This is a genomic window from Telluria sp. PB2R4 (assembly GCF_059685695.1).
In genome coordinates, this window is the sequence record NZ_JCASIC010000002.1 from 225,969 (window position 1) to 340,461 (window position 114,493).

The 114,493-nt window shown below is 66.5% G+C and carries 96 protein-coding genes and 1 tRNA gene (2 of these 97 only partly in view); 51 read left to right on the plus strand and 46 right to left on the minus strand.

Going from position 1 to position 114,493, the window contains the following annotated elements; genetic code table 11:
- Nucleotides 1-1,302: the 3' portion of a M48 family metalloprotease gene (locus AC56LU_RS04510; RefSeq protein WP_497174408.1), read on the plus strand. 291 nt of this gene lie to the left of the window's left edge; only the last 1,302 of its 1,593 coding nucleotides appear in the window; its start codon lies off the left edge, out of view; the stop codon is at nt 1,300-1,302.
- 156 nt (nt 1,303-1,458) lie between these two features.
- On the opposite strand, the gene AC56LU_RS04515 is transcribed toward AC56LU_RS04510, so the two are convergent.
- Genes AC56LU_RS04515 through AC56LU_RS04525 form a run of 3 tightly spaced genes read right to left on the minus strand, consistent with a single transcriptional unit; the run spans nt 1,459 to nt 3,281 of the window.
- On the minus strand, nt 1,459-2,046 hold the full coding sequence (locus AC56LU_RS04515) for a DUF2946 family protein (RefSeq protein ID WP_497174409.1): 588 nt from the start codon (nt 2,044-2,046) through the stop codon (nt 1,459-1,461).
- Nucleotides 2,047-2,050: 4 nt separating this feature from the next.
- Nucleotides 2,051-3,037 (minus strand): YheT family hydrolase, encoded by a 987-nt coding sequence (locus AC56LU_RS04520; protein WP_497174410.1) that lies wholly within the window; start codon nt 3,035-3,037, stop codon nt 2,051-2,053.
- Nucleotides 3,038-3,086: 49 nt separating this feature from the next.
- The gene (locus AC56LU_RS04525; protein ID WP_091875793.1) at nt 3,087-3,281 is read right to left on the minus strand and encodes a zinc-finger domain-containing protein; all 195 of its coding nucleotides are present in this window, start codon (nt 3,279-3,281) and stop codon (nt 3,087-3,089) included.
- Nucleotides 3,282-3,508: 227 nt separating this feature from the next.
- On the opposite strand from AC56LU_RS04525, the gene AC56LU_RS04530 reads away from it, so the two are divergent.
- The 11 genes from AC56LU_RS04530 to AC56LU_RS04580 all read left to right on the plus strand — a co-directional run bounded on the left by AC56LU_RS04530 (nt 3,509) and on the right by AC56LU_RS04580 (nt 14,623).
- The gene (locus tag AC56LU_RS04530) at nt 3,509-4,270 is read left to right on the plus strand and encodes an AzlC family ABC transporter permease (protein ID WP_497174411.1); all 762 of its coding nucleotides are present in this window, start codon (nt 3,509-3,511) and stop codon (nt 4,268-4,270) included.
- Nucleotides 4,263-4,598: an AzlD domain-containing protein gene (locus AC56LU_RS04535; RefSeq protein ID WP_497174412.1), complete on the plus strand. Its 336-nt coding sequence runs from the start codon at nt 4,263-4,265 to the stop codon at nt 4,596-4,598. The genes AC56LU_RS04530 and AC56LU_RS04535 overlap by 8 nt, the downstream gene beginning before the upstream one ends.
- A gap of 51 nt (nt 4,599-4,649) precedes the next feature.
- Nucleotides 4,650-5,855 (plus strand): phosphoglycerate kinase, encoded by a 1,206-nt coding sequence (locus AC56LU_RS04540; protein WP_497174413.1) that lies wholly within the window; start codon nt 4,650-4,652, stop codon nt 5,853-5,855.
- Between the two features lie 75 nt (nt 5,856-5,930).
- Nucleotides 5,931-7,391, plus strand: a complete 1,461-nt coding sequence (gene pyk, locus AC56LU_RS04545) for a pyruvate kinase (protein ID WP_497174714.1) — start codon at nt 5,931-5,933, stop codon at nt 7,389-7,391.
- Between the two features lie 19 nt (nt 7,392-7,410).
- Nucleotides 7,411-8,475, plus strand: coding sequence for a class II fructose-bisphosphate aldolase (fba, locus tag AC56LU_RS04550; RefSeq protein ID WP_497174414.1), 1,065 nt, complete (start codon nt 7,411-7,413; stop codon nt 8,473-8,475).
- A 147-nt stretch (nt 8,476-8,622) separates the two neighbouring features.
- Nucleotides 8,623-9,519, plus strand: coding sequence for a phosphoribosylaminoimidazolesuccinocarboxamide synthase (locus AC56LU_RS04555; RefSeq protein WP_497174415.1), 897 nt, complete (start codon nt 8,623-8,625; stop codon nt 9,517-9,519).
- A 3-nt stretch (nt 9,520-9,522) separates the two neighbouring features.
- The gene (gene purE / locus AC56LU_RS04560) at nt 9,523-10,044 is read left to right on the plus strand and encodes a 5-(carboxyamino)imidazole ribonucleotide mutase (RefSeq protein WP_497174416.1); all 522 of its coding nucleotides are present in this window, start codon (nt 9,523-9,525) and stop codon (nt 10,042-10,044) included.
- Nucleotides 10,037-11,236, plus strand: a complete 1,200-nt coding sequence (locus AC56LU_RS04565) for a 5-(carboxyamino)imidazole ribonucleotide synthase (protein WP_497174417.1) — start codon at nt 10,037-10,039, stop codon at nt 11,234-11,236. The genes purE and AC56LU_RS04565 overlap by 8 nt, the downstream gene beginning before the upstream one ends.
- A 2-nt stretch (nt 11,237-11,238) precedes the next feature.
- Nucleotides 11,239-12,276: an L-threonylcarbamoyladenylate synthase gene (locus AC56LU_RS04570; protein ID WP_497174418.1), complete on the plus strand. Its 1,038-nt coding sequence runs from the start codon at nt 11,239-11,241 to the stop codon at nt 12,274-12,276.
- Between the two features lie 234 nt (nt 12,277-12,510).
- Entirely contained in the window at nt 12,511-13,881 is a 1,371-nt protein-coding gene (locus AC56LU_RS04575; RefSeq protein ID WP_497174419.1) for an SGNH/GDSL hydrolase family protein, read from the plus strand.
- A 58-nt stretch (nt 13,882-13,939) separates the two neighbouring features.
- The gene (locus AC56LU_RS04580; protein WP_497174420.1) at nt 13,940-14,623 is read left to right on the plus strand and encodes an OmpW/AlkL family protein; all 684 of its coding nucleotides are present in this window, start codon (nt 13,940-13,942) and stop codon (nt 14,621-14,623) included.
- Nucleotides 14,624-14,760: 137 nt separating this feature from the next.
- On the opposite strand, the gene AC56LU_RS04585 is transcribed toward AC56LU_RS04580, so the two are convergent.
- From AC56LU_RS04585 to AC56LU_RS04595, 3 genes are read right to left on the minus strand one after another with little or no spacing between them, the layout of a single operon-like run.
- Nucleotides 14,761-16,581 (minus strand): glycoside hydrolase family 28 protein, encoded by a 1,821-nt coding sequence (locus AC56LU_RS04585; protein WP_497174421.1) that lies wholly within the window; start codon nt 16,579-16,581, stop codon nt 14,761-14,763.
- A 1-nt stretch (nt 16,582) separates the two neighbouring features.
- Nucleotides 16,583-17,785 (minus strand): BT3233 family polysaccharide utilization protein, encoded by a 1,203-nt coding sequence (locus AC56LU_RS04590; RefSeq protein ID WP_497174422.1) that lies wholly within the window; start codon nt 17,783-17,785, stop codon nt 16,583-16,585.
- Nucleotides 17,786-17,808: 23 nt separating this feature from the next.
- On the minus strand, nt 17,809-19,224 hold the full coding sequence (locus AC56LU_RS04595; protein WP_497174423.1) for a glycoside hydrolase family 88/105 protein: 1,416 nt from the start codon (nt 19,222-19,224) through the stop codon (nt 17,809-17,811).
- Between the two features lie 174 nt (nt 19,225-19,398).
- On the opposite strand from AC56LU_RS04595, the gene garD reads away from it, so the two are divergent.
- The 6 genes from garD (at nt 19,399) to AC56LU_RS04625 (ending at nt 24,590) form a co-directional block, all read left to right on the plus strand.
- Nucleotides 19,399-20,940: a galactarate dehydratase gene (gene garD / locus AC56LU_RS04600; RefSeq protein ID WP_497174424.1), complete on the plus strand. Its 1,542-nt coding sequence runs from the start codon at nt 19,399-19,401 to the stop codon at nt 20,938-20,940.
- A 182-nt stretch (nt 20,941-21,122) separates the two neighbouring features.
- On the plus strand, nt 21,123-21,941 hold the full coding sequence (locus AC56LU_RS04605) for an NAD-dependent epimerase/dehydratase family protein (RefSeq protein WP_497174425.1): 819 nt from the start codon (nt 21,123-21,125) through the stop codon (nt 21,939-21,941).
- A gap of 16 nt (nt 21,942-21,957) precedes the next feature.
- Nucleotides 21,958-22,845: an aldose 1-epimerase gene (locus tag AC56LU_RS04610; RefSeq protein ID WP_497174426.1), complete on the plus strand. Its 888-nt coding sequence runs from the start codon at nt 21,958-21,960 to the stop codon at nt 22,843-22,845.
- On the plus strand, nt 22,842-23,765 hold the full coding sequence (locus AC56LU_RS04615) for an alpha/beta fold hydrolase (RefSeq protein ID WP_497174427.1): 924 nt from the start codon (nt 22,842-22,844) through the stop codon (nt 23,763-23,765). Before AC56LU_RS04610 ends, AC56LU_RS04615 begins: the two co-directional genes overlap by 4 nt.
- A 67-nt stretch (nt 23,766-23,832) precedes the next feature.
- On the plus strand, nt 23,833-24,210 hold the full coding sequence (locus AC56LU_RS04620) for a cupin domain-containing protein (RefSeq protein ID WP_497174428.1): 378 nt from the start codon (nt 23,833-23,835) through the stop codon (nt 24,208-24,210).
- 23 nt (nt 24,211-24,233) lie between these two features.
- Complete coding sequence (locus tag AC56LU_RS04625) at nt 24,234-24,590, plus strand: translation initiation factor Sui1 (protein WP_497174429.1); 357 nt, start codon at nt 24,234-24,236, stop codon at nt 24,588-24,590.
- 8 nt (nt 24,591-24,598) lie between these two features.
- On the opposite strand, the gene katG is transcribed toward AC56LU_RS04625, so the two are convergent.
- The 7 genes from katG to AC56LU_RS04660 all read right to left on the minus strand — a co-directional run bounded on the left by katG (nt 24,599) and on the right by AC56LU_RS04660 (nt 37,523).
- Nucleotides 24,599-26,830: a catalase/peroxidase HPI gene (gene katG, locus AC56LU_RS04630; protein WP_497174430.1), complete on the minus strand. Its 2,232-nt coding sequence runs from the start codon at nt 26,828-26,830 to the stop codon at nt 24,599-24,601.
- A gap of 118 nt (nt 26,831-26,948) precedes the next feature.
- Nucleotides 26,949-27,743 (minus strand): YdcF family protein, encoded by a 795-nt coding sequence (locus AC56LU_RS04635; RefSeq protein ID WP_497174431.1) that lies wholly within the window; start codon nt 27,741-27,743, stop codon nt 26,949-26,951.
- A 38-nt stretch (nt 27,744-27,781) separates the two neighbouring features.
- Nucleotides 27,782-29,623, minus strand: a complete 1,842-nt coding sequence (locus AC56LU_RS04640; RefSeq protein WP_497174432.1) for a glycoside hydrolase family 28 protein — start codon at nt 29,621-29,623, stop codon at nt 27,782-27,784.
- 7 nt (nt 29,624-29,630) lie between these two features.
- Nucleotides 29,631-32,438, minus strand: coding sequence for a TonB-dependent receptor plug domain-containing protein (locus AC56LU_RS04645; protein WP_497174433.1), 2,808 nt, complete (start codon nt 32,436-32,438; stop codon nt 29,631-29,633).
- Between the two features lie 350 nt (nt 32,439-32,788).
- On the minus strand, nt 32,789-33,487 hold the full coding sequence (locus tag AC56LU_RS04650) for a FadR/GntR family transcriptional regulator (protein WP_497174434.1): 699 nt from the start codon (nt 33,485-33,487) through the stop codon (nt 32,789-32,791).
- A 131-nt stretch (nt 33,488-33,618) separates the two neighbouring features.
- Entirely contained in the window at nt 33,619-36,807 is a 3,189-nt protein-coding gene (locus AC56LU_RS04655) for a pectinesterase family protein (RefSeq protein ID WP_497174435.1), read from the minus strand.
- Nucleotides 36,804-37,523 carry a rhamnogalacturonan acetylesterase gene (locus tag AC56LU_RS04660; RefSeq protein ID WP_497174436.1) on the minus strand — a complete coding sequence of 240 codons (720 nt, stop codon included), beginning with the start codon at nt 37,521-37,523 and terminating at the stop codon, nt 36,804-36,806. Before AC56LU_RS04660 ends, AC56LU_RS04655 begins: the two co-directional genes overlap by 4 nt.
- 169 nt (nt 37,524-37,692) lie before the next feature.
- Here AC56LU_RS04660 and AC56LU_RS04665 point away from each other — a divergent pair, with 169 nt between their 5' ends.
- The 6 genes from AC56LU_RS04665 to AC56LU_RS04690 all read left to right on the plus strand — a co-directional run bounded on the left by AC56LU_RS04665 (nt 37,693) and on the right by AC56LU_RS04690 (nt 44,440).
- Complete coding sequence (locus AC56LU_RS04665) at nt 37,693-38,421, plus strand: FadR/GntR family transcriptional regulator (protein WP_497174437.1); 729 nt, start codon at nt 37,693-37,695, stop codon at nt 38,419-38,421.
- A 99-nt stretch (nt 38,422-38,520) separates the two neighbouring features.
- Complete coding sequence (gene kdgD, locus AC56LU_RS04670; RefSeq protein ID WP_497174438.1) at nt 38,521-39,438, plus strand: 5-dehydro-4-deoxyglucarate dehydratase; 918 nt, start codon at nt 38,521-38,523, stop codon at nt 39,436-39,438.
- A 3-nt stretch (nt 39,439-39,441) separates the two neighbouring features.
- Nucleotides 39,442-41,022: an aldehyde dehydrogenase (NADP(+)) gene (locus AC56LU_RS04675; RefSeq protein WP_497174439.1), complete on the plus strand. Its 1,581-nt coding sequence runs from the start codon at nt 39,442-39,444 to the stop codon at nt 41,020-41,022.
- A gap of 90 nt (nt 41,023-41,112) precedes the next feature.
- Complete coding sequence (locus AC56LU_RS04680) at nt 41,113-42,537, plus strand: MFS transporter (protein WP_497174440.1); 1,425 nt, start codon at nt 41,113-41,115, stop codon at nt 42,535-42,537.
- 11 nt (nt 42,538-42,548) lie between these two features.
- The gene (locus AC56LU_RS04685) at nt 42,549-43,445 is read left to right on the plus strand and encodes an SMP-30/gluconolactonase/LRE family protein (protein ID WP_497174441.1); all 897 of its coding nucleotides are present in this window, start codon (nt 42,549-42,551) and stop codon (nt 43,443-43,445) included.
- A 71-nt stretch (nt 43,446-43,516) separates the two neighbouring features.
- Nucleotides 43,517-44,440, plus strand: a complete 924-nt coding sequence (locus AC56LU_RS04690; RefSeq protein ID WP_497174442.1) for a cupin-like domain-containing protein — start codon at nt 43,517-43,519, stop codon at nt 44,438-44,440.
- Here the strand turns inward: AC56LU_RS04690 and AC56LU_RS04695 are convergent.
- From AC56LU_RS04695 to AC56LU_RS04715, 5 genes are all read right to left on the minus strand, one after another.
- Nucleotides 44,437-46,536 (minus strand): putative bifunctional diguanylate cyclase/phosphodiesterase, encoded by a 2,100-nt coding sequence (locus AC56LU_RS04695; RefSeq protein WP_497174443.1) that lies wholly within the window; start codon nt 46,534-46,536, stop codon nt 44,437-44,439. The genes AC56LU_RS04690 and AC56LU_RS04695 overlap by 4 nt on opposite strands.
- A gap of 183 nt (nt 46,537-46,719) precedes the next feature.
- Entirely contained in the window at nt 46,720-47,913 is a 1,194-nt protein-coding gene (locus AC56LU_RS04700; protein ID WP_497174444.1) for an acyl-CoA dehydrogenase, read from the minus strand.
- A 166-nt stretch (nt 47,914-48,079) separates the two neighbouring features.
- Complete coding sequence (locus AC56LU_RS04705) at nt 48,080-49,069, minus strand: AraC family transcriptional regulator (RefSeq protein ID WP_497174445.1); 990 nt, start codon at nt 49,067-49,069, stop codon at nt 48,080-48,082.
- 21 nt (nt 49,070-49,090) lie between these two features.
- A complete protein-coding gene (locus AC56LU_RS04710) occupies nt 49,091-49,927 on the minus strand; it encodes an SDR family NAD(P)-dependent oxidoreductase (RefSeq protein WP_497174446.1) in 837 nt (278 codons plus the stop codon).
- Nucleotides 49,928-50,050: 123 nt separating this feature from the next.
- On the minus strand, nt 50,051-50,557 hold the full coding sequence (locus tag AC56LU_RS04715; RefSeq protein ID WP_497174447.1) for a flavin reductase family protein: 507 nt from the start codon (nt 50,555-50,557) through the stop codon (nt 50,051-50,053).
- A 124-nt stretch (nt 50,558-50,681) separates the two neighbouring features.
- On the opposite strand from AC56LU_RS04715, the gene msrA reads away from it, so the two are divergent.
- Entirely contained in the window at nt 50,682-51,221 is a 540-nt protein-coding gene (msrA, locus tag AC56LU_RS04720) for a peptide-methionine (S)-S-oxide reductase MsrA (protein WP_497174448.1), read from the plus strand.
- A 102-nt stretch (nt 51,222-51,323) separates the two neighbouring features.
- On the opposite strand, the gene AC56LU_RS04725 is transcribed toward msrA, so the two are convergent.
- Together AC56LU_RS04725 and pdxH are read right to left on the minus strand one after the other, a co-directional pair.
- Nucleotides 51,324-52,535 (minus strand): class I SAM-dependent methyltransferase, encoded by a 1,212-nt coding sequence (locus AC56LU_RS04725; RefSeq protein ID WP_497174449.1) that lies wholly within the window; start codon nt 52,533-52,535, stop codon nt 51,324-51,326.
- A 51-nt stretch (nt 52,536-52,586) separates the two neighbouring features.
- Nucleotides 52,587-53,783, minus strand: coding sequence for a pyridoxamine 5'-phosphate oxidase (gene pdxH, locus AC56LU_RS04730; protein ID WP_497174450.1), 1,197 nt, complete (start codon nt 53,781-53,783; stop codon nt 52,587-52,589).
- Between the two features lie 89 nt (nt 53,784-53,872).
- Here pdxH and tcdA point away from each other — a divergent pair, with 89 nt between their 5' ends.
- Genes tcdA through cysK form a run of 3 tightly spaced genes read left to right on the plus strand, consistent with a single transcriptional unit; the run spans nt 53,873 to nt 56,301 of the window.
- Complete coding sequence (gene tcdA / locus AC56LU_RS04735; protein ID WP_497174451.1) at nt 53,873-54,763, plus strand: tRNA cyclic N6-threonylcarbamoyladenosine(37) synthase TcdA; 891 nt, start codon at nt 53,873-53,875, stop codon at nt 54,761-54,763.
- Between the two features lie 35 nt (nt 54,764-54,798).
- On the plus strand, nt 54,799-55,341 hold the full coding sequence (locus tag AC56LU_RS04740) for an FKBP-type peptidyl-prolyl cis-trans isomerase (protein ID WP_497174452.1): 543 nt from the start codon (nt 54,799-54,801) through the stop codon (nt 55,339-55,341).
- Between the two features lie 27 nt (nt 55,342-55,368).
- Entirely contained in the window at nt 55,369-56,301 is a 933-nt protein-coding gene (gene cysK, locus AC56LU_RS04745; protein ID WP_497174453.1) for a cysteine synthase A, read from the plus strand.
- Nucleotides 56,302-56,346: 45 nt separating this feature from the next.
- Here cysK and AC56LU_RS04750 read toward each other — a convergent pair whose 3' ends face one another.
- The 5 genes from AC56LU_RS04750 to AC56LU_RS04770 form a co-directional block, all read right to left on the minus strand.
- Nucleotides 56,347-57,348: a cation diffusion facilitator family transporter gene (locus AC56LU_RS04750; RefSeq protein ID WP_497174454.1), complete on the minus strand. Its 1,002-nt coding sequence runs from the start codon at nt 57,346-57,348 to the stop codon at nt 56,347-56,349.
- Nucleotides 57,345-57,671: an ArsR/SmtB family transcription factor gene (locus tag AC56LU_RS04755; protein ID WP_497174455.1), complete on the minus strand. Its 327-nt coding sequence runs from the start codon at nt 57,669-57,671 to the stop codon at nt 57,345-57,347. The genes AC56LU_RS04750 and AC56LU_RS04755 overlap by 4 nt, the downstream gene beginning before the upstream one ends.
- 68 nt (nt 57,672-57,739) lie before the next feature.
- Nucleotides 57,740-60,523, minus strand: coding sequence for a M16 family metallopeptidase (locus AC56LU_RS04760; RefSeq protein WP_497174456.1), 2,784 nt, complete (start codon nt 60,521-60,523; stop codon nt 57,740-57,742).
- A 70-nt stretch (nt 60,524-60,593) separates the two neighbouring features.
- The gene (locus AC56LU_RS04765) at nt 60,594-61,523 is read right to left on the minus strand and encodes a metallophosphoesterase family protein (protein ID WP_497174457.1); all 930 of its coding nucleotides are present in this window, start codon (nt 61,521-61,523) and stop codon (nt 60,594-60,596) included.
- A 12-nt stretch (nt 61,524-61,535) separates the two neighbouring features.
- The gene (locus tag AC56LU_RS04770) at nt 61,536-62,018 is read right to left on the minus strand and encodes a CinA family protein (protein WP_497174458.1); all 483 of its coding nucleotides are present in this window, start codon (nt 62,016-62,018) and stop codon (nt 61,536-61,538) included.
- 399 nt (nt 62,019-62,417) lie between these two features.
- Here AC56LU_RS04770 and AC56LU_RS04775 point away from each other — a divergent pair, with 399 nt between their 5' ends.
- On the plus strand, nt 62,418-64,475 hold the full coding sequence (locus tag AC56LU_RS04775; RefSeq protein ID WP_497174459.1) for a sensor histidine kinase, YfiR-like protein-associated: 2,058 nt from the start codon (nt 62,418-62,420) through the stop codon (nt 64,473-64,475).
- A complete protein-coding gene (locus tag AC56LU_RS04780) occupies nt 64,472-67,096 on the plus strand; it encodes an EAL domain-containing protein (protein ID WP_497174460.1) in 2,625 nt (874 codons plus the stop codon). The genes AC56LU_RS04775 and AC56LU_RS04780 overlap by 4 nt, the downstream gene beginning before the upstream one ends.
- Before the next feature lie 29 nt (nt 67,097-67,125).
- On the opposite strand, the gene thiL is transcribed toward AC56LU_RS04780, so the two are convergent.
- Nucleotides 67,126-68,088, minus strand: a complete 963-nt coding sequence (gene thiL, locus AC56LU_RS04785) for a thiamine-phosphate kinase (protein WP_497174461.1) — start codon at nt 68,086-68,088, stop codon at nt 67,126-67,128.
- A 169-nt stretch (nt 68,089-68,257) separates the two neighbouring features.
- On the opposite strand from thiL, the gene AC56LU_RS04790 reads away from it, so the two are divergent.
- From AC56LU_RS04790 to AC56LU_RS04810, 5 genes are all read left to right on the plus strand, one after another.
- Entirely contained in the window at nt 68,258-70,570 is a 2,313-nt protein-coding gene (locus tag AC56LU_RS04790) for an NADP-dependent malic enzyme (protein ID WP_497174462.1), read from the plus strand.
- A gap of 279 nt (nt 70,571-70,849) precedes the next feature.
- On the plus strand, nt 70,850-71,893 hold the full coding sequence (gene gmd / locus AC56LU_RS04795) for a GDP-mannose 4,6-dehydratase (RefSeq protein WP_497174463.1): 1,044 nt from the start codon (nt 70,850-70,852) through the stop codon (nt 71,891-71,893).
- 3 nt (nt 71,894-71,896) lie between these two features.
- On the plus strand, nt 71,897-72,838 hold the full coding sequence (locus tag AC56LU_RS04800) for a GDP-mannose 4,6-dehydratase (RefSeq protein ID WP_497174464.1): 942 nt from the start codon (nt 71,897-71,899) through the stop codon (nt 72,836-72,838).
- 35 nt (nt 72,839-72,873) lie between these two features.
- A complete protein-coding gene (locus AC56LU_RS04805; protein ID WP_497174465.1) occupies nt 72,874-73,986 on the plus strand; it encodes a glycosyltransferase family 4 protein in 1,113 nt (370 codons plus the stop codon).
- A gap of 9 nt (nt 73,987-73,995) precedes the next feature.
- Nucleotides 73,996-75,165, plus strand: coding sequence for a glycosyltransferase family 4 protein (locus tag AC56LU_RS04810; protein ID WP_497174466.1), 1,170 nt, complete (start codon nt 73,996-73,998; stop codon nt 75,163-75,165).
- A 155-nt stretch (nt 75,166-75,320) separates the two neighbouring features.
- On the opposite strand, the gene AC56LU_RS04815 is transcribed toward AC56LU_RS04810, so the two are convergent.
- Nucleotides 75,321-76,313 (minus strand): response regulator, encoded by a 993-nt coding sequence (locus AC56LU_RS04815; protein WP_497174467.1) that lies wholly within the window; start codon nt 76,311-76,313, stop codon nt 75,321-75,323.
- 21 nt (nt 76,314-76,334) lie between these two features.
- Nucleotides 76,335-79,658 (minus strand): MHYT domain-containing protein, encoded by a 3,324-nt coding sequence (locus tag AC56LU_RS04820; RefSeq protein ID WP_497174468.1) that lies wholly within the window; start codon nt 79,656-79,658, stop codon nt 76,335-76,337.
- A 268-nt stretch (nt 79,659-79,926) separates the two neighbouring features.
- Between AC56LU_RS04820 and AC56LU_RS04825 the strand changes: the two genes are divergently transcribed.
- Nucleotides 79,927-80,691, plus strand: a complete 765-nt coding sequence (locus tag AC56LU_RS04825; protein WP_497174469.1) for a substrate-binding periplasmic protein — start codon at nt 79,927-79,929, stop codon at nt 80,689-80,691.
- A gap of 158 nt (nt 80,692-80,849) precedes the next feature.
- Here AC56LU_RS04825 and AC56LU_RS04830 read toward each other — a convergent pair.
- The 8 genes from AC56LU_RS04830 to hutC all read right to left on the minus strand — a co-directional run bounded on the left by AC56LU_RS04830 (nt 80,850) and on the right by hutC (nt 87,305).
- A tRNA-Leu gene (locus tag AC56LU_RS04830) sits at nt 80,850-80,934 on the minus strand.
- A 121-nt stretch (nt 80,935-81,055) separates the two neighbouring features.
- Nucleotides 81,056-81,421: a hypothetical protein gene (locus AC56LU_RS04835; protein WP_497174470.1), complete on the minus strand. Its 366-nt coding sequence runs from the start codon at nt 81,419-81,421 to the stop codon at nt 81,056-81,058.
- Between the two features lie 348 nt (nt 81,422-81,769).
- Nucleotides 81,770-83,491 carry an ArnT family glycosyltransferase gene (locus AC56LU_RS04840; RefSeq protein WP_497174471.1) on the minus strand — a complete coding sequence of 574 codons (1,722 nt, stop codon included), beginning with the start codon at nt 83,489-83,491 and terminating at the stop codon, nt 81,770-81,772.
- Nucleotides 83,492-83,649: 158 nt separating this feature from the next.
- Complete coding sequence (locus AC56LU_RS04845; RefSeq protein WP_497174472.1) at nt 83,650-83,919, minus strand: type B 50S ribosomal protein L31; 270 nt, start codon at nt 83,917-83,919, stop codon at nt 83,650-83,652.
- Nucleotides 83,920-84,119: 200 nt separating this feature from the next.
- Nucleotides 84,120-85,382 (minus strand): transcription termination factor Rho, encoded by a 1,263-nt coding sequence (gene rho, locus AC56LU_RS04850; RefSeq protein ID WP_497174473.1) that lies wholly within the window; start codon nt 85,380-85,382, stop codon nt 84,120-84,122.
- A 141-nt stretch (nt 85,383-85,523) separates the two neighbouring features.
- Nucleotides 85,524-85,850, minus strand: a complete 327-nt coding sequence (trxA, locus tag AC56LU_RS04855) for a thioredoxin TrxA (RefSeq protein ID WP_497174474.1) — start codon at nt 85,848-85,850, stop codon at nt 85,524-85,526.
- Nucleotides 85,851-86,086: 236 nt separating this feature from the next.
- On the minus strand, nt 86,087-86,506 hold the full coding sequence (locus AC56LU_RS04860) for a response regulator (protein WP_497174475.1): 420 nt from the start codon (nt 86,504-86,506) through the stop codon (nt 86,087-86,089).
- A gap of 82 nt (nt 86,507-86,588) precedes the next feature.
- Nucleotides 86,589-87,305, minus strand: a complete 717-nt coding sequence (gene hutC, locus AC56LU_RS04865) for a histidine utilization transcriptional repressor HutC (protein WP_497174476.1) — start codon at nt 87,303-87,305, stop codon at nt 86,589-86,591.
- 138 nt (nt 87,306-87,443) lie between these two features.
- On the opposite strand from hutC, the gene ada reads away from it, so the two are divergent.
- The 8 genes from ada (at nt 87,444) to hutI (ending at nt 97,707) form a co-directional block, all read left to right on the plus strand.
- Nucleotides 87,444-88,505: a bifunctional DNA-binding transcriptional regulator/O6-methylguanine-DNA methyltransferase Ada gene (gene ada, locus AC56LU_RS04870; RefSeq protein WP_497174477.1), complete on the plus strand. Its 1,062-nt coding sequence runs from the start codon at nt 87,444-87,446 to the stop codon at nt 88,503-88,505.
- A 103-nt stretch (nt 88,506-88,608) separates the two neighbouring features.
- Nucleotides 88,609-90,294: an amidohydrolase gene (locus tag AC56LU_RS04875; RefSeq protein ID WP_497174478.1), complete on the plus strand. Its 1,686-nt coding sequence runs from the start codon at nt 88,609-88,611 to the stop codon at nt 90,292-90,294.
- A gap of 110 nt (nt 90,295-90,404) precedes the next feature.
- Entirely contained in the window at nt 90,405-92,108 is a 1,704-nt protein-coding gene (gene hutU, locus AC56LU_RS04880; protein WP_497174479.1) for a urocanate hydratase, read from the plus strand.
- A gap of 23 nt (nt 92,109-92,131) precedes the next feature.
- A complete protein-coding gene (gene hutH / locus AC56LU_RS04885) occupies nt 92,132-93,673 on the plus strand; it encodes a histidine ammonia-lyase (protein WP_497174480.1) in 1,542 nt (513 codons plus the stop codon).
- Nucleotides 93,674-93,692: 19 nt separating this feature from the next.
- Nucleotides 93,693-94,490, plus strand: coding sequence for an N-formylglutamate deformylase (gene hutG, locus AC56LU_RS04890; protein ID WP_497174481.1), 798 nt, complete (start codon nt 93,693-93,695; stop codon nt 94,488-94,490).
- Nucleotides 94,487-95,863 carry a formimidoylglutamate deiminase gene (locus AC56LU_RS04895; RefSeq protein ID WP_497174482.1) on the plus strand — a complete coding sequence of 459 codons (1,377 nt, stop codon included), beginning with the start codon at nt 94,487-94,489 and terminating at the stop codon, nt 95,861-95,863. Before hutG ends, AC56LU_RS04895 begins: the two co-directional genes overlap by 4 nt.
- A 28-nt stretch (nt 95,864-95,891) precedes the next feature.
- Nucleotides 95,892-96,494, plus strand: coding sequence for a HutD/Ves family protein (locus AC56LU_RS04900; protein WP_497174483.1), 603 nt, complete (start codon nt 95,892-95,894; stop codon nt 96,492-96,494).
- Nucleotides 96,487-97,707 (plus strand): imidazolonepropionase, encoded by a 1,221-nt coding sequence (gene hutI / locus AC56LU_RS04905; RefSeq protein ID WP_497174484.1) that lies wholly within the window; start codon nt 96,487-96,489, stop codon nt 97,705-97,707. The genes AC56LU_RS04900 and hutI overlap by 8 nt, the downstream gene beginning before the upstream one ends.
- A gap of 288 nt (nt 97,708-97,995) precedes the next feature.
- Here hutI and AC56LU_RS04910 read toward each other — a convergent pair whose 3' ends face one another.
- Genes AC56LU_RS04910 through AC56LU_RS04925 form a run of 4 tightly spaced genes read right to left on the minus strand, consistent with a single transcriptional unit; the run spans nt 97,996 to nt 100,917 of the window.
- The gene (locus AC56LU_RS04910) at nt 97,996-98,484 is read right to left on the minus strand and encodes a GNAT family N-acetyltransferase (RefSeq protein WP_497174485.1); all 489 of its coding nucleotides are present in this window, start codon (nt 98,482-98,484) and stop codon (nt 97,996-97,998) included.
- Nucleotides 98,481-99,419, minus strand: coding sequence for a DMT family transporter (locus tag AC56LU_RS04915; protein WP_497174486.1), 939 nt, complete (start codon nt 99,417-99,419; stop codon nt 98,481-98,483). The genes AC56LU_RS04910 and AC56LU_RS04915 overlap by 4 nt, the downstream gene beginning before the upstream one ends.
- A 58-nt stretch (nt 99,420-99,477) precedes the next feature.
- Entirely contained in the window at nt 99,478-99,924 is a 447-nt protein-coding gene (locus AC56LU_RS04920; RefSeq protein WP_497174487.1) for an Mpo1 family 2-hydroxy fatty acid dioxygenase, read from the minus strand.
- Between the two features lie 33 nt (nt 99,925-99,957).
- The gene (locus AC56LU_RS04925) at nt 99,958-100,917 is read right to left on the minus strand and encodes a LysR family transcriptional regulator (RefSeq protein ID WP_497174488.1); all 960 of its coding nucleotides are present in this window, start codon (nt 100,915-100,917) and stop codon (nt 99,958-99,960) included.
- A gap of 139 nt (nt 100,918-101,056) precedes the next feature.
- Here AC56LU_RS04925 and AC56LU_RS04930 point away from each other — a divergent pair, with 139 nt between their 5' ends.
- From AC56LU_RS04930 to AC56LU_RS04955, 6 genes are all read left to right on the plus strand, one after another.
- A complete protein-coding gene (locus AC56LU_RS04930; RefSeq protein ID WP_497174489.1) occupies nt 101,057-101,275 on the plus strand; it encodes a hypothetical protein in 219 nt (72 codons plus the stop codon).
- Nucleotides 101,272-102,120, plus strand: coding sequence for an alpha/beta hydrolase (locus AC56LU_RS04935; protein ID WP_497174490.1), 849 nt, complete (start codon nt 101,272-101,274; stop codon nt 102,118-102,120). The genes AC56LU_RS04930 and AC56LU_RS04935 overlap by 4 nt, the downstream gene beginning before the upstream one ends.
- Nucleotides 102,121-102,467: 347 nt before the next feature.
- Nucleotides 102,468-103,679, plus strand: a complete 1,212-nt coding sequence (locus AC56LU_RS04940; RefSeq protein ID WP_497174491.1) for an efflux RND transporter periplasmic adaptor subunit — start codon at nt 102,468-102,470, stop codon at nt 103,677-103,679.
- Between the two features lie 4 nt (nt 103,680-103,683).
- Nucleotides 103,684-106,875 carry an efflux RND transporter permease subunit gene (locus AC56LU_RS04945; protein ID WP_497174492.1) on the plus strand — a complete coding sequence of 1,064 codons (3,192 nt, stop codon included), beginning with the start codon at nt 103,684-103,686 and terminating at the stop codon, nt 106,873-106,875.
- 1 nt (nt 106,876) lies between these two features.
- Nucleotides 106,877-108,367 carry an efflux transporter outer membrane subunit gene (locus tag AC56LU_RS04950; protein WP_497174493.1) on the plus strand — a complete coding sequence of 497 codons (1,491 nt, stop codon included), beginning with the start codon at nt 106,877-106,879 and terminating at the stop codon, nt 108,365-108,367.
- A gap of 82 nt (nt 108,368-108,449) precedes the next feature.
- Nucleotides 108,450-108,989, plus strand: a complete 540-nt coding sequence (locus AC56LU_RS04955) for a DNA-deoxyinosine glycosylase (protein ID WP_497174494.1) — start codon at nt 108,450-108,452, stop codon at nt 108,987-108,989.
- 23 nt (nt 108,990-109,012) lie between these two features.
- On the opposite strand, the gene AC56LU_RS04960 is transcribed toward AC56LU_RS04955, so the two are convergent.
- The 4 genes from AC56LU_RS04960 to AC56LU_RS04975 all read right to left on the minus strand — a co-directional run bounded on the left by AC56LU_RS04960 (nt 109,013) and on the right by AC56LU_RS04975 (nt 111,891).
- Complete coding sequence (locus AC56LU_RS04960; RefSeq protein WP_497174495.1) at nt 109,013-109,411, minus strand: type II toxin-antitoxin system RelE/ParE family toxin; 399 nt, start codon at nt 109,409-109,411, stop codon at nt 109,013-109,015.
- The gene (locus tag AC56LU_RS04965; RefSeq protein ID WP_497174496.1) at nt 109,399-109,683 is read right to left on the minus strand and encodes a CopG family ribbon-helix-helix protein; all 285 of its coding nucleotides are present in this window, start codon (nt 109,681-109,683) and stop codon (nt 109,399-109,401) included. Before AC56LU_RS04965 ends, AC56LU_RS04960 begins: the two co-directional genes overlap by 13 nt.
- A 97-nt stretch (nt 109,684-109,780) precedes the next feature.
- Nucleotides 109,781-110,968, minus strand: a complete 1,188-nt coding sequence (locus AC56LU_RS04970; RefSeq protein ID WP_497174497.1) for a tetratricopeptide repeat protein — start codon at nt 110,966-110,968, stop codon at nt 109,781-109,783.
- Nucleotides 110,969-111,033: 65 nt separating this feature from the next.
- Nucleotides 111,034-111,891 (minus strand): HDOD domain-containing protein, encoded by an 858-nt coding sequence (locus AC56LU_RS04975; RefSeq protein ID WP_497174498.1) that lies wholly within the window; start codon nt 111,889-111,891, stop codon nt 111,034-111,036.
- 154 nt (nt 111,892-112,045) lie between these two features.
- Between AC56LU_RS04975 and AC56LU_RS04980 the strand changes: the two genes are divergently transcribed.
- Nucleotides 112,046-112,615 (plus strand): DNA-3-methyladenine glycosylase, encoded by a 570-nt coding sequence (locus AC56LU_RS04980; protein ID WP_497174499.1) that lies wholly within the window; start codon nt 112,046-112,048, stop codon nt 112,613-112,615.
- A gap of 4 nt (nt 112,616-112,619) precedes the next feature.
- On the opposite strand, the gene AC56LU_RS04985 is transcribed toward AC56LU_RS04980, so the two are convergent.
- Together AC56LU_RS04985 and AC56LU_RS04990 are read right to left on the minus strand one after the other, a co-directional pair.
- The gene (locus AC56LU_RS04985) at nt 112,620-114,350 is read right to left on the minus strand and encodes a methyl-accepting chemotaxis protein (RefSeq protein ID WP_497174500.1); all 1,731 of its coding nucleotides are present in this window, start codon (nt 114,348-114,350) and stop codon (nt 112,620-112,622) included.
- 47 nt (nt 114,351-114,397) lie between these two features.
- Nucleotides 114,398-114,493 carry the end of a cache domain-containing protein gene (locus tag AC56LU_RS04990; protein ID WP_497174501.1) on the minus strand. It continues 372 nt past the right edge of the window, so only the last 96 of its 468 coding nucleotides appear in the window; its start codon lies beyond the right edge, outside the window; its stop codon occupies nt 114,398-114,400.

Here is a 114,493-nt window from a genome sequence, read left to right on the forward strand (position 1 = left end):
TCCGTGCCCGGTGCGCGCGGCGAGACGAACGTCGATTTCACCTTCTTCGCGATGCGCGATCCGAACCTGAACGCCTTCGCCCTGCCGGGCGGGTTCATCGGCGCGCATACCGGCCTGATCGTCGCGGCACAGAAGGAATCCGAACTGGCCGGCGTGATGGCGCACGAGATCGGCCACGTGTCGCAGCGCCACATCGCCCGCATGATCGGACAGCAGAAGCAGGATGTGCTGCTGCCGCTGGCGTCGATGATCCTGGCCGCGCTTGCCGCCAAGGCCAGCCCGGATGCCGCGATGGGCGTCCTGATGGGAGGTCAAGGCCTGGCCGTGCAGCGCCAGCTGAATTTCAGCCGCGACGCCGAGCGCGAGGCCGATCGCGTCGGTTTCCAGATCATGGGTGCCGGCGGCTATGATGTCACCGGGATCGTCGGTTTCTTCCGGCGCCTGCAGGGCGCCACCAAGCTGTCGGGCGACATTCCCGCCCACCTGGCCCACCTGAGCAGCCACCCGCTGACGGCCGAGCGCATCGTCGACATGCAGGCGCGCATCCGCGAGATTCCCAAGAAGGCGCGCGTCGACAACCTCGACTTCCAGCTGGTGCGCGCCCGTGCCCGCGTGCTGCAGGACGAGAGCGTCGGCGGCCGCCGCGACACGAAGAACGCATTCGAGACCCAGCTCAAGGAAGCCCACCGGCATCTGCAGGCCGGCGCCCAGTACGGCCTGGCCCTGCTGGCGCTGCGCGAGGGGAACGTGCCTGATGCCCAGTCCTGGCTCGACAAGGCGCGCGCCACCGTCAAGCCGAAGGAGGGCGTGCTGTCGGCCGAATCGAGTGCGGGCGACGGCGCCGCGATGTTCGCCGGCCTGTCCATCGAGATCAAGCTGGCGGCGGGCCAGGCGCCGGCCGTCGCCAAGCAGGCGGTGCAAGAGGCGGATGCGGCGCGCCAGCGCTTTCCGTTGTCGCGCGCCATCGCGCGCCAGTACGGCGAAGCGCTGCTCGCGGCCGGACAATTCGAAGAGGCGACCCGCTACCTGCGCGACCAGACCCAGCTCTACCGCGAAGAACCGAAGCTGCACGACATGCTGGCGCGCGCGTATTCGAAGCAGGGCAAGATCGCCCTGCAGCACATGGCGCTGGCCGAATCCTATGTGGTGGCGGGGGCGCTGCCGGCAGCGGTTGCGCAGCTCGAGCTGGCGCGCAAGGCGGGCGACGTGTCGTTCTACGACCAGGCCGTCATCGATGCGCGCGAGCGCGAGCTGAAGGCGCGCCAGAAGGCCGAAAAGGAAGAGGAAAAAGACCGCCCGTAGGGTGGGCGGCTCCACCCTCGGCTTGACTGGGCCCGGACGGTCGACGCCGCCCACGCGTTCAACTCACGGGCGCATTGTGGTGGTGCGTGCTGGGTTGAACGCGTGGGCGGCCTATGCGTTGCGGACTACATCGCTTCCAGGGTGGAGCCGCCCACCCTACGTTCCCGGCGCCTGCACGTAGCCGAAGCGGCGCTGCAGCGCTTCCCCCGCCAGCCGTTCCACCGTCACGCGGCGATCTCCCACCACCAGCGCGAGCTCATCCGTATCGTCCTCCAGCCAGGCCATGATCGCTTCCACCGACGCCGGCCGGCCGCCCAGCTCCATGCGCGCCAGCACCTGGGCCACATCGCGGTCGTCCAGCTGGGCCACGACCTCGCCGGCCTGCAGGATCAGCGCGCCGGCATCGGTCATGAATACCGCCTCCACCGTCGCCAGCGCCTGCCCGGTCTGCAGCACGAAACCCTGGCTGGGGTCGGTACGCGCGATGTAGGGCGTCGCTTCCAGGTTCACGTACACGCGCTGCGGCCCGTTCTGGAAGTACCAGCGGCCATGGTCGTCGTGCGCGTAATTGCGGTTGATGAAACCGACCAGCGTCGCATTCGCGAGCTTGTCGCCCGGCGCATCGGCGCGCTGTGCGGCTTCGTCGCGCATGCGCCAGTTGCCGCGCGCATCCAGTGCCAGCCAGCCGTAGCAGTGCGGCACGTTCGGCCACTTGGCCATTGCCTGTTTTACGATGTCGTCCATAGTCTCAAGCTTCGCATGGTTCGTGGGCATGGGGCGCGCGGCTCGGCGATGGGGCGACGCTGTCGAAGAAGTGCAGGATGCGTCGCGGCAGCCAGTCGATGCGTCCGGGGAAGGGGGCAGCGGGGAAGCCGACGTGCCCACCTTCGTCAGGATACTCCAGGGTCACGGCTGTCGATGCGGACTCGGGCAGATGCCGGCCGGGCAGGAAGGGATCGTTGCGGGCGTTCAGCACCAGCGTCGGCACCGTGATCGCGTGCAGCACGTGGCGCGCGCTGGCGCGGTGCCAGTAGTCGTCGGTGTCCTTGTAACCATGCAGCGGCGCCGTCACCACGTTGTCGAAGGCGTAGAGGTCGCGCGCAGCCAGTAGGGCGCTGCGGTCGAACAGGCCGGGAAAGCGTTCCAGCTTGGCCAGGCACTTGGGCTTCAAGGTCTGCAGGAACATGCGCGTGTACAGCATGTTGAAGCCGGAAGACAGCGCTTCGCCGCCGCGCGCCAGGTCGAGCGGCGCCGACACCGCGCAGGCCGCCTCGACGATCCCGGCGCCATGGCCCGACTCGCCCAGCCAGCGCAGCAGCGCATTGCCGCCCAGGGACACGCCTGCCGCGAAGAGCGGACCGGGGGCACGCGCATGCAGTTTGCGGACGATCCAGTCGACCTCGAGGGCGTCACCGGAATGGTAGAAGCGCGGCATCAGGTTGGCTTCGCCGGAACAGCCGCGGAAGTGCGGCACCGCGCCGGACCAGCCGCGTTCGCGCAGCGCCGCCATCAGGGAGCGCGCGTAATGGCTGCTGGAAGAGCCTTCCAGGCCATGGAACAGCACGACCAGCGGCTTGCCCGGCTGGCCGTCGACAAAGTCGACATCGACGAAATCGCCGTCGCTGCTGGTCCAGCGTTCGCGCCGGTAGGCGACCGGGGGTTTGGCGACGCAGGTCGCCGGATAGATGGTCTGGAGGTGGCCGCCAGGCAGCCACGCGGGGGCGCGGTAGTCCATGAGGCAGGCGGTGCAAGTCGACGAAAAAAGCCGGCCGCACCGTAAAGAATCAGTGGTGCTTGAGCTCGACGCCCGCGGCGAGGCGGTACTGGGTGCCGCAATAGGGACACTTGGCATCGCCATGGTGGTCGAAATCGAGGAAGACGCGCGGGTGCGAGGACCACAGCGGCATTGCCGGATTCGGGCAGTGTGCCGGCAGGTCTTTGGCCTCGAGTTCCACCACAGGCATCGTCTTTTGGTTCATCTGTTTTACTCCGTTAGAAGGAAATTTTGCAAAGATACGATTCTACCGGATTCACCCTGCATACTGAAATGATCGGTAGAATAACAAACTGATCCAATCGAGCCCGGGCGTAGCCCTTTTGCCAACGCGCTGCCAGCCCGCTGCCGCACCCTTTACATGCGTTTCATGCCCGACCGTTCCAAGCCCCATCTTGCATCCGCCCTTCGCGGCCGTTGCAGGAAAACCACATGAGCGGGGTTGTGCCGCCAGGCCAGCAGCCCCCCGCCGCGACAGAAGCTGCCGAAGTCCACGATCCCGCCGCCTGGCGCGACGGTTTCAAGAGCGGCCTGCCTACCCTGTTCGGCATCGGCGCCTGGGGACTGGTGGTTGGCATCGCGATGGTCAAGAGCGGCCTCACCGCCGCGCAGGCGGTCGGCATGACCCTGCTGGTGTTCGCCGGTTCCGCCCAGCTCGCTTCACTTCCCCTGATCGCGGCCGCCGCGCCGATCTGGGTCATTTTCGCCACCGCGCTGGTCGTCAACCTGCGCTTCGTCATCTTTTCCGCATTGCTGGGACCGCACTTCGCCCATCTGCCTTGGCGCCAGCGCTTCCTGCTCGGTTACGTCTCGGGCGACCTGACCGTGGCGATGTTCCTGCAGCGCTATCCGACTGCCGAACGGGTGGCCGGCAAACTCTCTTACCTGAAGGGGCTGATGTACCCGAACTGGTTCGCCTGGCAGGCCGGTTCGCTGGTCGGCATCTTCCTGGGCAGCGCGATTCCCTCCGAATGGGGCCTGGGTTTCGCCGGTACGCTGGCGATCCTGTGCATCATGGTGCCGCTGATCATTAACAACGCGGCGCTGTGCGGCGTCGCGGTCGCGATCGCGGTCTCGGTGCTGGCCTATGGCTTGCCGTACAAGCTCGGACTGCTATTGGCGGTACTGCTCGGCATGCTGACCGCCATGACGGTCGAGGAAACCTTCGCCAAGCGAAAGGCCAGGCATGTCTGACTGGGAAATCTGGATCACCATCGGCGTGTTGTGCATCGCCACCGCGGCCACCCGCAGTTCGTTCTGGCTGATCGGCCACCGCGTGACCATCCCGCCGCGAGTGCAGGAGATGCTGCGCTATGCGCCGGCCTGCGCGCTGGCGGCCATCATCGGGCCCGACCTGCTGATCGACACCCAAGGCCATGCCCAGTTCACGCTGGCCAATCCGAAGCTGATCGCCGGGCTTGCCGCACTGGCGTTCTACCTCTGGCGCCGTAGCATGCTGATGACCATTATCTTTGGCATGATTGTATTCACACTGTTGCGCGTACTACAGGTTTTTGGATAGGCGCGCTAATGTACAATGACGTTTTTTCACTATTTCATTGTTGACTAGCCAATGGACGACGTTCTCAGTTTCACCCGTTTGCAAGACCTGATCGACCGCGACGCGCTGAAGAACAAGCGCGTATTCATCCGCGCCGACCTGAACGTACCACAGGATGACGCTGGCAATATCACCGAAGACACCCGCATCCGCGCCTCCGTGCCGGCGATCCAGGCCGCTTTGAAGGGCGGCGCCGCCGTGATGGTCACGTCGCACCTGGGCCGCCCAACCGAAGGCGAATTCAAGCCGGAAGACAGCCTGGCGCCGGTCGCCGCGCGCCTGTCCGAGCTGCTCGGCCAGCCGGTGGAACTGAAGCAGAACTGGGTCGATGGCGTCGATGCCACACCAGGCCAGGTTATGCTGCTGGAAAACTGCCGCGTCAACAAGGGTGAAAAGAAGAACAGCGACGAGCTGGCCCAGAAGATGGCGGCCTTGTGCGACGTCTACGTCAACGACGCCTTCGGCACCGCGCACCGCGCCGAAGCCACCACCCACGGCATCGCCAAGTTTGCACCCGTCGTCGCGGCCGGTCCGCTGCTCGCCGCCGAACTCGATGCGCTGGGCAAGGCGCTCGGCCAGCCGAACCGTCCGCTGCTGGCCATCGTGGCCGGCTCGAAGGTGTCGAGCAAGCTGAGCATTCTGCAAAGCCTGGCCGGTAAAGTGGATAACCTGATCGTCGGCGGCGGCATCGCCAATACCTTTATGAAGGCCGTCGGCCTGAACATCGGCAAGTCCCTCGTCGAGAACGACCTGGTTGGCGAGGCCAAGCAGATCATCGACATGATGGCTGCGCGCGGCGCCCAGGTGCCGATTCCCGTGGACGTGGTCTGCGCCAAGGAATTCAGCCCGGCCGCTGCCGCAACGGTGAAAGACGTGGCGGACGTGGCGGACGACGACATGATCCTCGACATCGGCCCGAAGACCGCCGCCATGCTGGCCGGGCAGGTGGCCAAGGCCGGCACCATCGTCTGGAACGGTCCGGTCGGCGTGTTCGAGTTCGACCAGTTTGCCGAAGGCACCAAGACCCTGGCGATGGCCATTGCCGGGTCGAACGGCTTTTCGATCGCCGGCGGCGGCGACACCCTGGCTGCGATCGCCAAGTACGATATTGGCGACCGGATCGGCTACATCTCGACCGGCGGCGGCGCCTTCCTCGAGTTCCTGGAAGGGAAGACCCTGCCGGCAGTCGAGATCCTGCTCCAGCGTAACGCCAAATAAGTATCAGCGCAGCCCCGGGGGCTGCGTTTCTCTTTTCTGAATCAAGGATTCCAACCCATGCAAGCTGCGCGCCCCCTGTATAACGCCACCAAGATCGTTGCAACCATCGGCCCTGCATCGACCGATTTCGACATCCTCGTCAAGATGATCCGGGCCGGCGTCGACGTCGTGCGCCTGAACTTCTCGCACGGCAAGGCGCAGGACCACATCGACCGCGCCGAGCTGGTGCGCCGCGCCGCCGCCGAGTGCGGCGTCGAGGTGGCGATCATGGCCGACATGCAGGGTCCGAAGATCCGCGTCGGTAAGTTTGAAGAAGGCAAAATCTTCTTGAACAACGGCGACAAGTTCATCCTGGACGCCAAGTGGGGCGAGAACGGCGAGCTGGGCAACCAGGAACGCGTCGGCCTCGACTACAAGGCGCTGCCGCGCGACGTGCGGGCGGGCGACAAGCTGCTGCTGAACGACGGCCTGATCGTGCTGGTCGTCGACAAGGTCGTGGGTCAGGAAATCTGCACCACGGTCAAGGTCGGCGGCGAACTGTCGAACAACAAGGGCATCAACCGCCAGGGCGGCGGCCTGACCGCGCCGGCCCTGACCTCGAAGGACATGGAAGACATCAAGACCGCGATGAGCTTCCAGGCCGACTACCTGGCGATCTCCTTCCCGAAGAACGCCACCGACATGGAGATGGCGCGCCAGCTGGCCAATATCGCCGGCGAGCGCTACGGCCACAAGCCGATGATGATCGCCAAGATCGAACGCGCCGAAGCCATTCCGGTGCTGCAGGAAATCCTGGACGCGTCGGACGGCATCATGGTCGCGCGCGGCGACCTGGCGGTGGAAGTGGGCAACGCGGCGGTGCCGGCGCTGCAGAAACGCATGATCCGGATGGCGCGCGCGTCGAACAAGCTGGCCATTACCGCGACCCAGATGATGGAGTCGATGATCGTCAACGCAGTCCCGACCCGCGCCGAAGTGTCGGACGTGGCCAACGCCGTGCTGGACGGCACCGATGCCGTCATGACCTCGGCCGAAACCGCATCGGGCAAGTACCCGGTCGAGACCGTCGAGATGATGGCCGCCATCTGCCTCGAGGCAGAGCAATCCGAATACAACAAGCAGGACGCGGATTTTCTGAATGTCCAGTTCACCCGCATCGACCAGTCGATCGCCTACGGCACCCTGTTCACGGCGCACCACCTGAAGGTGAAGGCGATCGTGGCGCTGACCGAATCGGGCTCGACCGCACTGTGGATGAGCCGCCACTCGATCGATACCCCGATCTTCGCCCTGACCCCGCTCCAGACGACGCAGCGCAAGGCGTCGCTGTACCGGAACGTGCGAGCATTCCACCTTCTGCAGGAAGGCGGCAGCCACGCGGTGCTGCGTCGCGCCGAAGAGGTCCTGATCAACGAAGGCATGGTGCGCAAGGGCGACCTGATCGTTGTCACCTGGGGCTCGCCGATGGGCCAGGCCGGCGGCACCAATGCGCTCAAGATCGTGCGCGTGGGCGAGCTGGACGAAATAGTTTCTTAATTGTTTGGAGTAATCAACCATGGCACTCGTATCGCTGCGTCAATTGCTGGACCATGCCGCCGAAAACGGCTACGGCCTGCCGGCCTTTAACGTCAACAACCTGGAGCAGGTGCAGGCCATCATGGCCGCCGCCGATGCCACCTGCAGCCCGGTCATCATGCAAGCCTCGGCCGGCGCCCGCAAATACGCAGGCGAAGCTTTCCTGCGCCACCTGATCGACGCCGCCGTCGAAGCCTACCCGCACATCCCGGTCGTCATGCACCAGGACCACGGCCAGTCGCCGGCGGTCTGCATGGCCGCGATCCGTTCGGGCTTCAGCTCGGTGATGATGGACGGTTCCCTGGAGGCCGACGGCAAGAGCGTGGCCAGCTATGAGTACAACGTCGAAGTCTCGCGCGAAGTCGTCAAGTTCGCGCACTCGATCGGCGTCACGGTCGAGGCCGAACTGGGCGTGCTCGGTTCGCTCGAGACCATGAAAGGCGACAAGGAAGACGGCCACGGCGCCGACGGCACCATGACCCGCGAGCAGCTGCTGACCGACGTGGCGCAAGCCGCCGACTTCGTGGCCAAAACTCAATGCGACGCCCTGGCCATCGCCATCGGCACCTCGCACGGCGCCTATAAATTCACCCGCAAGCCGACCGGCGACATCCTGGCCATCGACCGCATCAAGGAAATCCACGCGCGCATCCCGAACACCCACCTGGTGATGCACGGCTCCTCGTCGGTGCCGCAGGAATTGCTGGCGATGATCCGCGAATTCGGCGGCGACATGAAAGAGACCTACGGCGTGCCGGTCGAAGAGATCCAGGAAGGCATCAAGCACGGCGTGCGCAAGATCAACATCGACACCGACATCCGCCTGGCCATGACTGCGGCGATCCGCAAGTACATGTTCCAGAACCCGTCGAAGTTCGATCCGCGCGACTACCTGAAGCCGGCTAGAGAAGCCGCCACCGAGATCTGCAAGGCGCGCTACCTGTCTTTCGGCTGCGAAGGCATGGCGGCCAAGATCAAGCCGGTGCCGCTGGACAAGATGGCCGAGCGTTACAAGGCGGGCGAGCTGGCCCAGATCGTGCAGTAAACAGCGCTTCCAATGGCTCACCGCCCCCCCGGGGGGCGGTGAGGCAATCTGAATTGACGTAAAATGTCGCATTTGGCACAGGCCATCCCCGGCCGGCGCTACTCGACCGGAGGCCTTCTCCGGTTCCGTTTCCCTGATATCCCATCTATGAACAGCCTCTACCAATCCACTATCAAGTCCCTGCCACTGCTCGGCCACGGCAAGGTACGCGACAACTACGCTGTCGGCGACGACAAGATCCTGATCGTGACCACCGACCGCCTGTCGGCCTTCGACGTGGTCATGAACGAGCCGATCCCGGGCAAGGGCATGGTGCTGAACCAGATGAGCGACTTCTGGTTCGAGAAGCTCGGCCACATCGTGCCGAACCACCTGACCGGCGTCGCACCCGAGAGCGTGGTCGCACCGGAGGAAGTCGAGCAGGTGCGCGGCCGCGCCGTCGTGGCCAAGCGCCTCAAGCCGATCATGGTCGAAGCCGTCGTGCGCGGCTACATCATCGGTTCGGGCTGGAAGGATTACCAGGAAAGCGGCGCCATCTGCGGCATCCAGCTGCCCGCCGGCCTGCGCCAGGCCGACAAGCTGCCGCAGCCGCTGTTCACCCCGGCCGCCAAGGCCGACCTCGGCGAGCACGACGAGAACATCTCCTTCGAAGAGATGGAGCAGCGCATCGGCAAGGAACTGGCCGCCAAGATGCGCGACGTGAGCATCCAGCTCTACACCGCCGCCGCCGAATATGCCGCCACCCGCGGCATCATCATCGCCGACACCAAGTTCGAATTCGGCCTGGACGAGAACGGCGTCATGCACCTGATGGACGAAGTACTCACCGCCGACTCCTCGCGCTTCTGGCCGGCCGATTCGTATGCGCCTGGCATGTCGCCGCCGAGTTTTGACAAGCAGTTCGTGCGCGACTACCTGGAAACCCTGACCGACTGGGGCAAGACCGCACCGGCGCCGGCACTGCCTTTGGCAGTCATCGAGAAGACCCAGGCCAAGTATTTCGAAGCCATCGAACGCCTCACCGGCGAGAAGCTGAAGGCGTGAGCAATGACTGATCAAACGAATGAAGCACTGCGACCACTGGTCGGCGTCATCATGGGTTCCTCGTCCGACTGGGACGTGATGAAGAACGCAGTCGATATCCTGAAACAGTTCGGCGTGCCTTTCGAGGCGCAGGTGATCTCGGCACACCGCATGCCGGACGAGATGTTCACCTATGCCGACACCGCGCGCACGCGCGGCCTGCGCGCCATCATCGCCGGGGCAGGGGGCGCCGCCCACCTGCCGGGCATGGTGGCCGCCAAGACCATCGTGCCGGTGCTCGGCGTCCCGGTGCCGTCCAAGTACCTGCGCGGCGAAGACTCGCTGCTGTCCATCGTGCAGATGCCGAAAGGCGTGCCGGTGTCGACCTTCGCCATCGGCGAGGCCGGCGCCGCCAATGCGGCCCTGACCGCGGTGGCGATCCTCGCCGCCACCGACGATGCGCTGGCGCAGAAACTGCTGGCCTTCCGCGCCGAGCAGACCGCGGCCGCCCAGGCCATGACTCTTCCCGTGCTGACGCATGAGTGATCCCGCAGTGAAAGACGCACTTTTGCCGACCGCCAATCCATCCGCCTGGCTGGGCGTGATGGGCGGCGGCCAGCTGGGCCGCATGTTCGCCCACGCCGCCCAGAGCATGGGCTTCAAGGTCGCCGTGCTCGAGCCGAGCCAGGACTGCCCGGCAGGGCAGGTCGCCGAGCGCCTGATCAACGCGAGCTACACCGACGCCGGCGGCCTGGCCGAGCTGGCGCAAACCTGCGTGGCCATCACCACCGAATTCGAGAACGTCCCGGCCGACAGCATGGCCTGGCTGGGCGAGCGCAGCTTCGTGGCGCCAAGCGCGTCCTGCGTGTCGATCGCCCAGGACCGCATCGCGGAAAAGCGCTTCTTCGTCGAGTGCGCGCCAAGCTCCGGCGTGATGCCGGCGCCGCACAAGACCATCACCTCGCATGCCGACATCGACGCCATCGGCGACGACCTGCTGCCTGGCATCCTGAAGACCGTGCGCATGGGCTATGACGGCAAGGGCCAGGTGCGCGTGCGTAGCCGCGAGGACGTGCGCGCCGCCTTTGACGGCATGAACGGCGTGACCTGCCTGCTGGAGAAGATGCTGCCGCTGGCCTACGAGGTGTCGGTCCTGACCGCGCGCGGTCATGACGGCGCATCGGTGGTCTACCCGATCGCCGAGAACGTGCACCGCGACGGCATCCTGTTCACGACCACGGTGCCGGGACCGAACGTGTCCGATGCCTGCGCCCGGCAGGCGCAGGATGCAGCCCGTGCAATCGTGGCCCAGCTGGGCTACGTGGGCGTGCTGTGCATCGAATTCTTCGTCCTGCAGGATGGCACGCTGGTGGTCAACGAGATGGCCCCGCGTCCGCACAACAGCGGCCACTACACCATCGATGCCTGCGTCACCAGCCAGTTCGCGCAGCAGGTGCGCGCGATGGCGCGCCTGCCGCTGGGCGACGTGCGCCAGCATTCGCCCGCCGTGATGCTCAACATCCTGGGCGACGTCTGGTTCGAGGGCGATAGCAACACGCCGCGTGAACCGGCCTGGGACCGCGTCTTGGGGCTGCCGGGCGCGAACCTGCACCTGTACGGCAAGGACGACCCGCGCCGCGCGCGCAAGATGGGCCACATCACCTTCGTCGCGCCGACCTTGGGCGAGGCGCAGGCCAGCCTGCGTGAAGCCTGCGCCATCCTCGGGATCCCGGAGTGACGATGGAGCAGCTTGACCAGGCCGCCATCGATGCCGCAGCGCGCGCGCTCGAACAGGGCGCGCTGGTCGCCTTCCCGACCGAGACCGTGTACGGCCTGGGCGCCGACGCCGAGAATCCCGCGGCCGTCGCCGCCATCTACGCCGCCAAGGGCCGCCCGCAAGACCATCCGGTCATCGTGCACCTGGCCCCCGGTGCGCCGCTCGATTACTGGGCGGCCGACATCCCGGCCGAGGCGCATGCGCTGGCCGAGGCCTTCTGGCCCGGTCCGCTGACCATGATCCTCAAGCGCGCCCGGAACATCCCGGACGCCGTCAGCGGCGGCCAGGACACGGTCGGCCTGCGCTGCCCCGCGCACCCGGTGGCGATCGCGCTGCTGCGCGCCTTCAAGGGCGGCAAGGGCGGCGTGGCGGCGCCGTCGGCCAACAAATTCGGCGCGGTCAGCCCGACGCTGGCCCAGCATGTGCGCGACGAATTCGGCGGGGACGGCTCGGTGGCGTTGGTGCTGGACGGCGGAGCCTCGCAAGTCGGCATCGAATCGACCATCGTCGACCTGTCGCGCCTGGCCACGCACGGGCCGGTACTGCTGCGTCCCGGCCACATCAGCGCCGAGGCCATCGCCGCCGTGATCGACCAGGTCCCGAGCGCCCCGGATGCAGCGGCGCCGCGCGCTTCCGGCACCCTCGAATCGCATTACGCGCCGCATACGCCGGTAGCGATGCAGGACAGCGCCCAACTGCGCCAGACCCTGTCCGAACTCGCGGCGGCGGGACGCAAGGTCGCGCTGATCCATTATTCAAGCATGCCGCCGACCCACGCGGCCCTGCGCCTGCCCGCCACCCCGGACGGCTTTGCCCACGCCCTGTACGCCGCGCTGCGCGCCATGGACGGCCACGGCGCGGACCTGATCCTGGTCGAAGCGCCGCCGCAAGCCGGGGCCTGGCTGGGTGTCAACGACCGCCTGCGCCGCGCCGCCCATGGCTCGACCGGCATCGTGCACGGCCTGCTGAACAAGGTCCCCCCGCGCGATCCCGCCGCCTGACGTGTCTCCAGCACAACGCCCGTACTGACGGGCGTTGTGCAAAATCACACCCTTCAAAAAGCGTTTCTTGCCAGCTCGACGGCAGGACTATAATCGCCACCCGACTTGTTTGCCGCTTGTCACTAAAAACTGACGTAGTACCAAGCTATTCTATACAAGCGAGTTGAACACTGGCATATTATCGTGGTACGAATAGCACGCCCGTTCGTTTCAGAAAAATATATAGGAGACACAATGCGTCAAACCAAATTCGCGCTTGCCTTGCTGACGGCGGCGGTGTTGGCAGCATGCGGCGGCACCAGCCCAAGCGGCGGTGACCAAACGCAAAAACTCAGCTTCACCCAACAGGTTTCCTTCGGCGACAGCCTGTCCGACGTGGGCACCTATGCGGTTGGCGCAGTCAAGACTGCCGGTGGCGGCAAGTTCACCATCAACGGAGACGGCACCGCCAAGAACCCTGAGTTGAACGGCAAGATCTGGGTCGAATTCCTCGCAGCCGAGCTGAAATTGCCGGCGCCGTGCGCCGCCCAGACCGGTCTCGAAGGCGACGCCTCGCGCGGCTTTTCGGTCCCGATCAGCAACAACCTGAATTGCTTCAACTATGCCCAGGGCGGTTCGCGCGTGACTAACCCGGTTGGCCCTGGCAACAAGCTCACCGGCTCGCCGATCGGCGAAATGACGGTGCCGCTGGTAACCCAGATCGCCAACCACCTGTCCCGCACCGGCAACAAGTTCAGCGGCACCGAGCTGGTCACCGTGCTGTCCGGCGGTAACGACGTGCTGATGGCGCTGAGCACCATGCAGGCCGCCGCGACCGCCGCCGGCAATGCGGCCGGCGCGCAGACCTTCGCGACTTCACTGACCGCCCAGCTGGCTGCGGGCGCCACCAATCCGCAGACCGCCGCGCAGGCGATCGGCGCGGCCATCATGGCCGAGAGCGCACGTCCGGGGAATACCTCGCAGACCATCGTCGCCGCTGCCGTCGGCGCCGCCGCCGGCCAGCCGGGCAATGCCGCCGTGGCCCAGGCCTCGGTGTACGGTCCGATGGTCGCCAAGGCCCAGGCCGACGCGACCGCTGCCGGCACCAAGGCCGGCAACGACTACGCCGCCGCCAACGGTCCGAAGCTGGTTGGCGAACTGGGCGCCGCGGGGGCGCAGATGGCCACGCTGGTGAAGAACGAGATCGCGGGCAAGGGCGCCAAGTACGTCGTGGTCGCCAACCTGCCGGACGTGGCCAGCACCCCGGCCGCCAAGTCGAAGTCGGCCGACATCCAGGCGCTGATCGCGGCCATGGTCAACGCCTTCAACACCCAGCTCAAGGCAGGCCTGGGCGGCGACGACGCGCGTATCCTGTACGTCGACCTCTACACCATCAGCAACGACCAGGTGAAGAACCCGGCGCCTTACGGCCTGACCAATACCTCGACCCCGGCTTGCGGCCCGAACGCACTGGGCACCACGTCCCTGATCTGCACCAACAGCAACACGGTGGCCGGCGACGTCAGCCGCTACATGTTCGCGGACGACATCCATCCGACGCCGTTCGAGAACAACCTGGTGGCGCGCTACGTTCTCAAGGAAATGGCCGTCAAGGGCTGGCTGTAAAAGACCGCTGCGAGGCCTGCCTGCGGAGGACGGGCCTCTACAATCATCAGGAGAACAAATGAAAGTACGTTTCAATAGCCTCGTGAAAGTGCTGGGTGTGGCGGCGGCGCTCACCTGCGCCGCGACAGCCTCGGCCCAGTCGGCCGGACAGCTCACCGTCAGTATCGGCGTCAACCAGCTGACCCCGAAGGTCGAGAGCGGCGACATCAGCGCGCCGGCCCTGCCGGGCACCAAGGCCGATGTCGACAAGGATATCCAGCCGGTGTTAAGCTTTGCCTACGGCCTGACCGACAACATCTCGCTCCAGACCTGCCTGGGCACGCCGTACAAGCACAAGATATCCGGTGCGGGCGCGATCGCCGGCACCGGCGAACTGGGCAGCGTACAAGCCCTGCCGCCGACCCTGTTCGTGCAGTACCGCTTCTTTTCCCCGACCTCGATGTTCCGTCCCTTCGTGGGTATCGGCGGCACCTATGCCTACTTCATGAAGGAACGTGGTTCGGCCAGGATGACCGCGATCACCAACCCGGGCAGCGGCGTGCCGACGACCTTCAGCATCGACAACAAGTTCACCTACACTGGCCAGCTCGGCCTGGCGGTGAACTTCAGCGAGAAGTGGTTCGCCGACGTGACCGTCAACAAGACCAAACTGCGCACCGACGTGCATTTCTCGACAGGCCAGACGCAACACATGAAACTGGACCCTGTGGCCGTGGTGCTGGCGGTGGGTTACAAGTTCTAAGCAGCGATTCGCTGCTTCGACGGCCCGCCGCGTGCGGGCCTTTTTCTTGCGCGGTGCCATGAAAAAAGCCCGCACACGGCGGGCTGTCAAAGCTACTGCAGGAGTGGAAGCATCAGAACCTGCCTGACGTGCCGGTATCAGGGATTGGAAGACAAGGTCGTGTTGTAGAGCTTGCCGCCGATGCTGACCTTGTCGAGCGTGATGCCGGTGGCGTTGTGCAGGAACCACGGCTGGGCGCTGTTCTTCGGGGTACCGAAGTCCGAATCGCTGATGCGCACACGGGTGATCGGCAGGATCGGCGTGCCGGCCGGGCCGTTGAAGCTGGAGGCCACGGGCCCCAGCAGCACGAAGGCCTGGAAGCACGAGAAACTGCCGTCCTTCGTCTGCACATTACCCGTGCGGATGCCGCGGATGTCGATGTCCGAGACCTGCGGCGGGCGGGTACGCACCGCGTCGTCGCCAGGCGTGTAGTCGCAGTCGATGGTGATGATCGCGCCGGCCGTCGATGCCACCGGCTGCGTCAGTTCCTTCGCTCCCGGCAGCGGCTTGTACCAGCCCGGCTCGAGCTGCACGCCGTTCGGCAGGCTGACGTCGCGCACGTACAGGTGGCGCAGGAAGCCACCGCGGTTCATGTTGGTCTTGAGGCGGATCGCGGTGTTGAGCGGATCCCTGGCCCAGTGGACGTTGCGGAACTCGACCTGCTGCGCGTACACATGCTCGATGCCGCCGGCCATTTCGCTGCCGAGCGTCACGCCGCCATGGCCGCTGTTCATGATGCAGCGCTGGATCACGATGTTGCGCGTCGGGCCGAAGCCGGTGTCGAGGTTCTTTCCGGCCTTGATCGCGATGCAGTCGTCGCCGTTATTGAAGGTGCATTCCTCCACCAGCACGCCGTCGCAGGCTTCCGGGTCGAAGCCATCGCTGTTCGGGCCCAGGCTTTCCATGTTCACGCGGCGGATCGCCAGGTCGCGGCAGGCCACCGGGTGGTGCAGCCAGAACGGCGCTGCGTTCACCTGGTAGCCCTGCAGCAGCACCTTGCTGCACCCGATGAATTCGATCATGCAGGGACGCAGGTAGTGGCCGCGCCCGAACACGCGGCGCGCCAGCGGCACGCCGGCTTCGGACAGCGCCGGCAGGTAGCGCGAGTCGGTCTGCCAGCGGTCGCCCTCGCCCTCGATCAGGGCGCGCTGCGCTTGCGGCAGGTTCGGCGCCACCTTGGCCAGCGGCAGGTTGGCCGGGTTCGGCGCGACCTCGGTGCGGGTGCGCACCGGCTTGCCGCGGCCTTTCCAGTCCCACCAGCACTCGTCTGGCTTGCCCTCGAAGGGCACGCCGCCCTGGCCGTTCAGGATGCTGGTCCAGTCGGCGCCGGTCAGCGCGATATTGGTCTGGTTGTGGGCATAGACCATCGGCGAGTAGTTCAGGACGTCGTTGCCCTGCCAGCGCGACAGGGTCAGCTTGCCGTTGGCGCCGCAGTCGAATTCGCCGTGGCGCGCATAGTGGTCCGGATTGGCCGAGAAATGCACGCGCGCGCCGGCGGCCAGGTGCACGTGCACGTTCGAGCGCAGCACGATCGGGCCGGCGCAATACCAGTCGCCGGCCGCGATCACGACCCGGCCGCCGCCCTTGGCGTGGCAGGCCGCGATGGCGGCCGCGATCGCCGGATAGGCGTCGGGCGAACCGGCGGCGGGAGTGCGGAGCAAGCCGTCGACGAGCGAGGCGACCTGGCCCTTGACCTCGACCATGGTGCAGGGCTTCGCGCCGTAGGCCGTGATCGGGAAGTCTTCGTCGCGGAAGCGCAGCGGGGTGGCGAAGCGGGCGATGATGTCGTCGGCGCGCTGCCACGGGTCGCCCGCGGTTTTGTTGTTGGAGGTGGCGCAGCCGGCGCCGGCCATCAGGAGGCCGGCGGCAGGCACGGTGCGCAGCAGGGCGCGGCGGCGGGGCTGGAATGTCATCGTCATCTTACTTGCCCGACTTGAGCGTCACACGCACCGGATTGCCGGCGCGGGCAGCGGTGTCCTGCGCCAGGCGCTGCCACTGCGCCAGCGTGGTGATCTCGCCGGCGCGGCTCCAGGCGCCGCCGGCGTAGTAGCGCAGCGGCTTGCCGGCGCTGGCCTTGGCCAGGATCAGTTCGTTCAGCTTGTCCTCGGCGAATCCTTCCGCGCCGGGGAGCACGACCGCGGTGCCGAAGGCGCCGTTGCTCTTCTGTTCGATCCACTGCAGCAGCACCGGACCTTCGCGCTTGACCGCGATGACCGGGTCCTGTCCCTTGTCGCTCGGATTCTTGTTCAGTCCCACGGCGACCGTGATCGGCTCGTTGCCCTCGTACTGGAAGGTGGAGTCGATGCGGTCGAGGTAGTGGCCGGCGTCGACCGTGAAACGCTTGACTTCGCTGACCTGCTTGCCGGCCGCGTCCCAGGCCGCATAGTGGAGTTCGAATACCGCGCGCACCGGGCCGTTGGCCAGCACCTTCCACGAGGTGTAGTTCACGCCCGTGTACAGCTGCTTGCCGTCCCATACGCCGGTGCCGCCCGCGCCGCGCGACTTGCCGACCTGGTACATGTCCATGCCCTCGCCCTCGTCGTCGTGGTAATGGTCATGGCCCTTGTTGTACCAGCGGTCGACGATTGGATAGGGCACCCGCTTGAACCACAGGTCCAGGCCGCTCGTGACCAGCACTTCCTTGTTCATGCCGGCGGGCGAGGGCGCGGCCAGGGCCGGGCCATAGGTACGGTGCGCCACCTTGTCGTTTTCCCAGGCGAAGTCGTCCAGCCGCTCCTGCACGTAGCGGGCGTAGGCCTTCTGGGCGAACACCGGCGCCACGGTATCGATCTTCTCGACCGTGAAGCTGGCGCTCTTCTCGCCCGGGGCGAAGCTGTGCTGGAACAGCAGCTCGCCGTAGGCGATGCCTTCGCCTTTCGGATCCTTGGACAGAGGCGCCACGTTGGTCACCTGGAAGGGCAGCACGCGGCCCTTGGCATCCTTGACCGCGATCTTCTGGATCAAGGCGCCCGGCAGGGCGGCGTTGACGTCGCTCCAGGGGATCGTGATGGTCTCGGACGGACGTGCGATGGACAGGTCGTGCTGGACCGTGACGGCCAGCTTCTCGGCGGCGTAGGCGTTCAGCGATGCTGCGCATGCAGCTGCAAGGATCAGTCGTTTCATGGGTTCGCTCGATGATTGACGCATCATTGCTGATGCTTGTTGTAGTCGGTCTTGCCCCCTTTGGGCAGGTAATGATACGTGCGAACCTTATGCTGGATCTCGAAAGCCGGATTGTTCATCAGCTTGATGATCTCGGCGCCGGCCAGCAGCGTCGGGCCGTAGCCGTGCAGCGCGTGCGCGCTGGTCGGACGGTTGTAGTAATAGACCATGTCGCTGGCGAGGGTGGTGCCGACGCAGGTGCCTTCCACTTCACCCTTGGCGGTGATGCGGGTCGACAGGCCGGCCCAGCCGGCCTGGGCGATCGAGCCGTAGGTGGTCGCCGGGATCCAGCCCTGGTTGACCGCGTGCGCGATCACATAGGTGAACATGGCGCTGGCCGAGGTCTCGAGGTAGGAATCGTTCCGGTCGATCATCTGGTGCCACAGGCCGGTGCCCGACTGCAGCTCGGCGATGCCCTTGATCGCGGCGCGCAGCTGGTTCAGCACCGGCTGGTAGCCGGGGTGGTCCTTCGGCAGCACATCGAGCAGGTCGGACATGGCCAGCACCGCCCAGCCGTTGGCGCGTGCCCAGTAGAAGCGCGGCGCGTCGGGGTGGTTGGCATGCCAGCCGTGGGTGTACAGGCCGAGCTGCGGGTTGAACAGGCGCTTGCTCATGCCCATCACGTTGTTGACGGCGTCGTCGAAGTGCTTGCGGTTGCCGGTCATGCGGCCCATCTCGGCCAGCAGGGGGATGCTCATGTACATGTCGTCGCCCCACAGCGACACTTCCTGCGGACGCTTGCGCGCCATGGTGCCGTCTTCCAGGCGGAACTGCTTGTTGATCACCCAGTCGCTGCAGGTGTCGATCATGGGCTTGAGGTCCGGGCCGACCTTGGCCAGGCGCGCGCGAATCAGGGCGGCGCACATCGAGCCGGAATCGTCCAGCGAGTGCGGGTCGAGGAAGCGCGCGAAGCTGTTGCCCCGGTCGAGGCGGAACTTCTGTTCCTGGGCGCGGAAGTAGGGCAGGGTCTGGGAGAAGAACCCGAAGTGGCGCCGGCTCATCGCCGTGAAACCCTGGTCGCCGGTGGCTTCGGCCGCGCGCAGGAGACCCGAGTGGACCACGCCCATCTCATAGACCTGGATACCATAGTCGCCGCGGCTGGGCTCGAAGATGGCGTCGGCGTTCGGGGTCGTCAGGTCGGTTATCTGGTCGCCGGTCTTCTTGTTGATGATGCGAGACGGCGTGGCGCTGTCCATGTAGTCGCGGATCGACTTGAGCTGGGCAGTCACCTCCGCCACCACCGGCTTCTTGTACGGCACCGGGTAAGTGCCTTCCGAATGGTCCAGCAGGTTCTTGTTGTCAGTGTTGCGGTACTGGCCGCCCTGGGCCAGGGCCGGGCCGCACGTGAGCGCGCAGCCTAACAAGGTGGCAAGCGAGGCTGCCAGCAGGGTCGTCTTCATGAATGTCTCCGGTTTTTTTCGCGGATTTACCCGCTTCGTTCGTCTTACTGGTTGAGCGTCTGTTTTTGGTCAGGCCATTCTAATTTGGTCGGGCCAAAATCGCAAGGTGGACTAGCCACTGCGCGAACTTGTATGGCATACTGAAAAAGAACCTACCTACCAAGGCATCACACCATGAACACCCAAGTCCCGCGCACGATCCGCATGCAGGCCAGCGACAATGTCGCCATCGTCGTCAACGATGGCGGACTGCCCGCTGGCACCGTCTTTCCGGACGGCCTGACCCTGCTCGAGGGCGTACCGCAGGGGCACAAGGTGGCGCTGGCCGACCTGGCGGACGGCGATGCCGTGATCCGCTACGGCGTGACGATCGGCTATGCCAACGGCGCGATCCCGCGCGGCAGCTGGGTCTCGGAGCGCGTACTGCGCATGCCGGCCGCCCGATCGCTCGACGACCTGCCGGTGGGTACCCGCGCGATCGCAGCAAGCCATGACCTGGAAGGGTATACGTTCGAAGGCTACCGCAACAAGGACGGCTCGGTCGGCACCCGCAACATGATGGCGATCACCAGCACCGTGCAGTGCGTCTCGGGCGTGATCGACTACGCGGTCAAGCGCATCAAGGAAGAGCTGCTGCCGCGCTACCCGAACGTCGAGGACGTGGTCGCGCTCGAACACGTGTACGGCTGCGGCGTCGCGATCGATGCGCCGGGCGCCAACATCCCCATCAACACCATCCGCAACCTGTCGCGCAACCCGAACTTCGGCGACAGCGTCATGGTGGTGAGCCTGGGCTGCGAGAAGCTGCCGCCGGCGCGCCTGTTCCCGGCCGGCTCCATCCCGATCGGCAATGCCGAACCGTCGGTCGTCACCCTGCAGGACCAGCAGCACGTCGGCTTCATGTCGATGATCGACAGCCTGATGCGGACCGCCGAAAAACACCTGCAGGAACTGAACGCGCGCCAGCGCGTGACTTGCCCGGCATCCGACCTGGTGGTCGGCGTGCAGTGCGGCGGCAGCGATGCCTTCTCGGGCGTGACCGCCAACCCGGCCGTCGGCTTCGCCACCGACCTCCTGGTGCGCGCCGGCGCCGCCGTGATGTTCTCCGAGGTCACCGAAGTCCGCGACGGCATCGACCAGCTCACCGCACGCGCCGCGACCCCGGAGATCGCCCAGGCAATGGTGCGCGAGATGCAGTGGTACGACGATTACCTGGTGCGCGGGGGCGTCGATCGTAGCGCCAACACCACGCCCGGCAACAAGAAGGGCGGCCTGTCGAACATCGTGGAAAAGGCCATGGGGTCGATCGTCAAGTCGGGCACCACCGCCATTACCGGCGTGCTGTCGCCAGGCGAGAAGCTGCAGCAGAAGGGCCTGATCTACGCCGCGACCCCGGCCAGCGATTTCATCTGCGGCACCCTGCAGATGGCCGCCGGGATGAACGTGCACATCTTCACCACCGGCCGCGGCACCCCTTACGGCCTGGCGGCGGTCCCGGTCATCAAGGTGGCGACCCGCACCGAACTGGCGAACCGCTGGCACGACCTGATGGACGTGAATGCCGGGCGCATCGCCAGCGGAGAGGCTACTATCGAGGATGTGGGCTGGGAGCTGTTCCGCCTGATCCTCGACGTGGCCAGCGGGCGCAAGACCTGGGCCGAACACTGGAAACTGCATAATGCGCTGGCGCTGTTCAATCCCGCGCCGGTGACCTGAACAAATTCGGCGCTGTTATCGCACCATTAATCCGTAGGGTGGGCGGCTTTGCCGCCCACGCGTTCAGCCAGAGCATGCGCTGTCACAGCGCGGCCGGAAATTGGACGCGTGGGCGGGAGACCCGCCCACCCTACGATCGGCATGGATGGCGGTGATCGCGTCACAAGACCAAGGAGTTAGCAATGACCCAAGCAGCAAAAGGCAAACCCTTCAAACGCATCCTGCTGACCGGCGCCGCCGGCGGCCTGGGCAAGGTGCTGCGTGACCGCATCAAGCCCTGGGCCGAGGTGGTTCGCCTGTCCGACGTGGCCGACATGGGCGAAGCGCGCGAGGGCGAGGAAATCGTCCAGTGCGACCTGGCCGACAAGGAAGCGGTACTGAAACTGCTCGAAGGCGTGGACGCCGTGCTGCATTTCGGCGGCATCTCCACCGAGAAGCCCTTCGAGCCGATCATGCAGGCCAACATCCTCGGCGTGGCCAATCTGTACGAAGCCCTGCACAAGGCCGGAACCAAGCGCGTCATCTTCGCCAGCTCGAACCACGCGATCGGCTACCACCACGTCAACACGGTGCTCGACGCGGATTCGCCGACCCGCCCGGACAGCTACTACGGCCTGTCGAAAGTCTTCGGCGAGCAGATCGCGCGCTATTACTTCGACCGCTTCGGCATCGAGACCGTGTGCATCCGTATCGGTTCGAGCTTCCCGGAGCCGGCCAACAAGCGCATGATGAGCACCTGGTTCTCGTACGACGACCTGGTCGAGATGCTGCGCTGCTCGCTGTTCGCGCCGCGCGTCGGCCACACCATCGTCTATGGCATGTCGGATAACGACAGCGTGTGGTGGGACAACCGCCTGGCCGCGCACCTGGGCTACAAGCCGAAGGACAGCTCGTCGAAGTTCGCACACCTGTTCCCGGACACCTCCGAGTTCCCGGCCAAGGACGACGTCACCACCATGTACCAGGGCGGCAAGTTCCTCCTCGACGGCCCGCAATACTGAGTACCGCACCCAAGCGATGTCCACCCCCGTGCTGGAGCGCCTCCTGCTCCGCAACGACCGCCTGCTGGCCGAGATCGTTCCGCAGGTCGGAGGCGGGCTGGCGCGGCTGGACTGGCTGAACGGCGACGAAGCGCAGCCTTTGCTGCGCGGGCTGCCGCCGGACGTGACGGAGTTGCCGCTACCCGGACAGCTGGCCTGCTTCCCCCTGCTGCCCTGGTCGAACCGGATGTCGCCGTCCGGCTTCGATTTCGAGGGCAAACGCCATGTGCCTGCGCCCAACCGGGCCGGCGAACCCTGCCCGATCCACGGCGACGGCTGGCAGCAGCCCTGGCGTGTCGCGGCGCACTGCGACACCTCGCTGACCTTGAGCCTCGACCGCTGGGATGCATCGCCTTTCGCCTACACGGCCGAGCTGCACTACACGCTGTCCAAAGATGCGCTGGTGGTGGAACTCGGTGTGCGTAACGCGGGGCGTAGCGCGCTGCCGTTCGGGCTCGGCCTGCATCCGTGGATGCCCGATCCCCATGGGGCGCGTCTGGAAGCCGGCGCCAACAGCGTCTGGATGGCCGGCCCCGACAAGCTGCCATTGAATCGCCAGGACATTCCCGCAGGCTGGCGCTTCGACAATCCGGCGTCCTTGCCGCAGGACGGCGTCGACAACGTCTTCGAGGGCTGGATTGGCGCCGCCCGCATCGCCTGGCCGCAACGCGGCCTCGCACTGGAAGTACAGGCCGACATGGATTACTTCATTCTCTACGTTCCACCAGGACGCGACTTCTTCTGCTTCGAACCGGTGGACCATCCGATCAATGCGCACAACCTGCCCGGCTACCCGGGCCTGAGCATATTGGCGCCGGGCGCCACGCTGCGCCGCCGCTGCGTGTTCCGGGGCGTGGCGCTGTGAAGCGATTTCCGCTTGGCGTGCTGCTTGCCCTGGCCATGACGGCTGCGGCCGCCCAGGCCCCGTATAACGCTGAAACCACTTACCGCAAGCTGGTCCGCGACTATCCCGACATTCGTATCGCCAGTGCCGAAGCACCGGCGCCGGTGCGGGTGCGCAAGGACCTGGTCTACGCGCAGCGCGCAGACCTGTCCCTGGCGCTCGACCTCTACCTGCCCGGGCCGGCCCACGAGCCGGCGCCGCTGGTGATCCTTGTCCACGGCGGCGGCTGGGCCAGCGGTACCCGCGCCAACATGGCGCCGCTGGCGGCGCGGCTCGCCGCGCGCGGCTATGCCGCCGCCACGGTCAGCTACCGCTTGTCCGGGCAGGCGCCGTACCCGGCGGCCATCCATGACGTGAAAGCGGCGTTGCGCTGGCTGCAAGCGAATGCGGTGGACTTCGGTGTCGATCCCGCGCGCGTGGCCATCGCCGGCGGCTCGGCCGGCGGGCAGATCGCATCGCTGGTCGGCATGACGGAGCCGCAAGCCATTCGCGCCGTGGTGAACATCGACGGCCTGTCCGATTTCACGACGGAAGACGCGCGCAAGCACGAGGACGACCCGAACAAGAAGCCGTCGGCGGCGGGCGCCTGGTTCGGCGGCCGGTATTCCGAGAAGGCAGCGCTGTGGCGCGAGGCTTCTCCCATCAAGCATGTTGGCAAGGACAGCCCGCCGGTGCTGTTCATCGTCAGCGGCGTGCCGCGCTTTTCGGTAGGGCGCGAAGCGATGGCGGCGCAGCTGGCCTCGCACGGCATCCACACCGATACCGTCGCGCTGCCCGGCACCCCGCATTCGTTCTGGCTGTTCGATCCCTGGGTGACGCCGACCATCGACGCCATGACCGCTTTTCTCCAGCGCGTGCTTGGCCCCGTGCCGGGGCGATAGCGCGCCGGCAGGCCGCATCACAGGTGATAGTATTGCCGGACTTCCGCTCTCGACGACTGGAGCCGCCATGCTCATCAACCCGCAGCACACCTATGTACACCTGGCCGACAACGGCCTTGCACAAGCCGTTTCCGGAGCGTCCTTCTGGCAACTGCCGCCGCTTGAGCTCGACAGCTTCGGCCAGGGCTGGCTGATCAGCGAATTCGCATTCACGGAAGACTGGCCGAACTGGGAGATGCATCCGCACGGCGACGAGTTCGTGTACCTGCTGTCCGGTGCGCTCGAGCTGTGGTTCGAGCGCGCCGGTGCGGTCGAGACCATCGTGCTGGAAGGCAGCGGCGCCGTCGTGGTGCCGCGTGGCGTCTGGCATACCGCCAAGCTGCGCCTGCCCAGCCGCATGCTGCACGTGACCCGTGGTGAAGGAACCGAAACGCGGCCGGTGTAACCAAGCTATTCTTGAGCAAACCCATGAAGAGCAGTCCAGGCAGTACCCTCGTCTATTCCACCGAGAGCGGCCGCATGTGTCCCGCATGCCGGCAGCCGCTGGCGGCCTGCGCCTGCAAGGCGCAACCCGTGATCAAGGGCGACGGCGTGGTGCGCGTCTCGCTGCAGACCAAGGGCAGGGGCGGCAAGAGCGTGACGATCGTGAAGGGCCTCGCGCTCGATGCCGCCGCCCTGGCCCAGCTGGGCAAGCAGCTGCGCACGGCTTGCGGCTCGGGGGGGACGGTGAAGGATGGCGTGATCGAAGTACAGGGCGAACATTGCGGCCTGGTCATGGAAACGCTGGCGAAACTCGGCCACCGGCCCAGGCGGGCCGGCGGCTGAGCGGCGGATCAGTCGGCCGCCTGCGCGTACTTCAGGTCGAAGCGGTCGCGCTCCATCACCTTGGTCCATGCGTTCACGAAGTCGTCCACGAAGTGCTTCTCGCCGTCGCGCGCCGCATAGACTTCCGACAGCGCGCGCAGCTGTGCATTGCTGCCGAAGATCAGGTCCGCAAGGGTAGCGGTCCAGCGCCGCTCGCCGCTGGCACGGTCGGTGCCTTCGAACAGGTGCTGGCTGCCTTCCACGCGTTTCCAGGCGGTGCGCATGTCCAGCAGGTTGGTGAAGAAGTCCGGCGTGAGCGTGCCGGGCCGGGTGGTGAACACGCCGTGCCGGACGCCGCCGCTGGTGGCGCCCAGGGCGCGCATGCCGCCCACCAGCGCCGTCATCTCGGGCGCGGTCAGCATCAGCAGATTGGCCTTGTCGAGCATGGCATTGGCCACGTTGCCCGCGGCCCCGGCATGGATATAGTTGCGGAAGCCATCGACGGCCGGCTCGAGCACCTCGAAGGAATTGACGTCGGTCTGGTCCAGCGAGGCGTCGGTGCGGCCAGGGCTGAACGGCACCCGGATGTCGTGCCCGGCCTGCTTTGCCGCCGCCTCCACCGCGGCGCAGCCGCCCAGCACGATCAGGTCGGCCATCGACACCCGCTTGCCGTTGGCGGCGCTTGACGCGTTGAATTCCTGCTGGATCGCTTCCAGCCCTTGCAGCACCTGCGCCAGCTCGGCCGGGTCGTTCGCTTCCCAGTCCTTCTGGGGCGCCAGGCGGATGCGGGCGCCGTTGGCGCCGCCGCGCAAGTCGCTGCCGCGGAAGGTGGAGGCCGACGCCCAGGCCGTCTTCACCAGTTGCGGGATCGACAGGCCGGACTGCAGCAGGCGGCTCTTGAGCGCCGCGATGTCGGCATCCTCGACCAGCGGGTGGTCCCTGCCTGGGAGTGGGTCCTGCCAGATCAGGTCTTCCTGTGGCACCAGCGGGCCCAGGTAGCGCACTTTCGGTCCCATGTCGCGGTGGGTCAGCTTGAACCAGGCGCGCGCGAACGCGTCGGCGAATTCCTCCGGGTTGGCCAGGAAGTGGCGCGCGATCTTCTCGTAGGCGGGATCGGCGCGCAGCGCCAGGTCGGCCGTCGTCATCATCGGCTGGTGCAGCTTGCCGGGGATGTGGGCGTCGGGCACGTTGCGGCCGGCGTCGCCCTTGGGCTTCCATTGGTGCGCGCCGGCCGGGCTCCTGGTCAGCTCCCACTCGAAGCCGAACAGGGTCTCGAGGTAGCTCATGTCCCACCTGGTGGGCGTCGCTGTCCAGGCGCCTTCGAGGCCGCTGGTGATGGCGTGCGCGCCGACGCCGCTTTCGTAGGCGCTCTTCCAGCCGAGGCCCAGTTCTTCGATGTTGGCGCCTTCGGGATCGGCACTCAGGTGGCTCGCGGGGCCGGCGCCATGGCACTTGCCGAATGTGTGGCCGCCGGCCACCAGCGCCACGGTCTCCTGATCGTCCATGGCCATGCGGCCGAAGGTGTCGCGGATGTCGCGGGCCGAACGTAACGGATCGGGCTCGCCGTTCGGACCTTCCGGGTTCACGTAGATCAGGCCCATCTGCACCGCGGCAAGCGGCTTGGCCAGCTCGCGCTCGCCGCTGTAGCGTTCATCGCCCAGCCAGGTGGATTCGGGACCCCAGTCGATCGGCAGTGGCTCCCAGATGTCTTCGCGGCCGCCACCGAAGCCGAAGGTCTTGAAACCCATGGATTCGAGTGCCACGTTACCGGCCAGGATCATCAGGTCCGCCCACGACAGCTGCTTGCCGTATTTCTGCTTGATCGGCCACAGCAGCCTGCGCGCCTTGTCGAGGTTGCCGTTGTCGGGCCAGCTGTTGAGAGGGGCGAAGCGCTGTTCGCCCGAGCGGGCGCCGCCCCGGCCGTCGAAGATGCGGTAGGTGCCCGCCGAGTGCCAGGCCATGCGGATGAAGAAGGGGCCGTAGTGGCCGTAGTCGGCCGGCCACCAGTCCTGCGAGTCGGTCATCAGGGCATGGAGGTCGGCGATGACGGCATGCAGGTCGAGCTTCCGGAATTCTTTCTTGTAGTCGAAGTCTTGCAGCATGGGGTCGCCCAGCTTGCTGTGCTGGTGCAGCACGCCCAGGTTCAGCTGGTCGGGCCACCAATGCGCATTGGTACGGGTCTGCTTGGGCTTCCGGTCATGTGCCACAGGGCACTTGGTTTCCGCTTCGGCGGTTTTCAAATCCATCCCTTGATCGTTCATGCTGGTGTCTCCTCATTGTCGACATATGGCGGCTTGCTCATGCACGCAAGCATAAGACCTCGATGCCGTCGTTTCCAATTGTCGTTTTGTATAGGGACGATAGCAATGTACAGGGGAGTCACTGGCCGATGGCTTCCTTTCCGCCCGCGCGCACCCGGTACCACACGATGCCGATCAGTTCGTACATGGCGTACCAGGAACGGCGCAATCCTTCGGCGCTGGGCACCCAGGCATGGATACTGCGGGCCTGGCCGGTAAAGAACATGGTCGGCGCGTCGACCACCTCGAGGCCGGCACGTTGGAACGCGGCACGGGCGCGTGCCATGTGCATGGCATCGGTCACGAGCAGGACACGCCGGACGCCGTGCTCGCGCAGCAGCGCGGCGCTGTGGGCGGCGTTCTCGCCGGTATCGCGCGAGCGCGCTTCAAGCCATTGCACCGGTACGCCGAAATCCTCGCGCAGCGCCACGGCCATGGCGTCGGCCAGTGAGTACGGGCGCTCACCGGCTGCCGGCGTGCCGGCGCTGCCGCCGCTGACCAGGATCGGCAGGGCCGTGCGCCGTTGCAGGTGCGCCGCGTAGCGCAGGCGCGCCAGGGCGATGTAGTCGGGGATGTCGCGGCCGCCGTATTCGGGAGCCTCGCGCAGCCGTCCGGCGGCCAGCACGACGATTGCCTGGGCGCCGGCGCGCTCGGGCGCTCGCAGTGGCGTGGTCATCCGCTCCAGCGGCCGGATGAACAGGTCCGCGCCCGCCGTCGTGGACAGGAAGGCCAGCGCCGCCAGCGCGGCTCCGGCGAGGGTGCGCCCGGCGCGTGGCCAGCGCCGCCGCATCGCGAGCCCGGCGAGGATGAGCAGGAACAGGCTGGCGGGCGGCAGGAACAGGCTGCGCGGGATGGCGTTGATCAGGTCGAGCATCCCGCTATCCTAGCGCATCCGCCGCGCCATTCCTTCGTTCAGGCCTGCAGTGTGGTGTTGTGCACCTTGCCCGCGATGGTCACGTTGGTCAGCTTGACGTTGCGGACGTTGTAGATGAACCAGGGCTGCGCCGCGTTCACCGGGGTGCCGAAATCGCAATCGGTAATGGTGACATCGCGAATCGGCAGGATCTCGGCCGGCTTGTCGCCGTTGTAGTCGAAGGCGACCGGACCGAGCAGCAACAGCGCCTGGTAGCACGAGCGCGGGCCGTCCTTGGTGGCGACGTTGCCTACCCTGACGCCCGAGATGTGGATGTGCTCGACGACTGGCGGGCGAGTGCGCACGTTGTCGGCGTTGGGCGCGTAGTCGCAGTCGAAGGTGATCACGGCGCCGGCCCCGGCTCCCACCGACCTGGGCTGGATCGGCGAGCCTGGAAGCGGGGTGTAGAACTGCGGTTTCAGGTTCACGCCATTCGGCATCGTCATGTTGCGCACGTAGAAGTGGCGCAGGAAGCCGCCGCGGTTCATGTTGGTCTTCAGCCGGATCGCGGTGTTCAGCGGGTCGGTGGCCCAATGCGCGTTGCGGAACTCGATGTCCTGCGCATACACGTGCTGGATACCGCCCGACATCTCGCTGCCCAGGGTGACGCCGCCGTGGCCGCTGTTCATGACGCAGTTCTGGATCACCACGTTCTGGGTCGGACCGAACTGGGTGTCGAGGTTCTTGCCGGCCTTGATCGCGATGCAGTCGTCGCCGCTGTTGAACGTGCAGCCGTCCACCAGCACTGTATTGCAGGCTTCCGGATCGAAGCCGTCGCTGTTCGGGCCCATGCTGTCCATGTGCACGCCGCGGATCTCCAGCTTGCTGCAGTTGACCGGGTGGTGCTGCCAGAACGGCGCCTGGTTCAGCTGGTAGCCCTGCAGCAGCACGCTGGTGCAGCCGATGAATTCCACCATGCAGGGGCGCAGGTAGTGGCCGCGGCCGAACACGCGCTTTGCCACCGGCACGCCCGCTTCCGACAGCGTCGGCAGGTAGGCTTCGTCGGTGCGCCACTTGTCGTTCTTGCCTTCCATGAGCGCGACCTGGGCGTCGCTCAGCTTCGGGGCCACGGCCCGGATCGAGCCAGGATTGAGCGGGTTGACGGCAATCTGCGTGCGCTGCGGGTTGGGCGCTTTTCCTGCCACGCCTTTGCGCTTGCCCTTCCAGTCCCACCAGGTCTCGCCGTCGGCGCGCGGCACGCCGCCCTGGCCGTCGAGGATGCTGGTCCAGTCCTCGCCGGTCAGGGCGATATTGGTCTGGCCGTAGGCGTACACCATCGGCGAATAGTTCAGGCAGTCGTTGCTCTGCCAGCGCGAGATCACCAGCTTGCCATTGGCGCCGCAGTCGTAGTCGCCGTATTTCGCGAAGTCGTCCGGGTCGTTGCTGAAGTAGACGTGCGCGCCCTTGGCCAGGTGCACGTTGACATTCGACTTCAGGACGATCGGGCCTTTCACCAGCCAGTTACCGGCCGGGATCACGACCCGCCCGCCGCCCGCCGCACTGCAGGCCGCGATCGCCGCGGCGATCGCGGCATAACAGTCGCGCGCGCCCGGCGCCGGCGTGCTGACCTTGCCCTCTTCGTGGTCGGCCACATAACCGGTGACCATGACCGCCTCGCAGGGCACGGCGCCATAGGTGGTGATCAGGAAGTCGCGCCTGGGGAAGGACAGCGGCTTCCTGAACCCGTCGATGATGCTTTGCGCGCGCGCCCAGGGGTCGTCTTTTTCCAGCGTGCTTCCTTCGCGTGCGGCGAGCGCTGGTCCCATCGCCAGGCCGGCTATCGACGCCGATGCGGCGTACAGCAGCGAGCGGCGTTGCGAATCGATGTGCTTCCTTGTCATATCGACCTTAGAACGTGTAGTCCGCACGCACCGTGAAGGCACGCCCGATCGGCTTGGCGATGTTCTGCGCAAACACGACCCGCGAGGACAGGCGCTGGTTCGACAGTGGCGGATCGGTGTCGAACAGGTTGTTCACGCCGGCGCCGACCTTGAACTTCTTCGAGAACTTGTACGTGGTCGACAGGTTGTACACGCGGTATGGCTCGATCACGTTGTAGAACGGCTGTCCCGGCTGCTGGGTCGGCAGGGCATTGGTGTCTTCGTAGCTCGACGAATACTGCTGCGTCAGCTGGGCGAAGAACGGACCGTAGGCCCAGTTCACGCGCGCCTGGTGCTTCCACTTGAAGATGTAGGTGTTGGCCGAGGTGGAGCCGGTGGACAGGGCGCCGATCCTGCCGACGCTGTCGACCCATGGACTGCCTTCGTCGTTCTGACCTTCGTACTTGTCGGTGTAGGTGCCGTCCATCGAGACGCCGAAGCGGCCCCAGGCCTTGGTCGGCAGCGAGTAGTTCAGGCTGAGATCGATGCCCTGGGTCTTCAGGCCGCCCATGTTCAGGCGCGTCTTCGTGATGTACTGCAGCGTGCCGTCCGGGTTGCGCACGAACAGGTCCTGGTAGCGCGCCAGGTTGTCGAAGATCGAATCCTCGTTGATCTGCGCGATCGTGCCCTTCATGTCGATCTTCCAGAAGTCGACGGTGGCGACGAAGTTCTTGACCGGCTCGACCACGAAGCCGACGGTATAGGTCTTCGACTTCTCCGGCTGCAGGTCCGGGTTGGCGCCGGTGAGCGTGGTGAGGCGCGTGTTGCAGACGCGCTCCGCGTCCAGGCCCAGGCCGGCGTAACGCGGATCGGTGGTCACGCTGCCGGAACCGGCGACGTTCGGGGTAGCGCTCGGGCACAGCAGCGGATCGTCCCAGCTCGAGGTCGACGGGGTCAGCGTGCGCGGGGTGCCATACAGTTCCGGCAGGGTCGGCGCACGGAAGCCGGTGCTCACCGTGCCGCGCACCATCAGCTGCTTGAGCGGCTGGTAGCGGAAGCTGGCCTTCGGATTCCAGGTCGAACCGAAGTCGCTGAAATAGTCGCCGCGCACCGCGAAGTTCAGGTTCAAGGCTTTCGTCACCGGCGCATCGAGTTCGGCGTACAGGCCGCTGACCTTGCGTTGGCCGCTTGGGTTGTTGCCCGGCGAGCCCGACACCCGCCAGACCACCTCGTCGGCGATCATGCGCGCATCTTCCTCGTAGGTTTCACGGTGCCAGTCGCCGCCCACGGCGAGGCCCAGGGAGCCGCCCGGCAGGTCCATCAGCGTGCGGCTCAGGTTGAAGTCGATACCGTAGTGGCGCACGTCGGCCACGCGGAAGTCTTCGCCATCGGCCGAGATGCTGTCGAGATAGGCACGGCCGGCGGCGTCCTGCGCGCCGAACGGGTTCAGGATGCCGTTGGCGACGCCGGCGTACAGGCCCGGCGTGCGCACGAAGTTTTCCTTGAAGCCGGTGTCGCGGTGGCTGTAGCCGTAGGAGCCGCCGACACGGTAATCCCAGCCTTTGATCTGACCCTCGTCGGCGACCACCAGGCGGCCGTTCTTCTGCACGTCGTGCAGCTTGGCCGCGCCGAGTTCATCCAGGCTCCAGGTCAGCGCCAAGTCTTCGCCGTTCAGGCCGGCCACGGCCGGCACGCCGCCGCTGCCGCCCGGGTACCACTTGCTGGCCTTGGTGATCATCAAGGGCTTGCGCGAGGCCGTCCGGACGTCATAGTTGGTATTCGCACCGAAGGGCTGCGGCGGGCTGATGGCGTCGATGTAGGAGCGCGACAGGTTCAATTCCACCGTCAGCACGCCGCCGTCGCCATGCGCCAGGCTGCCCTTGGTGAACAGGGTGACCTGCTGGTTTTCCGGCAGCAGCTGCGGGTACAGCGTGACATCGGTGATGCAGGTCTTGCCGCCGTTGGCGTTGGTGCGGGTCGAGGGCACCGTGGTCTGGGGCAGGCCCGGGGCCACGCAGCCGGCCGCGAAATACGGGTTGCCGGTGATATTGGCCGAGCGTCCGTTGCGGTAGATGGTGTAGTTCGCCGGCGAAGCCGAGCCGCCCGAGGTATTCGAAGTGAACGGGTTGCCGCCGAGTGCGGCGAGCTTGACCGGATCCCAGATCTGCGGACGGTCCTTCTGCATCAGCGATTCGCGGCGCTGGGCGCTGAAGGCGGTGTAGACGTTCCAGCCGTCGGTCGCCATATTGCCCTTGCCGGCGACCAGGGTGACCCGCTTCTGGTCACCGCCACCGGACTGTTCCGGCTGCACCGTACTGGCGTGGATGGTCACGTCCTCGACCGATTTCCTGGTGATGAAGTTGACCACGCCGGCGATCGCGTCGGTGCCGTACAGGGCCGAGGCGCCGTCGCGCAGCACTTCGACGCGCTCGATGGCGGCCATCGGAATCACATCGACGTTGACCGAACTGGCGCCGAGCGCCTCGTTGGCCAGGCGACGGCCGTTGAGCAGGACCAGGGTGCGGTTGGTATTCAGGCCGCGCATGTTGATCATGGTGCCGCCGCCGCCGCCGCCGACCGGCTCATTGGTCGCAGCGACCGTCAGGGCGACCGCGACTTCGGACATGGTCGTCAGGCCCTGGTTGGTCAGCTCTTCGGCTTTGTAGGTGGTCAGCGGCAGCGCATTCTCGGTAGCCAGGCGCTTGATCGAGGAACCGGTGACTTCGACCCGCTGCATCGGCGCTTCCTGCGCCGCGGCGGTGTTCATCATGGTCAGCACTGCGGCAGTGACTGCCGACAGTAGGAAGCGCGGTTCTGTGATTCGTGGGTTTTTCACTGCATGTCTCCTGCATAAATCGTCGAGTGCGTCCGGTGGTTTCCTGGATCGCGCGTTCCAAGGGTCAGCGCTGTCGTTCGCGGGCCGCCGAGTCATTCAGTGGCGCCGTGAAGAATACTCAGCAGACGGTTGGTGTGGTGGCGATTCTACTTTGGTCTGGCCGCTTTCGCAATCTGGACGAGCCAGTTATTGCGTGGTCTGTTCGTAAATACAATCTGGTTGGACCAGTTGGTGAACCTGCAATCTTTTCGGGAATGCCGCGGCGACCTGCCGGCACGGCGGGAAGATGAGGGCAGCGAGGAATGGCCGGGCCGCCGGCCTGGCGCCCGGCCGAGACCCGGAAGGCTGGATCAGCCGCGCGAGAAGGTGCGGGTCACGCGGTCGAGGTGGGCGCGCATGGCGGTGCGGGCGCCGGCGACGTCGTGCGAGGCGATGGCGGCGAAAATGTTGCGGTGGTCGATCAGGGTTTGCTGGCGCAATTCCTCGGTCTGGAAATGCTCCTTCAGTTTGTGCCAGAGCGAGCCGCGCTGGCTCCACAGGTATTCGATCACGCCGACCATCGCGCTGTTGCCGGTGGCGCGCGCGATCGCCAGGTGGAAGTTGCGGTCGGCCGATTCGTTGCCGCTGCGTTCTTCGTGGTGCTGCTCCATCTCTTCGACCGCGCGCAGGATGGCGTCGATGGCCGAATCGCTGGCATGTTTCGCGGCCAGTGCCGCCACCTCGACCTCGATCAGGCGGCGCGCCGCCAGCACCTCGAAGGGACCGGGGCCCGCGGTCGGCACTTCGGCCTGCGGCTTGGCTTGCTCGCTGACGTAGACCCCCGAGCCGCCGCGCACTTCGACCTTGCCGCCCAGCTCCAGGGCGATCAGGGCTTCGCGCAGCGAGGTGCGGCTGACGCCCAGCTTGCCCGCCAGTTCGCGTTCGGCCGGCAGGCGCTCGCCCGGCTGGATGTTCTCGGCGCGGATCAGCTCCTCGATCCTGCCGGATACCACCCGGTACAGCCGTGGCTCGTTGACGCTGGTGTCGTTCAGCGCAGCGGTTTTCTTCATCGAATGGGTCCGTCAGGATAATTGGTTGGCAGATGCCAAAGGGCGAATCTTAGTTTGGTACTGATTATGTTGCAAGTGGACCAACCAATTATACGTCAACAGTGTGGCGCTACCGCCGCGCCACGCTGTTTTCAAGGCTTGGGATTCCAGCCGCGCCCCGCGAATACCGCCGCACGGTTCGACAGGCGTTCGGCCTGCGCACGCGTCATCTGGAAGCCGCCGTAGCTGCGCGGCTGCCCGTCTTCGTCCGTGTTGCCAAATTCGCGCCAGCCGCCTTCGAGCGGATTCGGCAGCGGCTTGCGGTACCACGCATCCTGCGCGATGTGCGGGCCGACGCTGCAGCCGATGAAGGCCACGTTGTCCCAGGTATTGGCGGTGCCGGGCGAGCGCGCGAAATAGGTGGCCCCAATCGGCGGCAGGTTACCCGCAGGGCCAGGGCCGCGCGTCAGGCGCGAACGCAGGAACACGAAGCCGGGTTCGTCCCTGCCCACGGTGCGCGCCTGCACGATGTAGCCGCCGCTTTGCGGGTTGGCGCTGTCGCCGAGGGTGCGCAATTCGCTGTCCTCGAACAGGGCGGCGCGGTTGTTCCCCCACACGAAGTCGACGTTGCCCTCGATGAGCGACTTGTAGAACCAGGAGTAGCCATGCAGCTGCAGCGTGTCCTGCTCGCTGATGAAATGGGCATTACGTGCGATGAGGCGGCCCTGGTCGCTGGCGAAGAAGATCGTCTCGGCCTGCGCCGAGTGGCCGTCGCTGCGGCGCGTGCTGTTGTGCAGCGCGATGTCGCGCAGTTCCAGCATGTCGACGTCCTGGGCCAGGAACTGGGCGCGGCCGCCCGTGATGCCGGCGCTGCCGGATGGCTGTCCGGTGCCCGAACCCGGATTGCGGGTATCGCTGTTGGCGGCGCGGATGATGGTCCGGTCACGGCTCTGCCCGCGCAACATGACATTGTCCTTGTCGACCAGGTAGAGCAGTTCCGGATAGACCCCGTCGCGCACGTTCACCGTGATCGCCTGCTCCCGCGGCAGCGACATGGCGTAGTCGAGTGCGCCCTGCACGGTGCGGAAGTCCGCGCGGCTGTCGTCGTCGACCGTGACGCTGTCGCCCACGGGCTTGAACGGCGTGGTGCGGAAGGACCAGCGCGCGCCCCGGAAGCCCTTGGCGCGCACCAGGCGGGCGTCGACCACCGCTTCGTACTCGGCGCCGCGTTCCAGCGCCACCGGCATCCGCACGTACAGCTCCTTGCCGTGCACCCGGATCGGGTGCTGGCGTACCAGGCGCTGGCGCTGCGCCGGTCCCATCGCGATCACGTTCTCTCCCGGACGGATGACGGCGACCAGCGTCCGGTCGCGCTTGCGATAGACGCGCACGCTGCCTTCGCCGGTGAGCACCGGTTCCTCGGCGAAGACGAGGCGCAGCGGCGTATCGGGCGGCACCCCGCGCTCGCCACTGGCCGGGTGGGCGATGGCGGAGGCGGGCAGGGTGGCGGCGCCGGGGGCGGCGAAAGGCGCGCCCACGTCGACCGTGAACACGGCCTGCGCCCAAGGATCGTCCAGGCTGCGCACCGTCACGGTGGTGCGGCCGGCAGCGAGCGGGGCCAGGCGCAGGGCGCCGCTTCCCACCTCGGCGCCGGCGATGCGCGGATCGGCCGAGACTGCGGCAATTCGGGCGGCGCCGCCGACCCTGACGGTATCTGGCATGTCGCCCGCCTGCAGCCCGATCCGGTCGGCACCGACATGCACGGTCACGCGCTCGGGCGGCGTGCCGGCAGGGCCGCCGCGCAGGTCGAGCAGGGTGCTGGCGCCGGCGTCCCAGGATACCGGCTGCACGGCGGGCAGCGGCGGCGCCACCAGCCAGGTGGCCCTGTCGCCATCGACCGAGACGTTCAGCAGATTGCCCTGCGGCCCCGGTTCGGCGGCGTAGCGGAGCACGACGGGCACGCCCGGCAGCGAGGCATTGCGGCGCACCTGCTTGATGCGCTTGATCTCGCCGCCGCGCGATTCCAGCAGCTCCACCTGGAACACCTTGCCGCCGTCGGTCAGCGCCAGGCTTGCGCCCTGCCAGTCGCCGTTGTCGTCCTGGCGTGAGCGCAGCAGGAATGGGGCGCCTGCGGCCGGGACGAAGCGGGCCTCGACATAGCCGTCCGCTGCCGCCTGCAATGGACGCGGGCCGGCATGCTGGCGCACGTGGCGCGCCACGTCGGCGGCCGGCAGGGCGGTGAAGCCGTAGGGTACGCGCCAGCCGGCGTCGCCGCCGGCCGGGCAGTCCTTGAGCGGCGCGCCGTTCAGCAGCGAGCCGCTGTCGGTATGGATGCCCGGGCTCGCGCCCGGATCGCGCACTACCTGCGCGCAGCGCTGCGCACCGGCGATGTCGAAGGCATTGGCATCCGAGATGATGCGCGAGGCGTGGCCCGCGCCGACGCTGTAGCTGTGGCCGTAGACCGGGTGTTTGCGGTCGCCGACGTAGTAATTGTTCAGCAGGTGGACCTGGCCGTAGCGCACCCGCGGCGCACGCTCGGCCACGTGCTCGAACAGGTTTCCCTTGAGCGTGATGCGCAGGTGGCCCGCGTCGCCGCCGGCGCGGTCGCTCGCGCCGATCAGCATGGTCTTCTCGTGCTGGGCGAAGTGATTGTAGGTGACGCTGACGAAATCGGAGGCCTGGCTGATGTCGAGCGTGCCGTCATGGCACTGCTTCAGCTTGCCGTTCTCGACCGGCTGGGTGTCGTCGGTGGCGGGCGCGTCAGTGAAGCTGTTGTGGTCGATCCACACGTGGTGCGAGCCGGACACCGTGATGGCGTCGAACAGCGAATTCCAGTTGCCCTTGGGGCCGTCCTGCGGGTCCCAGCGCGGGCTGACATCGCAGGGGTTGCGCAGCGCGAGGTTGCGGATGATCACTTGCGAGACCTTCGTTACCGCCAGCGCGCCGTTGACGAAGCCGGCGCCGGGCGCGACGCCGATCAGGGTGGTGTTGGAGGGAATGCGTACGGCGCCGCGCTGCGCCTGGTCCGCGCTGTCGCGGAAAGCGCGCCCTTCGCTCATGTCGATCGCCGCCGCGATGCGCACGATGCGCGCGGGGGCCGGCGCAGCCAATGCCGCCAGCAGCTGCGCGCGGTCGCGCACGGTGTAGACGTGGGCGGGGCTGGCCAGGGCGCCGCCGCGGGTGCCGCCCTCTTGTGCAGCCCAGCCGTCGAAGGGGGCGTGCTGGCGCTCGGCCGTGGGGATCGGGGCCGACTCGGTGGCGGGCCTGAATGGAGGAGTGACAGGTGCGGCCACGGCGCCTGCCGCGGCCAGCGCAAGCAGGGCAAACGGCGGCGCCTTCATCGTGCGCCCCGCATGGCTGCGGACAGCGCCGGCAGCTGGCGCATCAGTTCTTGCGCCATGATGCCCGAAAAGCGTTCCGCGCCGAGCGGCCCGAGGTGGGTGTAGTCGAAATTGGCCCCTGTGCGTGCCAGCTTGTCGGCTTCCTGCGGGCCCATGTCCTGGACGGCTGCCAGCGACAGCGCATTCAGGTCGACCAGCGGCGTCTTCGTGTTGCGCGCAATCCGGCGCACGGTGGCGGCCCAGGGCGCCAGGTCGTTGTGCACGTAGCCGTCCTTGAAGCTGCGGCGCGTGAGCGGCGTCACCAGCACCGGCACGCCGCCGAGCGCGCGCGCCTCTTCCACGTAGCGCTGCATGTTGGCCGGGAATTCGGTGACGTAGTCGGTCGAGCGCCCCGGCTTGCCGGGCTGGTCGTTGTGGCCGAACTGGATCAGCACCCAGGTCTTGCCGAAGCCCGCGCCCTCGCGCAGCAGTTGCAAGACTTCGTCCCAGCGCTTCTCGGCGCGAAAGCTCCCCGAGCTGCGGCCGCCGCGCGCCAGGTTGTGGCACGCGGTCTCCGGAGTGAAGCGCGCGCACAGGGCGTCGCCGTAGCCGGTGGTGCTGGCCATGGTGGAGTCGCCGACCAGGATCACGCGGTCGGGCAGAGCGGGAGCGGCGTGCACCTGGGCCGCGAACAGCAGGGGAACGAGACAGGCGAGGGAGAAAACGGGACGAGGCATGGACAAGCTCCTAAGGGTTGGTCAGATTCTATTTTGGCCTGACCAATTTATCAAGCGGTCAGGCCGCGCGTGGTGTTGCAGCAGCAGGACACTTGTATCTGTCGTAAGACGTCAGACATCTTGTCGTGATATATAATCGAGTCATTCCTTTCTCGAGCCATCTATCTTCATGATCCCTACGCAGCGCAAGCCCCGCAACCTCGCACAGGGCGTCGTCGAACAGATCAGCGGCAGCATCCGCCAGGGCATCCTCAAGCCCGGCGAGAAACTGCCGACCGAGTCGTCGATGATGGCGCAGCACGGCGTGAGCCGCACCGTGGTGCGCGAGGCGATTTCGCACCTGCAGGCCTCGGGCCTGGTACAGACGCGCCACGGCATCGGGACCTTCGTGCTGGAACGTCCGCAGGCCGGCCTGGGCATCGATGCCGAAAGCATCCTGACCCTGCGCGACGTGCTGTCGATCCTGGAATTGCGCATCGGCGTGGAGACCGAGACCGCCGGCCTGGCCGCGGTACGCCGCACCGACGAGCAGGTGCGCGACCTGGAGGCGGCGCTGGCCGAGATGCACGAAGCGATGGCGGTCGGCCGATCGGCGGTGGATGCCGACAAGCGCTTCCACCTCCTGATCGCGCAGTCCACCGGCAACCGCTATTTCGAAGACATCCTCACCCAGCTCGGCAACGCGATCATTCCGCGTGCGCGCCTGAACACGGTCGAGCTGGAGCAGGACAAGCCGGCCAAGTTCAACGAGCGCGTCGGCCGCGAGCACGACGACATCTACCGTGCCATCGAGCGCCGCGACCCGGAAGCCGCACGTGCGGCGATGCGCACCCACCTGTCCAATAGCCGCGAGCGGCTGGTGGAAGCACAGCGTCGTATCGAATCCATGATCAATTAAAAAAAGTCGCACTTAGCGCTTGCAGGGTCATCCGTTAGGTTGTACGATGACATACAACCTGAAGCAGTTTTTACTCATACCTGTCCTGGAGACTCTGTAATGCAACCGCTTGAACTACAAAAAGTCCTGTCGCACGGCCTGCTGTCCTTCCCGATCACCGATTTCACCGCCGAACTCGAATTCGACAAAGCCGGCTACCAGAAGCGCCTCGAATGGCTGGCACCATACGGCGCGACCGCGCTGTTCGCCGCCGGCGGTACCGGCGAATACTTCTCGCTGCACGGCGAAGAGTACGGCCAGATCGTCAAGACCGCGGTCGACACCTGCGCCGGCACCGGCGTTGCGATCCTGGCAGGCTGCGGCGGTCCGACCCGCGCCGCCATCGCCCACGCACAGGAAGCCGAGCGCCAGGGCGCCCAGGGCCTGCTGCTGCTGCCGCACTACCTGACCGAGTCGAACCAGGACGGCCTGATCGCCCACGTGGAAGCGGTGTGCCGCTCCGTGAAGATCGGCGTCGTGGTCTACAACCGCGCCGCCTGCCGCCTGACCCCGGATTCGCTGGCCAAGCTGGCCGACCGCTGCCCGAACCTGATCGGCTTCAAGGACGGCATCGGCGACATCGAACTGATGGTCTCGATCTGGCGCAAGATGGGCGACCGCTTCAGCTACCTGGGCGGCCTGCCAACCGCGGAAGTGTATGCCGGCGCCTATAAAGCCCTGGGTACCCCGGTGTACTCGTCGGCCGTGTTCAACTTCGTGCCGCAACTGGCGATGGACTTCTACCACGCCACCGCCGCCGGCGACACCGCCACCACCAACCGCCTGATCGACGAGTTCTTCCTGCCGTACCTGGACATCCGCAACCGCAAGGGCGGCTACGCCGTCAGTATCGTCAAGGCAGGTGCGCGCCTGGTCGGCCATGGCGCCGGTCCGGTGCGTCCGCCGCTGACCGACCTGACCGCGGCAGAAGACGAAATGCTGCTGGCCCTGATCCAGAAGCAGAAGAACCCGGTATAAACCATGCAAATCACTGGTGAAATGATCATCGGCAGTCAGCTCGTCCGCGGCAGCGCGGGCGAGGTGCAAGCCTACAACCCGTCCACCCGCGGCGAGATCGGCCCGGCCTTCGGCCAGGCGACCGGCGCGGATGTGGAACGCGCCTGCGAACTCGCGGCCGCCGCCTTCGATCCGTACCGCGCACTGCCGCTGGAACAGCGCGCCCGCTTCCTGGAAGCGGTGGCGGAACAGATCCTGGCCATCGGCCCGGACCTCATTGAACGCGCCCAGCAGGAAACCGGCCTGCCGCAAGCCCGCCTGGAAGGCGAGCGCATGCGCACCGTGACCCAGCTGCGGCTGTTCGCCAAAGTGGTGCGCGACGGTCGCTTCCTGGGCGCGACCATCGACAGCGCGCTGCCGGACCGTACCCCGCCGCGTCCCGACCTGCGCCTGGCCAAGATCGGCCTCGGCCCGGTCGTGGTCTTCGGCGCCAGTAACTTCCCGCTGGCCTTCTCGGTCGCCGGCGGCGATACGGCGTCGGCACTGGCGGCCGGCTGCCCGGTCATCGTGAAAGCGCACGGCGCCCACCTCGGCACCTCGGAACTGGTCGGCCGCGCCGTCCAGCGCGCGGTGCAGGAGTGCGGCCTGCCGGAAGGCGTGTTCTCGATGATCTTCGGCGACGGCCGCACCATCGGGCAGGCGCTGGTCGGCCACCCGGCCATCAAGGCGGTCGGCTTCACCGGCTCGCGTGGCGGCGGCACCGCGCTGATGCGCACCGCGGCCGCACGTCCGGAACCAATCCCGGTCTACGCCGAGATGAGCAGCGTGAACCCGGTGTTCCTGTTGCCGGCCGCGCTGGAAGAAGGCGGCGCCGCGCTGGCGCAAGGCTTCGTCGACTCGCTGACCCTGGGCGTCGGACAGTTCTGCACCAACCCGGGCCTGGTGTTCGCGGTCAAGGGCGCGGCACTGGATGCCTTCACTGCGGCGGCCACCACGGCGCTGGCAGCCAAGGGCGCCGGTACCATGCTGACCGCCGGCATCCATGATGCCTACAACAGCGGCATCGCGCGCTTCGGTTCGACTGGGGGCGTGCGCCTGGTCGCACAGGGCGGTACGGAAGGTATCGGCTGCGCCGCGCAAGCCGCGCTGTACGAGGTCGAGGCCGCCGATTTCCTGGCCAACCCGGACCTGCAGGACGAGGTCTTCGGCCCGGCTGCGCTGGTGGTGCGTTTCGACAGCGCCGAGCAATTGCTGCAGGCAGCCGAGCAGCTGCACGGCCAGCTGACCGCCACCGTGCACGTGAAGCCGGCCGACCATGGGTTGGCGGGCAAGCTGCTGCCGGTCCTGGAACGCAAGGCGGGCCGGGTGCTGTTCAACGGCTTCCCGACCGGCGTCGAAGTGTCGCACGCCATGGTCCACGGCGGCCCGTTCCCGGCCACCAGCGACAGCCGCACCACCTCGGTGGGCGCGAGCGCGATCGACCGCTTCCTGCGTCCGGTGTGCTACCAGAACGTGCCGGAAGGCTTGCTGCCGGAGGCGCTTCGCGACGACAATCCACTGCGCCTCGCACGCGTGCTGGATGGCGACCTCAAGGTTGTCGGGTAATGCCTGGGGGGCGGCTTCGGCCGCCCCTTTTTCGATTGATGCACCAGCCGGAGGAGACGCCGGCTGTTTCGTTTGAAAAGAACTGATCCCATGAATCAGCAAGTCATGAGCGCCAATACCAAGCAAGGCACGGCGCAGGCCCCGGAGCTTGCCTCCACGGTGGGGAAATACCGCTGGACCATCTGCGCCCTGCTGTTCTTCGCCACCACCATCAACTACCTCGACCGCCAGGTCCTGAGTCTGCTGGCGCCGATGCTCTCCAAGGAGTTCGGCTGGTCGAACACCGACTACGCCAATATCACGGCGGTCTTCCAGTTCGTCTACGCGATCTCGATGCTGTTCGCCGGCCGCGTGATCGACCGCCTGGGCACCAAGCGCGCCTTCGTTCTCGCGATCGTGGTGTGGTCGATCGGCGCGATCGCGCATGCCTATGCCATCGGTATCGGCACCGCCGTCAACAGCGTGTTCACCACCCTCGGCCTGGCCGCGGTGCCGGTGTCGATCATCGGCTTCATGGTCGGCCGCGCGGTGCTGGCGATCGGCGAGGCGGGCAACTTCCCGGCCGCGATCAAGGCCACCGCCGAATACTTCCCGAAGCGCGAGCGCTCCTTCGCCACCGGCATCTTCAACTCCGGCGCGAATATCGGCGCGATCCTGGCGCCGCTGACGGTGCCGCTGATCGCCGAATACTACGGTTGGCAGATGGCTTTCATCGCGGTCGGCGCGATCGGCTTCGTCTGGATGGGCATCTGGATCTGGCTGTACGACACGCCGGACCGCCAGAAGCGCCTGAGCGCCGGCGAACTGGCCTACATCAACAGCGACAGCGCGCCCGCGGACGCGAACCCGGCCGCCGCTGCGGCCAAGCCGAAGGCCTCGTGGTTCAAGCTGCTCGGCTACCGCCAGACCTGGGCTTTCGCCTTCGGCAAGTTCATGACCGACGGCGTGTGGTGGTTCTTCCTGTTCTGGCTGCCGAAGTACATGTCGGGGCAGTACGGACTCACCGGGCCGGAAATGGTCGTGCCGCTGGCCGTCCTGTACAGCATGACGATGGTCGGTTCGATCGGCGGCGGCTGGCTGCCGACCTGGTTCCTGAACCGCGGCCACAGCATCTACCAGGGCCGCATGCGCGCCATGTTCACCATCGCCCTGTTCCCGCTGGTGGTGCTGCTGGCCCAGCCGCTCGGCTACCTGGGCTTCTGGATTCCGGTGATCCTGATCGGCATCGGCGCCTCGGCACACCAGGCCTGGTCGGCCAACCTGTTCACCACCGTTTCCGACATGTTCCCGAAACACAGCGTCGGCTCGGTGGTCGGCATCGGCGGCATGGCCGGCGGCCTGGGCGGCGTCCTGATCACCAAGCTGGGCGGCTGGCTGTTCGATTACTACGGCGCCCAGGGTCACCTGGAAACCGGCTACATGATCATGTTCTCGATCTGCGCGCTGGCCTACCTGACCGCCTGGCTGGTGATGAAGGCCCTGGTGCCGGCGCATCGCGAGATCACCGACCTGTAATGGGGACGGGCATGAACATCCATCGACTCGAGGGCGTGCACTGCGCCACCGGCGAGAGCCCGACCTGGAACGCGCTCGAACAGGCGTGGTACTGGGTCGACATCCCGGCGCACCGCATCTGGCGCCTGGACCATGCCAGCGGCACGGTGCGCCACTGGGAAGCGCCGGAGATGGTGGCCTGCGTGGCAGCCGCCGCCGACGGCAGCCTGGTGGCCGGCATGGAAACCGGCATCTTCCGCCTGCAGCTGGAAGGGGACGGACATGGGGATGGCAAGCTCGTGGCCACCCGCCTGGGCGCACCGCCAGTGTCCGAGCTGGGCGAGGGCATGCGTTTCAACGACGGACGCTGCGACCGCCAGGGCCGATTCTGGAGCGGCACCATGTTCATGGACATGGGCGCGGCGCGCGCCGTCGGCGGTCTGTACCGCTACAGCCTCGATGACGGACTGCACGGTCCGGTCGTGAGCGGCCTGCTCACGCAGAACGGCCTGGCCTGGTCGCCCGACGGGCGCACCATGTACCTGTCGGATTCGCATCCGCAGTGCCGGACCGTGTGGGCCTTCGACTACGACATCGAGCAGGGCATCCCGCACAACAAGCGCGTCTTCCTCGACCTGACCGGGCAGAAGGGCCGTCCGGACGGCGCCGCGGTCGACGCCGATGGCTGCTACTGGACCTGCGCCAACGACGCCGGCCTGGTGCAGCGTTTTACCCCGGCCGGGAAGCTGGACCGCGAGATTGCGCTGCCGATGGCCAAGCCGTCGATGTGCGCCTTCGGCGGCCCGCAGCTCGATACCCTCTTGGTGACCTCGATCGATCCGGGAACGGGCGGCGATGCCGGTTCGGTGGTGCTGCTGCGTCCTGGCGCGCAGGGCGTGGCGGAAACGCCGTTCGGCGCCGGCCGTTAGGATCGACTTTTCGGCGTCCAGGCAGTAAGCTGTCCGCGATTTCGTGAACGGTTTGCCTGGAACGCTGAAAGATGTCTGGTAACAGTAGTGATTCGATAAAGCGGCTCCCGCCGCTGCCCACCCTGGCTGCCACTCATGAAGAGGAAGCCGCGCGCCGCCTGCTGCAGGAGGAGCGCGACGCGGCAGTACGCGGCGTCGTTTCGATCCCCGCGATGCGCGAGGCCGTCAAGCGCGCCGCGCGCGAACTCCCCGCCATTTCCGAGGTGCCGCGCACCGGGCCCCTGAGCGCCGCCGCCTTCCATGCGCGCGCCGTGCAGGGACTGCCTTTCGTGATGACCGGGCTGGTCGGACGCTGGCCACTGTGCAGCCTGTCCCCCCAGGTGCTCAGCGACCGCTATAGCGGGCTGCAGGTGCGTGCCCGAACGGGTGACTACATCAACAACGCCTTCCGCGCCGACCGTCCGATGCAGGACATGTCGATGGGCGACTACCTCGAACTGGTCGCCTGTGGGGGCAGCGGCGGCCTGCCGCCGCCCTATGTCGGCAACCTCGAGCTGCGCGAGCTGAATACCCTGTGCCACTGGCCGACTTATTTTCGCAAGATGGGACCGCCGCGCTTCTGGCTCGGCCCGACCGGCACTGTCACGCCGCTGCATTGCGACTTCGACGACAACATCTTCGCGCAGATCTGGGGCACCAAGCGCATCTTCCTGGCGCCGCCCCACCACGATGAATTCCTGTATGTGCGCGAGGCCAACCCGGTGCTGTTCGGTTCCCCGGTCGATCCGGAGGCGCCCGACTACGAGTGCTTCCCGCTGGCGCGCCACGCCAGCCTGGTCGAGTGCATCGTCAAACCGGGCGAGCTGCTGTATGTCCCGGCCGGCTGGTTCCACCAGGTGCGGGCGCTGAGCTTCTCGCTGTCCTCGAACCGCTGGGCGCGCGGCGTGCCGCTGGCACTGCACGATGATCCGTCAGTGCGGCGGCAGAAAGTTTAATGCACCGTGCGCGCGTACTGGGTAAAGTGCTCCGAGCTCAGCGCGTGCTCATACAAGAAGCCCTGGTAGATGAAGCAGCCGGCGTCCGACAGGAACTGGCGCTGGCCCGGCGTCTCGACGCCTTCGGCGATCACCTGCAGGCCCAGGCTCTCGCCCAGCGCGATGATCGAGCGCACGATCGAGGCGTCGTTCTGGTCGGTGAGTACGTCACGCATGAACGATTGGTCGATCTTGAGCTGGTCGAGCGGCAGCTTGCGCAGGTAGGCCAGCGACGAGTAGCCGGTGCCGAAGTCGTCCAGCGAAAAGCTGATCCCGCGCCGCTTGAGCATGGCCATCGTGTGCGCGGTCTGGGTGAAGTCGCTCACCACCAGGCTTTCGGTCAGCTCGAGCTTGAGGCTGGAGGGCTGCACCCCGGTCTCTTCGAACACCCCTTGCAGCATCGGCACGAAATCCGGTTCGATGAACTGGCTGGCGCTGACGTTGACCGACAGCGTCAGCCCGGCCATGTCCGGGAAGCGCTGCCAGTGCGCCAGCTCGAAGCAGGCGGTGCGCAGCACCCAGCGCCCGATCTCGATGATCAGGCCGCTCTGTTCTGCGGCCTGGATGAACTCCGCCGGATACAGCAGCCGGCCGTCCGGCAGGCGCCAGCGCAGCAGCGCCTCGGCACCGATCACCCGGCTGCTGCGGTCGAGCTGCGGCTGGTAATGCAGCACGAACTCGTTGTCGCGCAGTGCCCGCCGCATCGCGCTTTCCAGCTCGGCCCTGGCCGACCAGGCGGCCTGCACCGCCGGATCGTGGAAGCGGTAGGTGTTGCGCCCGGAGGCCTTGGCCTGGTACATCGCGGCGTCGGCCTGGCGCAGGGTCGATTCGACCGTGTCCACGGTGCCGCACAGGGTGGTCACGCCGACGCTGACCGAGACCGAGTACATCACGTCGGCCAGCTGGAAGGGCGCGGCCATCGCGGCCACTACCTTGCTGGCGACCGTCTCGGCCTGGGCCGCCGCGCCTTCGCGCGTGTCGTCCACCGGCTGGATCAGGATCACGAATTCGTCGCCGCCCAGGCGCGCCACCATGTCGGCTTCGCGCACGCAGTGCTCGAGGCGGCGCGCGACCGCCTGCAGCAGCATGTCGCCGGCCGCGTGGCCTTGCGAATCGTTCAGGTACTTGAAGTTGTCGAGGTCGCAGAACATCAGGGCGCCGCACTTGCGGGTGCGCGCGCTGCCCAGCAGGGCGCGGCGCAGGTGGTCGAGCAGGCTGGCGCGGTTCGGCAGGTCGGTCAGGGCGTCGAAGAAGGCAAGACGGTAGATCTTCGCCTCGTTGTGCTTGCGCTCGCTGATGTCGGTGCTGATCGCCAGGATCTTCTGCGGCGCTCCCGATTCGCGGTCGGCGGCCAGCAGCGTCCAGCGGGTGTCGGTATCGATGCAGACGCCGTCACGCCGCAGGTGCGACAGCTCGCCGCTCCACTCGCCGCTGGCAAGCGTGTTTTCGTAGGCGGCCTGGTAGGCCGGCAGGTTTTCGCACAGCAGCTCCGAAAATTTCTTGCCATGTGCCTCGGAAGCACTCCAGCCGTAGAGCCGTTCGGCGCCGTTGTTCCAGTAGATGATGCGGGAGTTCAGGTCCATCGCAATGATGGCATCGCGCGCCTGCTGCAGGTAGGAGGCTTGCTCGTGCACCAGCATGTTCGCGTTGCGTAGCTGCGTATAGTCGAACAAAAAACCCTCCAGCACCCTGTTATCCGAGTGCGGTGGTGCGGCTCCCTGTTCGTACACCCATTTCAGTTCGCCATTGGCGCAGCGGATGCGGTAGGTCAGCTGGAAAGAGCGCCCCTGCTTCAGCGCCTGACTAACGCCGCGCTCGACCGCGCTGCGGTCGTCGGGATGGATAATGCTCGCGAAGGGCATGCCGGGGCGCGCGAGGAAGGCGGCGGCGGGGTAGCCCGTCAGCTGCTCGATACCGGCGCTGACGAATTCCATGGTCCATTCCCCGTCATTGCGACAACGGTAAGCCAGGCCCGGCAGGTTGTCCAGCAGCAGCTCCAGCGACAAGACATGCGGGTCGCCGATGGCGTGCGATTGCGGTGCGTCAAGAGCGCTCATCAAGCCTCTCGAAGTGGTCTGAGTTGCGTATAGATTTAGTTATCTGGTGCTGGTAACTATCCTAACGCAAAAAAGGACGATATTGATGCAGCGCGATTGGAAATAGGAAAAGAAGTTGTAGCGAGAGCAGCAATTGCAGGGGAGCTGCGCCGCCGGACGGCGGCGCGGGGCAGTGGACGGCGATTAAAACGCGGCGATGCCGGTTTGCGCGCGCCCGAGGATCAGCGCGTGGATGTCATGGGTGCCTTCGTAGGTGTTGACCACTTCGAGGTTGACCATGTGGCGCACGATGCCGAACTCGTCCGAGATACCGTTTCCACCGAGCATGTCACGTGCAACACGGGCAATATCCAGTGCCTTGCCGCAGGAGTTACGTTTCATGATCGAGGTGATCTCGACCGCGGCCGTGCCTTCGTCCTTCATGCGGCCCAGGCGCAGGCAAGCTTGCAGGCCGAGGGTGATCTCGGTCTGCATGTCGGCCAGCTTCTTCTGCACCAGCTGGTTGGCGGCAAGCGGCTTGCCGAACTGCTTGCGGTCCAGCACGTACTGGCGCGCGGTGTGCCAGCAATCTTCCGCCGCACCCAGCGCGCCCCAGGCGATGCCGTAGCGTGCCGAATTCAGGCAGGTGAACGGACCCTTCAGGCCGCGCACCTCCGGGAAGGCGTTTTCTTCGGGGCAGAACACTTCGTCCATGACGATCTCGCCGGTGACCGAGGCGCGCAGGCCGAACTTGCCGTGGATGGCCGGGGCGCTCAGGCCCTTCCAGCCTTTTTCCAGCACGAAGCCGCGGATCGCGCCTTCATCGTCCTTGGCCCAGACCACGAACACGTCGGCGACCGGCGAGTTGGTGATCCACATCTTCGAGCCGCTCAGGCTGTAGCCGCCCTCGACCTTGCGCGCGCGGGTGACCATCGAACCCGGGTCGGAACCATGGTTCGGCTCGGTCAGGCCGAAGCAGCCGATCCATTCGCCGGTGGCCAGCTTCGGCAGGTACTTCTGCTTGGTTTCTTCATTGCCGAACTCGTAAATCGGCACCATGACCAGCGAGGACTGCACGCTCATCATCGAACGGTAGCCGGAGTCGACGCGCTCGACTTCGCGGGCGATCAGGCCATAGGCCACGTAGCCCAGGCCCGGGCCGCCGTACTGTTCCGGGATGGTCGGGCCGAGCAGGCCGAGTTCGCCCATCTCGCGGAAGATCTCGCTGTCCATGCGCTCGTGGCGGAAGGCCTCGAGGATGCGCGGACGCAGCTTGTCCTGGCTGTAGCTGGCGGCGGCGTCGCGCACCATGCGCTCCTCGTCGGTCAGCTGGCTGTTCAGCAGCAGCGGGTCATCCCAGTGGAAGGCGGCTTTGCGGTGCGAATCGGAATGGCTCATGGATCTTCCTGTCTCGGTAGGGTTCTTCTCACGAAAAGGCGCGCACCCGTCCCTGGGCCGCGCCATAGCCTGACCATTATAGGAATGCCGCAGCGCCGCATCTTTTGAATCTGCGACAGGCATTTTCATTTTTGGCCTGATAAACCTACCCGTTTGGCGTGCAGAATCATTGTGTAAAAGACACGGCGTGCGCCAGCCCGGCATTGCGCAGGCGGTGCATGTCCCGCGTCGGCGCCGAGCCGAAGTGGCGGGCGTATTCGCGGCTGAATTGCGAGGGGCTGGCGTAGCCGACGCGCTGGCAGGCCAGCCCCGCATCCATGCCGGTCGCAAGCATCAGGCGGCGGGCTTCCTGCAGGCGCAGGGTTTTCTGGAATTGCAGCGGGCTCATCGAGGTCAGCGACTTGAAATGCTCGTGCAGCGACGACGGGCTCATGTGGGCGAGTTCGGCCATGTCGTCGATGCGGATCGGTTCGTCATAGTGCCGGCGGATCCAGTCCACGACCCGGCCGATCCGGTGCGATTCGATCCGTCCGAGCTGGGCCAGCCGTGCGCCAAAGGGCCCCCGCAGCAGGCGCAGGACGATCTCGTCGGCTGCAAGCGGCGCCAGCAGGGCCGCATCCTCGGGGTGGCCGGCAAGCGCCATCAGTCGCGCCGCCGCATCGATGACCGCGTCGCCCGCCTGCGCTACGTACACGGCACGGCGGTCGGGAACGGTCGGCACGCCGTCCGGGTAAGCCTTCAGGATCAGCTCGGGCAGGCGCGGCTGGTCGAAGTCGAGGCGGAAGGAGAGGTAGGGTGCCGCCACGCTGGCTTGCCGGATCATGGCGGCGATCGGCAGGTCGAGCGAGAAGATCATCATGCGCGACGGGTCGTACTCATAGGACTCCTCGCCCAGCATGACGGTCTTGGCGCCCTGGGCCACGATACACAGGGCGGGGCGGTGCAGGCCATGCACCAGTTCGACGCTGGCATTCGAGGCGCGGATCGCATGCACGCCCGGGATGCAGGTGTCGAACGACCCATCGTGTGGCGCATTGGCGGCGAGCAGCCGCGCCAGCCGCGCCAGCGGTGTGGCGGGCTGCGCAGCCGCTGGAGCGCCGGCGAGGAAGGGCGGGTGGTCGAGCGAGTTCATGGTCTTGTCGATGTCAGGATACACGACTCGTTCCGGCATGCGGAATCAGGCCGTGTGGTCGGTCGAGCGTGACAGCGCGGCCATCCCGTGCAGCTCGCTGAGGCGTGCATCGATCGCCGTGCTTGCCATGGTGAGCGCATCGCTACCGGCGAGGAATTGTTTCGGCGGTGAGTCCATGCCGGCCAGGCGCACCACGACGCTGCCCAGCTTGACCGGATCGCCCAGCTGCTTGCCGTGATAGGCGCCGTAGGCGCCCTCGACCGAGCCGTGCATGGCATAGTCGTCGATAAGGTTCTTGCCGTAGCGAACCGAACTCTGGTCCAGGAAATCGGTGCGGAAAAAGCCCGGCTCGACGGTGGTGACCCTGATGCCGAACTTGTCCAGTTCCAGCGCCAGCGAGGCGGACAGGCCTTCGATCGCATACTTGGTGGCGCAATAGACCGAGGCGCCGTCGAAACCGGTGACGCCTGCGATCGACGCAATGTTGATGATGTGGCCCGCGCGCTGCTTGCGCAACACGGGCACGGCGGCACGCAGCACGTGCATCACGCCAAAGACGTTCACGGCGAATTGCTGGTCGATCTCCTCGGGCGAGAGTTCCTCGAAGTTGCCCAGCAGGCCGTAGGCGGCATTGTTGACGAGCACGTCGATGCGGCCGAAGCGCGTCACCGCAGCTTCGATGGCGGCCGGCGCTTGCGCGGCCTGCGCCACGTCGAGCTCGACCAGCGCGAGCTGGGACGGGTTCACCGACGCAAAGGTGGCTTTCAGCTGTGAAAGATTGCGCCCGGCCGCGACAACGTGGTCGCCGCTAGCGAGGGCTGCGTGGGCGATCTCGGCGCCGATGCCGCGGCCGGCGCCCGTAATGAACCAGACTTTACGCATGATCTCTTCTCCATGGTGTGCCGCGTGGGCGGCGTTAAGGTGAAGAGAATGGTAGGGCGCGCCCGGGCGGCGGACTTGCCTGAAACTCCGAGGAAGTGGCGCAATCCTCTGCGGGTAGCGCAGCTAGCCGGTCGCGCCGAATCGTCCGCTGTGGAACAGCAGCGCCGACTGCGGATGCACCGCGCATTCCTCGACTTCGCCAACAAAAATGACGTGGTCGCCTTCCGGGTAGCGGCTGCGGTTGTGGCACTCGAACCAGGCCGACACGCCCTTCAGGATCGGCAGCCCGGTGCGCGACAGCTCGTAGTCGACGCCGTCGAAGGGATTGTCGACGCTGCGGCGCGAAAAGCGCAGCGCCAGTTCCTGCTGGCCGGCGCCGAGCACGTTGATGACGTAGTGCGAATTGCCGCTGAAGATGGGCAGGCTGTTGGCGCCGGCGCCCAGGCTCCACAGGACGAGCGGGGGCTCGAGCGAGACCGAGTTGAAGGAACTCGCGGTCAGCCCGCGGAAAGAGCCGTCGGCAAGGCGCGTGGTGATGACCGTGACACCGGTGGCGAATTGCGACAGCGCATGGCGAAAATGCGTCGAATCGAAACCGCGGGTCGCGGCGCGGGGAGCACGTGTATTCATTGGACTGCCATTATGCCACTGTCGGGGCATGGACCGGTTCCGCATCCCATATCAACTGCACGAAAACCTGCTTTGCGTTACATTAAAACCTATTAAAACTGACGACATCACAAAGGTGTGCGATATGAGCGAGCAAGCGGGGAGAGAGGTCGCCATCCTGGGCGGCGGATGCTTCTGGTGCCTGGAGGCGGTCTACCTGGAGGCGCGCGGTGTGACGCGCGTGGAGTCGGGCTATATGGGCGGCCAGGTCGTCAACCCTAGCTACGAACAAGTGTGCGCGGGAACCACTGGTCATGCCGAGGTGGTGCGGGTGGAATTCGACCCGTCCGTGATCAGTTACCGCGATATCCTCGAGGTCTTCTTCACGATCCACGATCCGACCACGCCGGACCGCCAGGGCAACGACGTTGGTCCACAGTACCGCTCGGTGATCTTCACTACCTCGCCGGAGCAGGAAGCGACCGCGCGCAAGGTCATGGCCGAGATGGCGTCGGTGTGGGATGCGCCGATCGTGACCCAGCTGCTGCCGCAGGAGACCTGGTACAAGGCCGAGGACTACCACCAGAATTATTTTGCCCAGCATCCGCTGCAGGGCTATTGCGCGTTCGTGGTGGCGCCGAAGGTGGCGAAGTTCCGCAAGACTTTCAGCGAGCGGCTCCGGTAGGGTGGGCAGGTTTCCTGCCCACGCGGTGATAGTTTGCAGTCGAAATGCCGTGTCGAATGATCTTGCAGCTAATTGAACGCGTGGGCGAGGGACTCGCCCACCCTACGGGTACATGTACCGTCTCGACCACGGCAACCCGTCGACGTCCCCGTCCGCCTTCCCGCACACGATCTGGTACAGGCTGATCCTGCCATGCGCGAACGCATATGCGCAGCCGGCCAGGTAGAGGTGCCAGATCCGGAAGCGCTTCTCGTCCGTCAGCATGCGGATGTGCTCGGCATTGTTCTCGAAGTTGTCGGCCCAGACCGCGCAGGTTTTTGCGTAGTGGCGCCGCAGGTTTTCGACGTCGCGCACCTCCAGCCCGCCTTCCTGCATCGCCCGCACCACCGTGGACAGGTGGGCCAGTTCGCCGTGTGGAAACACGTACTGGCCGATGAATGCGCCGCCGCCGTAGGGCGTGGCGCCGTTGTCGACGTTGCTTGTCGTGATCCCGTGGTTCATTACGACGCCGCCTGGCGCGAGCAGCCGGTTGACGCGTGAAAAATAGTCGGACAGGTGCTGCACGCCGACATGCTCGAACATGCCGACGCTGGTGATGCGGTCGAACGCGCCATCGACGTCGCGGTAGTCCTGCAGGCGGATCTCGACCTGCCCCTGCAGGCCTGCGCGCTCGACCCGTTCGCGCGCAAGCCGGGCCTGGTTCTCCGACAGTGTCACGCCGACGCAGCGCGCGCCGAAGCCCTGCGCGGCGCGCAGCACCAGCGCACCCCAGCCGCAGCCGATGTCGAGCAAGGTCTGGCCGGGCCGCACATCGATCTTGCGCAGGATGTGGTCGATCTTCTGCTGCTGCGCCGTGGCCAGGTCTTCATCGCCATTCTCGAAATAGGCGCAGGAATAGACCATGCCCGGATCCAGCCAGGCGGCGTAGAAATCGTTGGAGACGTCGTAGTGATAGCGGATCGCTTCGGCGTCGGTTTCGCGCGTGTGCGGGGCAAGCTGGGCGCCGCGACGCAGCACGACATCCAGGCGGCTGCGCCCCTTGTCCAGGCTTGCAGCCAGGGCATTGCCGACGTTGATGATGTCGGCGGCGCGCCCCTTGATATCGATTGCGCCTTCGACGTAGGCGCGTCCGAGGTTGTACAGCGAGGGCGAGCGCAGGTAGCGCAGGGCGGAGCGGTCGGGCACCCGGATGGTCACGCGCGGCTCCGGCGAAAACTCGAGTTGCCGGCCGTCCCACAGCTCGACCCGCAAGGGCAGGGACAGCTTGTCACGCAGGCCTGCGCTCCAGACCGACAGCATCATCTGTTCGAACACGGCGACCTCCGGCGTTGGCGGCCGGCAGGCGCGTGCGAAGCGTCGGCCGACCTAGGGTTGCAGGCGCAGGCGGGTCCAGCTGCCGTCTTCTTGCCGCTCGTACACGATGCGGTCATGGAAGCGGGAGCGGCGTCCCTGCCAGAATTCCACGCGCTCGGGAACGAGGCGGAAACCACCCCAGTTTTCCGGGCGCGCCGGGTCCTCACCGGCTTGCCGTGCCACGGCTTCGTAGTTCTGTTCCAGCTCGGCACGGCTGCCGATCGGCGCACTCTGTTGCGAAGCGATGGCCGACAAACGGCTTTTCAGTGGCCGGCTGCGGAAATACCGGTCGCTCTCCTCGCTCGAGGTGCGCTCTACTCTTCCTTCGATGCGAACCTGACGTTCGAGTTCGCTCCAAAAAAACAACAATGCTGCATATTGATTATCGTCTAACTCCTGGCCCTTGCGGCTGTCGTAGTTGGTGTACCAGGTAAAGCCGCGCTCGTCGAACTGCTTGACCAGCACGATGCGCGAACTCGGCCGGCCGTCCAGCGCCACAGTGGCCACCGACATGGCGTTCGGCTCGTTCACCTCGGCCTTCAGCGCCTGCTCGAACCACTGCGTGAACTGGCGCATCGGGTCGTCCAGCACGTCGGTTTCGTTCAGGCTGGCCTGGCCATAATCCTTGCGCAAATCGGCCACGGCCTGGCCGATCGCAGGAGGCTGGTCCGGCTCGGCGCCAATGCCGCGCCGGTGCTGCATGGCCTTGCCCAGCTGTGCCATCTGTTCCGGGCTGAACAGGCGCATGGCCATCGGCGCCATCGTGCCTTCCTCGCGTTCCATGTGTGACAGATAGCGCTGGCTGAAGCGTTGCACGGCGCTGGCCGACAGTGCCGCGGCCTGGCCTTCGGCGACGGCAGTGAGTTGCTCGTGCAGGTCTTGCCACAGCGCGTCCATGTCCTTGTGATCCTGCAGGATCACCGGCGCCAGCGCCTGCAGCGTGGCCGCGTCCTCGCCCTGCGCCACGGCGCGCAGCATCGGGATCAGGTCCTGTTCCTCGTCCTCGTGGTGCAGGTGGGCCGCCTTCTCGAAATAGTTCAGCACCGCCCGCGCCGCCTGGCGCGCCTGTCCGTCGGCGCCGAATTCGGGCAGGTGGGCGAGCAGCTTGTCGAGGGTGGCCAGCTGCTTGCGGATGCGTCCATGGCAATGCTTGAGGACGGCGATCGGCTGGTCGAAATCGGGGGCGGTGTCGTGAAGGTTCAGGGTCATGGGGTGTTTTGTTGACACACGAGAAGAATTTGATTGACGAGAAGTTATTTTAGTGCAGTTGCGCAAGCGAGGTCCGTTAAAATGACGGGATGAATCTAACCGACACCCCTGCTCTCGAAGGCACCCTGATTGACGAAGTCGACTTTGCGCGCCGCTTTGGCGGGATCGCGCGCCTCTATGGCGAGCGTGCGCTCGAACGCTTCCGCGCGGCGCACGTTTGCGTGATCGGTGTCGGCGGCGTCGGTTCCTGGATCGTCGAGGCGCTGGCGCGCAGCGCAGTCGGCCACCTGACCCTGATTGACCTCGATAACGTGGCCGAATCGAACATCAACCGTCAGCTGCAGGCGCTCACCTCGACCATCGGCATGCCGAAGATCGCGGCCCTGAAGGAGCGGATCGCGCAGATCAACCCGTTTTGCAAGGTCACCCTGGTCGAGGATTTCATCGACCCGGAAAACATCGAGACCATGATTGCCGGCAAGGGTTTCGACTACGTGGTCGACGCCATCGATGGCGTCAAGTCGAAGGCGGCCCTGATCGCGTATTGCAGCGCCAACAAGCTGCCGCTGGTCGTCATCGGCGGCGCCGGCGGCCAGACCGACCCCACGAAGATCGAAGTGCGCGACCTGGCCCGCACCGAGCAGGAGCCGCTGCTGAAGAAAGTGCGCAAGATCCTGCGCGCGCGCTACGGTTTCGCCAAGGGCGAAAAGAACAAGTACCACATCGACGCCGTGTTCTCGATGGAGCCGCTGCGCTATCCGGACAGCGGCGACGCCTGCGAGGTCGACCCGAACGGCGTCACCGGCCTGAACTGCGCCGGCTTCGGATCGAGCATGGTGGTCACGGCCACCTTCGGCATGGTGGCGGCCGGCCACCTGCTGCGCAAGCTGGCGGACGCGGCGAACGCCGAGCCGGTGGATGCGGTCGAGTCTGTTGCTCACGTGCAAACTGTGCAAGAGGATGCGGCCTTGCTATCATAGGATCAGTTATTGATCACTTTGATGGAAGAGCCCACATGATCCGTCGTACCGCATTCGCAGCCATGCTGCTGGCCGCCGCCACCGCTGCCACCGCCCAGGACACCGCCACCCAGCAGCAGGACGCGTCCAAGCCCACCACCCAGCCCGCGCCGGAGCAGCAGAACGTGCCGCAGGCCACCCAAGCGCAAACCGTCCAGCCGCAGGCGGAACCCGTCCTGCCGGCCGCGCCCACGCCGCAGGTCGAGATCATCGACCGCGTGGTCGGCAAGGGCAAGGAAGCCACCGTCGGCAGCAAGGTCATGGTGCATTACACCGGCTGGCTGCACAAGCCGCTGGCGCCCAAGCAGCGCGGCAAGAAGTTCGATTCCTCCCTCGACCGCGGCGACCCGCTCGAGTTCCAGCTGGGCGCCGGCATGGTCATCAAGGGCTGGGAGCAGGGCGTACAGGGCATGAAGATCGGCGGCAAGCGCACCCTGATCATCCCGAGCGCGCTGGCCTACGGCAAGCGCGGCGCCGGCGGCATGATCCCGGCTGACGCCGACCTGATCTTCGATGTGGAACTGGTGAACGTCAAGTAAGTCAAATCTAACCACCGGGAGCCTGGCATGCGCATTGCGAACGACGTTACTGAACTGATCGGCAACACTCCACTCGTACGAATCCGCAGGCTGGCCCCGAGTGGCGGCGCCGAGATCCTCGGCAAGCTCGAATATCACAACCCCGCGCACAGCGTGAAAGACCGCATCGGCCTGGCCATGATCGAGGCCGCCGAGCGGGCCGGCATGATCAAGCCGGACACCATCATCGTCGAACCCACCAGCGGCAACACCGGCATTGCGCTCGCGATGGTGTGCGCCGCGCGCGGCTACCGCTGCAGGCTGGTGATGCCCGAGACCATGAGCAACGAGCGGCGCATGCTGCTGCGCGCCTACGGCGCCGAGCTGGTGCTGACGCCGGGCAGCGAAGGCATGCTGGGCGCGATTCGCCGCGCCGAGGAACTGGTGGCGTCGGATCCGCACTGCTTCATGCCGCAGCAGTTCAACAACCCGGCCAACCCGGACATCCACCGCAGCACCACGGCCGAGGAAATCTGGCGCGACACCGACGGCCGGATCGACATCCTGGTGGCCGGCGTCGGCACCGGCGGCACCATCACCGGCGTGAGCGACGTGATCAAGGCGCGCAAGCCGGGCTTCAAGGCGATCGCCGTGGAGCCGGAAGCTTCGCCCATGCTCTCGAAAGGCACCAAGGGCCCGCACCCGATCCAGGGCATCGGCGCCGGCTTCGTGCCGGCGGTGCTCGATACCGCGGCCTACGACGAAGTGATCACCGTGAAGAACGAGGACGCCTTCGAGACGGCGCGCGCCGCGGCGCGCGAAGAAGGGCTGCTGGTGGGGATTTCATCGGGCGCCGCCCTGTGGGCGGCGGTGCAGGTGGCGCAGCGGCCGGAGAATGCGGGCAAGCTGATCGTGACGATCATTCCGTCGTTTGGGGAGCGGTATCTCAGTACGGCGCTGTACGCCAACCTGGCTGGCTGAAGGCCGGGATCCAAGTTCGTCGCGTCGTATTAGCGCTGAATACACTCAGTGCGCATGTGCATGGTGATTCTCGTGGTCGTGCCCATGCTCATGCCCCTCCAGCGCACAATCATGCTGCGTGGTCCCTTCTTCCACCTGCAGCGTGCAGTGGTGGATGCCGAAATCGCTCCGCAGCTTCGCCACCATCCCGTCCAGCACCCGGTCCCCGGGATAACCGTCGGGCATCACCACGTGCGCCGTCAAGGCGTTCTCGGTGGTGCTCAGCGCCCAGATGTGCAGGTCGTGCACTTCCTTCACGCCCGGCTGCCCGGCCAGGTAGTCGTGCACCGCGCCGGCATCCACGCCGGGCGGCACCGCGGCCATCGACAGCTGCACCGATTCGCGCAGCAGCGACCAGGTGCCGAGCACGATCACGATCACGATCAGCAGGCTCACCGCCGGGTCGATCCAGGTCCAGCCGGTGCCCATGATGACCAGCCCCGAGATCACCACGCCCAGCGACAGCGCGGCGTCGGCCGCCATGTGCAGGTAGGCCCCGCGCAGGTTCAGGTCGCCCTTGCTGCCGGCCAGGAACAGCCAGGCCGAGAAGCCGTTGACCACCACGCCGACCGCCGCGACGATCGACACCGTCATGCCCGCTACCTGCGCCGGCTCGCTGAAGCGCTGCACCGCCTCCCAGGCTATGGCGCCGCAGGCCACCATCAGGAGCAGGCCGTTGGCCAGCGCCGCCAGGATCGACGAGCCGCGCAGGCCGTAGGTGTAGCGGCCTTTCGGCGCGCTTTTCGCCAGCACCGCCGCGCCCCAGGCCAATACCAGGCCGAGCACGTCGGACAGGTTGTGGCCGGCATCCGCCATCAGCGCGGTGGAGTGCGCGATGAAGCCGTAGACGAATTCGATGACCACGAACAGCGTGTTGACGCCGATCGCCAGCGCGAACGCGCGGCCGTTGCCGGCCGGGTCGGGCATGTGGTGATGATGGTGACCGAAACCGCCATGGTGGTGATCGTGACCGTGATCGTGGTGGTCGTGCTTGTGGGTGGTGCTCATGCGTCGATTCCGTTGGCTGGTTCGGCGATGTGCTCGAACATGTTGGCAAGCAGGCCGCTGATGTGGGCGTCGGCGGCCGAATAGAACACCTGCTTGCCCTGGCGCTCGGCCTTGACGATGCGGGCCGCGCGCAGCAGGCGCAGGTGGTGGCTGACCAGGGAGCTGGACAGGTCGAGCGAGGCGGCGATGTCGCCCACCGCGGTCGGCTGCGCCAGGCAGGCCAGCACGATGCGCAGGCGGGTGGCGTCGCCGAGCAGGTGGAACAGGTCGGCAAGTTCTTCGACGGCGCCGGCCGCATGGCCGAATTCAGGGGTGGTAGTCATATTTAACATGTGAAGATCTGTTCACATGTTATGCCAAATGGCCGCGCCCGGCAAGCGCGGCATAAGCTTCAGCGCCGCGGGCCCGGCAACTGGCCGTCGCTGTCGCGCACCTCCGGCGTCCCCAGCCCGAGCGGCTGCAGCTGCGGCAGGATGCGCTTGCGGTCGCCGACTGCGATGACCGTCATCTTTTCCGGCACCAGGTGCTTGCGCGCCGCGGCCTGCACCTGGGCCGCCGTTACCGCGTTGAGCTGGGCGGGCAGGCGTGCGTAGTAATCCATCGGCAGGTCGTAGATGAAGATCTCGGCCAGGCTGGCGCCGATGTCGGCATTGGTCTCGAACGCCCCCGGCAGCGACAGCACCTGCGCATCGCGCGCGGCGTCCAGTTCGGCGCTTGGCAGCGGCGCGTTGCGGATCTCCTCCACCTCGCGCAGGATCTCGCGCACCGACGCGCCCGTGGCATTGCCCTGCACGCTGCCGGCAATGACGAAGGGGCCCGGCGTGCGGTCGTAGCGGAACCAGGAGTGGATACCGTAGGTGTAGCCCTTGGTCTCGCGCAGGTTGTCGTTGAGGCGACTGGAGAACATGCCGCCCAGCGCGCCGTTCAGGACCTGCAGCGCCGGAAAATCGGGCGTGCTGCGCGCCACGCCGATGCTGCTCACGCGCAGCGCGGTCTGCACCGCACCCGGCTGGTCCACCATCACCAGGCGCGCGCCGGTGCCCGCCGGTTCGTCCCGTTCGCCGTCGGGTACGTCGGCGCCGGGCCAGGCCGCGAAGCGCGTTTCCACCAGCGCCTTCAGCTCGTCGCGCGCGATGTCGCCCGACACCACCAGCGCGGCATTGCCGGGCACGTAGTGGCGGCGCCAGAATGCGACCAGGTCGTCGCGCGTGACCGCGCGGATCGCCGGTTCGGTGCCGAGCTGGCCGTAGCCCTTCGGATGCTTGCCGCCGTACAGCGCGCCGGCTGCCGCCACCGCCGCCACCGACTCGGGATCGTCGCGCTGCTGGATCAGTTCTCCGATCCGGTTGGCGCGCTGGCGCTCGATTTCCGCGATGGGGAAGGCCGGGCGCAGCACGATGTCGGCCAGCACGTCGAGCGCCGGGGCGAAGGTCGCGCGCAGCGACAGCAGCGACACCATCGAGGCGTCGGCGCCGCTGCCGGCGTCGAGGAAGGCGCCGAGCTGCGCGATCTCGTCGGCGATCTGCGGCGCGCTGCGCGTGGCGGTGCCTTCTTCCAGCATCTGGACCGTGAAGCCCGCCAGGCCGGGCATGGCGGCCGGGTTGGCGGCGCTGCCGCTGCGCACCACCAGCTCGGCCGAGACCAGCGGCAGGCCTGGCTTGTAGTGGTGGATGACGGTCAGGCCGTTGGCGAGCTTGAAGGACTCGCCCTGCGGCAGCGTGAAGCGTGGCGCCGGGCCGGCCTTCGGCCGTTGCGCGCGCCAGGCTTCGGGTGTGTTGAGCGCGGCATCCACTGCAGCGGCAGATTTCAGCGCTGTCTCGGCCTTCGGCACACGTGGCGCTCGCGGATCGTCGATCACCGGCGTGCCGGGCAGGCCGGTGACGACGGCGCGCGCCTCGCGGCGCAGGTGGGCGCGGATGGCGCGCTGCACGTCGCCTGGGGTGATGCTGCGCAGGCGCTCGATGTCCTTGCTGAGGTAGCCGGGGTCGCCCGTGTACTGGTTGTAGTGATTGAGCTGGTCCGCCAGCCCGTCGCCGCCGAGCTTTTCGACCGCGTTCAGCAGCGCGGTCTCGAGGCTGTTGCGGGCGCGCTCGACTTCGCGCTGCGAGGGCCCCTGTTCGCGCAGCTGGGCCAGTTCGGCGTCGATCGCGGCTTCGAGCGCGCGCGCTTCGACCCCGGGGCGGGCGGTGACGTCGATGACGAAGGTCGAGGCGAGGCCCTGGGAGTTCTGGCTGGCGTCGACGTCCTGCGCGATCTGGCGCTCGTAGACCAGCTTCTTGTACAGCCGGCTCGCCTTGCCGCCGCCGAGGATCTCGGCCGCCACCGCCAGCTCGGCATCGCCGGCCTGGTAGGCGGGCGGCGTCAGCCAGCCCATGAACACGCGCGGCAGCTCCACCCGGTCGCGCACGACCACGCGGCGCTCAGCCGTGATCGGCGGCGTCTCGATGCTGGGGCGCGCCACCGGCGGGCTGCGCCGCAGGCTGCCGAAGTATTTCTCGACCAGCGCGCGCGTCTTTGCCTTGTCGATGTCGCCCGCGATGACGATGCTGGCGTTGTTCGGGCCGTAGTAGCGCGCGAAGAACTGGCGTATGTCGTCCAGCTTCGCGCTCTGGATGTCGGCATGCGAGCCGATGATCGACGCGTAGTAGGGGTGGCCCTTCGGGAACAGCGCATGGGCCAGCGCTTCCTCCACCAGGCCATAGGGTTCGTCCTCGACGGTCTGGCGGCGCTCGTTGCGCACCACGTCCTGCTGCACCGTGAGCGCCTTCTGGTCGAGCACGTCGAGCAGGTAGCCCATGCGGTCGGCATGCACCCACAGCGCCAGCTCCAGCTGGTTGGAGGGCACGGTGTCGTAGTAATTGGTGCGGTCGTAGCCGGTGCTGCCGTTGCTGTCGGTGGCGCCGGCGCCTTCCAGCAGGCGGTCGGCCATGCCGCGCGGGATGTGGCGGGTGGCCGCGAACATCATGTGCTCGAACAGGTGGGCGAAGCCGGTCAGCCCGGGCGCTTCGTTGGCCGGACCGACGTGGTACCAGATATTCACCGCCACGATCGGCAGGCGCCGGTCTTCGACCAGGATCAGCTGCAGGCCGTTGGGCAGCGTGGTTTTTTCGAAGGCGACGGTGGGCAGCGGGGTGGGCGCGGGCTGGGCGCCCGCCGGCGAAGCGAATGTGGTCATTACAAGGGGAAAAGCGAGTAAAAGGGCAAGCAGCCGCCAGTATCTCATGCCGTATTCCATTCAGTGACACTCAGTGACAACCCTTGCGTCCGTGGTCGAGCGTGGCGCCCGCCGGCACCCGGCCCGGGTCGGCCGGCAGGAAGCGCCATTCGTAGGCGCCGTCCAGCAGGCGCAGTTTCAGCACGCCATCGTAGCTGGCTTCGCGCACCTCGCTGTGCGGTGTGAATTGCAGGAAGGGCGTGGCATAGGCGCCGCCGGTGCCGACCACGAACTGGCGCACGCCGCGCGCCGGGTCGCGCCGGCCGTCGGCATCCTGCGGCGCGAAGCGCTCGTAGTCGTGGTCGTGGCCCGACAAGACGATCTCGGCGCCGGCCGCATGCAGCAGTGCGAAGGCGTCGCGCATGCGCCCCGGACCGAGGTGCCCGCCCGAGGTGTAGAGCGGGTGGTGCCAGAACGCGAGGGTGCAGGCAGCCGGCTGGCGCGCCAGTTCGTCGCGCAGCCAGCCGATCTGGGCGGCGTGGGCCGGGCCCTTCAGGTTGCTGTCGAGCGAAATCACAAGCCAGCTGCCGAGCCGAAGGCTGTACCAGCTACGACCTTGCGGCCTGGCGCGTTCGCCGAAATAGGCGAAGTAGGGCGCGGCGCCTGGCGTCGCATATTCGTGATTGCCGGGGGTGGGCCAGGTGCGCTCGCGAAAGCGCCCCCAGGTCGGGCCGTAGCAGCGCTCGAACTCGGCCGCGGTGCCCTTGGGGTAGGTATGGTCGCCCAGCGTCAGGACGGCGGACTGCAGGCCGGCGCGGTCATCGGCGCGCAGCAATCCTTCCACCAGCCTGCCAGTGGCGGCGGCGCCGGACCAGCGCGGATCGGGATGCTTGCAGCGCGCGATGTCGCCGGCCGCATACACTGTGTATGTGCCAGTGTGTGCGGCAGTGAAGGCAAGCGCGGGCCCGGCGGCTGCAAGCAGCGCCAGGCCGCCCAGCAGGCGCGGCGCCATCCGGACCATCGCAGCGTGCGCTTATTCGATGAAGCGCAGCAGGCCCCGCAGCGCATGCGCCACGGTCTGCTCGCGCACCGCCTGGCGGTCGCCCTGGAACACCAGCCGCTCGGTATGGGTCGTGTCGCCGCGCGACCAGCCGAAGCAGACCGTGCCCACCGGCTTGCCCGGCACCGCGCCGGTCGGGCCGGCGATGCCGGTGGTCGACACCGCGACGTCGGCCGTGCTGCTGGACAGGGCGCCTTCGGCCATCTTGCCGGCCACTTCCTCGCTCACCGAGCCGAACTGCGCCATGAGCGCGGCCGGCACGTCGAGCAGCTCGGTCTTGGAATTGTTGGAATAGGTGACGAAGCCGCAGTCGAACCAGCCGGTGGAGCCCGGGATTTCGGTGATCGCCTGGGACACGCCGCCCCCGGTGCAGGATTCGGCGGTCGCCAGCACCAGGCGCTTGGCCTCGAGCGCACGGCCAACTTTGGTAGCAAGATCTAGGATATCGTTCGTCACGTGAAGCTCCTCTGAATGCGGTGGGCCAGATAGGCACGCAAGCGGCGCCCGGTTTCATTCTAGCGCGCTCCGTGCCGTACTGACACAGAAAGCGTGCACGGGATTCTCAAGCCGGCGCCAACTTAGCCGCGATGCATCTTTTACCCATGCTGCATGGGTGTCTTGACGATCGGCGCGCAAGGCGCAATCGTGAAAAGTTCTGTGCGACATGACACGAAGCGGTCCGTTATGCTGAACGCGCCTCTGGGCTTGCCAGTAGGCATTGCCTTGAACCTTTTGTTTTTTCGTAGGACCCTGGATGCCGCTCGAACGACATGCGCATGACCGGATGGGGCCGGCGCAAGCCTGCGGCGCCCGCACGCGCGCCCGACCAGCTGGACGGCCCCCGCCGGAGGCCGCATGACCCAGCGACGATCGATCCGCAGCAAGCTGGTGCGGGCAGTGATGACGACCACGCTGGTCGCCCTGCTGGTGTCGGTGGCGATCATCATCTTCTACGACCTGCGCAGCTATCACCGTACCCTGGTCAACGACCTGGCCACGCAGGCGGAGCTGGTCGGCCACATGACCTCGGCCGCGCTGAGCTTCGACGACCCGCGCCTGGCCAACGAAAACCTGGCGCTGCTGCGCACCCGCCCGCAGGTCCGCGCCGCCGCCATCTACGCCGCCGACGGCGCGCTGTTCGCTTCCTACCGGGCGCCGGGCGAGCCGCACGGGGTGCCGACGGTGCTGCCGAGCGCCCCCGCCGGCGACCGCGAGAACCTGGTCATCCACCAGCGCATCGTCGAAAACGGCGACACCGTCGGCACGGTCTACCTGCGCGCCGAGAACCAGCTGCTGGCGCGCACCCTGGATTACCTGAGCATCGCGCTGGGCGTGACGCTGCTGGCGATGGGCGTGGCCTATCTCTTGATGCGCCGCATGGGCCGGGTGGTGACCGCGCCGATCGTGGCCATCACCGAGATCGCGCGCGACGTGGTCGCCACCCGCGACTACTCGCGCCGCGCGCCGCGCATCAGCAACGACGAGGCCGGGGAGCTGGTCGATTCCTTCAATGCCATGCTGACCGAGATCGAGGTGCGCACCCGCGAGCTGGAAACTTCCAGCAGCGAGATCGCGCGCGAGGTGGGTGAACGCTCACGCGCCCAGCAGGAAGTCATGCGGCTCAACGAGCAGCTGGAGCAGCGCGTGGACGAGCGCACCCTGCAGCTGGCGCTGGCCAACGCCGAACTGGCCAATGCGATCGAGGAGGCGCGCAGCGCCAACCAGGCCAAGTCGGCCTTCCTGTCCTCGATGAGCCACGAGCTGCGCACGCCGCTCAACGCCATCCTCGGCTTCGCCCAGATCCTCACATCAAGCACGCTGCCCTCGACCCTCGAGCAGAAGAAGGAATTCGCCAGCCACATATTGAAATCGGGCCGCCACCTGCTCACCCTGATCAACGAGATCCTCGACCTGGCCAAGGTGGAGTCGGGCACGGTGACGCTGTCGATGGAGCCGGTGGCGCTCAGCGACACGCTGCTCGAGACCCGCACGATGGTCGAGCCGATCGCAGCCAGCCGCGGGGTGCGCGTGCTGTTCCCCGAAACGCCTGGCGCGGTGGTGCTGGCCGACCGCACGCGCCTCAAGCAGGTCCTGCTCAACCTGCTGTCGAACGCGGTCAAGTACAACCGCGACGCCGGCGCGGTGGTGGTGGCCTGCGAACAGGTGGCGCCGACGCGGCTGCGCCTGTCGGTGCAGGACACCGGCGCCGGCCTCGACGCCGACCAGGTGGCCAGCCTGTTCCAGCCCTTCAACCGGCTTGGCCAGGAGGGCGGCAGCCAGGAGGGCACCGGCATCGGCCTGGTGGTGACCAAGCGCCTGGTGGAACTCATGGGGGGCGACATCGGTGTTACCAGCAGCCCCGGCGTGGGCAGCGTGTTCTGGATCGAACTCGCCACCACGGCCCCGCTGTCCGTGGCGACGGCGGAGGGCGCCGCCACCGTCGCGCCGGAAGTCCCCATGGCGCCGGACGCAGACGGGGCGCGGCCGGACCCGCACCTGATCCTGTATGTCGAGGACAACCCGGCCAACCTGCGCCTGGTGGAAGAGATCGTGCGCTTCCGCGCCGACCTGCGGCTGCTGTCGGCGCCCGACGGCCATGTCGGCCTGTCGCTGGCGCGCGCCCACCGTCCCGAGATCATCCTGATGGATGTGAACCTGCCGGGCATGAGCGGGATCGAGGTGCTCAGGCAGCTGCGCGCCGACCCGCTGACTGCCGCCATCCCGGTCATTGCCCTGACCGCCAATGCGATGGCGCGCGACATCGAGCGCGGCATGACGGTCGGTTTCAACCGTTACCTGACCAAGCCGATCGAGATCGAGAAGTTTACCGAAGCAATCGACAGTACCCTGGCGCAGCTGCGCTCCATTGCAAGTGGAGAGAACGCCGCGCCGGCCGAAAGGAAGGCCGAATGATTTCACTGCAAGACATCCGCCGCGCGCGCATCCTCGTCGTGGACGACGAGCCCGTCAACGTCCAGCTGCTCGAATACCTCCTGAAGACCACCGGGTACGAAAACGTCGCGGCTACCTACGACCCGCGCCAGGTGGTGTCGCTGCACCTGAAGCACCGCTACGACCTGATCATCCTCGACCTGCACATGCCGGGCATGGACGGCTTCGACGTGATGGAAGCGCTCAAGCCGCTGGAAAGCGATTCGTGGCTGCCGGTGCTGGTGGTGACCGCCGAGCCGGACAAGAAGCTGGCCGCGCTCGAGGCCGGCGCACGCGACTTCATCGGCAAGCCCTTCGACACGGTCGAGGTCATGACGCGCATCCGCAACCTGCTGGAAGTGCGCCTGCTGCACCGCGAGTCGCAGGACTACGGCGTGCAGCTGGAACGCGAGGTGCGCGAGCGCACCGCCGAGCTGGCGCGCTTCCGCGGTGCGATGGATGCGACGCCGGACGCGATCTTCCTGATCGACACCGCCTCGATGGCGATGGTCGACGTCTCGGACGGCGCCTGCCGCATGCTCGGCTTCTCGCGCGAGGCGCTGTTGCGCATCGATCCGGTGGCGCTGGGCCTGGCCACGCGCGCGCTGCTCGAACGCCACCTGGCGGCCGATGCGCCCGCCCATGGCGGCCGGGGGCCGGAAGGCGCGGTGGAGTTCGGCGCGCTGCCGGGCGACATCGTCGAGACCGACCTGCTGCGCGCCGGCGGGCAGGGCGCGGTGCCGGTGGAGATCAGCTGGAAACTGCAAGACCTGGGCAAGAGCCGCATGCTGATCGCGGTAGCGCGCGACATCAGCGAACGCCTGCATGCGCAGGAACGCATGCGCCACATGGCCAGCTACGACGCGCTTACCGGCCTGCCAAACCGCACCCTGTTCTTCCAGAACCTGCGCGACGCGATCGAACTGGCGCGCGACAAGAACTGGCGGGTGGCGGTGCTGTGCATCACGCTCGACCGCTTCAAGATCATCAACGATTCGCTCGGCACCGCGCGCGGCGACGACCTGCTGGGCCAGTTCAGCACGCGCCTGGTGCGCGTGGTGCGCCTGCGCGACATCGTCGGCCGCCTGGGAGGCGACGAATTCGCGCTGTTCCTGACCATGACGCGCGACCAGCAGGAGGCGGTGAACGTCGCCAACGAGATCCGCGAGTCGCTGCGCACGCCCTTCGACCTGCACGGCCAGCAGGCCGCGCTCACGGCCAGCATCGGCATCGCCATGTATCCGGACGATTCGACCGATCCGGCCGCGCTGATCAAGTATGCCGACACCGCGATGGTGCGCGCCAAGGAAGCGGGCCGCGACGGCTACCGCTTCTTCACTGCCGGCATGAACGTGCAGGTGCTGGCGCGCCTGGACCTCGAGCTGGCGCTGCGCGGCGCGCTCGAGGACGGCCAGTTCGTGCTGTACTACCAGCCCAAGCTGGAACTGAACACCGGCCGCATCTCGGGCGTGGAAGCGCTGCTGCGGTGGAACCGTCCCGGCTTCGGGCTGGTCTACCCGGCCGAATTCGTGCCGGTGATGGAAGAAACGGGGCTGGTGGTGCGGGTCGGCGAATGGATCGTCGACGAAGCCTGCCGCCAGATCGCGGCCTGGAACGCCGACGGGGTGCGCGACCTGCGGGTGGCGGTGAACGTGTCGAGCCGCCAGTTCGTCGAGGGCGACCTGGAGGGTGTGATCCGTGCGGCGCTGGAGCGCCACAAGATCGAGCCGGGCATGCTGGAGCTGGAACTGACCGAAAGCGCCCTGATGTCGAACGCCGAGCACACCATCGAGGTGCTGGGACGCCTGAAGGAGCTCGGCATCCGGATCGCGATCGACGACTTCGGCACCGGTTACTCCTCGCTCGCCTACCTCAAGCGCTTCCCGATCGACAAGCTGAAGATCGACATCGCCTTCGTGCGCGACATCGTGACCAACCCGGACGATGCGGCGATCGCGCTGGCGATCATCAGCATGGCGCACAGCCTGCACATGCAGGTGATCGCCGAGGGCGTGGAGACGCGCGCGCAGATGGCCTACCTGCGCCGCAACCGCTGCGACGAAATACAGGGCTTCCATTTCTCGCGCGCGCTGCCGAGCGAGGAGCTGGTGCGCCTGGTGCGCGACAACCGCGAACAGCCCGACCAGCCGCCGGCCCAGGACGACAAGCTCCAGACCCTCCTGATCGTCGACGACGACGTCAACGTGCTGACCGCGCTGCACCGCCTGTTCCGGCGCGACACCTACCGGGTGCTGACGGCCGCGTCGCCGGCCGAAGGCTTCGAATTGCTGGCGCTGTACCGGGTGCAGGTGATCGTGTGCGACCAGCGCATGCCGGTGATGAGCGGGACCGAATTCCTCAGCAAGGTCAAGGAGATGTATCCGGAAACGATCCGCATCATCCTGTCGGGGGATACCGGCGTGGAGACGGTGCTCGATTCGATCAACCGCGGCGCGATCTACCGCTTCTATACCAAGCCCTGGGATGACCTGCAGCTAAGGGAGAATATCCGGCTGGCGTTCCGGCATTACTGGCTGACGTATGGGCCGTATGACGACCGCAGGACGCCGCGGGAGGAGGACGGCAGGGCTGCTGCCGGTTGAACGCGTGGGCAGGTTTCCTGCCCACGCGTTCAACTGAAGTGATCCCACCCACTCAGCTCGAGATCGAGCGGCGCCCCCGAAGCATCCACGAAGCGCAAGCCCGGTTCGGCCTCGATCCGTCCAACCCGGGTGACGGCGGTGCCGCTGGCCCGACCCGCCTCCAGCACCGCTTCGCGATGCTCGACCGGCGCCGTAAAGCACAATTCGTAGTCATCCCCACCCGCCGCCGTGAACCTGCGCCGCAGCTCCAGCGGCTGGCGCGCCAGCACCGGCCCGGCCGGCAACGCATCCACGTCGAGCGTCGCGCCGACCTTCGAGGCGGCGAGGATATGCCCCAGGTCGCCGACCAGCCCATCCGAAATATCGAGCGCCGCATGAGCGATTGGCAGCTCTGCAAGCGCCAGCCCCAGCGCCACGCGCGGCGCCGGCACGTGCATCCGCTGCGCCGCCTGTGCATGGTCCCCGGCGGATAATTTCAGCTCCTTCCAGTACCCAGCCAGGGCGAGGCGCGCATCGCCCAGCGTCCCGGAAACCCAGATGTCGTCGCCGGCCCGCGCCGCGTCGCGCCGCAGCGCGTGCCCGGGCGCCAGCTCGCCGAACACCGTGATGCAGATGTTCAGCGGCCCCTTGGTGGTATCGCCGCCGACCAGTTCGCAGCCGTGTTCGTCGGCCAGCGCGAACAGCCCGCGCGAAAAGCCGTCCAGCCACGCCGGGTCGGCCGCGGGCAGGCTGAGGGCGAGCGTAAAGGCCAGGGGCCGCGCGCCCATCGCCGCCAGGTCCGACAGATTCACCGCCAGGCTCTTATGGCCCAGCATCAAGGGATCGGCGCCGGCGAAGAAATGGCGGTCCTCGACCAGCATGTCGGATGAAATCGCCAACTGGTGGCCGGGAGAGGGCGTCAGCAGGGCGCAGTCGTCGCCGATGCCGAGGTCGGCCCGGCCCGGGCGCTCGCGCTTGAAGTAGCGTTTGATAAGGTCGAATTCGGAGAGCATGGCGCCATTGTAAACGTCCTGTTTATTTAGAAGCTGAGCTAATGCCGGGGGCAGATGTATAGGCAAGTCTTATGAATCGAGTCCTCGCTTGTTGAAAATACGTAGCCTTTGTCAACTGTTCGTCTGATAAAATTGGAGGTTCCCCTCTAGTTGCAAAAGGCTGCCAGGCATGGACTCGTCATCGGACAAGAAAGAAGAATTGCGTCAACAACTGCGTGCTGCAGCGCTCGAATACCACCAGATTCCCCGTCCCGGCAAGATCAGCGTCACCCCGACCAAGGGCCTGCTGAACCAGCGCGACCTGGCACTGGCGTATTCGCCGGGCGTCGCCGCGCCTTGCGAGGAAATCGTCAAGGACCCGGCCAATTCGTACAAGTACACCGCACGCGGCAACCTGGTCGCGGTGATCTCGAACGGCACCGCCGTCCTTGGCCTGGGCAATATCGGCCCGCTGGCTTCCAAGCCGGTCATGGAAGGCAAGGGCGTGCTGTTCAAGAAGTTCGCGGGCATCGACGTGTTCGACATCGAGGTCGCCGAGAACGACCCCGATAAACTGGTCGACATCATCGCTTCGCTCGAACCGACCTTTGGCGGCATCAACCTCGAGGACATCAAGGCGCCGGAGTGCTTCTACATCGAGCGCAAGCTGCGCGAGCGCATGAAGATCCCGGTCTTCCACGACGACCAGCACGGCACCGCGATCATTGTCGGCGCCGCCATCCTGAACGGCCTGAAGGTCGTCAACAAGGACCTCAAGGCCTGCAAACTGGTGGTGTCGGGCGCCGGCGCGGCCGCGCTGGCCTGCCTCGACCTGATCGTCGACCTCGGCTTCCCGATCGAGAACATTTTTGTGACCGACCTGGCCGGCGTGGTCTACAAGGGCCGTGCCGAACTGATGGACCCGGACAAGGAGCGCTTCGCGCAAGACACGCCGCACCGTTCGCTGGCCGACGTGATTCCCGGCGCCGACATCTTCCTCGGCCTGTCCGCGGGCGGCGTCCTGAAGCAGGACATGGTCAAGTCGATGGCCGCCAACCCGCTGATCCTGGCGCTGGCCAACCCGAATCCGGAAATCCTGCCGGAAGACGTCAAGGCCGTGCGCAGCGACGCGATCATCGCCACCGGCCGTTCGGACTATCCGAACCAGGTCAACAACGTGCTGTGCTTCCCGTATATGTTCCGCGGCGCGCTGGACTGCGGCGCGACCACCATCACCCGCGAAATGGAAATCGCGGTGGTGCATGCGATCGCCGCCCTGGCGCACGCCGAGCAGTCGGACATCGTGGCCTCGGCCTACGGCATCAGCAACCTGTCCTTCGGTCCGGAATACCTGATCCCGATGCCCTTCGACCCGCGCCTGCTGACCCACATCGCGCCGGCGGTGGCCAGGGCCGCGCAGGAAGGCGGCGTGGCCACGCGCCCGATCGCCGACATGGAAGCCTACGCCGAGAGCCTGCAGCAGTTCGTGTACCGCAGCGGCACCTTCATGAAGCCGCTGTTCTCGGTGGCGAAAGCCGCGCCGCTGGAAACCAAGCGCATCGTCTACGCCGAGGGCGAGGACGAGCGCGTGCTGCGCGCGGTGCAGGTGGTGGTCGACGAGAAGCTGGCGCGCCCGATCCTGGTAGGCCGTCCGGCCGTGCTGGAAAAGCGCATCGAGAAGTTTGGCCTGCGCCTGAAGCTCGGCCAGCACGTCGACGTGATCAACCCGGACTTCGACGAGCGCTACCGCGACTACTGGCAGACCTACTACGGGATCGGCATGCGCAAGGGCGTGACCATCGACATGGCCAAGCTCGAGATGCGCCGCCGCCATACGCTGATCGGCGCCATGATGGTCCACAAGGGCGACGCGGACGGCCTGATCTGCGGCACCTACGGCACCACCCAGATGCACCTGCACTATATCGACCAGGTGCTGGGCAAGCGCGCCGGCACCAACGTGTACGCCGCGATGAACTTCCTGATCACGCCGGACCGCCAGCTGGCGATCGTCGACACCCACGTCAACGAGAACCCGAGCGCGCCGGAACTGGCCGAGATCACCGTGATGGCCGCCGAGGAAATGGAACGCTTCGGCATCCAGCCGCGCGCGGCCCTGCTGTCGCATTCGAACTTCGGCACCTCCAACAGCGCGTCGGCCCAGAAGATGCGTGCGGTCCTGCCGCTGGTGCAGCAGGCCAAGCCGGACCTGGAAATCGACGGCGAGATGCACGGCGACACCGCGATCGAAGCCAAGGTGCGCGTGAAGATCATGCCTGACTCGAAGCTGACCGGCGACGCCAACCTGCTGGTGATGCCGAACATCGACGCCGCCAACATCTCGTACAACCTGGTCAAGAGCGCGGCCGGCAACGGCATCGCGGTCGGCCCGGTGCTGCTGGGCTGCGCCCGTCCGGTGCACATCCTGACCCCGTCGTCGACGGTGCGCCGGATCGTCAATATGACGGCGTTGTGTGTCGTGGATGCAGTGTCGCAGCGGTAATTCATCGGGTGGTCGGCCGAGCCGACCACCCTACGTTTTGAGATGAATCAAACGTATTTGTCTCCGAGTTTCGTCATTTGTCTTCGCTCAAATACAACGGTAACAAACCGTAAGCGGGTACCGGACACCCGGGCTTTCAAGGCATAATGTCGAGATAAATTGTTGCTTTTCTTGCACCGGTCTCTACCGTGCAAAGCTGTTAACGACCCCTCTCTGATACAATCCGGGGCTGTCCTGCGTCTGGCGGCCTGCGAGACCCATCTTCTAGAATCCAAGAACATGCAAACAACGAAACGAGCCCTGATCACTGGCATTACCGGCCAGGATGGCGCCTACCTGGCGCAGATTCTCCTGGAAAAAGGTTACCACGTGACCGGCACTTTCCGTCGCTCCAGCTCGGTCAATTTCTGGCGCATCGAGGAGCTCGGCATCGAGAAGCACCCGAACCTGGCGCTGGTCGAATACGACCTGACCGACCTGTCGTCGAGCATCCGCCTGATCGAAAGCAGCCGTCCGGACGAAGTCTATAACCTGGCGGCGCAGAGTTTCGTCGGCGTGTCCTTCGAGCAGCCGGTCACCACCGCGTCGATCACTGGCCTGGGCGCCGTCAACCTGCTCGAAGCCATCCGCATCATCAATCCGAAGATCCGCTTCTACCAGGCATCCACCTCCGAGATGTTCGGCAAGGTGCAGGCCATCCCGCAGATCGAGGAAACCCCGTTCTACCCGCGCAGCCCCTACGGCGTCGCCAAGCTGTACGCGCACTGGATGACCGTCAACTACCGCGAGTCCTACGGCATCTTCGGTTCCTCGGGCATCCTGTTCAACCACGAATCGCCCCTGCGCGGCCGTGAGTTCGTCACCCGCAAGATCACCGACTCGGTCGCCAAGATCGTCCTGAACAAGCTCGACGTGCTCGAACTGGGCAACCTCGACGCCAAGCGCGACTGGGGCTTCGCCAAAGAATATGTCGAAGGCATGTGGCGCATCCTGCAGGCCGACGAGCCCGACACCTTCGTGCTGGCGACCAATCGCACCGAGACCGTGCGCGACTTCGTCACCATGGCCTTCAAGGGCGCCGGCATCAGCGTCGAATTCAGCGGCGAAGGCGAGAACGAAGTGGGGCATTGCGCCCGCACCGGCAAGGCCCTGGTGCGCGTGTCGCCCAAGTTCTACCGCCCGGCCGAAGTCGACCTGCTCATCGGCGACCCGGCCAAGGCCAAGCGCGTGCTCGGCTGGGAGCCGAAGACCACGCTCGAAGAACTGTGCCAGATGATGGTCGACGCCGACCTGCGTCGCAACGAAATCGGATTCTCGTTCTAAATCATGGAACGTATGGCCACGGATGACATCCCGGCGTTCATCGGCGGGCGAGAAGGCGAGGGACGGCGCGCACTCATCACGGGCCTGCGCGGCTTCACCGGCCATTACATGGCGCAAGAGTTGACCGCGGCGGGCTACCGTGTCTACGGCACCGTCATGCCCGGCGAAGAGCTCGGCCCGGACATCTTGCCGGTCGACCTGTGCGACCGCGAAGCCGTGGCCCGCATGGTCGACGAGGTGCAGCCCGACGTGGTCGCGCACCTGGCCGGCATCGCTTTCGTGGCCCACACGAATGCCGAACTGATGTACCGCGTCAACGTCGTCGGCACCCGCAACCTGCTGGAGGCGCTGGCCAATGGCAAGCACCGTCCCACCAGCGTGCTGCTGGCTTCGTCGGCCAATATCTACGGCAATGCCAGCGTGCCCGTCATCGACGAAAACGTGGCCCCCAGCCCGGCCAACGACTACGCCGTCAGCAAGCTGTCCATGGAATACATGGCGCGCCTCTGGATGGACCGGCTGCCGATCACCATCGCGCGCCCGTTCAACTATACAGGCGTGGGCCAGGCCGAGAACTTCCTGCTGCCGAAGATCGTCTCGCACTTCCGCCGCAACGAAAAGCGCATCGAGCTGGGCAACCTGGCCATCGCGCGCGACTTCTCCGACGTGCGCATGGTGGCGCGCGCCTACCGCCGCCTGATGGCGGTGGCCCCCAGCGGCGAAGCCTTCAACGTCTGTTCGGGCAGCTCGCATTCGCTGGCCAACCTGATCGACATGATGAGCGAGATCGCCGGCTACCACATCGACGTGCACGTCAACCCGGCCTTTGTGCGCGCCAACGACGTGCTCACCCTGTCGGGCAGCAACAGCAAGCTGAGCGCCGTCATCGGCCAACTCGACCCGACGCCGCTGTCCGAGACGCTGCGCTGGATGTACCAGGCGTGAGCTCCGGCGGTCTCACCGTCGGGCTCGGAACGACCATGATCGAACCGGGCCTGACCGGCGGCCGCCTCGACGGCATCGGCGTCTACACCAGCGCGCTGATGCGGCACTTGCCGCGCACCGGCTGCACCGTGCTTCCGTATTCCTGGCCACGCCTGCAGGTGGGCAGGCGTGCGGGTGCCGAGGGTATCAGCATCGGCCAGCCGATGCCGCAATCCTTCGAAAAAGCCTCCCTGGTCGATCTCGCCACCCCAGGAGCGCACCGCGTCCATATGCCGGCCGATCTGTTCCACGTCACCGACTACCGCATCGTGCGCATGGATTGCCCGGTCGTGGCCACCCTGCACGACGCCTTGCCCATCAAGTATCCCGAGTGGTGCAACCCGCGCCTGCGCAGCGTCAAGAACTGGCTGCAGCGCAAGGCCGCCGCCAAGGCCGACCACGTCATCGCACTCTCGTATTTCGCGATCGATGAACTGGTCGAGTGCTTTGGCGTGAACCCGCAGCGGGTGTCGGTGGTCTATTGTGGCGTGGACGATGAATGGCTCGAGGCGCCCGACGATGCTGCCGTCGCCGCCACGCTCGCGCGCTACAAACTTCGTCCAGGCTATTTCCTTACCGTCGGTACGCTGCAGCCGCGCAAGAATGTCGGCCGCCTGCTCGAGGCTTGGCTAATGCTGCCGAAAAGCCTGCGCGAGGAGCGCGCGCTGGTGGTGGTCGGCGCGCGCGGCTGGCGCTGCGAGGCGCTTCTGGCCCAGCTCGAGGCGGCGCAGGCCGATGGCGAGAACGTGGTCTGGCTCGACCGGCTCACCGACCCGCAGGAACTGCGCCACCTGTATGCCGGCGCCGGCGTATTCGCCTTCCCGTCGCTGTACGAAGGCTTCGGCATTCCGGTGGTCGAGGCCTTCGCTTCGCGCGTGCCGGTGGTGGCCTCGAACGCCAGTTCGCTGCCCGAAGTCACGCAGGGCGCAGCGCTCGACGTCGATCCACTCGACACCGGCATGCTGGCCGACGCGCTGCACACCCTCGCAAGCGATGCCCGCGAGCGCGCGCGCTGCATCGCCGCCGGGCGCGAACGCGCCGAACAACTCACCTGGCACGCCACCGCACGGCAGACCGCCGAGGTGTACCGTGCAGTACTTTCGCAGTAAGCTTCCAACATGCGTGTCCTTCATTTTTACAAGACGTACTACCCGGACTCGGTCGGCGGCATCGAGCAGGTGATCCGCCAGCTGTGCGTCGGCACGGCGCGCCTGGGCGTGAACAATACCGTGCTGTCGCTGTCGCGCCAGAAGGACCTGGCGCCGATCCAGTTCGACGGCCACGTCGTGCAGCGCGTGCCGCTGAACTTCGAGATCGCCTCCAACGCCTGCTCGCTGCAGGCGCTCGGCGCGCTGTCGCGCATGGCGCGAGAGGCCGACGTGGTCCATTACCACTTCCCGTGGCCCTTCATGGACCTGGCGCACTTCATGGCGCGCGTGAACAAGCCGACCGTGGTCAGCTACCACTCCGATATCGTGCGCCAGAAGCGCTGGCTGCGCCTGTACCAGCCGCTCAAGTACCGCTTCCTCGACAGCGTCGACGCCATCGTGGCGGCCTCGCCCAACTACCTGGCGTCGTCGGCAGTGTTGCAGCGCTACCGCGACAAGTCCCGCGTCATCACCTACGGCCTGGACAAGGCCACCTACCCGAACGTCGACCCCTGCCGCCTCGCGCACTGGCGCGCGAAAGTCGGGCCGAAATTCTTCCTGTTCGTCGGCGTGCTGCGCTACTACAAGGGCCTGCACATCTTGCTCGAGGCGGCGAAAGGGCTGGACTATCCGATCGTGATCGTCGGCGCCGGGCCGGAAGAAACGGCGCTGAAGGAGCAGGCTGCCCGCCTGGGACTGAAGCACCTGATGTTCACCGGGGCGCTCGACGAGCTTGACAAGGCAGCCTTGCTGAGCCTGTGCTACGGGCTCGTGTTCCCTTCGCACCTGCGTTCGGAAGCCTTCGGCATCTCGCTGCTCGAAGGCGCGATGTACGGCAAGCCGATGATCTCGTGCGAGATCGGCACCGGCACCACCTACATCAACAAGCATGGCGAGACCGGCCTGGCGGTGCCGCCGTCCGACCCCGCCGGGCTGCACGCGGCGATGCAGACGCTGTGGAACGATCCGGAACTGGCGCGCCGCATGGGCGCGCGTGCCGAAGCCCGCTACCACGAGCTGTTCACGTCGGAACAGATGGCGGCGAACTATACGGAGCTGTACAAGGAGCTGGTGGCGCGCAGGGCGCCCGCGAACGCGGGGGAGAGCGTGGGCTTGGCGGGCGTGCCGCCGACCCGCTGATTGCCGTTGCAGGGTGGGCGGGGCAATGTCGGGCAATGCCCGGAATTGCAAACGCCCATGTGATGATCGTTGGCCGATGCGTTTCGCGCCGGTATTCAAATGTGATTTGAACGCGTGGGCGGCAGAGCCGCCCACCCTACGGTATTCGGCGTTCTTTACGCCTCCGCCCAGCGCTGCTGCACTGCCCGCACCGCCGGCATCTGTTCCAGGAACAGGTCCACCAGCACCGGATCGAAGTGGCGCCCCTTCTGCTCGCGCAGGAAGTCCAGCGCTTCCTGTTCGCTCCACGCCTTCTTGTACGGCCGTTTCGAGGTCAGCGCGTCGAACACGTCGGCGATCGCCACGATGCGCCCCGCCAGCGGTATATCGTCGCCGCGCAGCCCGTGCGGGTAGCCGTTGCCGTCGTACTTCTCGTGGTGGGTGAGCGCGATCTGCGCCGCCAGCGCCAACATGCCGCCCGCGTGCTCGCCGATGATCTCGGCGCCGATCGTCACGTGGCTCTGCATGATCTTCCACTCGTCCGGATCGAGCGGTCCGGGCTTCTGCAGGATGCGGTCGGGGATGCCGATCTTGCCCACGTCATGCATCGGCGCGGCGTGCAGCAGGTCGTCGGCTTCCACTTCGCTCATGCCGGCCGCAATACCGAGGATGCGCGAGAAGTGGCTCATGCGGATCACGTGCAGGCCGGTCTCGTTGTCCTTGTACTCGGCCGCCAGGCCAAGGCGCTGGACGATTTCCAGGCGCGTCGCGCGCAGTTCTTCCATGCGCACCAGCGACAGGTGGGTGCGCACGCGCGCACGCACCACCGGCGGGCTCACCGGCTTGGTGATGTAGTCGACCGCGCCGGCCTCGAAGCCTTCCAGCTCGTCGGCGGTGTCGGTCAGGGCGGTCACGAAGATCACCGGGATCGCCGCCGTTTCCGGATTCGCCTTGAGCGAGGCGCACACTTCGTAGCCGGACATTCCCGGCATCATCACGTCCAGCAGCACCAGGTCGGGATGCTCCTGGCGCGCCAGTTCGAGCGCGCGTGCCCCGTCCTTGGCGAACAGCAGGCGGTAATGGTCTTGCAGGATCTGGCGCAGCAACTGCAGGTTGCTGGCCTCGTCGTCGACGGCGAGGATCAGCGGGCGGTTGTTCGGTTGGGTCATACGGGTCGTTCCTGTAATGCTTTATTCGCCCAGCGTCGCCATCACGGCTTCCAGCTGTTCCAGGGCGGAGTCGAATTCGAAATCGCCGATCGCACCCTGGATCTGGGCGACGCGCGGCGCGACCGGATGGCTGGCCAGCGCCGTTGCCAGTCCGGCCATGGCGGCATCGTCGAGGGCGCCGCGGCGCAGGGCCTCCAGCAGCACGCCGCCGGCGCGGCGCGCGCGCGCCAGGTCGAACGGGGCGGCTTCGGGCGCCAGGGTCGGCTGCGGGCTGCCGGCGCGGATCGCGGCCAGTGCCTCGCCCAGCGCCGCAGTGGAGGTTTCCAGCGCCTGGGCCGCCTCGCGCTCGTCGGTCGGCAGGATATTGGTGGCCTGCTCGAGCTTGGACAGGGCGTCCGACAACTGCTCCAGTCCGACATTGGCGGCCACACCGCGCACCTTGTGCGCCAGCATCCGCAGCTCCTGGTGCGAACCGCCCGCCGCGTGCATCTGCAGCGTGGTGGCGAGGTCGGCGTACTGGCGGCCAAAGTGATCGAGCGCTTCGGCGTACACGTCGGCCTTGTCGGCCCAGCGGTGCAGGCCGGCGCGGCGGTTCAGCACTTCGCGCGCCGGAGCCGGTATCGCGGCCAGGTCCTTGTCGGCCTGGGTCTGCTGCTGGTCCAGGCCCAGCACGCGCGCGATCTCGTGCGACAGCGTAAACCAGTCGACCGGCTTGGTAGCGAAACCGTCCATGCCCACTTCCACGCTGGCGCGGCGGTGTTCGGGCAGCACGCTGGCCGTCATCGCGATCACCGGCGTGCGGCGCTTGCCGGTGGCGGCCTCGAAGGCGCGGATGGCGCGGGTGGCGCTCAAACCGTCGAGCGTCGGCATCTGGAAGTCCATCAGCATCAGGTCGAACTCGCCGATCCTGGCCTGCTCCAGCACCGCGGCGCCGTCGGCGACGGCGGTGAGCGTATGGCCGCGGCGCGCCATCAGGAGCTGCAGCAGCTCGAGGTTCTGCGGCACGTCGTCGGCGGCCAGCACGCGCAGCGGCGGCAGCACGGCGGCGCTGCGCACGCGCGGCGCCTGGTGCGAGAAGCGCGCCAGCACCAGCGGCAGGCGCACGTGGAAGGTGGTGCCTTTGCCAAGCTCGCTCTCGGCCCAGATCCGGCCGCCCATCAGCTCGACCAGCTGCTTGCTGATCGTGGTGCCCAGGCCGGTGCCGCCGAAGCGGCGCGTCATCGAGGCGTCGGCCTGGGTGAAGGGATCGAAGATCGCCTGCAGGCGTTCGGGCGCGATGCCGATGCCGGTGTCGCTGACGGCGATGCACAGTTGGTCGCCTTCCGCGCCCACGCGCAGCGTGACCGTGCCCTGCGGCGTGAACTTGATGGCGTTGTCGAGCAGGTTGGTCAGCACCTGGCGTACCCGCAGCTCGTCGCCGCGCAGGCCGGTCGGCAGCGCCGGATCATAGTGGATATCGAGGTGCAGGCCCTTGGCGCGCGCATTCGCGGCCAGCGTCGAGGACAGTTCGTCGATCAGGGACAGCAGGTTGTAGTCGTTCTGCTCCAGCTCCACCGCGCCTTTTTCCAGCTTGGCGGTGTCGAGGATCTCGTTGAGCAAGCGTAGCAGCGCGCGGCCGGCATTGCGGATGGTGTCGAGGTGACGCCGCTGTTCCTTGTTCAACTCACCATCGAGCAGCACGTCGGTGAAGCCGAGGATCGAGTTCATCGGCGTGCGGATCTCGTGGCTCATGTTGGCCACGAAGGTCGCGCGCGCGGCGGCGGCCTGCTCGGCCTTGTCCTTGGCCTGGCGCAGCGCGTCTTCCATTTCGCGCCGCTCGGTGATGTCGAGGATGACGCCGTCCAGCCAAGCCAGTTCGCCGGCGTCGTTGCGCACGCCGCTGCCGTTTTCCCACAGCCAGCGCACGCTGCCGTCCCGGTGCAGCAGGCGGTATTCGATCAGGTAGGGACGCTCTTCGCTCAGCGCGGCGGCCAGTTCCTCGTTCACGCGCACGCGGTCGGCCGCATGCATCAGCGTGCCGTAGGGGCGGCGCGGCTGCTCGCCCATGAAATCCGCCGGCGGATAGCCGGTGATGCGTTCGACCGCATCGCTGATGAAGACCATGGGCCAGTCACCGTCCACCTTGCTGCGGAAGGAAATGCCGGGGATGTTGCCGATCAGGGAGCGGAACTGCTGCTCGCTGGCGTGCAGCGCCTGCATGATGGCGCGGCGCTCGCTGATGTCGGTAATGAAGCAGACGAACAGGTCCTGGTTGTCCAGGCGCGCATGGCCGATCGCGCGGCGGATCGGCACCAGGCTGCCGTCCTTGCGCTTGCCCATGATCTCGCTGCTGCTGGCCATCGCGCTGGTATAACCGTCTAGCATCAGGCCCAGCAGGCCGTCGTGCGAAGCCGCATCGTCGTCGGCGATCAGGAGACTGGCGCTGCGGCCGACGATCTCTTCGCGGCGCCAGCCGAAGATGCGCTCGGCCGAGGCGTTGAATTCGCTGATGGTGCCGTCGCGCGCGATGGTAATCACGCCATCCACCGTGGTGGTCAGGAGGGCGCGCATCCAGGCTTCGCTGCGGCGCAGTTCGAGGAACATCTGGCGGTAGCGCAGCAGGCCGTTGGCGGCGAGCACCAGGCCGGTGAACACCACCGTGATGAGCGTGATCGCGAGGGCCAGAAAGTCGCTGTTCGAGGACCCGGTGCCGCCCGGTTCGACCTGACCGATGAAGCGCGCCGCAGCCATGCCGGTGTAGTGCATGCCGGCGATGGCGCAGCCCATGACGGTCGCGGCCAGCAGCAGGCGGCGCGATTCGCTCAGCGACTTCAGGCGCGACAGGCCGAAGCGCACCCACAGCGCCAGCGTGGCCAGCACCACGGCGACCACGATCGACAGCCCGAACATGGCCGGGTCGTAGCGCAGCTGCAGGCTCATCTGCATGCCGGCCATGCCCGAATAATGCATGGCGCCGATGCCGGCGCCGACCAGCACGCCGCCGACCAGCAGGCCGGCCGGGCCGAGGCGCTGGCGTGAGATCAGGGACAGGGCCACCGCCGAGGCGCCGACGCTGGGCAGCGCCGACACGATGGTGATCAATGGGTCATAGTTAATCTGCGTGCAGAGATTGAACGCCAGCATGCCGATGAAGTGCATGGCCCAGACGCCGGCGCCGAGGGCGAGACTGCCGCTGGCGAGCACGATGGCGCGGTGGGTGCGGCTGGCAGCGGCCTGGCCTGCGATCTGCAAACCCATCCAGGACGAGAAGATGGCGATCAGGACCGACAACAGCACGAGGCGCGGTTCGTATGCGCCATAGGTAAGCAGCGACGGATCGGCTGGAACGGAAAATAATTGCAGCATGGAGTTTTGCGGTGATTGGGCAATAAATGCACCCAGGAAAGGTCACTCCAGTATCGCATTTCCGCTAGGGAAAGTCTCGTTGAAGCCAGGAATCATGCGGGTTTGACCCGCCAATGTGTCGCGCGGGCGCCACCGCGTAAGGACATCCGTAAGGACATGATTGCGGGAAATTTGTCGGTGGTGCTAACCTGCATTGGTAAATCCACCATCAGCGCGGACGCAGCGCGCATGCAGGCAATCCAGCCAGGGAAGAATGTTGCTAACTCGAATGTTGTTCACGCGTTTTTTTGCGATTGCACTCGCGGTGCTCAGCGGTGTTGCCGGCGCGATGGAGACGGTGCCGGCCGCCCGACCGCGGCTCTACCTGACCACCGAAACCTCGGCGCCGTCGAGCATGTTGGAGGGAACGCGCGTGATCGGCATCGCCACCGACAAGGTGCGCGAAGCGATGGAGCGCGCCGGGGTGGACTACAGCATCGAACTGCTGCCCTGGAAGCGCGCCTACCTGGCCGCGCAGCAGCGCCCGGATACCTGCGTGTATTCGACCTCGCGCACGCCGGAGCGGGAAGGGCTGTTCAAGTGGGTGGGCCCGACCGACCTCGGCCACTGGGTCATGCTGGCCCGTGCCGACAGCAAGCTGAAGCTGCGCAGCCTCGAAGATGCGCGCGGCCTGCGCATCGGCACTTATAACGGCGACGCCCGCGACGCCTACCTGCGTGCACGCGGTTTCCGCGTCGATGCCGCCAATGAAGATATTGCCAACGCCGGCAAGCTGCTGCTCGACCGCATCGACCTGTGGGCTGCCAGCCTGCGCAGCGGCAGTACCATCCTGGCACGCTATGGCTACGACAAGAAGATCGTGCAATTGCTGGTGTTTAACCGCATCGAATTGTATCTGGCCTGCAACCCCGGCGTGCCGGATGCTGTCGTTGCCCGCCTGAATACGGCCTTCGAATCCATCGTGCGCGATGGCACTGCGCGCCGCATCGAACGCAGTTACGAGAATTGGGGACAGCCGATCAAGCTGCCTTGACGGCGGCAGGGACGAGTCGGCCAACGCTCGCTGTCGAGGAGGTGTAAATTATTCCGACGGAAAAAGCGGGGAAGCGAAGCAGGTGAAGTGCTTGCCATGCCGTCGTAAGGCGCTCGGATGGACCGAACGTACGACGACGCGGTGTCATGCAGATGGGATGGTGCCTCCGGCCGGAATCGAACCGGCACGCCTTACGGCGCTTGATTTTGAGTCAAGTGCGTCTACCAATTCCGCCACAGAGGCCCAAGAGCAGGGCCGCATGTTAGCACATCGATTGCAGGAATGACCAGTACCGTGGCCAGTATTGTGGCGCACGAACCCGGAACGGGCCGACAAAGCCCGTTTCCGGCCGCGCTGCCGCTGGTCAGCAGGCGATACGCTGCTGCAGCAGGCGCAGGCTGCCCACCGGGCCGATCACCTGCAGCGTATGCGGCTGCACCGCCACTTCGATCGAGCCCTCGCGGCCGCGCAGCCAGGGCAGCGGGCGGAAGTAGCTGATGCTGTCGGGATCGGACTTGGTGCGGCGGTAGCCCAGCGAGACCAGGGCCTCGTCGAGCGTGCCGATCATGTACTGGGCATCGAAGCGGGTGCGCATTTCGAAGCGACCCGGCCCCATCATGGCGACCGGAAGCAGTCCGCCGATAAACGCCGGCAGCACGATGAAGGGCAGCGGGGTTTCCGGGTCGATGAAGTGCAGTACGAGCATCAGCACCGGCAGGCCGACTACCATCGTAAGTGCCCAGGGAAACAACTGCCGCCAAGTGGCGGGACAACGTAAAAAATACGGCCGCTCGCGAATTCGAACGATTTCCGAAAAGGTAACGCTTTTCATGGTATCTCCTTGCAGCGCTGCTTGATCGGTTGCGCCCGTACGGCAACAAAAAACGACCTGTTTTATTGTGCCGGGCAGTCTTACGGGGCAGTTGACTCCGCTCAAACGCGCTGTCTTGCATACATAGGTTCTCACATCAGGCTGGTGTGCTGCGCACCGGTGAAAAGGATGCAGGAATCGTGCCAGAAAAGTAAAAGCCGCCGGTGGAGCCGGCGGCCTGTCGGGACGGTGTTCGGAAAGCGCAGCTCAGCGGCTGCGCTGGAACAGCCGGAAGCGTTCGTCGCGGTCGGAGGCGCGCCGGCCTTCCCACAGCACGGCGGCGCCGCGCACATCGTGACGGCGCGCGAGACGCTTGTCGTCGCGGTTCCTGATGCTGTCCTGCAGCAGGACGTAGCGGCAAGTACCGCCTGCCACGGTGACGAACGGCAGGCGGCCGAAGTAGGCGAACGAGGCGCGCTGGGCCGGGCCGACATTGGTCTCGATGCAGTCGGCGTCGTGCGGCAGGCGCGCGGCGATCTGCTGGGCCACGCCGGCGTAGCTCTTGCTGTAGTTCAGGTCCGGCAGGAACAAGGTCATCAGGAGCACCCACAGCAGGATCAGTCCGCTCGAGGACAGCACCACCGCACGCCACAGCACCGAGGGCTGGCGCGACAGGCGCCAGTGGACCAGCATGATCCAGCCGATGCTGGTCGCGGCCGCCACCAGGAAGGCGATGATGCCCACTTCCGGCTTGAAACCGGGCACCAGCTTGAGCGCGTTCTTGGCCAGCTGGGCCGGCCAGCCGGTGAGCTTGGCGATCCAGAACAGCCAGACCAGCGCACCCAGCATCGTCAGTACCATCACCGAGAACCAGTCGATCGCGTTGATGGCGCTGCGTTTCATGGTCGGTAGGCCGAAGGCCGCCATCAGCGCCAGCGGCGCCAGCATCTTGAGGAAGTCGCCATTCTCCGGTTCCGGATCGAACAGCAGCAGCAGCATGAGAGTGAGGAAGAACATCACCGGCATCACGATGTGCAGCAGGTGCTGCTGGCGCCGCCAGGCCCAGATCGCCCACAGGGCGAAGGGCCAGGCCGGCCACAGGAACCACACGCCGATGCGGAAGAAGCCCTTCAGCGACGCCAGGGTCGGCAGGCCGAGCTGGCCGGCGTTCCAGTCCAGCCACTCGCCGACCGGCGACAGGCCGTAGGGCTGCACCAGTGCGGCCGGCACGATCCAGGCGAGAGTGATAAGAAATCCGACACCGGCCGCGATCAGGAGGTGGCGCAGGGTGTCGCGCGTCGCCAGCTTCAGGTAGCGGGCGCAGGCGAACAGCGCCAGCACCAGCACCGCCGGCACCATGATGCCGCGGGTAAGCGCAAGCGCGCCCAGCGACAGCCCGACCAGCACGGCATTGCGGGTCGAGGCGCTTTCGACGTAGCGCACCGCGCGGTACAGGAAATAGGCGAGCAGCGCGCCCTGCAGCGTGGCGGCCAGGGTCAGGTGGCTCTGCACCAGCAGGCCGAGGCAGCCGAGGTAGATCAGGACCGCGGTATCGCCCAGCGTGCGGCCATAGTCGTCCGGTTCGGGCTGGCCGCCGAAGGCCAGGCGCAGCGGCTGCGCTTCGGCGCGGCGGCCCAGGTGGAAGGCGGTATACCAGAGCGACATCGCGCCGGTGACGAAAATGCCGATGGTGGAGACGCGCGCCGCCAGCACGTCGCCCAGGATCCAGCCGAACAGCTTGATGCACAGGGCGCCGAGCCAGAAGGCCAGCGGGCCCTGCTCGGCGGCGGCGAGGCCGGCGATGTTCGGGTACAGCCAGTCGTCGAGGCCGCCGTGCGCCATCGTCCACATGATGCCGAAGGAGCCGGCGTCTTCCTTCCACGGGTGGCGGCCGATCAGGCCCGGCAGGATGTACAGCATGCCCAGCGCGAGCAGGGCCCAGCGGGGCAGCGCCAGTGTGGCGGCGGCGGGAAGGCGGACGGGTTTCATCGTTCAGTCTGTTGCGATGGGATAATAGTCGCGTAGTATAGATGCGAAAAAAAAAAGAAGCCGGGGAGGCGGCTTCTTTTTGAAAAAGCCGGAGAACCGGCTTCTTTTCTGGCAACTTCGGGCCCTGCGGACCCGAGGCTTGCTTCGTGCTTTGGCTATTAGCCGTTGGCAACCGAGGTCTTCGAGCCAACCGCGCCGAACTTCTGGCGGAACTTCTCGACGCGACCAGCGGTGTCGACGATCTTGTGCTTGCCGGTGTAGAACGGGTGCGATTCAGCCGAGACTTCGATCTTCACCAGCGGGTATTCCTTACCTTCGTGGGTAGCGGTTTCGCGGGTGTTGATGGTCGAACGGGTGATGAACTTGAAGTCGCAGGACACGTCGTGGAACAGGACTTCGCGGTAATTCGGATGGGTATCGGCCTTCATGATGTTGCTTTCTATATAGTTGGTAGCCAAACAGCACTTCGTCGGTCATCCTGCTTCTTGACCCGATTGCCGATCACTTGCCAGGGGTTGGACTGAACCGGCGATTATAGATTGGTTTGGTGCCGGAGGCAACTCAGGTAGAGCGCAAACAACAAGGGCGGCCCGCAGGCCGCCCCATTCGCGCGATGCAGCGCCGGTGCTTAACCGCCGCGGCGCATCATGTCGAAGAACTCGATGTTGTTCTTCGTTGCGCGCATCTTGTCGAGGATGAACTCCATCGCCTCGATCTCGTCCATCGAGTACAGCAGCTTGCGCAGGATCCAGATTTTCTGCAGCTGGTCCGGCTTGATCAAGAGTTCCTCGCGGCGGGTGCCCGACTTGTTCAGGTTGATTGCCGGATAGACGCGCTTCTCGGCCAGGCGGCGCTCGAGGTGCACTTCCATGTTGCCGGTGCCCTTGAATTCTTCGTAGATGACGTCGTCCATGCGCGAGCCGGTCTCGATCAGCGCGGTGGCGACGATGGTCAGCGAGCCGCCTTCTTCGACGTTACGGGCGGCGCCGAAGAAACGCTTCGGACGCTGCAGCGCGTTGGCGTCGACACCACCGGTCAGCACCTTGCCCGAGGCCGGGATCACGGTGTTGTAGGCGCGCGCCAGGCGGGTGATCGAGTCGAGCAGGATCACGACGTCCTTCTTCATCTCGACCAGGCGCTTGGCTTTTTCCAGCACCATCTCGGCGACCTGGACGTGGCGGGTGGCCGGTTCGTCGAAGGTCGAGGCGACCACTTCGCCGCGCACCGAACGCTGCATCTCGGTCACTTCTTCCGGACGTTCGTCGATCAGCAGGACGATCAGGGTCACGTCCGGGTGGTTGGCGGTGATGGCGTGCGCGATGTGCTGCAGCATGACCGACTTGCCGGATTTTGGCGAGGCCACCAGCAGGCCGCGCTGGCCCTTGCCGATCGGCGAGATCAGGTCGACGATGCGGCCGGTGATGTTCTCGGCGCCGTTCATGTCGCGCTCGAGGCGCAGCGGCTCGTTCGGGTGCAGCGGCGTCAGGTTTTCGAACAGGATGCGGTGCTTCGAGGCTTCCGGCGATTCGCCGTTGACCTTATCCACCTTGACCAGTGCGAAGTAGCGCTCGCCGTCTTTCGGCGTACGCACTTCGCCTTCGATCGAGTCACCCGTATGCAAGTTGAACCGGCGGATCTGCGACGGCGAAATGTAGATGTCGTCGGTCGAGGCCATGTAGCTGGCGTCCGGCGAGCGCAGGAAGCCGAAGCCGTCCGGCAGCACTTCGAGGGCGCCGTCGCCGAAGATCTGCTCGCCGCCTTTCGCGCGCTTCTTCAGGATCGCGAACATCAGTTCCTGTTTGCGCAGGCGGGCTGCGTTGTCGATATCGAGGCCGATTGCCATCTCCAGCAGCGCGGAGACGTGCATTGCCTTCAGTTCAGATAAATGCATGTTTGTGTGGGTGTCCCGTGACGGGAAAGTAAAGGTAGGGGAGGGAACTACGTGGTCTATTTAAAGCGGGGAAGCACCGGAGCCGAGGCTTCCCGACATGACGGCAGCGCGGGCGCGCTGCCGTCGCTCATGGTAACAATATTAGATGTTGTTGTCGATGAACTGAACCAGCTGGCCCTTGGCCATCGCGCCGACTTTTTGCGCAGCCGCTTCGCCATTCTTGAACAGGATCAGGGTCGGAATACCGCGGATGCCGAACTGGGCCGGTACGGCCTGGTTGGCGTCGACGTCGACCTTGGCCACCACCAGCTTGCCAGCGTATTGCTGGGAAACTTCTTCCAGAATCGGTGCAATCATCTTGCACGGACCGCACCACTCGGCCCAGAAATCGACCAGGACCGGGAGCTCGGACTTGAGCACTTCGGCATCGAAGCTTGCATCGGTGATGTGTTTAATATTTTCGCTCATTATGTTCCTCAAAAGAGGTAAGGATCAATTAACGCCTGGCGGACTGCGCCGATCCTGCGTGGTCCCGGCCAGCCCGGTCTGCTGAATAATGCAGTCTCATCAAATGTGGCTGCTACACAATGGTGGAGGCACTGTGTGCAAAATTCAATGTGGAAAGACGGCAGGGGGTGTCAGGCGGGGATGTGCCGAATAATACCCCATTTTTTTAAAGAGTGTGGATCGGTTTGTACAAAATCTCAACATTGCACCGCGCGGCGTAATTGTTCGATCGCCAGCGGCTTGCGGAAGGCCCCCGCCACCTGCAAGCCCATGGCGCGCGCCAGCTCGGTGGCGGCGTCGCGCACGCCGTCTTCCAGCGCCGAGACCAGGATCACGCGGCCGCCGAATCCCTGGCCGGCGGCGGCCTGCAGGAACTCGATGCCGTCCATCTCGGGCATGGCCAGGTCGCAGATCAGGAGCTCGGGCGCATGGCGCGGCAGCATCGCCAGCGCGCGCCGCGCGTCGAGCTCGGCATGCACGTCGAACGGGCCGCCATCGTTGTCCTTGTCGAGCGTCTCCAGCATGTCGCGCAGGACCTCGAGCATGAAGCGGTCATCGTCGAGCAGCAAGACGCGCCGGGGCGCGCTGCGCGCTGCGGACGAGGAGGGTGGCTTCATGCGAGGTGGGTAGCGGGGTCTCGAAGGGAGCCATTATGGCGAAGTTTTCCAGTTGCGTGGAGATATTGAACAACTGTTGGTCTCAAACGCTGCCGGTGAAGCGCGCCAAGTGGCCTGGATGCCACATCGTGGCCACCGAAGCGACCCGTCCGCCCGACGTGGTACGGCGATGCAGTACCAGGCAGGGCTGGCCCGCGCCGATCGCCAGCATGGGGGCCACCTCCGGCGGGGCCGGCTGGGCCTCGATGGTGTAGGTGGCGCCCTGTAGCGGGGCCGCCGCCATCAGGTGTTCGTTCGGGGTGATGGTGCTGAAGTCCTGGTCCAGGTAGCTGGGCGCACAGTCGGGGTTGACCCAGCGGTCTTCCACCTGGATCGGCACGTCGTTCTCGAAGTGGACGATGGTCGAATGGTACAAGGTGGCGCCGGGGGGGAGTTCGAATTCGGCGGCCAGGTCGTCGGTGCAGATTTCCGCGCGCAGCAGGCGCAAATGGCTGCGGTGGGCGCGGCCGCGTGCGCGGATCTCGTCGGCGATGTTGCGGATCTCGACCAGCGTCGCCTGGTACTTCTGCGGCGCGACATAGGTGCCCGAGCCCTGGCGCCGGGTCAGCACCTGCTCGGCGGTCAGCTCGCGCACCGCGCGGTTGACGGTCATGCGCGAGACGCCGAACTGGCGCACCAGCGCCTGCTCCGAGGGCACCAGCTCGCCTTCCTTCCAGCGGCCGGACACGATCTCGCCGACCAGGTAATCCTTGATTCGCTGGAAAATGGGGGTGCTGTCTTGCGCGATCGGTTCTTCCAAACTACTCTCCGGGAAGGCTTGAAGCGGCAGGCGGCCGCCGACACCGGATTCTAGCACTGCAATTCGAAAGCAAGACCCGGAGTGCCAGCGGAGGGAGCCGCGTCTACGCTGACCTCATCCCGACCTGGAGACTCCGCCATGACAGCCATGACCACGATGTTCGACACCGACGAGGCGCGCTGGGCCGCCGTCCAGCGCCGCGACCGCGACGCCGACGGCCGGTTCTGGTATTCGGTGCGCAGTACCGGCGTGTACTGCCGGCCCTCGTGCCCGTCGCGCGGCGCGCTGCGCGCCAACGTTGCCTTTCACGCCAGCCCGGCCGACGCCGAGACGGCCGGCTTTCGCGCCTGCCTGCGCTGCAAGCCAGCGCAGCCGCCCTTGGCGGAACGCCAGGCCGCTGCGGTGGCGCAGGCCTGTCGCCTGATCGACGAGGCTGAGCAGACGCCTGACCTCGACAGCCTGGCCCAGGCGGTCGGCATGAGCCGCTTCCACTTCCACCGCATATTCAAGGCGCATACCGGCATCACGCCGAAAGCCTATGCCGGCGCACGCCGCGCCGCGCGCCTGCAGCAGGGGCTGGGGACGGCGCCGAGCGTCACCGATGCCTTGTACGAGGCGGGCTTCGGTTCAAGCGGGCGCTTCTACGACGCCAGTACCGGCCTGCTGGGCATGACCCCTGGCCGCTACCGTGCGGGCGGGCAGGGCGAGACCATCCATTTCGCGGTGGCCGCCTGTTCGCTGGGCGCCATCCTGGTGGCGAGTACCGCACGCGGCATCTGCGCGATCCTGATCGGCGACGAACCGGAACCGCTGGTGCGCGACCTGCAGGAGCGCTTCCCGCGGGCCGAGCTGGTGGGCGCGCAGGCCGACTACGAGCGCACCGTCGCGCAGGTGGTCGGTTTCGTCGAGGCGCCGCGCCTCGGGCTCGACCTTCCGCTCGACGTGCGCGGCACCGCCTTCCAGCGCCGCGTGTGGGAAGCGCTGCGTGCGGTCCCGGCCGGGGTCACTGTCAGCTACAGCGAGCTGGCCGAGCGCCTCGGCATGCCGGCCGCGGCGCGCGCGGTCGCGGGCGCCTGCGCGGCCAATCCGGTGGCGGTGGCGATTCCCTGCCACCGCGTGGTGCGGCTTGACGGCGCGCTGTCGGGCTACCGCTGGGGGATCGAACGCAAGCGTACGCTGCTCGACCGTGAGGCGGGGTAAACGGGACTGCCGCGCCCTATGCCCAAGCCTTGATTTTCTATACACTTCCCGGTGCCGCGCCCACGAGGTGCGGACACCCCTACAAAACGGAGAATAGACAAGCATGCGCGCGCGCCAGATCCCCCTGTGTTCCCTGAAGTTGAGCTCCCTGCTGGTTGTTGCCGGCCTCGGCGTCCTCTCGCCGGCGCATGCCGACACCGTCATCACCAACGCCAACGGCTACACCCTGAACACCAAGGGAGAGCTGGTGCAGTTCAGCGCGCTCGCCTTCGACGACCGGGGCCGCATCACGGCGGTCGGCAGCAATGCCGACGTGACGGCGAAGGCAAAGGGTGCGCGCCAGGTGGACATGGGAGGCCGCACCGTGCTGCCGGGCCTGATCGACGCCCACGGCCACGTGTTCGGCCTGGGCCAGCAGCTGACCCAGCTCGACCTGTCCGCCACCACCTCGCTGCCGGATGCGATCAAGGCCATCGGCACCTATGCCAAGGCAAACGCCAACCAGGCCTGGGTCCGCGGCCGCGGCTGGAACCAGGAGAACTGGAAGCTGGGCCGCTTCCCGACCGCCGCCGAACTGGACGCCGTCGAATCGCGCCGCCCGGTATGGCTGGAGCGCGTCGACGGCCACGCCGGCTGGGCCAACAGCCGCACGCTGGCGCTGGCCGGCATCACGAAGTCGACCCCGGACCCGGCCGGCGGCAAGATCATGCGCGATGCAAACGGCGAGGCCACCGGCGTGCTGGTGGACGCGGCGCAGGAGCTGGTGACCAGGGTCATGCCGGCGCAAACCGAAGCCGAGGGCCGCACCATGCTGGACCGCTCGCTGCAGGAGATCGCGCGCATGGGCCTGACCAGCGTGCACGACGCCGGCGTCGGCGTGGCGGAAGACCGCCTGTACCGCGACTATGCCGACCAGAAGAAGCTGAGCGCGCGCGTCTACGGCATGATCGGCGGCACCGACAAGGATTTTGACCAGTTGGCAAAAAATGGCCCGCTGCACAACTACGCAGACGGCATGTACGCACTGCGTTCCGTGAAGCTGTATTCGGACGGCGCGCTGGGCAGCCGCGGCGCCGCGCTCATCAAGCCCTACAGCGACGAGCCGCATTCGCATGGCCTGCTGTTCTTCAAGACCGCGCAAATGAACGCCATGATGACCAAGGCCATGCGCAAGGGCTACCAGGTCAACGTGCACGCGATCGGCGACGCCGGCAACAAGCAGATCCTCGACATCTACAAGAAGGAAGTGGCGGCCACGAAGTCGAGCGCGCAGCGCCACCGCATCGAGCATGCCCAGGTCGTGACGTTAGCGGACATCCCGCGCTTCAAGCAACTGGGCATCATCCCGTCGATGCAGCCGACCCATGCCACCTCGGACAAGAACATGGCCGAGACCCGCGTCGGCCCTGAACGCATCAAGGGCGCCTACGCCTGGCGCAGCTTCCTGCACCAGGGTTCGCGCATCGCCTGCGGTTCGGACTTCCCGGTGGAGTCGCCGAACCCGTTCTTCGGCATCCACGCCGCGGTCACCCGCATGGACCATGCCGGCCAGCCGGTGGCGGGCTGGTACCCGAACCAGGCGATGTCGCTCAAGGAAGCCTTCCGCTGCTTCACGCTCGATGCGGCCTACGCCGGCCACCAGGAAAACAGCCTGGGTTCGCTGGAGCCGGGCAAGCACGCCGACTTCATCGTGATCGACCGCGACCTGTTCCGCATGCCGACCTACGACATCTTCAAGACCGGCGTGCTGGAGACCTGGGTGGGCGGGAAGCAGGTGTTCAAGAAGTAATCGAATCGGGGCTGACAAAATGAATTGACTTGGTTGTATAGACAACTTAGACTCATTGCTGCACATGGCGCGCTCATGAGCGTGCGCGCCATTTCCAACCAGGAGCCGCCATGAATTCACCGATGCCCCACGACCCCCGCTTCGACCCCACCCGCGTCATCCGCGCCCCGCGCGGCACCGAACTCTCCTGCAAGAGCTGGCTCACCGAAGCCGCCTACCGCATGATCCAGAACAACCTCGACGCCGAGGTTGCGGAGAACCCGCAGGCGCTGGTGGTCTACGGCGGCATCGGGCGCGCCGCCCGCAACTGGGAATGCTACGACCAGATCCTGGCCTCGCTGCGCACGCTGGAAGACAACGAAACCCTGCTGATCCAGTCCGGCAAGCCGGTCGGCGTGTTCCGCACCCATGCGGACGCCCCGCGCGTGCTGCTGGCGAATTCCAACCTGGTGCCCAAGTGGGCCAACTGGGAACACTTCAATGAACTCGACCGCAAGGGCCTGTTCATGTACGGCCAGATGACCGCCGGCAGCTGGATCTACATCGGCACCCAGGGCATCGTGCAGGGCACCTACGAGACCTTTGCCGAAGCCGGTCGCCAGCACTTCGGCGGCGACATGGCGGGCCGCTGGATCCTCACCGCCGGCCTGGGCGGCATGGGCGGCGCGCAGCCGCTGGCCGCCACCTTCGCCGGCGCGGTCTCGCTCAACATCGAATGCCAGCAGAGCAGCATCGACTTCCGCCTGCGCACCCGCTACCTCGACAAGCAGGCGCGCGACATCGACGAGGCGCTGGCGATGGTGAAGGAATACACCGAAAAACGCGAAGCCGTCTCCATCGGCCTGCTCGGCAACGCAGCCGACGTGCTGCCGGAGCTGGTTCGCCGCGCACAAGCTGGCGGTATCAAGCCGGACCTGGTCACCGACCAGACCTCGGCCCACGACCTGATCAACGGCTACCTGCCGCTTGGGTGGACCGTGGAAGAGTGGAAGGCCGCACAGCAGGACCCGGCCCGGCACGCGCGCCTCAAAGCCGCCGCCGCAGCATCCTGCGCCGTGCACGTGCGCGCCATCCTCGACTTCAAGGCCATGGGTTGCCATGCCGTCGACTACGGCAACAACATCCGCCAGGTGGCCAAGGACGAGGGCGTCGAGAACGCCTTCGACTTCCCGGGCTTCGTGCCGGCCTATATCCGCCCCCAGTTCTGCGAAGGCCGCGGCCCGTTCCGCTGGGTGGCGCTGTCGGGCGACCCGGAAGACATCTACAAGACCGACGCCAAGATCAAGGAGCTGTTCCCGCAGCACGCGCGGGTACACCGCTGGCTCGACATGGCGCGCGAGCGCATCGCCTTCCAGGGCCTGCCGGCGCGCATTTGCTGGCTGGGGCTGGGCGAGCGCCACCTGGCCGGCCTGGCCTTCAACGAGATGGTGCGCACGGGCGAGCTGAAGGCGCCGATCGTCATCGGCCGCGATCACCTGGACACCGGCTCGGTGGCCAGCCCGAACCGCGAGACCGAAGCCATGCGCGACGGCACCGATGCGGTGTCCGACTGGCCGCTGCTGAATGCCTTGCTGAACACCGCCGGCGGCGCCACCTGGGTCTCGCTGCACCATGGCGGCGGCGTGGGCATGGGCTATTCGCAGCACTCGGGCGTGGTCATCGTCGCCGACGGCACCGAAGCGGCCGCGGAGCGCCTGGCGCGCGTGCTGGTGAACGACAGCGGCTCGGGCGTGATGCGTCACGCCGACGCCGGCTATGAAAGCGCCATCGAGACGGCCAAGCGCAACGGCCTGAATCTCCCGATGATCAAGTAATCGAGCAAGAACTGAGTACACACATGAACGACTCCCACCTCACCCTGCAACCCGGCGCGCTGGCGCTGGCCGACCTGCGCGCCGTCTGGGCCGCCCATGTGCCCCTGCGCCTGGCGCCGGAAGCCTGGGGGCCGATCAAGGCGTCCTGCGCCCTGGTCGAGAAAATCACCGCCAAGGGCGACCCGGCCTACGGCATCAACACCGGTTTCGGCATCCTGGCCAAGGCCCACATCCCGAACGACCAGCTGGAAGCCCTGCAGCGCAACCTGATCCTGTCGCATGCGGTCGGCACCGGTGAACTCATCGCCGACAAGGTCGTGCGCCTGATCCTGCTGACCAAGATCGGCAGCCTGGCACGCGGCTATTCGGGCGTGCGCCCCCTGATCATCGAAACCCTGATCGCCCTGTACAACGCCGGCATCATGCCGGCCATCCCCGCGCAAGGGTCGGTCGGCGCCTCGGGCGACCTGGCGCCGCTGGCGCACATGACGCTGGCCATGCTGGGCGTGGGCCCGGTGCGCTACAAGGGCGAGCTGATGGATGCGAAGCAGGCGCTGGGCGCCGCCGGCATCGAACCGGTGACCCTGGCAGCGAAAGAGGGCCTGGCCCTGATCAACGGCACCCAGGTCTCGACTGCGCTGGCGCTGCACGGCCTGTTCATGGCCGAGCGGGTGCTGGAAGCGGGCATGGTGGCCGGCGCGCTGTCGGTCGACGCCGCGCGCGGCAGCGATGCGCCGTTCGACGCGCGCATCCACGCGGTGCGCGGCCAGCCGGGCCAGATCGCCGCCGCAAGCATCTACCGCGAACTGGTGGCGGGCAGCGCCATCCGCGCCTCGCACCTGGTGGGCGACGAACGCGTGCAGGACCCGTACAGCCTGCGTTGCCAGCCGCAGGTGATGGGCGCGGCCATGGACATCATCGCCAACGCCGGCCGCACCCTGCTGATCGAATCGAATGCGGTCACCGACAACCCCTTGCTGTTCCCCGAGGATGGCGCGATCCTCTCGGGCGGCAACTTCCACGCCGAGCCGGTGGCCTTTGCCGCCGACACGCTGGCGCTGGCCATCGCCGAGGTCGGTGCGCTGTCCGAACGCCGCATCGCGCTGCTGATCGACGCCAATCTGTCCGGCCTGCCGGCCTTCCTGGTGCGCGAGCCGGGCCTGAATTCGGGCTTCATGATCGCCCACGTAACCGCCGCCGCGCTGGCCTCGGAAAACAAGTCGCTGGCCCATCCGGCGAGCGTCGACAGCCTGCCGACCTCGGCCAACCAGGAAGACCACGTCAGCATGGCGACCTTCGCGGCGCGCCGTCTCGACCAGATGGCGCACAATACCTCGGTGATCGTGGGCATCGAGCTGCTGGCGGCGGCGCAGGGCATCGAATTCCACCGTCCCCTGAAGAGTTCGGAGCACCTCGAGCACGTGCACGCCCAGTTGCGCACCAAGGTGGCGCCGTACGACGCCGACCGCTTCTTCGCGCCCGATATCGAGGCCGCGCGCCTGATGGTGGTGAACGGCGAGCTGTCCGCATCGTGCAAGGAACTGTTCACGGTGCTGCACCCTTAACATCCCAATTGGAGAGGCAATGGATTTCCGGTTCAAGGCAGGCAGGCTTCCCATCCTCGTGTCGATGCCCCACGCGGGCACCGACATCCCGGACGACGTCGCAAGCACGATGTCGCCCTGCGCCGCCGCGCGCGCCGACACCGACTGGCACCTGCCCGAACTGTACGGCTTCCTGGAAGAGATGGGCGTGTCGACCATCTCGGCGCGCTGGTCGCGCTACCTGATCGACCTGAACCGCCCGCCCGAGGACACCAACCTGTATCCCGGGATGGATACCACGGGGCTGTGCCCGGTCGACACGTTTGGGCGTGAAAGCCTCTACCTGCCGGGCCGCACGCCGGACGATGCCGAAGTGCGGCGCCGGCTGGAACGCTACTGGATGCCCTACCACGCACAGCTGGGCGCGGAGCTGGAGCGCCTGAAGCAGCAGCATGGCCGCGTGGTGCTGTGGGATGCGCATTCGATCGCATCGACCGTGCCGCGCTTCTTCGAAGGCCGCCTGCCGGACCTGAACTTCGGCACCGCGGACGGCAAGTCCTGCGCCCCCGGACTGGAAGCCGCGGTGGTGGGCGTGGCGCGCGCCCAGGACCAATTCAGCATCGCGGTCAACGGCCGCTTCAAGGGCGGCCACATCACCCGCAAGTACGGCCAGCCGGAGCAGGGCGTGCACGCGATCCAGCTCGAGATGTGCCAGTGCCTGTACATGAACGAAGCGCCGCCTTTCGAATACCGTCCGGATGTGGCGGCGCAGGTGCAGCCGCTGCTGAAGGACATGATCGGCAGCGCCGCAGGGTGGGCAACCGGGGTGCGCGCATGAGGGCCCTGTTCGCCCGCCATGCGCTGCTGCCTGAAGGATGGCGGCGCGACGTGCTGCTCGAATGGGATGCCCACGGCGACCTGACCCGGGTCGATGAACGGGCAGCGCCACCGCTGGGCGTGGCGCGTGCCGACTACGTCCTCCCCGGCATGGTCAACCTGCACTCGCACGCCTTCCAGCGCGCGCTGGGCGGGCTGACCGAGCGCGCCGGCGAGGGGCCCGACAGCTTCTGGACCTGGCGCGACCTGATGTACCGCTTCGCCGCGGGCATCACGCCGGAACAGATCGAGGCCATCGCCGCCCAGCTGTTCGCGGAATGCCTGCGCCATGGCTACACCGCGCTGTGCGAATTCCACTACCTGCAGCGTGCGCCAGGTGGCGACACCTACGCGCGTCCGGCCGAAACCGCCGAGCGCGTCGCGGCGGCGGGGCTGGCGACCGGCATGGGCTTGACCATGCTGCCGGTACTGTACAGCCATGCCGGCTTCGGCGAGCAGCCGCTGCGTCCCGAGCAGGGCCGCTTCCGCACCGGCGTCGACGACGTGCTCGGCATCGTGGAGGCGCTCCAGCCCTTGCGCAACGGCCAGCTCGAAGTCGGCGCCGCGCCGCATTCGCTGCGCGCGGCGACCATTGCGCAAATACGCGAACTGGCATCCAGCCTGCCGGCCGGACGCCCCCTGCACATCCATATTGCGGAACAGATGCCCGAAGTCGAGCAGAGCATTGCTTATTCGGGCCGCCGTCCGGTCGAGTACCTGATGGAGGAAGCCGCTATCGACGAACGCTGGTGCCTGGTGCACGCCACCCACCTGAACGAGGCGGAAATGGCGGCGATTGCCCGCAGCGGCGCCGTCGCCGGCCTGTGTCCGACCACCGAAGCCAACCTCGGCGACGGCCTGTTCCCGCTGCAGCCCTTCATCGAGCTGGGCGGACGTTTCGGCATCGGCAGCGACAGCCATGTATCGCAAAGCCCGGTCGAGGAGCTGCGCTGGCTGGAATATGGCCAGCGCCTGGTGCACCAGCGCCGCAATATTGCCGTATCGGCTCACCCGGCACGTCAACAGCGCGACGTCGGCCAGTACTTGTGGCAGACTGCCCTGCGCGGCGGCGCGCAAGCGGCCGGGCGCAAGGTGGGCGCGCTGGCGGAAGGCCTGCGCGCGGACCTGCTGGTGCTGGACGGGAGCCATCCGAACCTGGACGGCGCGGCCGACGAAGAGGTGCTGGGCCGCTTCCTGTTCTGCGGTAACGACAACCTGGTGCGCGACGTGCTGTGCGGCGGGCGCTGGGTGGTGCAGGGCGGCCGCCATGTGGCGCAGGACGCGATCGCCCGGCGCTACCGCCAGGCGATGAACGAATTGCGTGAGCTGAGTTGAGCTTAGTTGATCTGAGTGAGGTGGGCCAATGACCGTACTGATTCCCTTCGCAGGTTTGTCGCCGGTGCCATGGAAAAACGGCGGCGGCAGCACGACCGAAATCGCCATCGGCCCGCCGGATTCCGGCTTCGAGGATTTCGAGTGGCGCGTGAGCCTGGCCACCATCGAGAAGGATGGCGCCTTCTCCTTGTTCCCGGGCGTCGACCGCACGCTGGCCCTGGTCGAGGGCCATGGCATGCTGCTGGAGATCGACGGCGAACCAAGCCTGGTGACGGAGGCCGAACCGGTGGTGGCCTTCGACGGCAGCTCGGAGGTCACGGCAAAACTCAGCCGCGGCGGCAGCACCGACTTCAATGCCATGACGCGCAGCGAGCGCTGCTACCACACCTTCGGCCGGCGCCGGCTGACGGGCGACTCGACCTTCGTTGCACGTGCCGATGTCACGGTGCTGTTCCTGGCCGAAGGCGATACCCTCGAACTGCGCAACGAGAAGGAGCGCATCGGCCTGGTGCGCTACGACGCGGTGGTGCTGGAGCCGGGTTCGGTGTGGAAGCTGGAAGCGGGGCAGGGCATGATCTACATCGTGGATATCTGGTACCACGAGGAAGAAGACGAAGCATCGTATGAGTGAAGTGGCCGAGCTGCTGTTTACCAACGTGAATCTGGCCACGATGGTCGATGGCTATGGCGAACTGCCGGATGCCGCGCTGGCGGTAAAAGATGGCCGCATCGCCTGGCTGGGCCCACGCGCCGAAGCGCCAAAGGCCGCCGCGGAACACGACTGCGGCGGCGCCTGGATGACGCCGGGCCTGGTCGACTGCCACACCCACATCGTCCACGCCGGCAACCGCAGCAACGAGTGGGAAGCGCGCCTGAACGGCGCCAGCTACGAAGACATCGCGCGCCAGGGCGGCGGCATCATGTCGACCGTCCGTGCCACCCGCGCGGCCGACGTCGACACGCTGCTGGCGCAAAGCCTGCCGCGCGTGGCCAGGCTGCTGTCGGAGGGCGTCACCACGCTCGAGATCAAGTCCGGATACGGCCTGGCGCTCGAGCCCGAGGCACGCATGCTGAGCGCGGCGCGCGCGGTTGCCGAACGCCTGCCGGTGCGGGTCGTCACCACCTTCCTCGGCGCCCATGCGCTGCCGCCGGAATTCGCGGGGCGCGCCGACGACTACGTGGGCGAGGTGTGCGAACACATGCTGCCGCAGCTTGCCAGGGACGGCCTGGTCGATGCGGTGGACGCCTTCTGCGAGCGGATCGGTTTTACCAACGCGCAGACCGAGCGCGTGTTCCTGGCCGCGCGCAGGCTCGGCCTGCCCGTCAAGCTGCATGCCGAGCAGCTGTCCGACCAGCAGGGCGCCGAACTGGTGGCGCGCTACCAGGGTTTGTCGGCCGACCACCTCGAGCACCTGACCCAGGCCGGCATCGACGCCATGGCGCGCGCCGGCACCGTGGCCGTGCTGCTGCCGGGCGCGTACTACTTCCTGCGCGAGACGGTGCAACCGCCCATCGCCGCCTTGCGCGACGCAAAGGTGCCGATGGCGGTGGCCACCGACTGCAATCCCGGCACCTCGCCGATGACTTCCCTGCTGCTTGCCATGAACATGGCCTGCACCCTGTGGCGCCTCACGCCCCAGGAAGCGCTGCAGGGCGCAAGCTGCCACGCCGCACGGGCGCTCGGCCTGCACGCCGACATCGGAACGCTGGAAGTGGGGAAGCGCGCCGACCTGGCCTTGTGGGACATTGCCCGTCCGGCCGACCTGGCCTATGCCATGGGCTCGAATCCCTGCCGCGCCGTGGTCAACGGCGGCGTGCTACGGCCGGCGCACATTGCAGTCTGACGCGTAGCGGAGACAGGGCAGCTTTATCCGTTACGCATTCACAAGCAAGCCCCGTCCAGAATCCTCTTCGCTTGACTCGGATCAAACTGCGCAATTCCAGCTCAGGAATTATCACTTCAAGGGCAACACAAACACTCTCGTAACAAGGGTAACCAGATGTAAGCTTTAATTGCTCGTTAAGAATCCGCGCCTATAGTGAAAGCGTGTGATTCACCATCTCCCCTCCCCATTTGACAAAATGGGTTCGCCCACGGCGCCTCACGGCCCCGTGGGTTTTTCTTTGGGCTGCTAGATTCGGCGCTCGGCCAGGGCGTTCAGGGTATTGCCTGTCAGGCGGCAGATGCGCCAGTCGGGCAGGATGTCCGCGCCCATCTGCTGGTAGAAACCGATGGCCGCTGCGTTCCAGTCCAGTACCGACCACTCGAAGCGGCCGCAATTGCGCTCCACCGCGATCTGGGCCAGGCGGGTCAGCATCTTCGTCCCGTAGCCCTTGCCACGGTGCGACTGGCGCACGTACAGGTCTTCGAGATACAGGCCCTTCTTCGTCAGGAAGGTCGAGAAATTATGGAAGAACAGCGCGAAGCAGACCACGTCGCCGTCTTCCTCGCCGATGATGGCTTCGCAAGAAGGACGGGCGCCGAACAGGCCCTCGTGCAGCAGGGCTTCGGTGGCCACCACCAGGTGTTCGAGTTTTTCGAACACGGCCAGCTCCACGATCATGGCGTGGATGTGCGGTACGTCGGAGGCGTGGGCAGGACGGATGGTAAAAGTGGTCATGGTGTTTCGAGAGGATTGTTCAGGGTTGCGGATTGCACGGGTTTGGCTGCGGGTGCGCGCAGGGCCCAGGCCACGCTGGCCAGGCACAGGATCATGCCGGCGAATTCGACCGGGCCAGGGCGGTAGCCTTCGAGCTTGATCGACAGCAGCACGGACAGTACCGGCGTGATGACGCCGATGTACACGGTCTTCTGCGCGCCGATGCGCCCGATGAGGGTGAAGTAGGCAAAGAAGGCGATCACCGAACCGAAGATCGACAGGTAGAACAGGCCGGCCCAGTACGTAGGGCTTGCCGGCAGCACGAAGCGGTCGCCGTGCAGCACCAGCCACACCGTGACCAGGCAGGCGCCCCACAGCATCGACCAGGCCATGGTGAGCGGAAGGTTCTCGCACTGTTCCTTCACCTTGGTGACCACGATGCTGCCGGCCGAGCTGGCGATGGTCGCGGCCAGCGCCAGCACCACGCCGGCGATGAAGGCCGGGCTGCCACCAAGCTGGTAGTCGCGCCAGGCGGTGCCGATCGAATGCCAGAACAGCAGGGCGACGCCGGCGATGGCCACCACGCCGCAGCCGATCGTGCGGCGGTTGATGCCGGTGTTGAAGAACAGATGGCTCAGGAGCGGCGTCCAGAACACCATCAGCGCGAACACCACCGCCACCAGGCCCGATACCACGTATTGCTCGGATTGATAGGTGCAGAGGTAGGAGATGCAGAAGGTGAGCACGCCCTGCAGCGCCATCCAGCCATGGGTGCGCAGCGGCAGGCGCAGGCTGTCGCGGCGCACCAGGCAGATGACGAACAGCGTGGCCGCCGCCAGGAAGAAACGGTAGGCCACCGACACGGCGGGCGGTGCTTCTCCCAGCTGCAGGGTGATGGCGTAGAAGGTGGAGCCCCAGATCAGGGCGGCGACGGTGAACAGGACGGAAGAGGGCATCGCGGGAGTATACGTGCTCCCGCGCGTTCCCGCACTCCTAATACAATCCGGCTTTTTGTCAGTACGCGAGCTTCATCCGGCGGTACAGGAAGGACAGCACGAACAAGGGCCCAATCAGCAAAAAGCGCAGGTCGTCGAAGAACGAAGGTTTCTTGCCTTCGATCTTGTGGCCGATGAACTGGCCGATCCAGGCCACCACGAAGATCGCGATCGACACCGGCAGCACCGTCATGTCGGGCATCAGCGCCAGTACGCCCAGCATCACGGCGCTCATCACGCCCATGCCGATCGCAAAGCCGCGCGACAGCTTCGTGTAGTAATAGAGCGAGGCGAGCGTGGCCGCGATCGCTACCACCGGGTGGATCGCCCACAGGATGCCCAGCAGGCTCAGGACGATCAGCGGGATGCACGCGAAGTGGATGATCTCGTTGGTGTGGTTGCGGTGGCTGTCGGCGTAGCGTGCCAGCAGGATGTCGATTTCGCGTGGCTGTGAAGCGTGATCCATGGGTGTCTCCGGCGTTTTTATTTGAAGGCGATTCTACACCGTCTCCGCCTGCACATTCGCCGCCGGCAGCGCGGTCCGCGGCGCCTGCAGGCGCAGGTTCGGATGGTTGGCGAACAGCTCGGAAATCCATTCGACGAAGACCCGCACCTTGGCCGACAGGTGGCGGTTCTGCGGATAGACCACGTGCACCGCGATCGGGTCGCTGCTCCACTCCGGCAAGATCTGCACCATCCTGCCGGCGGCAATGTGCTGCAGCAGCAGGTAGTCGGTCATCATGATCACACCCAGGCCCGCCAGGCCGGCCTGCACGTAGGCGTTCGAATCGTTGAGCGCGATGCTGCCGGGGAGGTCGACCTCGATGCGCTCGCCGTCGCGGGTGAAGTCCCACTTGGAGATCTTGCCGGTCTTGGCCGAAAAATAATTGACGCAGCGGTGGCGGTCCAGGTCGCGCGGGTGCTGCGGCATGCCGAAGCGCTCGATGTAGCCGGGGGCGGCGGCGGTGACGAAGTTGATCACGCCGATGCGGCGCGCGATCAGGTTCGAGTCGACCAGTTCGCCGCCCCGCACGGCGCAGTCGACTCCTTCCTCGACCAGGTCTACCGGCCGGTCGGTGCTGCCCAGTTCCAGCGTGATGTCCGGGTATCGCTCGAAGAACGCGGGCAGGGCGGGGATCAGGATCTCGGAGGCCAGGCCGGTGGGCGTGTCGATGCGCAGGCGTCCGCTCGGGCTGAGGCGGTGGCGCGACAGCGATTCCTCGGCGTCGCGCACGTCCGACAGGATTTGCACGCAGCGCTCGTAATAGGCGGCGCCGTCCGAAGTGATCATCACCTGGCGCGTCGTGCGGTGCAGCAGCTTGACGGCCAGTGTGGATTCCAGCGTCTGGACCAGGGTCGACACCGTCGCCTTGGGCAGGTTCAGCATCTCGGCGGCCTTGGTGAAGCTGCCGCAGTCGACGACCTGGATGAAGACTTCCATGGCCTGGAGCTTGTTCATGATGGATATTTCCTTCCCGCTTAGCTCGATTGTTCGGCAATGTGAACAATCAATTCGTTATCGCCATCTTTATCTGATTGTAGATCATGGATATAGTGTGTGCATCGCAACAAAAAGTAAACACACCACGGAGCTGGACATGAGCATTCGAGACGGAATCTTCACCACGGTAGCAGTCGCCCTGAGCGGGGTAGCGCTGGCAGGCCTGCTGGGGACCGACGCCTATTCGCAGGCTGCCGGCGCGGAAGCGCGCGGCCTGAAGGCACTCTCGATGCAGGTCGAGATGCGCTGCGACGACCCGTGCGGGAATAGCGAAGCGGGCCGCTGGGCCGTGGCCAGCGAAGGAGCCCGGCCATGAGCGCGGTGCTGGACGACGTCCAGGCGCGTGTGGTCGAGGTGCGCGAACTCGAAGTCGGCGGCGCCGAAGGCCCGCTGGCCGCGCGCCTCTATACCGCCGGCGAAGGGGCGGACAAAGCCGCCAGGCGCGACACGCTGATCGTCTTCTTCCACGGCGGCGGCTTCGTCTCGGGCGACCTGCAGGAAGCGGATGACGTCCTGCGCAACATCGCCCAGTGCAGCGAAGAGCGCGCGGTGCTCGCCTCCAACTACACGCTGGCGACGGTGAAGCCTTTCCCGGCCGCGGTGGAAGACGCCCACGCCGTGCTGCTGTGGGCCACCAAGCACAAGGCGAAGCTGGGCTGGTCCGGCAAGAAGCTGGTGGTGATGGGCATCGAGGCCGGCGCCAACCTGGCCGCCGTCTGCGCCCTGATGGCGCGCGACCGCGCCGCCCCCAAGCTGGCCGGCCAGATCCTGATCATGCCGATGCTCGACCCGGGCCTGTCCACCTGCTCGATGCGCCAGATGAACCAGTGCCCCGACCGCGAAAAGGTGACCAGCGACTGCGCCGCCGCCTATCGCGGCTACCTGCCGCACGCGGCCGACCGCGCCCACCCGTATGCCTCGCCGCTGCGCTCGACCCGGCTCAAGAACCTGCCGCCGGCCCTGATCCTCTCCGCCGAGGACGACCCATTGTGCGACGAAGCCGAACAATACGGCGCCAAACTGATCAACGCCGGCGTACGCACCACGGTGCGGCGCATGCCGCCGGCCCCCCTGCAGGACCCCGACGGGCGCAACGAATGTGCATGCAAGGTGCACGCGCTCGGCGAGATCGGCACCTTCCTTGCCGCACTGGATCGCTGACCGTCCAGCACCAGTCTTAACACATACCGCTTCCCACACTACCGTGCCTTGAAGGGCAGGGGGAGGCCCCGTTTTTCCCAAAATTCGTCGCTCGATGCGACGTGAGGGAGCGTTTTACGAAAGAGGTGAACCATGACGATGCACCTGCCCAGCACGCGCTGCCGATGTAGGCCCTGAGGCCAGCCCACCGGCCGCGCCGAGCGCGCGGCCTCCCTGCCAGTAGCGAATCCGCCATCCACGCCTGAGGGCGCGGACAGGGCCCCCTTTTTCTCTCCTCCGGCAACCGTGCCGGCGGCGATAGGGATCTTTTTGTCTTTTTATTTAGTCGTGAATAAGAAAGGTTGATCATGAAAAACCAACGAAACATGGGCAATGTCAGAACGCTGGTCGGGATGCTGGCAGCTGTCGGCCTGGCCGGAGCGGTCCTGGCCGGCTGCGCCGATGCCAACAGCAAGGACGATGCCGCCGCCGCCGCGGCGCCCGCCGCACCACCGGTGTCCGCCGCGCTCGTCATCGAAAAGCCGGTGGCCGAGACCCAGGAATTTTCGGGCCGCCTGGAAGCGGTGGAAACCGTCGACATCCGCCCGCGTGTCAGCGGCTACATCACCGCCGTGAATTTCAAGCCGGGCGCCGAAGTGAAGAAGGGCGACGTCCTGTTCGTGATCGACCCGCGCCCCTACCAGGCCGAAGCCGACCGCGCCGGCGCCGCCGCCAGCGCCGCCCGTGCCCGCGCCGGCCTGGCGCGCCTGGAACTGCAGCGCGCCGAACTGCTGCTGGCGGACAAAGCCATCGCCCAGCGCGAGTTCGACGAAAAGGCCGCCGCCCAGAAGGAACTCGACGCCAATGCGAGAGCCGCCCAGGCCCAGCACGAAGCCGCGCGCCTGAACCTGTCGTACACCCGCATTACCGCGCCGATCGACGGCCGCGTGTCGAAGGCCGAGATCACCCTCGGCAACCTGGTCGACGCCAGCGCCGTGCTGACTTCCGTGGTGTCGCTCGACCGCATCTACGCCAGTTTCGACGGCGACGAACAGACCTACCTGCGCGTCGGCGCCCGCGACCAGCGCGCCAAAGGGGCAGTGGTGAAGGTCGGCCTGGCCAACGAAGAAGGCTTCCCGCACGAAGGCAAACTCGAATTCGTCGACAACCAGCTCGACGCCCGTACCGGCAGCGTGCGCATGCGCGCCACCCTGGCCAACCCGGACCGCGCGCTGGCTCCCGGCCTGTTCGCCCGCGTGCAGGTGGGCAGCGGCGTGGCCAACCAGGCCGTGGTGATCAACGATCGCGCGGTCGGCACCGACCAGAGCCGCAAGTTCGTGGTGGTGGTGGGCGCGGACGGCAAGGCCGAATACCGCCCCGTGACCCTGGGTCCGATGGTGGACGGCATGCGTGTGGTGCGCTCGGGCCTGAAAGCCGGCGAGAAGATCGTCGTCAACGGCCTGCAGCGCGTGCGTCCGGGCGCGCCGGTCACGACACAGATCGTGCCGATGGACGCCGACCCGGCCCTGGCAAAGGCCAAGGGCGAGCAGGTCGCCATGAACACGAGCGGCGAGGAGTAAGACCATGAACTTCTCACGCTTCTTCGTCGACAAGCCGATCTTCGCGGTCGTGCTGTCGGTGATCGTTTTTGTGGGCGGCCTGATCGCGATTTTCCAGCTGCCGGTGTCCGAGTATCCGGAAGTGGTGCCGCCGTCGGTGGTGGTGCGGGCCCAGTATCCGGGCGCGAACCCGAAGGTGATCGCCGAAACCGTGGCCGCGCCGCTGGAAGAGCAGATCAACGGCATCGAGGACATGCTCTACATGAGCTCCCAGAACACCTCGGATGGCGCCCTGGCCCTGACCCTGACTTTCGCGATCGGCACCGATATCGACCGCGCCGAGAGCCAGGTGCAGAACCGGGTGCAGCGCGCGCTGCCGCGCCTGCCGGAAGAGGTGCGCCAGATCGGCGTCACCACGGTGAAAAGTTCGCCCAACCTGACCATGGTGGTGCACCTGAATTCGCCGGACGGCCGCTATGACGACCTGTACCTGCGCAATTACGCGGTGCTGAACATCAAGGACCAGCTGGCGCGCCTGAACGGCATGGGCGAAGTCCAGCTGTTCGGCTCGGGCGACTACGCCATGCGGATCTGGCTCGATCCGCAAAAAGTGGCGGCGCGCAACCTGACCGCCGGCGACGTGGTCGCCAGCATTCGCGAGCAGAACGTGCAGGTCGCGGCCGGCGTGGTCGGCCAGGGGCCAGCCAAGGACGCCCAGTTCCAGCTGACCGTCAACACCCAGGGGCGCTTATCAAACGTCGAGGAGTTCGGCGACATCGTGGTCAAGGCCGGCGAGGACGGCGCGGTCACGCGCCTGAAGGACGTGGCGCGCCTGGAGATGGGTTCCAGCTCGTATGCGCTGCGCTCGCTGCTGAACAACAAGTCGGCGGTCGCGATCCCGATTTTCGAAGCGCCGAATGCCAACGCGCTGCAGCTGTCGACCGATGTGCGTGCCACGATGGAAGCCTTGTCGAAAGACTTCCCGGAAGGCGTCGAGTACAGCATCGTGTACGACCCGACCCAGTTCGTGCGCGAGTCGATCGACTCGGTGATCAAGACCCTGCTGGAAGCCGTGGTGCTCGTCGCCCTGGTCGTGATCGTGTTCCTGCAGACCTGGCGCGCCTCGATCATCCCGCTGCTGGCAGTGCCGGTGTCGGTGGTCGGCACCTTCGGCGTGATGCTGATGTTCGGCTTCTCGATCAACACCCTGTCGCTGTTCGGCCTGGTGCTGGCGATCGGTATCGTGGTCGACGACGCCATCGTGGTGGTGGAAAACGTCGAGCGCAACATTGGCAACGGCTTGTCGCCGCACGATGCGACCATCCAGGCCATGCGCGAAGTGTCCGGCCCGATCATCGCCATCGCGCTGGTGCTGTGCGCCGTGTTCGTGCCGATCGCCTTCGTGTCGGGCCTGACCGGGCAGTTCTACCGCCAGTTCGCACTGACCATCGCCATCTCCACCGTGATCTCGGCTTTTGTGTCGCTGACGCTGGCGCCGGCCATGTCCGCTGCCCTGTTGAAGAGCCACGACGCGCCGAAGGACGTCCTGACCCGCGGGATGGACAAGGTCTTCGGACGCTTCTTCGCCGCCTTCAACCGTTTCTTCGGCCGTGCCTCGCACAGCTACGAGGGCGGCGTGAAGACCGTCCTGCGCCGCAAGGTCGCGACGCTGGGCGTCTATGTCGCGCTGGGCATTGCTGCGGTCTTCATGTTCAAGGTCGTGCCGCCTGGCTTCGTGCCGGCCCAGGACAAGGGTTACCTGATCGGTTTCGCCCAGCTGCCCGATGCCGCCTCGCTCGACCGCACCGATGAAGTGATCCGCAAGATGTCCAGCATCGCCAAGGAGATCCCGGGCGTGGAATCCTCGATCGCCTTCCCGGGCCTGTCGATCAACGGCTTCACCAATGCGCCGAATGCCGGCATCGTGTTCACCGGCCTGAAGCCGTTCAGCGAGCGCAAGGGCAAGCCGGAGCAGTCGGCCGAAGCCATCGCCGCCGAGATCAACAAGCGCATGGGCACGGTCGAAGACGCCTTCGTGATGGTGCTGTCGCCGCCCCCGGTGAATGGCCTGGGCACCACCGGCGGCTTCAAGCTGATGCTGGAAGACCGCGGCAACCTCGGCTACGACGAGCTGTATAAAGCCACGCAGGCGCTGCAGGCCAAGGCTTGGGGCACCCCGCAACTGGCGGGCGTGTTCTCGAGCTTCCAGATCAACGTGCCGCAGCTGTTCGCGGACGTCGACCGCGTGAAAGCCAAGCAGCTCGGCGTGCCGCTGGCCACCATCTACCAGACCTTGCAGGTGAACCTGGGCTCGCTGTACGTGAACGACTTCAACCAGTTCGGCCGCACCTACCAGGTGCGGGTGCAGGCCGATGCGCAGTTCCGCTCGCAGCCGGAGCAGATCGCCCAGCTGAAGGTGCGCAACGACAAGGGCGAGATGATCCCGCTGTCCAGCCTGATGACCGTGAAGGACAGCTATGGTCCGGACCGCGTCCAGCGCTACAACAACTATGTGGCGGCCGACATCAACGGCGGCCCGGCGGCCGGCGTGTCCTCGGGCCAGGCCCAGGCCATCATGGAACAGCTGGCCAAGGAAACGCTGCCGAAAGGGATCGCCTACGAATGGACCGAGCTGACCTACCAGGAAATCCTGGCCGGTAACACCATGATGTATGTGTTCCCGCTGTGCGTGCTGCTGGTGTTCCTGGTGCTGGCCGCCCAGTACGAAAGCTGGACCCTGCCGCTGGCCGTGATCCTGATCGTGCCGATGTCGATCCTGTGCGCACTGGTGGGCGTCAAGCTGACCGGCGGCGACAACAACATCTTCACCCAGATCGCCCTGTTCGTGCTGGTGGGGCTGGCCTCGAAGAACGCGATCCTGATCGTGGAATTCGCCAGGGAACTGGAAGACCACGGCCGCAGCGTGTTCGAAGCCGCACTGGAAGCATCGCGCCTGCGCCTGCGTCCGATCCTGATGACCTCGATCGCTTTCATCATGGGTGTGGTGCCGCTGGTGTTCTCGACCGGCGCCGGCGCCGAGATGCGCCATGCGATGGGTGTGGCGGTGTTCGCCGGCATGCTGGGCGTGACTTTCTTCGGCTTGTTCCTGACGCCGCTGTTCTACGTCCTGCTGCGCAGCTTCGCGAAGCGTTTCGAGAAAAAATCGCCGGTGGCGCAAGCCAAGGCCCCGGTGCTGGACCTGGAAGGAGTGCACTGAGATGAAAAGCATGATTGCACGGGGTGTGGCCCCGCTGTTGGCCGCACTGTTATTGACGGCCTGCGCCACGCCGGAGTTCAAGCAGCCGGCCGTCGAGACGCCAACCGCCTTCCGTAACACGCAGGTGCCGGCGGCCATCGAGGTGGAAGGCATTGAGGGCACGCGCTGGAAGCCGGCGCAGCCCGCCGAGCAGCAGCCGCGCGGCCAGTGGTGGCTGGCTTTCAATGACCCGGCGCTGAGCGCCCTGATCGAGGAAGCCGGCGCCAACAACGCCAACCTGGCGGTGGCGGCAAGCCGCGTCAAGCAGGCCAGGGCGATCGCCGGCATCGCAGCCGCCGACCGCGTGCCCCAGATCGGCGTCGGCATCGGCGCCCAGCGCGCCCGTCCATCGGCGCTGGAAGCGAACCTGCCGCAGGGCTCGAGCACCCAGGCGGTGAACACCTACACGGCGCAGCTCAGCGCCAGCTACGAGGTCGACCTGTTCGGCCGCGTGGCGGCCGGGGTGTCGGCGGCGCGCAGCGATGCGGCGACCTCCGAAGCCAACTACCGCTCGGTGCTGCTGGCCTTGCAGGCCGACGTGGCGCAGACCTACTTCCGCCTGCGCGCCCTCGACGCCGAGCTGGATACGCTGGCGCAGACCGTGCGCCTGCGCGAGGAATCGGTGAAGATCACGCAGCGCCGCTTCGACCTGGGCGACATCGGCGAGTTCGACCTGTCGCGCGCCCGTACCGAGCTGGCCACCGCGCGTGCCGAGGCAATCGGCCTGCAGCGCCAGCGCGCCACCGCCGAGCATGCGCTGGCGGTCTTGCTGGGCAAGCCGGCCTCGCACTATGTGGCCGGCCCGAGCCCGCTGCTCGACGCCGCCACGCTCCCGGGCATCCCGGCCGGCCTGCCGTCCTCGCTGCTGGAGCGCCGTCCCGACATCGTCGCCGCACAGCGCGCGATGGAAGCCTCGAACGCCCGCATCGGCGTGGCGCGCGGCGCGATGTTCCCTTCCTTGAGCATCAGCGCGGCCGGGGGCGGCGTCGGCGGCGCCTTCTCGGAGGTGTTCAAGTGGAGCAGCCGTTCGTGGGTGCTGGGCTTGCTGACCTCGATGCCGATCATCGACGGCGGCCGTAACCGCGCCAACGTCGAACGCAGCGAAGCGGTGCTGGAAGAATCGGTCGGCACCTACCGCCAGAGCGTGCTCACCGCGTTTGCCGAGGTCGAGGACAACCTGGCCGGCCTGCGCATCCTCTCCGGCCAGGCCGAGCAGATCGACGCCGCGCTGGTGGCGGCGCGCCGTTCGGCCGACCTGGCGCAGAAGCTGTACGACGCCGGGCGTTCGAGCTACCTCGAGCTGCTGGACGCGCAGCGCAACCTGGCCGCGGTCGAGCGCACTGCGGTCCAGCTGCGCGGCAACCGTGCGGTGACGACGGTGGCCTTGATCCGCGCGCTCGGCGGCGGCTGGGATGCGGGTCGTGTCGACAGCAATGCCATTGCAATGAAGTAGTTCTTGTAGCTTCAAAAGTTCTGCCCTTTGCGGCGAGTGCGTGAGTGCTCGCCGTTTTTTTCGTCCGGCTACAATCGTGGCCATGACAAACTCCACACCTTCCTTGACCGGCCTCGCGCCAGTCATCGCGCGTGACACCCGCGTGCTCGTCCTCGGCAGCTTTCCCGGCGCCGCCTCGCTGGCTGCGGGCCGCTACTACGCGCATCCGCGCAATCAGTTCTGGCCCCTGATCTCGGCCGTGGTCCAGGAAGACCTGGCAAGCCTGCCCTACGAGGAGCGCTTGCCGCGCCTGCTGGCGCACCGCTTCGGCCTGTGGGACGTGCTGGCCGGCTGCGAGCGCGAAGGCAGCCTCGATTCAGCCATCCGCAACCCGGCCGCCAACGATTTCGAACGCCTGCGGGCGCTGTGCCCGGAACTGGAAACGGTGGGATTCAATGGCCAGGCATCGGGCAAGTTCGCGCCGCAGTTCGCGGCCGCCGGCTACGCTACCCTCGTGCTGCCGTCGAGTTCACCGGCGCACATGGCGATGTCGTTCGACCAGAAGCTGCAGGTGTGGCGCAGGCTGACGACCGCGCGAGAAAACCTGCAACACAGACTATCCCCGCAGCCTTCACTGTTCTAGTTGGATTGGCTGAGGTCTTCACGCTATCCGTGGAACCCGGCTTCGCGCTGATGACGTGCGGCGAGAATCAGAATGGCATCGCTGGCGATTTCATGGCTGTAGAGCGCGACGTAGCCGGTTCTGCCTTGAGAAATGACGAGTTCTCGCATCTCGTGTTCGGCTTGGCGACCGATTAATGGATGCCGGGCGAGTATCGTGATGGCCTCATCAATGAGATCAAGTGCCTCCAGTTGTGCCTCGAGGCCTTCGTCCGTAAGGAAGTCACTGATGCGCTCCAGATCGGAAAGTGCGCGGCTGGAATAACTTCGAACGCCTAACAATTCCCCCGATGGCTGCGTTGCATTGTCTCGCCGTACTAGCTTACTGTCTTCGACAATGCGCCTTGCCCTCGGGTTTTTGTTAGACGTTCTTATTCCCGCCATGGCTTCTTGATCGGTCTGCTGGTTTGACCATCCTTGAGGCGCTGGCGCAAATACGCGCGCACATCGTCGGCGTCATGTCCCAGACCTTCGTGCAGCATCTCAGCCTTGGCTTCATGCGCTTGCGCAACAAAGCTCGCGCGTTGCTCGACTGCGTGAGCGGCCCGCCGGATTGCCTCGACCATGAAAGCGTGGGGACTCAGGCCAAGCTCCTGGGCAGCGGAAACGGCACGCTGCTTCAGTTCATCAGGAAGTTTCAGTGAGGTAGTTGTCATCGTCAGCTCGCATCTTTCGGGTGCTACCAAGGTAACACCTTTGCGCGCGAAGTTCAAGCGCGCCGGGTGGCTGGGCCGCTGATACTCCAGTCGGGCGTCAACGGAGTTGCGCCCCCGTCGCGCTCACCCGCCTCAACTGCGCCAGCTTGGCCGAATACAGCTGCCGCATGTCCTGCCGCGTGCTGTTGTCGACCGCTTTGGCGATCTGATCGCGCGCATGCTTGAGGTCGCCTAGCCGCAGGTGGGCCACGCCGTGCCAGAACAGGAACTCGTCGTTGTAGGGCGCGCGCTTGAGCTCGCGCGCGAACAGGGCCCTCGCCTTGTCGAAGTCGCCCGCGCGCAGGGCCAGCATGCCCTGGTCGAAGTGGTGGTAGGGCGGGAAGGGTTCGATGCCGGCGATGCGCTGTGCCAGCGCCGAGGCCTCGGCATGTTTGCCCAGCGTGGCCAGCACCGGCTGCAGGTTGCGCATGACCATGACGTTTTCGGGCTCGCGCTGCAGCGCCGCGCGGTAGGTCTGTTCGGCCAGCGCCAGTTCGCCGTGCCGGTCGTAGATCACGGCCAGGGTGTTGAGCGCCGGTATCAGGCCTGGACGCTTGGCCACCGCTGCGCGCGCCCACCAGTAGGCGTCGTCGATGCGGTCCTGCACCAGCATTTCGGCCGCGCGGTTGTTCATGTAGAGCGCGACGATGTCGTCTTCGTCCAGGTCGCGCGCGCGCAGGCGGGCGGCTTCGTCTTGCGGGATGAAGTCGACGATCAGGAATTCGCCCAGGCCGCTGCCGCCATGATTGCCAAGGACGCCGCTGTCCGCGGCCTCGCCGACCGCGATGTTGACGTGGGCGCTGCCCAGGTACAGGCCGGCCTTGCGGCTCCAGGCATTGCCCACGTCGACGCTGCGGAAGCGCACCGGCATCTTCAGTTCTTTTGCAAAGGCCGCGGTCATGATCACCAGCGAGAGACAGTTGCCGGTGCGGTCGGCGAAGGTCTCGGCGGCGGTGCGGGTCTTCGAGGATTCGTATTCGAGTTGCAGGTCGGTCTTGCTGTACAGCGCATCGACCAGGCCGCGGCGGTGGCCGCTCTGGCGCAAGTGCCGGTTGAAGGACTGGCTGTTCAGGTAGCTGCGCATTGCCGGACTGAGGGCGAATAGGTCGCCGGCACCGACCGGTTCGGCCGGCGGCGCGAAGCGCGCATCGGCGAAGGGAGGGAGGGGTGCGGCGGGCGGCTGCACGCTGGCGCAGCCGGCCAGCAGGGACAGGGACAGCGACAGCAGGATGGCGATAATCTTCATGACTCACTCCCCGGAATACTTACAGGCAGTATCTGCCTGTGCAGGAGTGATGTAAAGATATGTACTTACTCTTCGTGGAAGGCGTCCACCAGTTCGTCCAGCAGCTCGCCCGTTTCCTCGTCGGACAGTCCCAGGTAGGCGCAGGCTGCGGCGCCGCCCTTGTTCCACTCGAGCGACTCGGCATGGCCCTGGTAGCGGCAGATCGCGCTCTCGGCCAGCACCGACAGGGCGACCAGCGAGCGCACCGCGCCGGCGCTCGCGGCGTCGTCGAGCACGGCGAAATCGTGGTGGTGCAGGATGGCCCAGCCGACGTCGGCCGACAGGCCCCAGTTGCGCGCCAGCAGGCAGCCGAGCGCGGCGTGGGAGGTCGCGTGGCGCTCGTCCTCCAGCGCGGTGAACGGCCGCCCGGCGTCGAGCGACGCGGCGGCGTAGGTGGCGGCGTAATCGGGGAAGCGCTCCATCAGCAGCGGTACGCCGGTGTCGCAGAACAGCCCGAAGGTGTGGGCCACGTCCGCCTCGCCGATGCGCAGGCGGCGCGACAGGAACACCATGGCTTGTGCGCGCCGGGTACTGATATCCCAGAAGCTGGCCAGTGCGGCGCTGTTGGCGGGAATCGCCTGGCGCGCCAGCAGGCCGGTCATCAGGGCGGCGACCTGGTTAATGCCCAGGAACAAGATGGCCTGCTCGATCGACTTGGCCTTGCGGCGGCCGCCATAAACCGCCGAATTGGCCAGCTTGAGCAAGGCTCCCGACATGCCGACGTCGCTCGCCACGATCCTGCCGATCGCTTCCGGAGAAGGGTCTTCCGAGGACAGTTCGCGCTGCATGTCAGCGAGCAGGCTCGGCCGGGGCGGGATGCGGATCGACTTGATCAGGGCATCGACCTGGTCGAGTTGCGGGACGGGATCGGCGACGGTATTCATGGGGGCGGGCGGGCAGACGGGGAGGACGGATTGCACTATACCCCAGGCCTGATTTTATTGCAGCAAAGCAATGTGCAAGCCTTATCTATCAAACACTATTTTGTGTCACAACACCAACGCGACAGCGAAAATGCGGCCGGGTTAGAATCCGCGCATGGCCATTTCGACAATAGCAGGAATCGACTTTTCCCAGCCGGCGGAGCGTGTCGCGCGCCAGCTGATCGGCGTGACCGTGCTGGTGGACGGGGTCGGCGGCAGGATCGTCGAGACCGAAGCCTACGACCGCGAAGACCCGGCCTCGCACGCCTTTTCCGGTCCCACCGAGCGCAACGCGGCGATGTTCGGCCCGCCCGCCCATGCCTATGTCTACCGCTCCTACGGCATCCACTGGTGCCTGAATTTCGTGTGCCGCGAAGAAGGGCATGGCGCAGGTGTGCTGATCCGGGCGCTGGAGCCGGTCGCCGGCCTGGATACCATGCGTCTGCGCCGCGATGCGGATGACGAGTGGCTGCTGTGTTCCGGCCCGGGCAAGCTGTGCCAGGCCCTGGGCGTGACCCGCGCCCTCAACGGCACGGCCCTGTCCGAGGCGCCGTTCGAACTGCTGCCGGGCGCGCCGGGACTGGAAATCGTGGCCGGGCCGCGCATCGGCATCTCGAAGGCGATGGACGTGCCGTGGCGCTTCGGCTTGGCCGGTTCGCGTTACTTCAGCCGGCCGTTCCGCTGAGGCGTCAGGCGCGCCGGCTGCGCTGGGGCTGAGTGCCTTTGGCGGCAGCTGCCGGCAGGGCCGCCACCGGGCGCCCGCGCATCGCGCTGCCGGCCCCGCGCCGCTCCTGCAGGCCATGGAAGCCCTCGTCGCCTTCGCAGTCGATGTCTTCTTCGGCCTGCACGCTCTCGAGGTCCGCAGCCTCGCTGCCGTCGAACTTGAAGATCGCGACCGCCTTGGCCAGGTTGACGGTCTGCTCGTGCAGGCTTTCCGCCGCGGCCGCGGCCTGTTCCACCAGCGCCGCGTTCTGCTGGGTCATGCCGTCCATCTGGCCGACCGCCTTGTTGACTTCGGCGATGCCGTCGGCCTGTTCGGTGCTGGCGATGCTGATGCGGCCGATGATGTCGTTCACCTGGCGCACCGAGGCATTGATGTCGCCCATGCTGGCGCCGGCTTCGCTGACCGAGGCGCTGCCATCCTCGATGATCTTGACCGAGTCGGCGATCAGGCCCTTGATCTCGCGCGCCGCCGCCGCCGAGCGCTGGGCCAGCGTGCGCACCTCGGCTGCCACCACCGCGAAGCCACGCCCCTGCTCGCCGGCGCGCGCCGCTTCCACCGCCGCATTCAGGGCCAGCAGGTTGGTCTGGAACGAGATGCCGTCGATGACGCTGGTGATCTCGACGATCTTGCGCGAGCTGGCCTGGATCGATTCCATGGTGGCCACCGCGCGGCCGACCGCCTGGCCGCCGTTCGAGGCCAGCTGCTGGGCCTCGGCCGCGAGGCTGGACGCCAGCCGCGCGTTGTTCGCGTTTTCCTTCACCGCCGTGGTCAGCTCTTCCATGGTGCTGGCGGTCTGTTCGAGCGAGCCGGCCTGCAGCTCGGTGCGGGTCGACAGGTCCAGGTTGCCGCTGGCGATCTCCTTCGAGGCGGTGTCGATCGAATGCACCGAATGCAGGATGCTGTGCAGCGCGCCGTTCAGGCGCGAGATGGAGTGATCGAGCGCGCGCGAGGTGTCGGCGATTTCGTCGCGCCCGTTGCCAGGCGTGCCGGACTGGCGCAGGCGGCCTTCGGCCAGGTCGTTCACCACCGTGGCGATCGAGTGGATGTCCGCCAGCATGGCGCGCCGCACCAGCATCGTCACCACCAGCGACAGGGCGATCGACAGCAGCACCAGGCCGGCCATGGTGATGCCGAGCGTGCGGAACTCGGCCTTGGCGGCGGCATGCGCTTCCACGCTCAGCTTCTTCTCCAGCGCCGCCAGGTTCTGCAGCCCGGCGTCGAGGGCGACGAACTGCTTCTCGGCCTTCTGCATCGAGTTGGTGGCGATCGACTGGTCGACCTGGGCCAGCTCGATGGTCTCGGCGACCATCTTGCGATAGCTCGCCAGCGCCGCCAGCGAATGCTCGATCGGCGTGCGTTCGCCCGCTGCGGCCCCTTTCAACAGGTCGCCCAGCCTGGTGCCGATCGCCACATGCTTCTTGTTGATGTCGGCGGTCAGCGCGGCCAGGCGGTTCTGGGCGAAGCTGCCGTTCACCCAGGCCAGCAGCTGGTAGATGTTGGCGTGTGCAAAGCGCGCTTCGCCCGCCACGTCGGCCACTGCCTGCAGGCGCGCGGCGCGCACCTGCACCATGTGTTCGAGCGAGGCGTTCTGGCGCACCATGCCGTAATAGGCGGCGGCCGACAGCATCATCAAGAGCACCAGCACCAGGCCCGGGGCAAGCAGGAGTTTCGGGCCGATCCGCAGTTTATTCAGCATGCTTGACTCCGGGCGTGGACGAAGGTTTTCAGATCACTTCTTTCAGATCACTTCTTGTAGATGCCGACTTCGAGCACCACGTCGTCCACCCGCTGGATGAAGGTGGTTTTCGGCTCGATCTTGCCGCTGGTCGGGTTCTTGTA

What these genes read in the sequence shown, in the direction of transcription:
- AC56LU_RS04515 (WP_497174409.1), bottom strand. Translation starts at nt 2,046, where the DNA reads ATGGACGACATCGTAAAACAGGCAATGGCCAAGTGGCCGAACGTGCCG.
- AC56LU_RS04520 (WP_497174410.1), bottom strand. Translation starts at nt 3,037, where the DNA reads ATGGACTACCGCGCCCCCGCGTGGCTGCCTGGCGGCCACCTCCAGACC.
- AC56LU_RS04525 (WP_091875793.1), bottom strand. Translation starts at nt 3,281, where the DNA reads ATGAACCAAAAGACGATGCCTGTGGTGGAACTCGAGGCCAAAGACCTG.
- AC56LU_RS04530 (WP_497174411.1), top strand. Translation starts at nt 3,509, where the DNA reads ATGAGCGGGGTTGTGCCGCCAGGCCAGCAGCCCCCCGCCGCGACAGAA.
- AC56LU_RS04535 (WP_497174412.1), top strand. Translation starts at nt 4,263, where the DNA reads ATGTCTGACTGGGAAATCTGGATCACCATCGGCGTGTTGTGCATCGCC.
- AC56LU_RS04540 (WP_497174413.1), top strand. Translation starts at nt 4,650, where the DNA reads ATGGACGACGTTCTCAGTTTCACCCGTTTGCAAGACCTGATCGACCGC.
- fba (WP_497174414.1), top strand. Translation starts at nt 7,411, where the DNA reads ATGGCACTCGTATCGCTGCGTCAATTGCTGGACCATGCCGCCGAAAAC.
- AC56LU_RS04555 (WP_497174415.1), top strand. Translation starts at nt 8,623, where the DNA reads ATGAACAGCCTCTACCAATCCACTATCAAGTCCCTGCCACTGCTCGGC.
- purE (WP_497174416.1), top strand. Translation starts at nt 9,523, where the DNA reads ATGACTGATCAAACGAATGAAGCACTGCGACCACTGGTCGGCGTCATC.
- AC56LU_RS04565 (WP_497174417.1), top strand. Translation starts at nt 10,037, where the DNA reads ATGAGTGATCCCGCAGTGAAAGACGCACTTTTGCCGACCGCCAATCCA.
- AC56LU_RS04570 (WP_497174418.1), top strand. Translation starts at nt 11,239, where the DNA reads ATGGAGCAGCTTGACCAGGCCGCCATCGATGCCGCAGCGCGCGCGCTC.
- AC56LU_RS04575 (WP_497174419.1), top strand. Translation starts at nt 12,511, where the DNA reads ATGCGTCAAACCAAATTCGCGCTTGCCTTGCTGACGGCGGCGGTGTTG.
- AC56LU_RS04580 (WP_497174420.1), top strand. Translation starts at nt 13,940, where the DNA reads ATGAAAGTACGTTTCAATAGCCTCGTGAAAGTGCTGGGTGTGGCGGCG.
- AC56LU_RS04585 (WP_497174421.1), bottom strand. Translation starts at nt 16,581, where the DNA reads ATGACGATGACATTCCAGCCCCGCCGCCGCGCCCTGCTGCGCACCGTG.
- AC56LU_RS04590 (WP_497174422.1), bottom strand. Translation starts at nt 17,785, where the DNA reads ATGAAACGACTGATCCTTGCAGCTGCATGCGCAGCATCGCTGAACGCC.
- AC56LU_RS04595 (WP_497174423.1), bottom strand. Translation starts at nt 19,224, where the DNA reads ATGAAGACGACCCTGCTGGCAGCCTCGCTTGCCACCTTGTTAGGCTGC.
- garD (WP_497174424.1), top strand. Translation starts at nt 19,399, where the DNA reads ATGAACACCCAAGTCCCGCGCACGATCCGCATGCAGGCCAGCGACAAT.
- AC56LU_RS04605 (WP_497174425.1), top strand. Translation starts at nt 21,123, where the DNA reads ATGACCCAAGCAGCAAAAGGCAAACCCTTCAAACGCATCCTGCTGACC.
- AC56LU_RS04610 (WP_497174426.1), top strand. Translation starts at nt 21,958, where the DNA reads ATGTCCACCCCCGTGCTGGAGCGCCTCCTGCTCCGCAACGACCGCCTG.
- AC56LU_RS04620 (WP_497174428.1), top strand. Translation starts at nt 23,833, where the DNA reads ATGCTCATCAACCCGCAGCACACCTATGTACACCTGGCCGACAACGGC.
- AC56LU_RS04625 (WP_497174429.1), top strand. Translation starts at nt 24,234, where the DNA reads ATGAAGAGCAGTCCAGGCAGTACCCTCGTCTATTCCACCGAGAGCGGC.
- katG (WP_497174430.1), bottom strand. Translation starts at nt 26,830, where the DNA reads ATGAACGATCAAGGGATGGATTTGAAAACCGCCGAAGCGGAAACCAAG.
- AC56LU_RS04635 (WP_497174431.1), bottom strand. Translation starts at nt 27,743, where the DNA reads ATGCTCGACCTGATCAACGCCATCCCGCGCAGCCTGTTCCTGCCGCCC.
- AC56LU_RS04640 (WP_497174432.1), bottom strand. Translation starts at nt 29,623, where the DNA reads ATGACAAGGAAGCACATCGATTCGCAACGCCGCTCGCTGCTGTACGCC.
- AC56LU_RS04650 (WP_497174434.1), bottom strand. Translation starts at nt 33,487, where the DNA reads ATGAAGAAAACCGCTGCGCTGAACGACACCAGCGTCAACGAGCCACGG.
- AC56LU_RS04655 (WP_497174435.1), bottom strand. Translation starts at nt 36,807, where the DNA reads ATGAAGGCGCCGCCGTTTGCCCTGCTTGCGCTGGCCGCGGCAGGCGCC.
- AC56LU_RS04660 (WP_497174436.1), bottom strand. Translation starts at nt 37,523, where the DNA reads ATGCCTCGTCCCGTTTTCTCCCTCGCCTGTCTCGTTCCCCTGCTGTTC.
- AC56LU_RS04665 (WP_497174437.1), top strand. Translation starts at nt 37,693, where the DNA reads ATGATCCCTACGCAGCGCAAGCCCCGCAACCTCGCACAGGGCGTCGTC.
- kdgD (WP_497174438.1), top strand. Translation starts at nt 38,521, where the DNA reads ATGCAACCGCTTGAACTACAAAAAGTCCTGTCGCACGGCCTGCTGTCC.
- AC56LU_RS04675 (WP_497174439.1), top strand. Translation starts at nt 39,442, where the DNA reads ATGCAAATCACTGGTGAAATGATCATCGGCAGTCAGCTCGTCCGCGGC.
- AC56LU_RS04680 (WP_497174440.1), top strand. Translation starts at nt 41,113, where the DNA reads ATGAATCAGCAAGTCATGAGCGCCAATACCAAGCAAGGCACGGCGCAG.
- AC56LU_RS04685 (WP_497174441.1), top strand. Translation starts at nt 42,549, where the DNA reads ATGAACATCCATCGACTCGAGGGCGTGCACTGCGCCACCGGCGAGAGC.
- AC56LU_RS04690 (WP_497174442.1), top strand. Translation starts at nt 43,517, where the DNA reads ATGTCTGGTAACAGTAGTGATTCGATAAAGCGGCTCCCGCCGCTGCCC.
- AC56LU_RS04695 (WP_497174443.1), bottom strand. Translation starts at nt 46,536, where the DNA reads ATGAGCGCTCTTGACGCACCGCAATCGCACGCCATCGGCGACCCGCAT.
- AC56LU_RS04700 (WP_497174444.1), bottom strand. Translation starts at nt 47,913, where the DNA reads ATGAGCCATTCCGATTCGCACCGCAAAGCCGCCTTCCACTGGGATGAC.
- AC56LU_RS04710 (WP_497174446.1), bottom strand. Translation starts at nt 49,927, where the DNA reads ATGCGTAAAGTCTGGTTCATTACGGGCGCCGGCCGCGGCATCGGCGCC.
- AC56LU_RS04715 (WP_497174447.1), bottom strand. Translation starts at nt 50,557, where the DNA reads ATGAATACACGTGCTCCCCGCGCCGCGACCCGCGGTTTCGATTCGACG.
- msrA (WP_497174448.1), top strand. Translation starts at nt 50,682, where the DNA reads ATGAGCGAGCAAGCGGGGAGAGAGGTCGCCATCCTGGGCGGCGGATGC.
- pdxH (WP_497174450.1), bottom strand. Translation starts at nt 53,783, where the DNA reads ATGACCCTGAACCTTCACGACACCGCCCCCGATTTCGACCAGCCGATC.
- tcdA (WP_497174451.1), top strand. Translation starts at nt 53,873, where the DNA reads ATGAATCTAACCGACACCCCTGCTCTCGAAGGCACCCTGATTGACGAA.
- AC56LU_RS04740 (WP_497174452.1), top strand. Translation starts at nt 54,799, where the DNA reads ATGATCCGTCGTACCGCATTCGCAGCCATGCTGCTGGCCGCCGCCACC.
- cysK (WP_497174453.1), top strand. Translation starts at nt 55,369, where the DNA reads ATGCGCATTGCGAACGACGTTACTGAACTGATCGGCAACACTCCACTC.
- AC56LU_RS04750 (WP_497174454.1), bottom strand. Translation starts at nt 57,348, where the DNA reads ATGAGCACCACCCACAAGCACGACCACCACGATCACGGTCACGATCAC.
- AC56LU_RS04755 (WP_497174455.1), bottom strand. Translation starts at nt 57,671, where the DNA reads ATGACTACCACCCCTGAATTCGGCCATGCGGCCGGCGCCGTCGAAGAA.
- AC56LU_RS04760 (WP_497174456.1), bottom strand. Translation starts at nt 60,523, where the DNA reads ATGACCACATTCGCTTCGCCGGCGGGCGCCCAGCCCGCGCCCACCCCG.
- AC56LU_RS04765 (WP_497174457.1), bottom strand. Translation starts at nt 61,523, where the DNA reads ATGGTCCGGATGGCGCCGCGCCTGCTGGGCGGCCTGGCGCTGCTTGCA.
- AC56LU_RS04775 (WP_497174459.1), top strand. Translation starts at nt 62,418, where the DNA reads ATGACCCAGCGACGATCGATCCGCAGCAAGCTGGTGCGGGCAGTGATG.
- AC56LU_RS04780 (WP_497174460.1), top strand. Translation starts at nt 64,472, where the DNA reads ATGATTTCACTGCAAGACATCCGCCGCGCGCGCATCCTCGTCGTGGAC.
- thiL (WP_497174461.1), bottom strand. Translation starts at nt 68,088, where the DNA reads ATGCTCTCCGAATTCGACCTTATCAAACGCTACTTCAAGCGCGAGCGC.
- AC56LU_RS04790 (WP_497174462.1), top strand. Translation starts at nt 68,258, where the DNA reads ATGGACTCGTCATCGGACAAGAAAGAAGAATTGCGTCAACAACTGCGT.
- gmd (WP_497174463.1), top strand. Translation starts at nt 70,850, where the DNA reads ATGCAAACAACGAAACGAGCCCTGATCACTGGCATTACCGGCCAGGAT.
- AC56LU_RS04800 (WP_497174464.1), top strand. Translation starts at nt 71,897, where the DNA reads ATGGAACGTATGGCCACGGATGACATCCCGGCGTTCATCGGCGGGCGA.
- AC56LU_RS04805 (WP_497174465.1), top strand. Translation starts at nt 72,874, where the DNA reads ATGATCGAACCGGGCCTGACCGGCGGCCGCCTCGACGGCATCGGCGTC.
- AC56LU_RS04810 (WP_497174466.1), top strand. Translation starts at nt 73,996, where the DNA reads ATGCGTGTCCTTCATTTTTACAAGACGTACTACCCGGACTCGGTCGGC.
- AC56LU_RS04815 (WP_497174467.1), bottom strand. Translation starts at nt 76,313, where the DNA reads ATGACCCAACCGAACAACCGCCCGCTGATCCTCGCCGTCGACGACGAG.
- AC56LU_RS04820 (WP_497174468.1), bottom strand. Translation starts at nt 79,658, where the DNA reads ATGCTGCAATTATTTTCCGTTCCAGCCGATCCGTCGCTGCTTACCTAT.
- AC56LU_RS04825 (WP_497174469.1), top strand. Translation starts at nt 79,927, where the DNA reads ATGTTGTTCACGCGTTTTTTTGCGATTGCACTCGCGGTGCTCAGCGGT.
- AC56LU_RS04835 (WP_497174470.1), bottom strand. Translation starts at nt 81,421, where the DNA reads ATGGTAGTCGGCCTGCCGGTGCTGATGCTCGTACTGCACTTCATCGAC.
- AC56LU_RS04840 (WP_497174471.1), bottom strand. Translation starts at nt 83,491, where the DNA reads ATGAAACCCGTCCGCCTTCCCGCCGCCGCCACACTGGCGCTGCCCCGC.
- AC56LU_RS04845 (WP_497174472.1), bottom strand. Translation starts at nt 83,919, where the DNA reads ATGAAGGCCGATACCCATCCGAATTACCGCGAAGTCCTGTTCCACGAC.
- rho (WP_497174473.1), bottom strand. Translation starts at nt 85,382, where the DNA reads ATGCATTTATCTGAACTGAAGGCAATGCACGTCTCCGCGCTGCTGGAG.
- trxA (WP_497174474.1), bottom strand. Translation starts at nt 85,850, where the DNA reads ATGAGCGAAAATATTAAACACATCACCGATGCAAGCTTCGATGCCGAA.
- AC56LU_RS04860 (WP_497174475.1), bottom strand. Translation starts at nt 86,506, where the DNA reads ATGAAGCCACCCTCCTCGTCCGCAGCGCGCAGCGCGCCCCGGCGCGTC.
- ada (WP_497174477.1), top strand. Translation starts at nt 87,444, where the DNA reads ATGACAGCCATGACCACGATGTTCGACACCGACGAGGCGCGCTGGGCC.
- AC56LU_RS04875 (WP_497174478.1), top strand. Translation starts at nt 88,609, where the DNA reads ATGCGCGCGCGCCAGATCCCCCTGTGTTCCCTGAAGTTGAGCTCCCTG.
- hutU (WP_497174479.1), top strand. Translation starts at nt 90,405, where the DNA reads ATGAATTCACCGATGCCCCACGACCCCCGCTTCGACCCCACCCGCGTC.
- hutH (WP_497174480.1), top strand. Translation starts at nt 92,132, where the DNA reads ATGAACGACTCCCACCTCACCCTGCAACCCGGCGCGCTGGCGCTGGCC.
- hutG (WP_497174481.1), top strand. Translation starts at nt 93,693, where the DNA reads ATGGATTTCCGGTTCAAGGCAGGCAGGCTTCCCATCCTCGTGTCGATG.
- AC56LU_RS04895 (WP_497174482.1), top strand. Translation starts at nt 94,487, where the DNA reads ATGAGGGCCCTGTTCGCCCGCCATGCGCTGCTGCCTGAAGGATGGCGG.
- AC56LU_RS04900 (WP_497174483.1), top strand. Translation starts at nt 95,892, where the DNA reads ATGACCGTACTGATTCCCTTCGCAGGTTTGTCGCCGGTGCCATGGAAA.
- hutI (WP_497174484.1), top strand. Translation starts at nt 96,487, where the DNA reads ATGAGTGAAGTGGCCGAGCTGCTGTTTACCAACGTGAATCTGGCCACG.
- AC56LU_RS04910 (WP_497174485.1), bottom strand. Translation starts at nt 98,484, where the DNA reads ATGACCACTTTTACCATCCGTCCTGCCCACGCCTCCGACGTACCGCAC.
- AC56LU_RS04915 (WP_497174486.1), bottom strand. Translation starts at nt 99,419, where the DNA reads ATGCCCTCTTCCGTCCTGTTCACCGTCGCCGCCCTGATCTGGGGCTCC.
- AC56LU_RS04920 (WP_497174487.1), bottom strand. Translation starts at nt 99,924, where the DNA reads ATGGATCACGCTTCACAGCCACGCGAAATCGACATCCTGCTGGCACGC.
- AC56LU_RS04925 (WP_497174488.1), bottom strand. Translation starts at nt 100,917, where the DNA reads ATGAACAAGCTCCAGGCCATGGAAGTCTTCATCCAGGTCGTCGACTGC.
- AC56LU_RS04930 (WP_497174489.1), top strand. Translation starts at nt 101,057, where the DNA reads ATGAGCATTCGAGACGGAATCTTCACCACGGTAGCAGTCGCCCTGAGC.
- AC56LU_RS04935 (WP_497174490.1), top strand. Translation starts at nt 101,272, where the DNA reads ATGAGCGCGGTGCTGGACGACGTCCAGGCGCGTGTGGTCGAGGTGCGC.
- AC56LU_RS04940 (WP_497174491.1), top strand. Translation starts at nt 102,468, where the DNA reads ATGAAAAACCAACGAAACATGGGCAATGTCAGAACGCTGGTCGGGATG.
- AC56LU_RS04945 (WP_497174492.1), top strand. Translation starts at nt 103,684, where the DNA reads ATGAACTTCTCACGCTTCTTCGTCGACAAGCCGATCTTCGCGGTCGTG.
- AC56LU_RS04950 (WP_497174493.1), top strand. Translation starts at nt 106,877, where the DNA reads ATGAAAAGCATGATTGCACGGGGTGTGGCCCCGCTGTTGGCCGCACTG.
- AC56LU_RS04955 (WP_497174494.1), top strand. Translation starts at nt 108,450, where the DNA reads ATGACAAACTCCACACCTTCCTTGACCGGCCTCGCGCCAGTCATCGCG.
- AC56LU_RS04960 (WP_497174495.1), bottom strand. Translation starts at nt 109,411, where the DNA reads ATGGCGGGAATAAGAACGTCTAACAAAAACCCGAGGGCAAGGCGCATT.
- AC56LU_RS04965 (WP_497174496.1), bottom strand. Translation starts at nt 109,683, where the DNA reads ATGACAACTACCTCACTGAAACTTCCTGATGAACTGAAGCAGCGTGCC.
- AC56LU_RS04970 (WP_497174497.1), bottom strand. Translation starts at nt 110,968, where the DNA reads ATGAAGATTATCGCCATCCTGCTGTCGCTGTCCCTGTCCCTGCTGGCC.
- AC56LU_RS04975 (WP_497174498.1), bottom strand. Translation starts at nt 111,891, where the DNA reads ATGAATACCGTCGCCGATCCCGTCCCGCAACTCGACCAGGTCGATGCC.
- AC56LU_RS04980 (WP_497174499.1), top strand. Translation starts at nt 112,046, where the DNA reads ATGGCCATTTCGACAATAGCAGGAATCGACTTTTCCCAGCCGGCGGAG.
- AC56LU_RS04985 (WP_497174500.1), bottom strand. Translation starts at nt 114,350, where the DNA reads ATGCTGAATAAACTGCGGATCGGCCCGAAACTCCTGCTTGCCCCGGGC.